General features: G+C 61.7%; 111 protein-coding genes, 2 tRNA genes, 1 pseudogene and 3 riboswitches (2 of these 117 running past the window's edge). Of the genes and pseudogenes, 49 read left to right on the top strand and 65 right to left on the bottom strand.

Going from position 1 to position 113,315, the window contains the following annotated elements:
- Together QTL96_RS02060 and QTL96_RS02055 are read right to left on the bottom strand one after the other, a co-directional pair.
- Positions 1 to 1,091 carry the 5' portion of a peptidoglycan DD-metalloendopeptidase family protein gene (locus tag QTL96_RS02060; RefSeq protein WP_289726503.1) on the bottom strand. It extends 217 nt beyond the left edge of the window, so 1,091 of the gene's 1,308 nt are visible here — the first part of the coding sequence; it begins with the start codon at positions 1,089 to 1,091; the stop codon falls past the left edge of the window.
- 125 nt (positions 1,092 to 1,216) lie between these two features.
- Positions 1,217 to 1,690 (bottom strand): peroxiredoxin, encoded by a 474-nt coding sequence (locus QTL96_RS02055; RefSeq protein ID WP_289726502.1) that lies wholly within the window; start codon positions 1,688 to 1,690, stop codon positions 1,217 to 1,219.
- Between the two features lie 118 nt (positions 1,691 to 1,808).
- On the opposite strand from QTL96_RS02055, the gene QTL96_RS02050 reads away from it, so the two are divergent.
- On the top strand, positions 1,809 to 5,207 hold the full coding sequence (locus QTL96_RS02050) for an AsmA-like C-terminal region-containing protein (RefSeq protein ID WP_289726501.1): 3,399 nt from the start codon (positions 1,809 to 1,811) through the stop codon (positions 5,205 to 5,207).
- Positions 5,208 to 5,309: 102 nt separating this feature from the next.
- On the opposite strand, the gene tyrS is transcribed toward QTL96_RS02050, so the two are convergent.
- Complete coding sequence (tyrS, locus tag QTL96_RS02045) at positions 5,310 to 6,566, bottom strand: tyrosine--tRNA ligase (protein ID WP_289726500.1); 1,257 nt, start codon at positions 6,564 to 6,566, stop codon at positions 5,310 to 5,312.
- A gap of 130 nt (positions 6,567 to 6,696) precedes the next feature.
- On the opposite strand from tyrS, the gene QTL96_RS02040 reads away from it, so the two are divergent.
- Positions 6,697 to 7,821 (top strand): anhydro-N-acetylmuramic acid kinase, encoded by a 1,125-nt coding sequence (locus QTL96_RS02040; RefSeq protein WP_289726499.1) that lies wholly within the window; start codon positions 6,697 to 6,699, stop codon positions 7,819 to 7,821.
- Entirely contained in the window at positions 7,818 to 8,345 is a 528-nt protein-coding gene (locus tag QTL96_RS02035; RefSeq protein ID WP_289726498.1) for a GNAT family N-acetyltransferase, read from the top strand. Before QTL96_RS02040 ends, QTL96_RS02035 begins: the two co-directional genes overlap by 4 nt.
- A 17-nt stretch (positions 8,346 to 8,362) precedes the next feature.
- On the opposite strand, the gene QTL96_RS02030 is transcribed toward QTL96_RS02035, so the two are convergent.
- Both QTL96_RS02030 and QTL96_RS02025 read right to left on the bottom strand, forming a co-directional pair.
- Entirely contained in the window at positions 8,363 to 8,584 is a 222-nt protein-coding gene (locus QTL96_RS02030; RefSeq protein ID WP_289726497.1) for a hypothetical protein, read from the bottom strand.
- A 91-nt stretch (positions 8,585 to 8,675) separates the two neighbouring features.
- Positions 8,676 to 9,353: an alpha/beta hydrolase gene (locus QTL96_RS02025; RefSeq protein WP_018902229.1), complete on the bottom strand. Its 678-nt coding sequence runs from the start codon at positions 9,351 to 9,353 to the stop codon at positions 8,676 to 8,678.
- A 204-nt stretch (positions 9,354 to 9,557) separates the two neighbouring features.
- Here QTL96_RS02025 and QTL96_RS02020 point away from each other — a divergent pair, with 204 nt between their 5' ends.
- The 8 genes from QTL96_RS02020 (at position 9,558) to QTL96_RS01985 (ending at position 16,742) form a co-directional block, all read left to right on the top strand.
- On the top strand, positions 9,558 to 10,724 hold the full coding sequence (locus QTL96_RS02020) for a cysteine desulfurase family protein (RefSeq protein ID WP_289727152.1): 1,167 nt from the start codon (positions 9,558 to 9,560) through the stop codon (positions 10,722 to 10,724).
- 164 nt (positions 10,725 to 10,888) lie between these two features.
- A complete protein-coding gene (sufB, locus tag QTL96_RS02015) occupies positions 10,889 to 12,358 on the top strand; it encodes a Fe-S cluster assembly protein SufB (protein WP_289726496.1) in 1,470 nt (489 codons plus the stop codon).
- A gap of 72 nt (positions 12,359 to 12,430) precedes the next feature.
- A complete protein-coding gene (gene sufC, locus QTL96_RS02010; RefSeq protein WP_113011318.1) occupies positions 12,431 to 13,186 on the top strand; it encodes a Fe-S cluster assembly ATPase SufC in 756 nt (251 codons plus the stop codon).
- A gap of 24 nt (positions 13,187 to 13,210) precedes the next feature.
- Entirely contained in the window at positions 13,211 to 14,485 is a 1,275-nt protein-coding gene (gene sufD / locus QTL96_RS02005; RefSeq protein WP_289726495.1) for a Fe-S cluster assembly protein SufD, read from the top strand.
- A 12-nt stretch (positions 14,486 to 14,497) separates the two neighbouring features.
- Entirely contained in the window at positions 14,498 to 15,739 is a 1,242-nt protein-coding gene (locus QTL96_RS02000) for a cysteine desulfurase (RefSeq protein WP_289726494.1), read from the top strand.
- A gap of 12 nt (positions 15,740 to 15,751) precedes the next feature.
- Entirely contained in the window at positions 15,752 to 16,132 is a 381-nt protein-coding gene (locus QTL96_RS01995; RefSeq protein ID WP_018902236.1) for an SUF system Fe-S cluster assembly protein, read from the top strand.
- A 47-nt stretch (positions 16,133 to 16,179) separates the two neighbouring features.
- Positions 16,180 to 16,455 carry a type II toxin-antitoxin system ParD family antitoxin gene (locus tag QTL96_RS01990; RefSeq protein WP_289726493.1) on the top strand — a complete coding sequence of 92 codons (276 nt, stop codon included), beginning with the start codon at positions 16,180 to 16,182 and terminating at the stop codon, positions 16,453 to 16,455.
- Entirely contained in the window at positions 16,455 to 16,742 is a 288-nt protein-coding gene (locus tag QTL96_RS01985; RefSeq protein ID WP_289726492.1) for a type II toxin-antitoxin system RelE/ParE family toxin, read from the top strand. Before QTL96_RS01990 ends, QTL96_RS01985 begins: the two co-directional genes overlap by 1 nt.
- A gap of 19 nt (positions 16,743 to 16,761) precedes the next feature.
- Here the strand turns inward: QTL96_RS01985 and QTL96_RS01980 are convergent, their stop codons facing one another.
- Complete coding sequence (locus tag QTL96_RS01980) at positions 16,762 to 17,064, bottom strand: addiction module antidote protein (protein WP_289726491.1); 303 nt, start codon at positions 17,062 to 17,064, stop codon at positions 16,762 to 16,764.
- Positions 17,061 to 17,363 carry a type II toxin-antitoxin system RelE/ParE family toxin gene (locus QTL96_RS01975; RefSeq protein ID WP_289726490.1) on the bottom strand — a complete coding sequence of 101 codons (303 nt, stop codon included), beginning with the start codon at positions 17,361 to 17,363 and terminating at the stop codon, positions 17,061 to 17,063. Before QTL96_RS01975 ends, QTL96_RS01980 begins: the two co-directional genes overlap by 4 nt.
- A 152-nt stretch (positions 17,364 to 17,515) precedes the next feature.
- On the opposite strand from QTL96_RS01975, the gene sufA reads away from it, so the two are divergent.
- From sufA to QTL96_RS01950, 5 genes and pseudogenes are all read left to right on the top strand, one after another.
- Entirely contained in the window at positions 17,516 to 17,908 is a 393-nt protein-coding gene (gene sufA / locus QTL96_RS01970; protein WP_113011327.1) for a Fe-S cluster assembly scaffold SufA, read from the top strand.
- A 160-nt stretch (positions 17,909 to 18,068) separates the two neighbouring features.
- Positions 18,069 to 18,689, top strand: a complete 621-nt coding sequence (locus QTL96_RS01965; protein ID WP_113200012.1) for a LysE family transporter — start codon at positions 18,069 to 18,071, stop codon at positions 18,687 to 18,689.
- A gap of 904 nt (positions 18,690 to 19,593) precedes the next feature.
- Entirely contained in the window at positions 19,594 to 21,948 is a 2,355-nt protein-coding gene (locus tag QTL96_RS01960) for a methyl-accepting chemotaxis protein (protein ID WP_289726489.1), read from the top strand.
- A 134-nt stretch (positions 21,949 to 22,082) separates the two neighbouring features.
- Positions 22,083 to 22,783: pseudogene (locus QTL96_RS01955) on the top strand (VIT1/CCC1 transporter family protein).
- A gap of 17 nt (positions 22,784 to 22,800) precedes the next feature.
- Positions 22,801 to 23,283, top strand: coding sequence for a GNAT family N-acetyltransferase (locus tag QTL96_RS01950; protein ID WP_289726488.1), 483 nt, complete (start codon positions 22,801 to 22,803; stop codon positions 23,281 to 23,283).
- A 27-nt stretch (positions 23,284 to 23,310) separates the two neighbouring features.
- On the opposite strand, the gene QTL96_RS01945 is transcribed toward QTL96_RS01950, so the two are convergent.
- On the bottom strand, positions 23,311 to 25,164 hold the full coding sequence (locus QTL96_RS01945; RefSeq protein ID WP_289726487.1) for an ABC transporter ATP-binding protein: 1,854 nt from the start codon (positions 25,162 to 25,164) through the stop codon (positions 23,311 to 23,313).
- Positions 25,165 to 25,238: 74 nt separating this feature from the next.
- The gene (locus QTL96_RS01940) at positions 25,239 to 25,427 is read right to left on the bottom strand and encodes a hypothetical protein (RefSeq protein WP_289726486.1); all 189 of its coding nucleotides are present in this window, start codon (positions 25,425 to 25,427) and stop codon (positions 25,239 to 25,241) included.
- A 219-nt stretch (positions 25,428 to 25,646) separates the two neighbouring features.
- Here QTL96_RS01940 and QTL96_RS01935 point away from each other — a divergent pair, with 219 nt between their 5' ends.
- The gene (locus tag QTL96_RS01935; RefSeq protein ID WP_289726485.1) at positions 25,647 to 26,123 is read left to right on the top strand and encodes a cupin domain-containing protein; all 477 of its coding nucleotides are present in this window, start codon (positions 25,647 to 25,649) and stop codon (positions 26,121 to 26,123) included.
- Between the two features lie 103 nt (positions 26,124 to 26,226).
- Complete coding sequence (locus QTL96_RS01930) at positions 26,227 to 26,937, top strand: alpha/beta hydrolase (protein ID WP_289726484.1); 711 nt, start codon at positions 26,227 to 26,229, stop codon at positions 26,935 to 26,937.
- Between the two features lie 48 nt (positions 26,938 to 26,985).
- Here QTL96_RS01930 and QTL96_RS01925 read toward each other — a convergent pair whose 3' ends face one another.
- The 6 genes from QTL96_RS01925 to QTL96_RS01900 all read right to left on the bottom strand — a co-directional run bounded on the left by QTL96_RS01925 (position 26,986) and on the right by QTL96_RS01900 (position 33,657).
- A complete protein-coding gene (locus QTL96_RS01925; RefSeq protein ID WP_289726483.1) occupies positions 26,986 to 27,255 on the bottom strand; it encodes a DUF982 domain-containing protein in 270 nt (89 codons plus the stop codon).
- Positions 27,256 to 27,295: 40 nt separating this feature from the next.
- Positions 27,296 to 27,943, bottom strand: coding sequence for an esterase (locus tag QTL96_RS01920; protein ID WP_289726482.1), 648 nt, complete (start codon positions 27,941 to 27,943; stop codon positions 27,296 to 27,298).
- Between the two features lie 378 nt (positions 27,944 to 28,321).
- A complete protein-coding gene (gcvP, locus tag QTL96_RS01915) occupies positions 28,322 to 31,186 on the bottom strand; it encodes an aminomethyl-transferring glycine dehydrogenase (protein ID WP_289726481.1) in 2,865 nt (954 codons plus the stop codon).
- Positions 31,186 to 31,548, bottom strand: a complete 363-nt coding sequence (gene gcvH, locus QTL96_RS01910) for a glycine cleavage system protein GcvH (protein ID WP_112945865.1) — start codon at positions 31,546 to 31,548, stop codon at positions 31,186 to 31,188. Before gcvH ends, gcvP begins: the two co-directional genes overlap by 1 nt.
- A 346-nt stretch (positions 31,549 to 31,894) precedes the next feature.
- A complete protein-coding gene (gene gcvT / locus QTL96_RS01905) occupies positions 31,895 to 33,031 on the bottom strand; it encodes a glycine cleavage system aminomethyltransferase GcvT (RefSeq protein ID WP_289726480.1) in 1,137 nt (378 codons plus the stop codon).
- 71 nt (positions 33,032 to 33,102) lie between these two features.
- A riboswitch (glycine riboswitch) is annotated at positions 33,103 to 33,183 on the bottom strand.
- A gap of 3 nt (positions 33,184 to 33,186) precedes the next feature.
- Positions 33,187 to 33,274, bottom strand: a riboswitch (glycine riboswitch).
- A gap of 113 nt (positions 33,275 to 33,387) precedes the next feature.
- Positions 33,388 to 33,657, bottom strand: coding sequence for a hypothetical protein (locus QTL96_RS01900; protein WP_113200784.1), 270 nt, complete (start codon positions 33,655 to 33,657; stop codon positions 33,388 to 33,390).
- A 202-nt stretch (positions 33,658 to 33,859) separates the two neighbouring features.
- Between QTL96_RS01900 and QTL96_RS01895 the strand changes: the two genes are divergently transcribed.
- From QTL96_RS01895 to QTL96_RS01860, 8 genes are all read left to right on the top strand, one after another.
- A complete protein-coding gene (locus tag QTL96_RS01895; protein WP_289726479.1) occupies positions 33,860 to 34,018 on the top strand; it encodes a hypothetical protein in 159 nt (52 codons plus the stop codon).
- A 66-nt stretch (positions 34,019 to 34,084) separates the two neighbouring features.
- Positions 34,085 to 34,462: a fluoride efflux transporter CrcB gene (gene crcB / locus QTL96_RS01890; RefSeq protein ID WP_209190559.1), complete on the top strand. Its 378-nt coding sequence runs from the start codon at positions 34,085 to 34,087 to the stop codon at positions 34,460 to 34,462.
- 112 nt (positions 34,463 to 34,574) lie between these two features.
- Positions 34,575 to 35,567, top strand: a complete 993-nt coding sequence (locus tag QTL96_RS01885; protein ID WP_018902332.1) for an RluA family pseudouridine synthase — start codon at positions 34,575 to 34,577, stop codon at positions 35,565 to 35,567.
- Positions 35,564 to 36,217, top strand: a complete 654-nt coding sequence (locus QTL96_RS01880; RefSeq protein WP_289726478.1) for an HAD-IA family hydrolase — start codon at positions 35,564 to 35,566, stop codon at positions 36,215 to 36,217. The genes QTL96_RS01885 and QTL96_RS01880 overlap by 4 nt, the downstream gene beginning before the upstream one ends.
- Positions 36,218 to 36,225: 8 nt before the next feature.
- Positions 36,226 to 37,035, top strand: coding sequence for an ATP12 family chaperone protein (locus QTL96_RS01875; RefSeq protein WP_289726477.1), 810 nt, complete (start codon positions 36,226 to 36,228; stop codon positions 37,033 to 37,035).
- Positions 37,036 to 37,104: 69 nt separating this feature from the next.
- Entirely contained in the window at positions 37,105 to 37,581 is a 477-nt protein-coding gene (locus QTL96_RS01870; RefSeq protein WP_289726476.1) for a hypothetical protein, read from the top strand.
- 23 nt (positions 37,582 to 37,604) lie between these two features.
- A complete protein-coding gene (locus QTL96_RS01865; RefSeq protein WP_289726475.1) occupies positions 37,605 to 39,137 on the top strand; it encodes an acyl-CoA carboxylase subunit beta in 1,533 nt (510 codons plus the stop codon).
- Positions 39,138 to 39,263: 126 nt separating this feature from the next.
- Entirely contained in the window at positions 39,264 to 39,656 is a 393-nt protein-coding gene (locus QTL96_RS01860; RefSeq protein WP_289726474.1) for a DoxX family protein, read from the top strand.
- A 96-nt stretch (positions 39,657 to 39,752) separates the two neighbouring features.
- Here the strand turns inward: QTL96_RS01860 and fghA are convergent, their stop codons facing one another.
- The 10 genes from fghA to QTL96_RS01810 all read right to left on the bottom strand — a co-directional run bounded on the left by fghA (position 39,753) and on the right by QTL96_RS01810 (position 49,180).
- Positions 39,753 to 40,586, bottom strand: coding sequence for an S-formylglutathione hydrolase (gene fghA / locus QTL96_RS01855; protein ID WP_289726473.1), 834 nt, complete (start codon positions 40,584 to 40,586; stop codon positions 39,753 to 39,755).
- A 1-nt stretch (position 40,587) separates the two neighbouring features.
- Positions 40,588 to 41,055, bottom strand: coding sequence for a YaiI/YqxD family protein (locus QTL96_RS01850; protein WP_289726472.1), 468 nt, complete (start codon positions 41,053 to 41,055; stop codon positions 40,588 to 40,590).
- 172 nt (positions 41,056 to 41,227) lie between these two features.
- A complete protein-coding gene (gene gfa, locus QTL96_RS01845) occupies positions 41,228 to 41,806 on the bottom strand; it encodes an S-(hydroxymethyl)glutathione synthase (RefSeq protein ID WP_289726471.1) in 579 nt (192 codons plus the stop codon).
- A gap of 217 nt (positions 41,807 to 42,023) precedes the next feature.
- Positions 42,024 to 42,488, bottom strand: coding sequence for a GNAT family N-acetyltransferase (locus QTL96_RS01840; RefSeq protein ID WP_289726470.1), 465 nt, complete (start codon positions 42,486 to 42,488; stop codon positions 42,024 to 42,026).
- A complete protein-coding gene (locus tag QTL96_RS01835; protein WP_112945855.1) occupies positions 42,485 to 43,612 on the bottom strand; it encodes an S-(hydroxymethyl)glutathione dehydrogenase/class III alcohol dehydrogenase in 1,128 nt (375 codons plus the stop codon). The genes QTL96_RS01840 and QTL96_RS01835 overlap by 4 nt, the downstream gene beginning before the upstream one ends.
- Before the next feature lie 134 nt (positions 43,613 to 43,746).
- Entirely contained in the window at positions 43,747 to 45,018 is a 1,272-nt protein-coding gene (locus tag QTL96_RS01830) for a hypothetical protein (protein WP_289726469.1), read from the bottom strand.
- A gap of 98 nt (positions 45,019 to 45,116) precedes the next feature.
- On the bottom strand, positions 45,117 to 47,126 hold the full coding sequence (locus QTL96_RS01825) for an acetyl/propionyl/methylcrotonyl-CoA carboxylase subunit alpha (RefSeq protein WP_289726468.1): 2,010 nt from the start codon (positions 47,124 to 47,126) through the stop codon (positions 45,117 to 45,119).
- A gap of 105 nt (positions 47,127 to 47,231) precedes the next feature.
- Positions 47,232 to 47,939 carry a hypothetical protein gene (locus QTL96_RS01820; protein ID WP_289726467.1) on the bottom strand — a complete coding sequence of 236 codons (708 nt, stop codon included), beginning with the start codon at positions 47,937 to 47,939 and terminating at the stop codon, positions 47,232 to 47,234.
- A gap of 96 nt (positions 47,940 to 48,035) precedes the next feature.
- Positions 48,036 to 48,962, bottom strand: coding sequence for a DMT family transporter (locus QTL96_RS01815; protein ID WP_289726466.1), 927 nt, complete (start codon positions 48,960 to 48,962; stop codon positions 48,036 to 48,038).
- Between the two features lie 133 nt (positions 48,963 to 49,095).
- Positions 49,096 to 49,180, bottom strand: a tRNA-Leu gene (locus QTL96_RS01810).
- 178 nt (positions 49,181 to 49,358) lie between these two features.
- Here QTL96_RS01810 and lipB point away from each other — a divergent pair.
- Positions 49,359 to 50,075, top strand: a complete 717-nt coding sequence (lipB, locus tag QTL96_RS01805) for a lipoyl(octanoyl) transferase LipB (protein ID WP_289726465.1) — start codon at positions 49,359 to 49,361, stop codon at positions 50,073 to 50,075.
- 69 nt (positions 50,076 to 50,144) lie between these two features.
- Here the strand turns inward: lipB and QTL96_RS01800 are convergent, their stop codons facing one another.
- The gene (locus QTL96_RS01800) at positions 50,145 to 50,513 is read right to left on the bottom strand and encodes a hypothetical protein (RefSeq protein ID WP_289726464.1); all 369 of its coding nucleotides are present in this window, start codon (positions 50,511 to 50,513) and stop codon (positions 50,145 to 50,147) included.
- Between the two features lie 267 nt (positions 50,514 to 50,780).
- Entirely contained in the window at positions 50,781 to 51,476 is a 696-nt protein-coding gene (locus tag QTL96_RS01795; RefSeq protein ID WP_112945850.1) for an HAD family hydrolase, read from the bottom strand.
- Between the two features lie 210 nt (positions 51,477 to 51,686).
- Between QTL96_RS01795 and rpiA the strand changes: the two genes are divergently transcribed.
- The 3 genes from rpiA to gor all read left to right on the top strand — a co-directional run bounded on the left by rpiA (position 51,687) and on the right by gor (position 54,480).
- Positions 51,687 to 52,385 carry a ribose-5-phosphate isomerase RpiA gene (gene rpiA / locus QTL96_RS01790; RefSeq protein WP_047512011.1) on the top strand — a complete coding sequence of 233 codons (699 nt, stop codon included), beginning with the start codon at positions 51,687 to 51,689 and terminating at the stop codon, positions 52,383 to 52,385.
- A gap of 15 nt (positions 52,386 to 52,400) precedes the next feature.
- Positions 52,401 to 52,964 carry a DUF2059 domain-containing protein gene (locus tag QTL96_RS01785; protein WP_018902353.1) on the top strand — a complete coding sequence of 188 codons (564 nt, stop codon included), beginning with the start codon at positions 52,401 to 52,403 and terminating at the stop codon, positions 52,962 to 52,964.
- Between the two features lie 130 nt (positions 52,965 to 53,094).
- A complete protein-coding gene (gene gor / locus QTL96_RS01780) occupies positions 53,095 to 54,480 on the top strand; it encodes a glutathione-disulfide reductase (protein ID WP_289726463.1) in 1,386 nt (461 codons plus the stop codon).
- A gap of 12 nt (positions 54,481 to 54,492) precedes the next feature.
- Here gor and QTL96_RS01775 read toward each other — a convergent pair whose 3' ends face one another.
- Positions 54,493 to 55,809, bottom strand: a complete 1,317-nt coding sequence (locus QTL96_RS01775; RefSeq protein ID WP_289727151.1) for a TadE/TadG family type IV pilus assembly protein — start codon at positions 55,807 to 55,809, stop codon at positions 54,493 to 54,495.
- A gap of 324 nt (positions 55,810 to 56,133) precedes the next feature.
- Here QTL96_RS01775 and QTL96_RS01770 point away from each other — a divergent pair, with 324 nt between their 5' ends.
- Positions 56,134 to 57,507, top strand: coding sequence for a class II 3-deoxy-7-phosphoheptulonate synthase (locus QTL96_RS01770; RefSeq protein WP_289726462.1), 1,374 nt, complete (start codon positions 56,134 to 56,136; stop codon positions 57,505 to 57,507).
- Positions 57,508 to 57,557: 50 nt separating this feature from the next.
- Here the strand turns inward: QTL96_RS01770 and QTL96_RS01765 are convergent, their stop codons facing one another.
- The 4 genes from QTL96_RS01765 to QTL96_RS01750 form a co-directional block, all read right to left on the bottom strand.
- Positions 57,558 to 59,285 carry a pilus assembly protein TadG-related protein gene (locus tag QTL96_RS01765; RefSeq protein WP_289726461.1) on the bottom strand — a complete coding sequence of 576 codons (1,728 nt, stop codon included), beginning with the start codon at positions 59,283 to 59,285 and terminating at the stop codon, positions 57,558 to 57,560.
- An 8-nt stretch (positions 59,286 to 59,293) separates the two neighbouring features.
- Positions 59,294 to 59,716, bottom strand: a complete 423-nt coding sequence (locus tag QTL96_RS01760; protein ID WP_289726460.1) for a TadE/TadG family type IV pilus assembly protein — start codon at positions 59,714 to 59,716, stop codon at positions 59,294 to 59,296.
- 173 nt (positions 59,717 to 59,889) lie between these two features.
- The gene (locus QTL96_RS01755; protein ID WP_289726459.1) at positions 59,890 to 60,414 is read right to left on the bottom strand and encodes a DUF1003 domain-containing protein; all 525 of its coding nucleotides are present in this window, start codon (positions 60,412 to 60,414) and stop codon (positions 59,890 to 59,892) included.
- A gap of 87 nt (positions 60,415 to 60,501) precedes the next feature.
- Positions 60,502 to 62,397: an LTA synthase family protein gene (locus QTL96_RS01750; RefSeq protein ID WP_289726458.1), complete on the bottom strand. Its 1,896-nt coding sequence runs from the start codon at positions 62,395 to 62,397 to the stop codon at positions 60,502 to 60,504.
- Between the two features lie 274 nt (positions 62,398 to 62,671).
- Here QTL96_RS01750 and QTL96_RS01745 point away from each other — a divergent pair, with 274 nt between their 5' ends.
- Positions 62,672 to 63,505, top strand: a complete 834-nt coding sequence (locus QTL96_RS01745; RefSeq protein ID WP_289726457.1) for a hypothetical protein — start codon at positions 62,672 to 62,674, stop codon at positions 63,503 to 63,505.
- Positions 63,506 to 63,530: 25 nt separating this feature from the next.
- Positions 63,531 to 63,716: riboswitch (cobalamin riboswitch) on the top strand.
- Between the two features lie 39 nt (positions 63,717 to 63,755).
- On the top strand, positions 63,756 to 64,442 hold the full coding sequence (gene bluB / locus QTL96_RS01740; protein WP_289726456.1) for a 5,6-dimethylbenzimidazole synthase: 687 nt from the start codon (positions 63,756 to 63,758) through the stop codon (positions 64,440 to 64,442).
- 13 nt (positions 64,443 to 64,455) lie between these two features.
- On the opposite strand, the gene QTL96_RS01735 is transcribed toward bluB, so the two are convergent.
- On the bottom strand, positions 64,456 to 65,574 hold the full coding sequence (locus tag QTL96_RS01735; protein ID WP_289726455.1) for a DUF2865 domain-containing protein: 1,119 nt from the start codon (positions 65,572 to 65,574) through the stop codon (positions 64,456 to 64,458).
- Between the two features lie 128 nt (positions 65,575 to 65,702).
- On the bottom strand, positions 65,703 to 68,015 hold the full coding sequence (locus QTL96_RS01730; RefSeq protein WP_289726454.1) for an NADP-dependent malic enzyme: 2,313 nt from the start codon (positions 68,013 to 68,015) through the stop codon (positions 65,703 to 65,705).
- A 254-nt stretch (positions 68,016 to 68,269) separates the two neighbouring features.
- Here QTL96_RS01730 and QTL96_RS01725 point away from each other — a divergent pair, with 254 nt between their 5' ends.
- Positions 68,270 to 69,082 (top strand): UDP-2,3-diacylglucosamine diphosphatase, encoded by an 813-nt coding sequence (locus QTL96_RS01725; protein ID WP_026283711.1) that lies wholly within the window; start codon positions 68,270 to 68,272, stop codon positions 69,080 to 69,082.
- 170 nt (positions 69,083 to 69,252) lie between these two features.
- A complete protein-coding gene (locus QTL96_RS01720) occupies positions 69,253 to 70,473 on the top strand; it encodes an MFS transporter (RefSeq protein WP_289726453.1) in 1,221 nt (406 codons plus the stop codon).
- Here QTL96_RS01720 and dgcA read toward each other — a convergent pair.
- Complete coding sequence (dgcA, locus tag QTL96_RS01715) at positions 70,425 to 71,408, bottom strand: N-acetyl-D-Glu racemase DgcA (RefSeq protein ID WP_289726452.1); 984 nt, start codon at positions 71,406 to 71,408, stop codon at positions 70,425 to 70,427. The genes QTL96_RS01720 and dgcA overlap by 49 nt on opposite strands.
- 98 nt (positions 71,409 to 71,506) lie before the next feature.
- Between dgcA and QTL96_RS01710 the strand changes: the two genes are divergently transcribed.
- Genes QTL96_RS01710 through QTL96_RS01690 form a run of 5 tightly spaced genes read left to right on the top strand, consistent with a single transcriptional unit; the run spans position 71,507 to position 76,060 of the window.
- Positions 71,507 to 72,676, top strand: coding sequence for an MlaE family lipid ABC transporter permease subunit (locus tag QTL96_RS01710; protein WP_289726451.1), 1,170 nt, complete (start codon positions 71,507 to 71,509; stop codon positions 72,674 to 72,676).
- 9 nt (positions 72,677 to 72,685) lie between these two features.
- The gene (locus tag QTL96_RS01705) at positions 72,686 to 73,534 is read left to right on the top strand and encodes an ABC transporter ATP-binding protein (protein ID WP_289726450.1); all 849 of its coding nucleotides are present in this window, start codon (positions 72,686 to 72,688) and stop codon (positions 73,532 to 73,534) included.
- A gap of 9 nt (positions 73,535 to 73,543) precedes the next feature.
- A complete protein-coding gene (locus QTL96_RS01700) occupies positions 73,544 to 74,914 on the top strand; it encodes an MlaD family protein (protein WP_113011368.1) in 1,371 nt (456 codons plus the stop codon).
- Positions 74,915 to 74,930: 16 nt separating this feature from the next.
- A complete protein-coding gene (locus tag QTL96_RS01695) occupies positions 74,931 to 75,539 on the top strand; it encodes an ABC-type transport auxiliary lipoprotein family protein (protein WP_289726449.1) in 609 nt (202 codons plus the stop codon).
- Positions 75,540 to 75,568: 29 nt separating this feature from the next.
- Positions 75,569 to 76,060 (top strand): GNAT family N-acetyltransferase, encoded by a 492-nt coding sequence (locus tag QTL96_RS01690; protein ID WP_289726448.1) that lies wholly within the window; start codon positions 75,569 to 75,571, stop codon positions 76,058 to 76,060.
- 260 nt (positions 76,061 to 76,320) lie between these two features.
- On the opposite strand, the gene QTL96_RS01685 is transcribed toward QTL96_RS01690, so the two are convergent.
- Both QTL96_RS01685 and QTL96_RS01680 read right to left on the bottom strand, forming a co-directional pair.
- Positions 76,321 to 76,476: a hypothetical protein gene (locus tag QTL96_RS01685; protein ID WP_165936940.1), complete on the bottom strand. Its 156-nt coding sequence runs from the start codon at positions 76,474 to 76,476 to the stop codon at positions 76,321 to 76,323.
- Positions 76,477 to 76,635: 159 nt separating this feature from the next.
- A complete protein-coding gene (locus QTL96_RS01680) occupies positions 76,636 to 76,812 on the bottom strand; it encodes a hypothetical protein (protein ID WP_181459357.1) in 177 nt (58 codons plus the stop codon).
- 224 nt (positions 76,813 to 77,036) lie between these two features.
- Here QTL96_RS01680 and coaD point away from each other — a divergent pair, with 224 nt between their 5' ends.
- From coaD to tgt, 5 genes are all read left to right on the top strand, one after another.
- Complete coding sequence (gene coaD, locus QTL96_RS01675; RefSeq protein WP_113011370.1) at positions 77,037 to 77,531, top strand: pantetheine-phosphate adenylyltransferase; 495 nt, start codon at positions 77,037 to 77,039, stop codon at positions 77,529 to 77,531.
- 25 nt (positions 77,532 to 77,556) lie between these two features.
- Entirely contained in the window at positions 77,557 to 78,120 is a 564-nt protein-coding gene (locus QTL96_RS01670; protein ID WP_018902377.1) for a peptidylprolyl isomerase, read from the top strand.
- Between the two features lie 26 nt (positions 78,121 to 78,146).
- Positions 78,147 to 78,656, top strand: coding sequence for a peptidylprolyl isomerase (locus QTL96_RS01665; protein ID WP_018902378.1), 510 nt, complete (start codon positions 78,147 to 78,149; stop codon positions 78,654 to 78,656).
- A gap of 86 nt (positions 78,657 to 78,742) precedes the next feature.
- Complete coding sequence (queA, locus tag QTL96_RS01660; RefSeq protein ID WP_289726447.1) at positions 78,743 to 79,825, top strand: tRNA preQ1(34) S-adenosylmethionine ribosyltransferase-isomerase QueA; 1,083 nt, start codon at positions 78,743 to 78,745, stop codon at positions 79,823 to 79,825.
- On the top strand, positions 79,826 to 80,956 hold the full coding sequence (tgt, locus tag QTL96_RS01655; protein WP_289726446.1) for a tRNA guanosine(34) transglycosylase Tgt: 1,131 nt from the start codon (positions 79,826 to 79,828) through the stop codon (positions 80,954 to 80,956).
- A gap of 3 nt (positions 80,957 to 80,959) precedes the next feature.
- On the opposite strand, the gene QTL96_RS01650 is transcribed toward tgt, so the two are convergent.
- The 7 genes from QTL96_RS01650 to rutA form a co-directional block, all read right to left on the bottom strand.
- A complete protein-coding gene (locus tag QTL96_RS01650) occupies positions 80,960 to 81,388 on the bottom strand; it encodes a DUF4864 domain-containing protein (protein ID WP_018902381.1) in 429 nt (142 codons plus the stop codon).
- A gap of 80 nt (positions 81,389 to 81,468) precedes the next feature.
- On the bottom strand, positions 81,469 to 81,777 hold the full coding sequence (locus QTL96_RS01645; RefSeq protein WP_289726445.1) for a hypothetical protein: 309 nt from the start codon (positions 81,775 to 81,777) through the stop codon (positions 81,469 to 81,471).
- Positions 81,778 to 81,888: 111 nt separating this feature from the next.
- Positions 81,889 to 82,407, bottom strand: a complete 519-nt coding sequence (locus tag QTL96_RS01640) for a flavin reductase (protein WP_289727150.1) — start codon at positions 82,405 to 82,407, stop codon at positions 81,889 to 81,891.
- Positions 82,408 to 82,434: 27 nt separating this feature from the next.
- A complete protein-coding gene (gene rutD, locus QTL96_RS01635) occupies positions 82,435 to 83,226 on the bottom strand; it encodes a pyrimidine utilization protein D (RefSeq protein WP_289726444.1) in 792 nt (263 codons plus the stop codon).
- Positions 83,227 to 83,231: 5 nt separating this feature from the next.
- Entirely contained in the window at positions 83,232 to 83,621 is a 390-nt protein-coding gene (gene rutC / locus QTL96_RS01630; protein ID WP_289726443.1) for a pyrimidine utilization protein C, read from the bottom strand.
- A 25-nt stretch (positions 83,622 to 83,646) separates the two neighbouring features.
- Positions 83,647 to 84,384, bottom strand: a complete 738-nt coding sequence (gene rutB, locus QTL96_RS01625) for a pyrimidine utilization protein B (RefSeq protein ID WP_289726442.1) — start codon at positions 84,382 to 84,384, stop codon at positions 83,647 to 83,649.
- The gene (rutA, locus tag QTL96_RS01620) at positions 84,381 to 85,469 is read right to left on the bottom strand and encodes a pyrimidine utilization protein A (RefSeq protein WP_289726441.1); all 1,089 of its coding nucleotides are present in this window, start codon (positions 85,467 to 85,469) and stop codon (positions 84,381 to 84,383) included. The genes rutB and rutA overlap by 4 nt, the downstream gene beginning before the upstream one ends.
- A 430-nt stretch (positions 85,470 to 85,899) precedes the next feature.
- Here rutA and QTL96_RS01615 point away from each other — a divergent pair, with 430 nt between their 5' ends.
- Positions 85,900 to 87,672 (top strand): ABC transporter ATP-binding protein, encoded by a 1,773-nt coding sequence (locus QTL96_RS01615; protein ID WP_289726440.1) that lies wholly within the window; start codon positions 85,900 to 85,902, stop codon positions 87,670 to 87,672.
- 111 nt (positions 87,673 to 87,783) lie between these two features.
- On the opposite strand, the gene QTL96_RS01610 is transcribed toward QTL96_RS01615, so the two are convergent.
- The 6 genes from QTL96_RS01610 to metG all read right to left on the bottom strand — a co-directional run bounded on the left by QTL96_RS01610 (position 87,784) and on the right by metG (position 94,219).
- A complete protein-coding gene (locus QTL96_RS01610) occupies positions 87,784 to 88,563 on the bottom strand; it encodes an ATP-binding cassette domain-containing protein (RefSeq protein WP_289726439.1) in 780 nt (259 codons plus the stop codon).
- Between the two features lie 145 nt (positions 88,564 to 88,708).
- Complete coding sequence (locus tag QTL96_RS01605; protein ID WP_289726438.1) at positions 88,709 to 89,005, bottom strand: hypothetical protein; 297 nt, start codon at positions 89,003 to 89,005, stop codon at positions 88,709 to 88,711.
- Positions 89,006 to 89,356: 351 nt separating this feature from the next.
- The gene (locus QTL96_RS01600; protein WP_289726437.1) at positions 89,357 to 90,730 is read right to left on the bottom strand and encodes an ISNCY family transposase; all 1,374 of its coding nucleotides are present in this window, start codon (positions 90,728 to 90,730) and stop codon (positions 89,357 to 89,359) included.
- A gap of 307 nt (positions 90,731 to 91,037) precedes the next feature.
- A complete protein-coding gene (locus QTL96_RS01595) occupies positions 91,038 to 91,871 on the bottom strand; it encodes an MBL fold metallo-hydrolase (protein ID WP_289726436.1) in 834 nt (277 codons plus the stop codon).
- A 4-nt stretch (positions 91,872 to 91,875) separates the two neighbouring features.
- Complete coding sequence (locus tag QTL96_RS01590; RefSeq protein WP_289726435.1) at positions 91,876 to 92,658, bottom strand: TatD family hydrolase; 783 nt, start codon at positions 92,656 to 92,658, stop codon at positions 91,876 to 91,878.
- Positions 92,659 to 92,665: 7 nt separating this feature from the next.
- Entirely contained in the window at positions 92,666 to 94,219 is a 1,554-nt protein-coding gene (gene metG, locus QTL96_RS01585) for a methionine--tRNA ligase (protein ID WP_289726434.1), read from the bottom strand.
- 284 nt (positions 94,220 to 94,503) lie between these two features.
- Here metG and QTL96_RS01580 point away from each other — a divergent pair, with 284 nt between their 5' ends.
- Positions 94,504 to 95,298, top strand: a complete 795-nt coding sequence (locus QTL96_RS01580) for a sulfite exporter TauE/SafE family protein (protein WP_289726433.1) — start codon at positions 94,504 to 94,506, stop codon at positions 95,296 to 95,298.
- A 16-nt stretch (positions 95,299 to 95,314) separates the two neighbouring features.
- On the opposite strand, the gene QTL96_RS01575 is transcribed toward QTL96_RS01580, so the two are convergent.
- The 8 genes from QTL96_RS01575 to QTL96_RS01540 all read right to left on the bottom strand — a co-directional run bounded on the left by QTL96_RS01575 (position 95,315) and on the right by QTL96_RS01540 (position 104,902).
- Complete coding sequence (locus QTL96_RS01575) at positions 95,315 to 96,340, bottom strand: DNA polymerase III subunit delta' (RefSeq protein ID WP_289726432.1); 1,026 nt, start codon at positions 96,338 to 96,340, stop codon at positions 95,315 to 95,317.
- Complete coding sequence (tmk, locus tag QTL96_RS01570; RefSeq protein ID WP_289726431.1) at positions 96,333 to 97,028, bottom strand: dTMP kinase; 696 nt, start codon at positions 97,026 to 97,028, stop codon at positions 96,333 to 96,335. Before tmk ends, QTL96_RS01575 begins: the two co-directional genes overlap by 8 nt.
- A gap of 142 nt (positions 97,029 to 97,170) precedes the next feature.
- The gene (locus QTL96_RS01565; protein WP_289726430.1) at positions 97,171 to 98,382 is read right to left on the bottom strand and encodes a D-alanyl-D-alanine carboxypeptidase family protein; all 1,212 of its coding nucleotides are present in this window, start codon (positions 98,380 to 98,382) and stop codon (positions 97,171 to 97,173) included.
- A gap of 42 nt (positions 98,383 to 98,424) precedes the next feature.
- Entirely contained in the window at positions 98,425 to 99,525 is a 1,101-nt protein-coding gene (locus tag QTL96_RS01560) for a septal ring lytic transglycosylase RlpA family protein (protein ID WP_289726429.1), read from the bottom strand.
- 228 nt (positions 99,526 to 99,753) lie between these two features.
- Positions 99,754 to 100,416, bottom strand: a complete 663-nt coding sequence (locus QTL96_RS01555) for a porin family protein (RefSeq protein WP_113011794.1) — start codon at positions 100,414 to 100,416, stop codon at positions 99,754 to 99,756.
- Positions 100,417 to 100,569: 153 nt separating this feature from the next.
- Positions 100,570 to 102,039, bottom strand: a complete 1,470-nt coding sequence (locus QTL96_RS01550) for a pyridoxal-dependent decarboxylase (RefSeq protein WP_289726428.1) — start codon at positions 102,037 to 102,039, stop codon at positions 100,570 to 100,572.
- The gene (locus QTL96_RS01545; protein ID WP_289726427.1) at positions 102,039 to 103,568 is read right to left on the bottom strand and encodes a hypothetical protein; all 1,530 of its coding nucleotides are present in this window, start codon (positions 103,566 to 103,568) and stop codon (positions 102,039 to 102,041) included. Before QTL96_RS01545 ends, QTL96_RS01550 begins: the two co-directional genes overlap by 1 nt.
- A 35-nt stretch (positions 103,569 to 103,603) precedes the next feature.
- Positions 103,604 to 104,902 (bottom strand): tetratricopeptide repeat-containing protein, encoded by a 1,299-nt coding sequence (locus QTL96_RS01540; protein WP_289726426.1) that lies wholly within the window; start codon positions 104,900 to 104,902, stop codon positions 103,604 to 103,606.
- Positions 104,903 to 105,209: 307 nt separating this feature from the next.
- Here QTL96_RS01540 and QTL96_RS01535 point away from each other — a divergent pair, with 307 nt between their 5' ends.
- The gene (locus QTL96_RS01535; RefSeq protein ID WP_289726425.1) at positions 105,210 to 106,859 is read left to right on the top strand and encodes a phosphoethanolamine--lipid A transferase; all 1,650 of its coding nucleotides are present in this window, start codon (positions 105,210 to 105,212) and stop codon (positions 106,857 to 106,859) included.
- On the opposite strand, the gene QTL96_RS01530 is transcribed toward QTL96_RS01535, so the two are convergent.
- From QTL96_RS01530 to QTL96_RS01500, 7 genes are all read right to left on the bottom strand, one after another.
- Positions 106,805 to 107,236, bottom strand: a complete 432-nt coding sequence (locus QTL96_RS01530) for a response regulator (RefSeq protein ID WP_289726424.1) — start codon at positions 107,234 to 107,236, stop codon at positions 106,805 to 106,807. The genes QTL96_RS01535 and QTL96_RS01530 overlap by 55 nt on opposite strands.
- 20 nt (positions 107,237 to 107,256) lie before the next feature.
- The gene (locus tag QTL96_RS01525) at positions 107,257 to 107,886 is read right to left on the bottom strand and encodes a dual specificity protein phosphatase family protein (RefSeq protein ID WP_289727149.1); all 630 of its coding nucleotides are present in this window, start codon (positions 107,884 to 107,886) and stop codon (positions 107,257 to 107,259) included.
- A gap of 235 nt (positions 107,887 to 108,121) precedes the next feature.
- Positions 108,122 to 109,801: a phosphoethanolamine--lipid A transferase gene (locus tag QTL96_RS01520; protein ID WP_289726423.1), complete on the bottom strand. Its 1,680-nt coding sequence runs from the start codon at positions 109,799 to 109,801 to the stop codon at positions 108,122 to 108,124.
- Positions 109,802 to 109,934: 133 nt separating this feature from the next.
- A complete protein-coding gene (locus QTL96_RS01515) occupies positions 109,935 to 110,519 on the bottom strand; it encodes a dual specificity protein phosphatase family protein (RefSeq protein WP_162725271.1) in 585 nt (194 codons plus the stop codon).
- Positions 110,520 to 110,648: 129 nt separating this feature from the next.
- Positions 110,649 to 110,738, bottom strand: a tRNA-Ser gene (locus QTL96_RS01510).
- A gap of 184 nt (positions 110,739 to 110,922) precedes the next feature.
- Positions 110,923 to 111,129, bottom strand: coding sequence for a hypothetical protein (locus tag QTL96_RS01505; RefSeq protein WP_018899881.1), 207 nt, complete (start codon positions 111,127 to 111,129; stop codon positions 110,923 to 110,925).
- A 692-nt stretch (positions 111,130 to 111,821) separates the two neighbouring features.
- Positions 111,822 to 112,103, bottom strand: a complete 282-nt coding sequence (locus tag QTL96_RS01500) for a hypothetical protein (protein WP_112945598.1) — start codon at positions 112,101 to 112,103, stop codon at positions 111,822 to 111,824.
- 218 nt (positions 112,104 to 112,321) lie between these two features.
- Between QTL96_RS01500 and QTL96_RS01495 the strand changes: the two genes are divergently transcribed.
- Positions 112,322 to 113,315: the 5' portion of a peptidylprolyl isomerase gene (locus QTL96_RS01495; RefSeq protein ID WP_289726422.1), read on the top strand. 899 nt of this gene lie beyond the right edge of the window; the window shows 994 of its 1,893 coding nt (coding positions 1–994); its start codon is at positions 112,322 to 112,324; its stop codon lies off the right edge, out of view.

Raw genomic sequence — 113,315 nt, 5'->3', positions numbered from 1 at the left:
TCGATCTCGACCATGTTGCCATAACCGCCGGTCCAGCCGGCCGTGACCACCTTGCCGGGCGCGGTCGGGCGAACCTTTTCGCCGGGTGCGAAGCGGAAATCGACGCCGGAATGCAGCGCCAGCCGGCCAATGAAGGGATCGCGGCGGTTGCCGAAGGGGCTGGTGATTTCCTTGCCGATGGCGGGGTTCTGGAAGGGCAGAGACGAGGCGGTGTTGCGCACGGTTTCGAGCCGGGTGAGGGCGGTGTCGAGCTGTGCCAGCGAATTGTCGAAGTCGTCGCCGCTCTCGGGCTCGACAAAGGGACCGCCGACGGCGCTGTCGTCTGTGGCCTTTGCGCTCGCCGTCTCCGAGGGCACGCGGATCTGGAAGCGGGTCAGTACGTTGGAGATCGCCGCCGATGCGTCAGTCGCATCCGTCGTCAGTTGACTGACGCGATCACGCTGGCGCTGCTCGATCCCCTTGAGGGAGAGCGTCACCTTGGAGAAGACGCGGTCGGCGCGGTCGCCCATGGTTTGGCGGGCCGGCACGTAGGAGAGCGTCGAGTTGTCTGGCGTCACGTCAGCCGGCGTTGCGTCGCCGGCGAGCTGCCGCTCGATCGCCTGCATGGCGGCAGGCAGTTCGGCGCGCTTGCCTTTGGTCTCAGGCGCATAGGCGGAGGCGGGCGTTTCCGTCTTGGCGTCGAGGCCGGAGTTCTCGGCGCGGTCGAGCAGCTGGCCGAGCTTGCCGCGGCGCGAGGTCAGCGCCTGCTGCTGCTCCATCAGCTTGTCGACCTTGTCTTCCACGACCTGCTGGTCGAGCAGCTGGCGGGAGGTGACGCGATCGACCTGGGCGCGCAGTGCCGCGATGCGGTCCTCGTAATCATGCTGCATGCGCGCCTGGCGCGCCATGGTTGCGCCGATCAGGTCGTCGCGCAGCACCAAATAGGAAGTGGCGAGCAGGTAGCCGATGGCGAAGACGCCCACGAAGCAGACCGCGATTGCCGCCATCCACGGCTTGACGGTCAGGTGACGAACCCGATCGCCGCTGGCAAGGATCAGGATATGCTCCTGTTTTTGCTTGCCGAATACGCCGTTCTGCTGTGTGTGCGCCACGGAGACTCTCCCAACTCACGGACCTGCCTGAATTGGGTCGATTACATACTGTTAAGGTTAACAAAGCCTTAGATTTGGCCTTATTCAACGCATGGGCGAATTATTGGAGTTTACTCTCGCTACACTTAAGAAGCGAGATTCTTGACCGCCGTGAGCACGGTTTCGGCGTGTCCGGCGACCTTGACCTTCTGCCAGATGGTGGCGATCGTGCCATCTGGGCGGATCAGGAGTGTCGTGCGTTCGACGCCCATATAGGTGCGGCCGTACATGCTCTTTTGTTTCCAGACGCCGTAGGCCTCCAGCGTGGTCTTCTCCTCGTCGGCCGCGAGCGCCACGCCGAGCTTGTGCTTCTTGATGAAGCGATCATGGCATGCGGCCGAATCCGGCGACATGCCGATAACGGCTGCACCGGCCTTTTCGAACTCGTCGGCAAGGGCGGTGAAGGCAATCGATTCGGTCGTGCAGCCTGAGGTGTCGTCCTTCGGATAAAAGAAAATAACCAATGCCTTGCCGCGGAAATCCGTCAGCTTCACGCGTCCGCCGCCATCGCGCGGGAGATCGAAGTCGGGCGCGCTGGAGCCGATGCTGAGTTCCGCCATGGGGAAACCTTTCTTTTGCCGGGTTTGTGGATAAGAGGTGATTTGCCAGATATATATTGGACAAATCACCGTCCAGCCAGTCTGGTCCAATCACAGAACAAGGAGACAGGCGAGGCGCATGTCGGCGATCCGCGGCGAGAAGGTTAGATTCCGCAAGAAAGATATCGTCGCGCTGCACGATCTTCCCTCGGCGCGAACGGAAGATCCGCTGATCGTGCATTGCCCGCCCATGCGCTCTCGCATGCGCCGGACCGCGGGGCTTGCCGGCGGCTGCATCGGCGTTCTGATCTTCATCATCGCGGCCATCATCTTCACCGTGGAAAGCGGCATCTTCGACGAACCCTTGTCGCGGCAGGCGCAATCGGCGCTGAATTCCGCGATCGGGCCGCGCTACCGGGCCGAGGTCGGCTCCACGGTCATTCGCTTCACCTCGAACATGCGGCTGGCGCTGGAGGCGCGCGATGTCAACTTGATCGACGAGAAGAGCGGTCAGCACATGTCGACGACGGGCGCCATGCGCATGGCGCTCGATCCGCTGCAGCTCTTCCGGGGACGGATCGCGATCGCGCAGGTGGAGGCGCAGGATATAGCGCTCGACACCGCGCTTCTGCCCTCGGGCGATCCGGTCAAGCTGGATAATCTCAGGATCGACCAGATCCCGGCTGCGATGGAAACGGCCTTCCAGCAGCTGGATATTCTCGACGGTTTCGTCGATCGTGGCGGCACTAAGTCGATCAAGCTCGAGGGGCTCGACATCAAGCTCGCGGATACCGACAACGGGCCACTCTCCATCGTCGTCAACAGCCTGGTGTTCTCCAGAAATGCGCAGAGCGCGCTGCAGCTGGATGGCGAGGTCGCGATCAACGGCCGCGTCACGACGCTGCATATCGGCACCGAGAAGACCGACGGGCGCACGTCACGGCTGACGGGCGAGCTTGCCGGCGCCGACCTTGCGCCGTTCACCCTCAAGCGCAATGCGATCGGCGAAATCCGCCAGGGCGTTGATAGTCTCGCCGACACGATCATTTCAGCGGAGCGCGGCGGAGAGACGTCCAAGCCTTCGCTTGCCGCTACCTTCAATCTGCAGCCCGGCAATTTCTACATGGACGGAGAGGCGCAGCCGCTGACCGGCGGGCGGGTCAATCTCGCCTATGATTTCACCAAGCAATCGCTGGAGATCGCGCGCTCGCAGCTGCAGTTCGGGCCGACGATCGTGCCCTTCAACGGCGCGCTGATCGACCTCGACAAGATCGACCCTGCCGCCGAAAAGGGTTTTGGCGTCGATCTGCTCGTCAGCGGCGGCACCGCCGCACCCGTCACCTCGGGCGAGCAGCCGCTCCCCTTCGATATCCAGGCGACGGGCCGCTATTTCGTCGGCACGCGCGAATTGCAATTCCCCAACATGGCGGTGTCGAGCCCGGCCGGATCGCTCTACGGTTCGCTGCATGTCCGCTTCGGCGGCAAGTCGCCCGAGATCAGCTTCTCCGGGCAGTCGCAGCAGCTGCAGACCACGGCGGTGAAGCAGCTCTGGCCGTTCTGGATGGCGTCGAAAGGGCGCGAGTGGGTTGAGCGCAATCTTTATGGCGGCGTGGTCACCAATGCGTCGATCGATGTCTTCATTCCCTTCGACCGGCTTGAGGAGGCCATCGGCAAGGGCCTGAAGCTGGACGAGAACCAGATCAAGATCGCCTTCGACATTGCCGGCACCCGCATGAACGTCACCGGCGACATTCCGCCGATCCGCGACACCAGCGCGCATTTCGAGCTGGCTGGTCCGAAGGCGACGATCTCGATCAAGCGCGGCAAGTCGTTCTTCCCGTCGGGGCGCACCGTCGATGTCGGCGAGGGCACCTTCATCCTGCCGTCGACCTATGAAAAGCCGCTGATGGCCGAGCTCAACCTGCCGATCTCGGGGGCGGCCGACGCCATCGGCGAGTTGCTGACCTTCAAGCCCATCCAGGTGCTGCAGCGCGCGGGTTTCGTGCCCGAAGACCTGAAGGGCAATGTGACCGCCTCGGTGCAGGCGCGTATCGGGCTGATCGCCTCGCAGAACCCGCCACCGGTCGAATGGAAAGCGACGCTGCAGCTGCAGGACCTCGACGTCGCCAAGGCGATATCGGGGCGCAAGATCACCAATCTCGACGGCGTGCTGACGGCCGACCCGAAACAGGTGGTTCTCGACGGCAAGGGCGAGATCGACGGCGTGCCGGCGACGGTCAAGCTGGTGGAGCCGACCGACAAGTCCTCCGACATCCAGCCGCAGCAAAGCGTGACGGCGACGCTGAGCAACGATCAGCGCGAGAAGATCCTGCCTGGTCTCTCCGATATCATCGATGGGCCGATCAGTGTCGAGCTCGATCGCATCGACAAGGATCGCCAATCGGTCTCGCTCGATCTCGGCAAGGCGCGGCTCGATCTGCCCTGGATCGGCTGGTCCAAGGGGAGTGGCATCGGCGCCACCGCCGATTTCGAGATTTCCGGTCCCGACGACAATCTGCAGATCAAGAATTTCGTGCTGAAGGGTGACGGATTTGGCGCGACGGGCGCGCTGTCGCTCAGCAAGGGCAATCTGCAGAAGGCCGATTTCGATAGCGTGAAGCTCTCGTCGCTCGACAGTTTCGCGATCTCGCTTCGTCGTTCGAAGGGCGGCATGGATGTCTCGGTCTCCGGCAGCAGCGCCGATGTGCGGCCGGTTCTTGCGCGGATCAAGTCGGGCAGCGGAGACAAGGATGACGGCGGGTCGAAGAACGACGGTGGCATTTCGCTGAAGGCCAAGCTCGATAGCGTCGTCGGCTTCAATGACGAGAAACTGCAGAACGTTCAGTTGACCTACGGCGCGCAGGGCAGCCGCATCCAGTCTCTCAACCTCTCGGGCGTCACCGGCAGCGGCGAGGCCGTTGTGGCGCAGACTCAAGGCAACGGTGTCATCAACATCACCAGCGGCGATGCCGGGGCGGTCTCGCGCTTCGCCGACCTCTACCAGCATATGCGCGGCGGCCTTCTCAACCTTTCGATCCGGCTCGGCGCCGGCGACAATTGGGATGGGTCCATCGACGTCCGCCGGTTCTCGATCGTCAACGAGCAGCGCCTGCACTCGATTGTCTCGACGCCCGTCGGCCAGGAGCAACGCAGCCTGAACGCGGCCGTGAAGCGCGACATCGACACATCGGCGCAGCGCTTCCAGCGCGGCTTCGCCCGTATCTTTTCAAGAAATGGTGTCGTCAGCATCGAGAATGGCGTGGTGCGCGGCGATCAGGTCGGCGCGGTGTTCCAGGGCACGCTGCGTGACGTTCGCGGCAACATGGACATGAACGGCACCTTCATGCCTGCCTACGGCCTGAACCGCCTCTTCGCCGAACTCCCGATCATCGGCATCATCCTAGGCAACGGCACCGACCGCGGCCTGATCGGCATCACCTTCAAGCTCACCGGCAAGCTCGATGCGCCGAACCTGACGATCAACCCGCTCTCGATCATCGCGCCTGGTGTGTTCCGGAATATTTTCGAGTTTCAGTGAGGTGACCGGTTGGCGCCGGTGAATATTCGTAATCGAGGCACATCAGCACAAAAAAAGGCCGGCATCTCGCCGGCCTTCTTGCAATCTTAGCACCTACCGCCCTCAGGCAGCCGGGCGGATCAGGATGTGTTTCTTCTTGCCGAGCGAGAGCTTGATCACGCCGTCGGCGGTCACTTCACCGCCGCCGATGAGCTTGCGCTCGTCGCTGATGGCCTGGTCGTTGATGCGGACCGCGCCGCCCTGGACGTGGCGGCGGGCTTCGCCGTTCGACGCTGCGAGGCCGGCGCGGACGATGAGGGCGAGGAGGCCGATGCCGGCGTCGAGTTCGGCGGCGGGCACGTCGATCGAGGGGAGGTTGTCGGAAAGCGCGCCTTCCTCGAAGGTCTTGCGGGCGGTCTCGGCTGCCTGTTCGGCGGCGGCGCGGCCGTGCAGGATCGCGGTGACCTCGGTCGCCAGGATCTTCTTGACCTCGTTGAGCTCGGAGCCGGCAATTGCCGACAGGCGAGCGATCTCGTCCATCGGCAGCGTCGTGAAGAGCTTCAGGAAGCGCGGAACGTCGGCGTCCTCGGTGTTGCGCCAGTACTGCCAGAAGTCATAGACCGGCAGCAGGTCGGCATTGAGCCATACCGCGCCCGAAGCGGACTTGCCCATCTTGGCGCCCGAGGAGGTGGTCAAGAGCGGCGAGGTCAGTGCATAGAGCTGCTCGGTCCCCATGCGGTGACCGAGGTCAATGCCGTTGATGATGTTGCCCCACTGGTCGGAGCCGCCCATCTGCAGCCGGCATTCGTAGCGCTTGGCGAGTTCGACGAAGTCGTAGGCCTGCAGGATCATGTAGTTGAATTCGAGGAAGGACAGCGAGTGCTCGCGGTCGAGGCGCGTCTTGACGCTGTCGAAGGAGAGCATGCGGTTGACCGAGAAATGACGGCCGACGTCGCGCAGGAATTCGAGGTAGTTCAGCGAGCGCAGCCACTCGGCGTTGTTGATCATGAGCGCCGGATTGCCCGACTTGTCGTAGTCGAGGTAGTTGGCAAAGCAGCTCTTGATCGAGGCGATGTTCTCCTCGATCGTGTCGACCGTCATCAGCTTGCGGGCCTCGTCCTTGAAGGAGGGGTCGCCGACCATGCCGGTGCCGCCGCCCATCAGCGAGATCGGGCGATGACCTGTCTGCTGGAACCAGTGCAGCATCATGATCTGGGTGAGGTGGCCGACATGCAGGCTCGATGCCGTCGGGTCATAGCCGATATAGGCGGTCACGGTTTCCTTGGCGAGCAGGGCGTCGAGGCCGGATTCATCGGAGATCTGATGAATGAAGCCACGCTCTTTCAGCGTGCGGAGGAAATCGGATTTGAACTCGGTCATGACCTTTTGCTTTCGGATCAGGATTTTCGGATTGGCTATTGTTGAAGCAACGCGGCGCGTTTAGCACTGTTTTCTCGCGCAGTCACCATTTGGTTGATTGGCTCCTTTATTTGTAGATTATCGAGGGACAATGGGGAAAATCCTGACAGCGATCGGCCTGATGAGCGGCACCTCGATGGACGGGATCGACGCGGCGCTGCTTGAGACCGACGGCGAAAACGTGATCCGCCGAGGCCCCAGCCTCTATGTGCCCTATGACGACGATCTGCGCGGCCGCTGGAAGCAGGCGCTGCAGACGGCCAAGGCCGTGGTGGAGCGCGGTGACCGACCGGGCGATCTCGCCGACGCAGAGCGGGTGCTGACACTCTGCCATGCGGCCGTGGTCAAATCCTTCCTGGCGCGCCATGGCCTCAAGCCTGAGGATATCGACCTCATCGGCTTTCACGGGCAGACCGTGCTGCACCGGCCGGATGCGGGTGTCACCGTGCAGATCGGCGACGGGCCGCTGCTCGCGTCGGAGACCGGCATCGACGTCGTCTATGACATGCGCGCCAACGACATGGTGCATGGCGGGCAGGGCGCGCCGCTGATCCCTGTTTATCACGCGGCCTTATCGGCCAACCTGCCGGATGGTTTCGCGGCGCCCGTTGTCTTCGTCAATATCGGCGGCATTTCGAACCTCACCTATGTCGGCGCCGACGGCGTGCTTTCGGCTTTCGACAGCGGGCCTGGCAATATGCTGATCGACCAATGGGTCGAGGTGCATACCGGCCGGGCCTACGACCGCAACGGCGAGACGGCGAGCCGTGGCGCGGTGGTGCCCGATCTCGCGCGGCGCTATCTGTCTAGCCCGTTCTTCTCCGGCAATATCAGGCGCTCGCTTGATCGCGGCGATTTTCTCCCGCCGGAGAAAGGCGAGGTGTCGCTGGAGGATGGCGCAAGGACGCTGGCGCATGTGACCGCGGCCTCGATCGTCAAGCTCGCCGATCACCTGCCGCAACCGCCCAGGACATACGTCGTCTGCGGCGGCGGGCGGCTCAATCCTGTCATCATGGGTGAGTTTGCCGACTTGGCTGCGGCAAAGGGTGCCCGGGTCGTCTCGGCGGAGGCGGCTGGCTTCGACGGCGGCGCCATGGAGGCGGAGGCCTGGGCCTATCTGGCGGTACGCTCCGTCAACGGACTGCCGCTGACCTTTCCCGGCACGACAGGCGTTTCGGCGGCTGTGACCGGCGGTGTAATTGCGAGGAAACCATGACCGATCTTGTTATCCTGAAGACACCCAGGCTCGTCTTGTCCATGTGGGGGCAATATGATGTCCATCTGCTGCAATTGCTGCATTCGACGATCGAGACGACCCGCTATCTCTCGGGTGCCGCTCCTTGGAGCGCCGCCAAGGCGCAGGAGCGCTTCATGAGCTTTTTCGCCGAGCAGGCACGCGACGCCGTCACCAAATACAAGGTCACCAGCCTCGACGACGGCCGCTTCATCGGCCGCGCCGGCTTTTCCCGCTATGGCGGAGATCGCGGCGAATTCGAACTCGGCTATTCGCTGCGCCACGAGGAATGGGGCAAGGGCTACGCGACGGAACTGGGGAAGGGGCTGGCGGACTGGTTTTTCGACAAGAGATTCGCTGACCAGTTCATCGCATTCACGCATCCCGACAATGTGGCATCGCAGCGTGTTTTGACGAAAATCGGCATGCAAGGCCGCGTGCCGATGATCATCGATAACATGTCGTGCCCGACGTTCGAGCTGACCGCCGAGATGCGCCAAGCCTAGCAGATCGTTAGCTTAAGTCAGCCGTTGGCGTCGGGCTTGCGAAGCAGGTCCAGCGCCTTGTCGACCTCACCGCGTCCGCGTTCCGACATGGTTTCGAATGTCTGGCGCGCTTCGAAGTCCCGCACCATGCGCGCCGTCATGTCGCTCAGCAGGTCCTCGACGGTCCTGCCGCTCTCAGCCGCAATGTCTGCGACCTTCTTCTCGACGTCCTTGGAAACCTGAAAACTCAGCATCGTCATGAATTTCGCTCTTCGAAAACGACGCTGAGTCTATGGCCGTTGCCGATACAAGCGCTGACGAGCACATTGGTATCGACAACGAGCCGCATCGTCAGCGGATGCGCTTGGCGGCCGGTTCCGGCACCAGCTCGCCATTGAGGCGGCGGTCGAGGTAGTCCTCGCATTCGCCCATCAGCGTTTCCACCTGGCCGTTGAAGAAGTGGTTGGCGCCCGGCACCGTGCGGTGGGTGATGAGGATGCCCTTCTGCGTCTTCAGCTTCTCGACCAGACCGTTGACGTCCTTCTCCGGTGCCACCTTGTCGGCGTCGCCGTTGATGATCAGGCCAGACGACGGGCAGGGGGCGAGGAAGGAGAAGTCGTAGGTGTTCGGCTGCGGCGCGATCGACATGAAGCCTTCGATCTCCGGGCGGCGCATCAGGAGCTGCATGCCGATCCACGAGCCGAAGGAATAGCCGGCAACCCAGCAGGTCTTCGAATCAGGATGGAGGCTCTGCACCCAGTCGAGCGCGGATGCCGCGTCGGAGAGTTCGCCGGCGCCATGGTCGAATTCGCCCTGGCTGCGGCCGATGCCACGGAAGTTGAAGCGCAATGTCGTGAACCCGCGCTTCTGGAACATGTAGAAGAGCTGGTAGACGATCTGGTTGTTCATCGTGCCGCCGAACTGCGGGTGCGGGTGCAGGATGAGGGCAATCGGCGCGCTCTTTTCCTTGGAGGGCTGGTAGCGGCCTTCAAGGCGGCCTGCGGGGCCGTTGAAAATGACTTCGGGCATCGGTACTCCGGCTTTTATTTCTCGCGTTCGCGCTGCGCAGACTTGACGGACGTTGTCAGCTTTTCTAAAACGCAGTTTAGAACAATTCGAAACTTGCATGGCAATCCACGCAGTGTTGGATGTGTCATAAGGCAAGCCCGGCTGACTTTTCAAGGAAAATGCACCGGCTTGCCACGCAAGAACCAAGCGCAGGACGAAAAGATCATGGCGCCGGCCCGGCTCTATCTCGATTGGAACGCGACGGCACCGCTGCATCCTGCGGCGCGCGAGGCGGTTCTGCGGACGCTGGATATGTTCGGCAATCCGAGTTCCGTCCATGGCGAGGGCCGCGCGGTGCGCGCGGCGATCGAAGGTGCCCGCCGTCAGGTGGCGGCCCTCGTTGGCGCCGATCCCGCCCATGTCGTCTTTACCAGCGGCGCCACCGAGGCTGCCAACATGGTGCTGACGCCCGATTTTCGCATGGGCCGCACGCCGATGGCGATCGGACATCTCTATCATTCGGCGATCGAGCATCCGGCGATCCGCGAAGGCGGACGCTTCGGGAAGGATCGTACGACCGAGATCGCGGTGACGGCCGATGGCGTCGTCGATCTCGATCACCTGCAGGGCCTTCTTGATGGTCCCGACAAATCGACCGGCCTGCCGATGGTCGCCGTAATGCTCGTCAACAACGAGACGGGCGTGGTGCAGCCGGTTTCCGAGGTTGCCAAGATCGTGCAGGCGCACGGCGGTCTGCTCGTGGTCGATGCCGTGCAGGCGGCGGGCCGGATCGCGCTCGATATCAATGCGCTCGGCGCCGATTTCATCATCGTTTCCTCGCACAAGATCGGTGGTCCTAAGGGCGCCGGCGCGCTGGTATCGCGCGGCGAAGTGCTGATGCCTAGGGCGCTTATCCATGGTGGCGGCCAGGAGAAGGGTCACCGCTCGGGGACCGAGAATTCGCTTGCCGTCATCGGTTTCGGCGCGGCTGCCGAGGTTGCTGTCCGGGAGTTCGACGAGCGCAATGCCCGCATCGCCGCTTTGCGGGAGCAGCTGGAAGATGGAATGCGCAACGCCGCGCCCGATGTCGTGATCTACGGCGCGGATCAACAGCGCGTCTCCAACACCACCTTCTTCACCCTGCCGGGGCTGAAGGCCGAGACCGGGCAGATCGCCTTCGATCTCGAGGGCGTGGCGCTGTCTGCGGGGGCCGCCTGCTCGTCCGGCAAGGTCGGCGAGAGCCACGTTCTGGTGGCGATGGGTCGCGATCCCAAGCTCGGCGCGCTCAGGATGTCGCTCGGTTTTTCGACGACGGACGAGGATATCGCCAAGGCCGTCGCGACATTCACGAAGATAGCCGCGCGGCGCAAGCCGGCGGGCGAGGCGGCGTGATTGCCTGACAAAGCGTCACGACCGCCTGATAAATTTGCGAAAACGCAAATTTCCACTTGCCATTCGGGCTGAAAAGTCCCCTTTGGCCACTTACATAAGGGGCAACAAAAATTGCCCGAACGACAAGCTGCCGGACCTTTTCTCCGGCGAGATTGGAGAACGATATGCCCGCCGTCCAGGAAACGGTCGATCGCGTCCGCGAGATTGACGTCGATCAGTACAAATACGGTTTCGAGACGATCATCGAGATGGACAAGGCACCCAAGGGCCTGTCCGAGGATATCATCCGTTTCATCTCTGCCAAGAAGCAGGAGCCGGAATGGATGCTCGAATGGCGTCTGGAAGCCTACAAGCGCTGGCTGACGCTGGAAGAGCCGAGCTGGGCTCGCGTCGATTATCCGAAGATCGATTTCAACGACATTCACTACTACGCCGCGCCGAAGTCGACGCCCGGCCCGAAGTCGCTGGACGAGGTCGATCCGGAGATTCTCAAGGTCTATGAGAAGCTCGGTATTCCGCTGAAGGAACAGGAGATTCTGGCTGGCGTCGAACGGCCGAAGATCGCCGTCGACGCCGTCTTCGACAGCGTTTCCGTCGTCACCACCTTCAAGGAAGAGCTGAAGAAGGCCGGCGTGATCTTCATGTCGATCTCGGAAGCGATCCGCGAGCACCCGGAATTGGTGAAGAAGTATCTCGGCTCGGTCGTTCCGACCTCCGACAACTATTATGCGACGCTGAACTCGGCTGTCTTCACCGATGGTTCCTTCGTGTTCATTCCGAAGGGCGTTCGCTGCCCGATGGAACTGTCCACCTACTTCCGCATCAACGAGAAGAACACCGGCCAGTTCGAGCGCACGCTGATCATCGCCGAAGAGGGCGCCTACGTCTCTTATCTCGAAGGCTGCACCGCGCCGCAGCGCGATGAAAATCAGCTGCATGCGGCCGTCGTCGAACTCGTTGCTCTCGATGATGCCGAGATCAAGTATTCGACGGTCCAGAACTGGTATCCCGGCGATGCCCAGGGCAAGGGCGGCATCTACAACTTCGTGACCAAGCGCGGCGATTGCCGCGGCGCGCGTTCGAAGATCTCGTGGACGCAGGTCGAAACCGGCTCGGCGATCACCTGGAAGTACCCGTCCTGCATCCTGCGCGGCGATGATTCCCGGGGCGAGTTCTACTCGATCGCCGTGTCCAACGGCCATCAGCAGATCGATTCGGGCACCAAGATGATCCATCTCGGCAAGAACACGTCGAGCCGCATCGTGTCGAAGGGTATCGCCGCCGGCGTGTCGCAGAACACCTATCGCGGCCAGGTCTCGGCCCACCGCAAGGCATCGAACGCCCGCAACTTCACGCAGTGCGATTCGCTTCTGATCGGCGACAAGTGCGGCGCCCACACGGTGCCCTACATCGAGGCGAAGAACTCGACCGCGCAGTTCGAACACGAGGCCACCACCTCGAAGATCTCCGAGGACCAGAAGTTCTACTGCCTGCAGCGCGGCATTCCGGAGGAAGAGGCGATCGCCCTGATCGTCAACGGCTTCGTCAAGGAGGTCCTGCAGGAACTGCCGATGGAATTCGCCGTCGAAGCGCAGAAGCTGATCAGCATCTCGCTTGAGGGCTCTGTGGGCTGACGCCGAACCAATTGTACGAGTGGGCGCGCAGAACGCGTCCCTTTTCGAACGCTTTTCTATGGGACTATAACCATGCTTGAAATCAAGAACCTGCACGCCCGCATCGCCGAAGACGGCACCGAGATCATCAAGGGGCTGAACCTCACCGTGAAGGCCGGCGAAGTGGCTGCCATCATGGGGCCGAACGGCTCCGGCAAGTCGACGCTGTCCTACATCCTGTCCGGCCGCGACGATTATGAAGTCACCGAGGGGGAGATTCTCTATAACGGCGAGAGCATTCTCGAACTCGATCCGGCAGAGCGCGCCTCCAAGGGCATTTTCCTGGCCTTCCAGTATCCTGTCGAAATCCCCGGCGTCGCCACCATGCAGTTCCTGAAGGTCGCGATGAACGAGCAGCGCAAGGCGCGTGGCGAGGAAGAGCTGAAGACGCCTGATTTCATGCGTCTGGTGAAGGATGCGGCCGCCAAGCTGCAGATCAACACCGATATGCTGAAGCGTCCGCTCAACGTCGGCTTTTCCGGCGGCGAGAAGAAGCGCGCCGAGATCCTGCAGATGGCGCTGCTTGAGCCGCAGCTTTGCATCCTCGACGAAACCGACAGCGGTCTCGACATCGATGCGCTGAAGATCGTCGCCGACGGCGTCAACGCGCTGCGCTCTCCCGATCGCGCCACCATCGTGATTACCCACTACCAGCGCCTGCTCGACTACATCGTGCCGGACACCGTTCACGTTCTCTACAAGGGCCAGATCATCAAGAGCGGCGACAAGACGCTGGCGCATGATCTGGAAGCCAACGGTTATGCCGACATCATCGGAGCGGCGGCCTGATCTAGGCGGAAAGGAACTGGTCGCATGAACATGCAGACGACGACCCGCCTGACCGCCGCGGAAGCGGCGCTGATCGAGGCGTTCAACAACCAGATCGGCGAACTGCCGGGCGACGGCGCCGTGATCGCCATTCGCGACCGGCTGCTCGACGACCTGAAGACATCGGGCCTGCCGACGCGCCGCGTCGAGGCCTGGCACTACACGGATCTGAAGACGCTGCTGCGCGCCGTACCCGCACAGGCAGGCGACGCCGGCTCCGACGCCCGCGATCCGCTGGTCGAGGGTTCGGCTGTGCTTCCCGTCATCCAGGGGCGTCCTGATCACAAGGCACGCGCCGGCGATCTGGTTCTCTCCAGCTATGCCGAGCAGCTGTCGAACGGTTCGGCCGCCGACGGCCTCGGCGCGCTCGACAAGGACGACGCGGTCGGCCGGATCAACGGCAGCTTCGTGCGTGATGGTTACGTGATCGACGTGCCGGCTGAAACCGTGCTTGAAGAGCCGCTGGAAATCCAGTTCGTGCATGCCGGCGGCCAGACGCATACGCGCCTTCCTGTCAGCATCGGCTCGGCCGTCAAGGCGACCGTGATCGAACGTCACCTGTCGGTGGCATCGGATGCGGCGCTGGTCTCGCATGTCAGCGACGTCACCGTCGGCGAAGGCAGCGAGGTGACTTGGATCATCGTGCAGCAGCAGGGCGCCGACGACACGCATCTCGGCCAGATCCGTATCGATCTCGGCGCAGACGCCAAGCTGAAGCTGTTCGTCATCAATGCCGGCGGCCAGCTGGTGCGCCAGGAGCTGCACATCAAGGTGACGGGCGAGGGCGCCGATCTGACGCTGCGCGGGATCAACCTGCTCGGCGCCGAGACGCATACCGACGTGACCATGGTGCTTGGCCACAACGTGCCGCATACCGGCTCGACCGAAATCATCCGCAACGTCGTGTTCGACCGCGCCAAGGGCGTGTTCCAGGGCATGATCCGGGTGGCACCGGACGCGCAGAAGACCGACGCGAAGATGGCGTGCAACACGCTGCTGATGTCCGACGACGCCGAATTCTCGGTGAAGCCGGAGCTGGAAATCTTCGCCGACGACGTGCAGTGCGGCCATGGCGCCACGGTTGCCGATATCGACCACAACCATCTCTATTATCTGATGGCCCGTGGTATCCCGGAGAACAAGGCGCGCGCCATGCTGGTCAACGCCTTCGTTGCCGAGATCGTCGAGGAACTGGAAGACGAAGCCCTGGTCGAGGCGCTGGAAGGCGTGATCTCGGCCTGGCTCGAAAAGCACGCCTGATCGGACGAGATGATGGACAAGATAGTGCCCGCAACCGCCTATGACGTCGAAGCCATTCGCAAGGATTTTCCGATCCTTGCGAAGGAAGTGTACGGCAAGCCGCTGGTCTATCTCGACAACGGCGCCTCGGCCCAGAAGCCGCAGGTGGTGATCGATGCGATCAGCCATGCCTATTCCAACGAATACGCCAATGTGCACCGCGGCCTGCACTTCCTGTCCAACGCCGCCACTGAAGCCTATGAAGCCGCGCGCGAAAAGGTGCGCCGCTTCCTGAACGCGCCTTCGGTGGACGACATCGTCTTCACCAAGTCCTCGACCGAGGCGATCAACACGGTCGCCTATGGCTGGGGCATGCCCAATATCGGCGAGGGCGACGAGATCGTCATCTCGATCATGGAACACCACTCCAACATCGTGCCCTGGCACTTCATCCGCGAGCGGCAGGGCGCCAAGCTGGTCTGGGTTCCCGTCGACGACGAGGGCGCCTTCCACATCGAGGCGTTCGCAAAGAGCCTCACTGAGCGCACCAAGCTCGTCGCCATCACGCATATGTCGAATGCGCTCGGCACAGTCGTTCCGGTGAAGGAGATCTGCCGGATCGCGCATGAGCGCGGCATTCCTGTGCTCGTCGATGGTTCTCAGGGCGCCGTACATATGCCTGTCGATGTCCAGGATATCGATTGCGACTGGTACGTGATGACCGGCCACAAGCTCTACGGTCCCTCGGGGATCGGCGTGCTCTACGGCAAGAAGGATCGCCTGAAGGCGATGCGGCCGTTCCAGGGCGGCGGCGAGATGATCTTCGAGGTCACCGAGGATGCCGTCACCTACAACGACCCGCCGCACCGCTTCGAGGCCGGCACGCCGCCGATCGTGCAGGCGATCGGGCTTGGCTATGCGCTCGACTACATGGACAAGGTCGGCCGCGAGGCGATTGCCAGGCACGAGGCTGATCTTGCGGCCTATGCCACCGAGCGGCTCCGCGACATCAATTCGCTGCGCGTCATCGGCAATGCGCCGGGCAAGGGCGGAATCTTCTCCTTCGAGATCGAGGGGCTGCATGCCCATGACGTCTCGACCGTGATCGACCGGCGCGGCGTTGCTGTTCGGGCGGGAACGCATTGCGCGATGCCGCTCTTGAAACGCTTCGGCGTCACCTCCACATGCCGTGCATCCTTCGGCATGTATAATACCCGCGCCGAGGTGGATGCCTTGGCCGACGCGCTTGAGTATGCGCGCAAGTTTTTTGCATAAGGAGTGGTCCACATGAGCTTGGACGACAGCGAACAGAAGATCGACGTGCGCGAAGGCATCGTGCATTCCAGCATTCCCGAAGATGAACTGGCGCGCCTCAGCGACGACGTCATCATGGCGCTGAAGACGGTCTACGACCCCGAAATTCCCGCCGACATCTTCGAACTCGGGCTGATCTACAAGATCGACATCGAGGACGACCGCATGGTCAAGATCATGATGACGCTGACAGCTCCCGGCTGCCCCGTTGCCGGCGAGATGCCCGGCTGGGTCGAAAACGCCGTCGGTTCCGTCGAGGGCGTCTCGGGCGTAGAGGTGGCGATGACCTTCGACCCGCCGTGGACGCCGGATCGGATGTCGGAAGAGGCGCAGGTGGCGGTCGGCTGGTATTGATCGGCCGTTTCGACTAGCATGATGCTGGTTGAAAAGGAGCTTTGCCAATGGGCAGCCGTGAAATCGTTAGCGTGGAGCTCACGCCTGAAATGTCTGACGCAGTAAATGCTGCCGTCAGGTCGGGGCAATTCGGCTCGGCTGGCGATGTGCTTCTTGCTGCGCTTGACCAATGGCAGTCTGGCCAACTGATTTACGGCTACACCCCTGACGAAATCGACCGTTTGATTGATGAAGGCTTGGAAAGCGGCGAACCTGTTGATGGCGACGAATCCTTTGTGCGCTTGCGCAGTCGGTTTATTCAAGAATTCGGGGAAAAGGCGTAATGGCCTATCGCCTTCATCCGAGGGCGGAAGACGATATTTACGATATCATGGTCCATATCGGCGGGGATAATCCGGCCGCCGCCTTGAAGTGGCAGGCGGATCTCTATGAGACATTTGCGATGCTGGGGGATTTTCCGGGCACGGGCGTCTTAAGGACGACTTTGAAACGGAAACTGCGGCTCTTTCCCAAGGGGAATTACCTGATTTTCTACCAGATTGCAGCGCGGCATGTGGTGATACTTCGCGTCATCCATGCCGCCCGCGATTGGCCCAAGCAGGTGCGGTGAGATCGCCCGGCATTGAGTCTCAGGCCGCCGATCTGCCGTCGGGCATGACGGGCGCAAGGCCGATGCCGAGCGCCTTCATCACCTTCATGATGGTGGCGAATTCTGGGTTGCCCTGGCCGCTCAGCGCCTTGTAGAGCGCCGCGCGGCTCATACCGATCTCGCGTGCGAGTTCGCTCATGTTGCGAGCCCTGGCGACGACGCCCAGGCTTCTCGCGATGAAGGCGGGATCCTGGGTTTCGAAGGCGGCGACGACGAATTCCTCGATCGCTTCGTCGCTGTCGAGAAACTCGGCCGCATCGAAGGGCTGGGTTTCGATTGTCATCGTGCGTCCTTCCATTCCCGTGCGAGGCGTTTCGCCTCGATGATATCGCGGGCTTGCGTCGACTTTTCGCCACCGCAGAGCAGTACGATCAGCGTCGAGCCATGCATCGTGACGTAGATCCGATAGCCCGGACCGTAGTCGACACGCAATTCGCTGACGCCTTCACCGATCGCCTTGATGTCACCGAGGTGCCCGGTTTCGACCCGTAGGAGGCGAGATGCGATCCGTGCGACGGCGCGGCGATCTTTCAGCCGTGACAGCCATTTGGCGAATATCGCCGTTCGCATCACTGTTAGCATGAAAAATGTATCCTGTAGAGTACATCCGTCGATGAAAAAGCACTTGAAGACAATGATCTCGGCATTCGATATTGAAGCATTGATCATCGCCGCTTAAATTGACAAGAACAAGCACCGGACCTTGACCCCGGTTGCGGAAGGAGAATGGGCCTATGGGCTTTGCAGTCATGAGCATGACCGACACCGCCGCGGCGCGGGTGAAGGCGATCGTTGAGAATTCGGGACCGGAGGCGAAGGGGATTCGCGTCGGGATCAAGAAGGGCGGCTGCGCGGGGATGGAATACACCATCGACCTCGTCACCGAACCCAACGCCAAGGACGACCTGATCGAGCGCGATGGCGCCAGCGTGTGGATCGAGCCCTCGGCGGTTCTCTATCTGCTCGGCACCGAGATGGGCTTCGAGCAGACAACGCTGCGCTCCGGCTTTACCTTCACCAATCCGAACCAGACGTCCGCTTGCGGCTGTGGCGAATCGGTCGAGCTGAAGCCCGCCGATCTGGCTGCTCTTGCCGCGCGCGGCGATGCCGTGGTGCCGGCGCGGTAAACAGGGCGAAGGCGGTCGCTCATTGCCGCCATTCAATCTCTGCCGGTATTTTATATCGGCTTTGTGTCACGGGCATTTTGTCTTGAGCATTTCGTCACAGGCCGCCGGTTCCGGCGGCTTTTTTCGTTGCGTTGCGCGCCAGAGCGTTTAAGACCGCGATATGCTTCTGCTGTTTCTCAAGGGCGCCGTGCTGGGTGTCATCATCACCGCGCCGCTTGGACCGATCGGCATGCTGTGCATCAACCGCACGCTGGAGCGCGGCTTTCTCGCGGGCTTCTCCTGTGGCTTCGGCACCGCGATCGGGGACGCCAGCTATGCGCTCGTGGCGGTGACTGGCATTGCCGTCTTCGCAGAAACCATGTCGATGGCGACCTTGCCATTGGCGATCGGCGGCGGATTGCTGCTCTTGTTTCTCGGGTGGCGCGGGTTGACGCATGATCCGGTCGAGGCAGCCGAGATCAGAGCAGGCGGGCTCTTCGCCACCACCGTCGCGACCTTTCTGCTGACCATTTCCAATCCGGCGACGATCCTCTCTTTCGGTACGCTGTTTGCCGGTTTCGGCCTGCTCGACGAGACGAGGCGCTTCAGTTCAGTTGCGATTGTTGGTGGCGTCTTTGCCGGTTCGCTCGCTTGGTGGTTTTGCTTAAGCGGCGCCGTCAGTCTGGCGCGTGATCGGTTGTCGGAGGATTTTACGTCCAAGGTGATGCGGGCGACGAGCTGGCTGCTGATTGTGTTCGGTATCGTGGCGCTCGGTTCGGCGGCATATACGTTGCTTGGGTGATCATGCTACGCGGCATGCCTCTACCCCCGGCGGGCATTACCCCCGGTTGATACGGCATCTGATCGGACGGGGCGCCAAAAGCTGCCTCGTAAATAGTTTAGTTTTATTGACACCTTCCGGCGCCCCGTTCGGCGGTCTGCAGTCGTGTCCTAGTTCCTTTACCGGGTGGTCGGCATCTTTTCAGAGATATGCTCGCGGGATTGTTCTTGTTCTTGAGGCTTTCGCTCCCCGGGCATCCCGAAGGGCCGTCTTGATCGACGCCGGGAGGGCCTCCGCGGACCTGTCGCCCGCGGCACCCCGGCGCCGTTCCGCAGAACCCTTTCGGGCTCCACGGTCGGCCAGTCGCCGTCCCTTATGTGCATAGGCGCGTGGTATCGGCGAACCGACCTATGCACCCGCACACCAGCTCTACTGGCGGGACCATTCCGCGACGCCCCTCGTTTCACCCTGCGTCAGGGGCTTCCCGAAAGCGCCGGCCCCGCGTCGCCGGTAACGCAACCGGTGTATCCGAAGACGGGACGGGGGTGAGTGTGGCGCAGGCGGAATGCGCGGGGATGAAAAGACGGTTAGGTCACTGATTTTATTAGGGGCATGCCGATTTTCATCATCATCATGCCCGTTCTTGCAGCGCTGGAGGGCCGGCTATACCGATCCAGGGTAATGGTGCACGCGATGCGGGAGATATTCCATTCGTTCCCGATAGTATTGAAATATATTGTCATACTAATCGCATCGAAATACAGATGGAGATGAGCAGTATTGCTTGTTTTCCTCCCTGTTCAGCTTCGTTGCAGAGAGCTTTTCTGTGGTTTCTTGCAGGTGAATCCGGTTATTAGAAATTAGTTCAATGTTAACTGCGCAAAACGGATATCCGTGATCGATATTTCGCTCATTGGAGGCCGAATTGTTTTCGATCCGTAATGTTTTGATTGCCGTCGTTCTTGTGATTTCAGCCGGGCTGACCGCTCTGGTGACCAGCAAGCTTCTTTCTTCGCACGCCACATATTCGAATAACGGGCAGGTTGCTGCCAATGCGCAGCTTGACAAGGCGTTGTTCCAGGCGCTGCTGGCATTTCGCAGCGAGCGCGGCGATAGTGCGACCGCGCTTACACTTTCGGCGGCAGACGCTGCAGGCAGCATGGATAGCGTGCGCAAGCAGCGGGCGATCGTCGATGCGGCGCTTAGCGAGGTCAAGGACATCTCGGCCGGCCTCAGCACGGACACATTGAAAACGGTGCTCGCCGATCTTGATGCCGGTTACGCCTCTTTGGTTTCTCTGCGTTCTTCTGTCGATGCCGAGCTGGCCAAGCCCGTCGACCAGCGCGATGCATCGCTTGCGCCACGCGTCCTTTCCTTCGGCAGCGATTTTCTCGCCAAGCTGGAGACGACGTCGGCTGCCACCGAAGCCGAAATCCGCACGCTCGACAATTCGCTGATGGATCTGGTGCAGCTGCGCTACTTCGCATGGTCGGCGCGCGCTGCCGGCGGTTCGGCCACGGTTGCGGTCAACGGCGCGATCTCGGGCAACCGGGCGCTGACCGCGAAGGAAGCCTCCGAGCTTGTCGCCGGCGACGTGCGCATCGCTTTCGCGTGGGCATCGACCAAGATTCTCGCCAATCACCCCTCCGTTCCCGAGGCGATCAAGAGCGCGGTCGCGACCGCGGACACGACATACTTCTCCGGACCGTTCGCCGACAAGCGCGCCGGTATCCTTGCCGATCTGACGCACGATCGTCCTTCGACGATGGGCATCGACCAGTGGCGCACGGAAGCAACGAAAGCACTCGGCACGATCGGCGACGTCGCTTCGCTGGCGATGGACGCGCTGGCCGCGAAGGCCGAGGCGACGCGCCAGGCAGCATTCGACACGCTCGTCTTCTACAGCCTTATGCTGGTCGCCACGATTGCGGTAACGATCGCCGCCTTCGTCATCGTCGTCTTCCGTGTCGTCCGTCCGATCGGACGGTTGACGACCGCGATGAGCGTGCTTTCCGACGGCCACACCAATATTCTGGTGCCTTATGCCGAGCGCGGCGACGAGATCGGCAACATGGCTCGCTCGGTCGAAGTGTTTCGTCTTGCCGCTATCCGCAACAATGAGCTGGAAGCCGAAGCCGAGATCAATCGCCAGCAGTCGGAGCGCGAGCGCGTCGAAGTGCAGCGCCGCGCAGAGGAAGAAGCCGAAATCCGCCTCACCCAGGCAACCGGCGCGCTTGCCTCGGGTCTCAAGCTGCTGGCTGCAGGCGACATGACCTGCGAGCTCAACACGGCGTTCGCGCCGCAGTTCGAAGCGCTTCGCCACGACTTCAACACCTCGGTGATCCAGCTTCGCCAGGCGCTTGTCGGCGTGGGCAGCGCGGTCGATATGGTCCGCAACGGCAGCAGCGAAATCTCCGGCGCGTCCGACGATCTCGCCAAGCGCACCGAACAGCAGGCGGCCTCGCTGGAGGAAACGGCTGCCGCGCTCGAGGAGATCACCTCGAACGTTGTTGCCACCTCCAAGCGGACCGGCGAGGCGCGTGACGCGGTGCGCGAGACCCGCAGCCGCGCCGAACACTCCGGCTCGGTCGTGCGCAATGCCGTCGAAGCCATGCGCCGGATCGAAGATTCCGCGCAGCAGATCAGCAAGATCATCGGCGTGATCGACGAGATCGCCTTCCAGACCAACCTTCTGGCGCTGAATGCCGGCGTCGAGGCGGCACGCGCCGGTGAAGCCGGCAAGGGTTTTGCCGTGGTTGCCCAGGAAGTGCGCGAACTGGCGCAACGCTCGGCCAATGCGGCCAAGGAGATCAAGGGCCTGATCGGCAACTCCGCCGTCGCCGTCTCCGAGGGCGTGCGCCTGGTCAACGAAACAGGCGAGGGTCTGACGGCGATCGAGCAGCTGGTGCAGCACGTCAACGCGCATATGGATGCGATCGCGACGGCCGCACAGGAGCAGTCCGTCGGCCTCGGTGAGGTCAACACCGCCGTCAACCACATGGACCAGGCAACGCAGAAGAACGCCGCGATGGTCGAGGAGATGAATGCGGCGGGCGCTGGCCTGGCGCAGGAAAGCACCAACCTCAGCGCGCTGATCGGCGCCTTCCAGCTCGGCGGCCGCACCGCGCAGCTGCGCGATGTCGCCCGCCGCATGCAGGAACCAGCCGCCCCGGCACGGGCAGCTGCTCCTGCCCCGACGCGGGCACCGCGCGCGGCTGCACCTGTCTATGCCAGCCATGGCAACGCGGCTGTTGCCAACAAGGATTGGGAAGAGTTTTGAGAAACAGCTTCTCAGGTTGAATGAGCGGGCGCCCGGACCTTTGGTTCGGGCGTTTTGCGTTTCCTTGATCCCACTCAATGAAGGGATCGACCATTTCGACCATAGTGCGCCGTCGCATGCCGGCAAGGCGACGGGTGAAGGTTGCCGGTTGGAACAATGCCGTGGCGCTGAAGACGATCGCATCCATCTTCGACGATCTCGATCCCGGTGACGCGCTTGCCGAAGTGCTCTTTGGGCTGATCATGGCGCTGACCTGGACCGTCGGGTCGCGGTTGGTGATGCGCGAGGAGGGGCTGGATGTTCGGGGGCTGGTCATCTCCACGCTCGGATGCAATGTCGCCTGGGGCATTATCGACGCGGTCTTGCGCATTTTGGGGACGACGTTTTTCAGGAGCAGGCGGTTGCATCTGTTTCGGCAGATCAGGAGCGCGCGCGATGAGAAAACGGCACTCGCTGTCATTCGCAATGAGTTTCCGACGGAGGGGACGGCGCTTGCCGTTGATCATGCCGACGCGGAGGCGCTTTACCGGTCGCTGCTGGCGCTTGCCGCGAAATCAGAGCCATCGAGGGTTTCATTGACGGGTAGCGATCTGCGTGCGGCGGTGGCTGTATTTTTTCTGGTCGCGGCCACGGCCATTCCGGCGGTGATCCCGTTCTTTCTGATCGACAATGCCGAGCGCGCGCTGAGGGTGAGCAATCTGCTGTTGATCGGGCTTCTGTTCTTTACCGGCTATGCCTGGGCGCGCTTTTCCGGCGGGCGGCCGCTTTATGCGGGGGTGACCATGACGTGCCTTGGACTTGTGATGGTCGCATTGCCGTGGCGCTGGGCGGCTGACAGTGGGAGAAAGTGTTGTGGCTTCGGAAATCGAGATAGGCGAGCTTTTCGGGCTTGAGGAGATCGTGGCGATCTATCCGTTGTTTCGACAGGTCAGTACGCTGGATGAGGCGTCGTTTCGAGCTCGGCTTTCGGCAATGTGTGCGCAGGGCAACTATCGATGCATCGCGGCCTATTTGGACGGTCGGATGGTTGGTGTCTCAGGCTTCTGGACCGGCACGCAGCTTTGGTGCGGCAAATATGTCGAGGCCGACCACGTCGTGGTCGATGCCGATGTTCGCGGCATGGGGATCGGCGCGCGACTGATGGCCTGGATCGAAGCGGAGGGCGAACGTGAGGGATGCGCGCTGTTTCGGATCGCGGCGGTTCTTACTAATTTGAACGCTAGGCGATTCTATGAGCGCAACGGCTTCTTCGATGACGGGATCCTGATGGCGAAGGCGCTGAGCCACGGCGCCGCCGCCTTTCCTGAGTACGTCGCCCAACGCGACCACGATTGACGCTTGCGGCGTGAGCGGGAGAGCGGTCTAGCCGATCTCCTCCGGGATAAAACCGCCGGTCTGGCGCTTCCAGAGGCGGGCGAAAAGGCCGTCGCTCTCGGCCAGTTCCGTCGGGCTGCCTTGTTCGACGATGCGGCCCTGATCGAGCACGACGATACGGTCCATCATGGCGATGGTGGAGAGGCGGTGGGCGATGGCGATGACGGTCTTGCCGCGCATGACGAGATCGAGCTTTTCCTGGATGGCGGCTTCGGATTGGCTGTCGAGCGCCGAGGTCGCTTCGTCGAGGACGAGGATCGGCGCGTCCTTCAATAAGACGCGGGCGATTGCCACCCGCTGGCGCTGGCCGCCGGAGAGCTTGATGCCGCGGTCGCCGACATAGGCGTCGTAGCCTTTGCGGCCGTCGGCATCCCTTAGATCGGCGATGAAGGCTTCGGCGCTCGCCGTTTCCGCCGCCTCCTCGATCTCGGCGCGTGCGGCATCCGGCCGGCCGTAGCGGATGTTGTCGCCGACCGAGCGGTGCAGCATCGCCACGTCCTGCGCGATGACGCCGATGTTGCGGCGCAGGCTTGCCTGGGTGATGTCGCGGATGTCCTGGCCGTCGATGCGGATGGCGCCCGAGCCAATGTCGTAGAAGCGCAGGAGGAGGCTGACCAGCGTCGTCTTGCCGGCGCCGGAAAGGCCGACGAGGCCGACTTTCTCGCCAGGGTGGACGGTGAGCTGGAGGTTTTCGATCACTGACTTGCCGGTCTTGTAGGCGAAACTCACGTCGTCGAAGCGGATCTCGCCTCGGGTTATGTCGAGATCGACCGCACCTTCGCGGTCGGTGATGGTGGGTGGGGTCGTCATAACGGGCATGGCGTCCTTGATCGTGCCGATCGCCTGGAATATCTGCTGGCCCATCTGCAGGAAGGTGAAGGTGTGGCCGGAAAGGCGATGAAGCACATAGATGGCGCCGACGAACTCGCCGATGGTCAGGAACTGATGCACGAGGCCGGTGAAGCCGATCGAGACCATCGCCAGCCAGAGCAGCATGTTCAGCGCCACGACGATGAGCTCGGAGGTGCGGTAGATGCGCTGTTCGCTGTGCTGGGTGCTGACTGACTTGCCGATGACGCGGCGGATGGCGCCGGCCTCGCTGTCTTCGGCGGCGAACTGCTTGATCATCTGCATGTTTGTGTAGAGATCGGTGATGGCGCCGGCGACGAGGCTGCGCTGCTTGGCGGTGCTACGCGAGCGCTCGGTGAAGACGGGCGCCATCTTCACCGCCAGAGCGACGTTGAGCGCCATCCAGATGGCGGCGGGCAGCGCGAGCTGCCAGGAGAGAGCGCTCAGCAACACCACCGAGCCGACCATCTGCAGCAGGAAACGCGGGATCGACTGGAAGGCGGCGATGATCTGCTGCTGCACGGCAGACGACACCTGCTGCAGCCGTGAGGCGACCTGGCCGGCATAGAGATCGTGGAAGAAGGCGAGGTCCTGCCGCTCCACTGCCTTATGCCCCTGCCACTGGATGGCGGCGGGCATGCCCACGCCGAGCGTGTGCGAGGTCAGCGTGTTGACGAGAAAAGAGGCGATCGGCATGGCCGGGAAGATCAACAGGCCGAGGAAGGTCAGGAACGGCCATTCCTCATGGAGAAAGGGTGTCGCGCCCTTTTGCGTGACGCCGTCGACGATGACGGAGAGGCCCCAGACCATGGTGAGGTTCATCGCCTCGATGGCCATGGATGAGAGCGCCAGCGCGATGAGCACGCCTCGGAACATGGCGATGAAATGCAGGAGGACGGCGACCGGTCCCTTCGACGGCAGTGGCTGGTAGGGGATGTCGAGCGGCCGGATCAGGCGCTCGAAGGGGCGGTAGATCGCATCTGAAATCGACATCGGCTCTCGGGTCTGTTGGGGGATGACGGGCTCACTCGAACAGTCCCGGTGGTTGACATGTCTTCAGTTGGTGACTAGCGGCGACGCACGAGGAGTTCGTAGGCGGCAAAGGCGAGCGACATCAGCGCGAAGAGGCCGAATGCCAGCGGATAATTGACCGGTGCGTTGGGGTCGAAGAACTTCGGTACGCCGATGACGGCGACGGCGGATATCAGGGCGGAAAGCGCTGTTTCCTGGGCGATCATGCTGACAACAGGCGACATGCAGTGCTCCCTCGGCGTTATGAACGGCGGCGTGAACATGCTGATAGAGGGAAGATTAGAGCAATCTCAGCGGGTATCAAGCATTTGCGGCGTGGCACTTGGCGCGCGGTACGTGCATGTTTTTGCCGTGGAGGCTGGCGGCGCTGGCGGCGGCTTGGTAGGCCTTCTATCTGCAATCTGCTCCGCCACATGTCTCAATTCGCCCGAGGATAATCTGCCATGGCCATCCAGACGTCTCATTCCAAATCGACCGAGGAGGTCATCAAGATACCGGCGATCGGGCTGGAGCTCGACGTGCGGGTCGATCCGTCCACGACGGATGGAGAGTTCTGTTTCATCGACACGGTCAACGCCCCGGGCTTCGGGCCGCCGCGCCATCGGCACAAGGAGACCGAAGTCTTCCGGGTGATGGAGGGGCGGTATCTGTTCGAGGTGGATGGCGTGCAGTTTTACGCCGAGGAGGGCGATGTCGTGACCGTGCCGGGCGGGGCGGCGCATGCCTTCATCAATGTCACCGATCGGCCGGCGCGGCAGTATATCCTGATCGCGCCCGGGCTCGATGCGCGGGCCTTCTTCCTCGGGCTTGCCGATGTCATGCGCGACGGGCGGCCGGATACGGCGGCGCTCAACGTTTTCGCCAAGACGTGGGATGTGGAGTTTCTCGGGCCGCCGCTTACGGTGCCTTCGCAGGCTTAGATGCCTGGGCGATTGACTTGCACCGGCTGCATGGGAATAAATGGATGTGGCGCACCAATGGTATGCCTACCCTGTTTGTCCTCCCGCGGTTGAGAAAATACCCATGAACTCACGCAAGATCGTTCTCGTGCAGGGCGCCTGGGGTTCGAGCGCAAGCTGGACGCCTGTCGCACAGCGTCTTCGGGCGATCGGTCATCAGGTCTTCGTCCCCAGCCTGACGGGGATCGGTGAGCGCAGGCATCTGTTTAATGGTGCGATCAATCTCGATACGCATATCGCCGATGTCTGCGGGATGATCGAGGCCGAGGGGCTGGATGGTTTCGATCTGGTCGGCCACTCCTCGGGCGGCATGGTGATCACGGATGTCGCCGATCGATACGCCGCTCGCATCCGCAGCCTCGTCTATCTCGACGCCTTCGTTCCAGAGGATGGCCAGTCCGTCTTCGACCTCTCGGGGCCTGATATCGTGCTGTCGACGCTGACTGCTGCCGGGGAGAATGGCGGCTACGCCGTGCCGCCGCCTGTTCGGTCATACAGCCGCATTCCGGATGATCTGAAACACTATACGACGATGCGATCCGCCCAGCCCCTTGCGACCATGGTCCAGAAGATAAGGCTCACCGGCGCGCACCGTTCGATCGCGCGCAAACTCTATGTCGCGGCAGGAATCGATCAGTCGGCGGCCTTCGCCGCGACCTATGCGCGGATCAAGAGCGATCCGGCATGGGAAACGACACAGGTGGAGAGCGGCCACATGATGCAGCTGGAAATGCCAGATGAAATCTGCCGGATCATCGACGGATTTATTTGCTGACGAGAGACTGCGCTGACGAGAAATTGGCGCTGGCGAGTGCCGAGCCCTCTACGGCTTGATGTCGATGCCGGCTTCGATGGCGGCGGCGATGAAGGCCTTGCGGGCGTCCTCGTTGCTGCGCTTGCCCTTGATGACGTCGGCGCAGACGAGAAGCGCCTTGTCGAGCGCGGGTCCGTCTTCCGTCGGCCAGTCCTCGATCATCGCCCAGGAAGCAGCCTGGGTTGTGTCGATCGTCACATACTGGCCGGGTTCTTCGAGTGCCAGCATGACGGGCTTAGGCCAGGGCTGCTGGGTGAGATCGCCGTCGGATTTTGCCATTGACTGGTCGCCTGTTGTCTGTTGCCGCGTGGCGGCCTGCTTAAAGCGGCGGGCGGGTGTGGGCAAGCGGAAAGAAGCGGGATGTCAGCCATTGGCCGATGATGGCGGGTTCGTCGTCGTGGAGATGGTGGCCGGTGGGTGATGAATGGCTGGTGACGTCGGCGCCGGCCGCCTGGAACTGTTCGGTGACGCGGATAGCGTCCTCGGGCGCGCGGCGGTCGTCGCGGTCGCCGGAGAGGATGAGGATGGGCTTGGCTGGCATCGGCGGGAGGATCGCGTCGGGATCGGGTGAGAGCGGGCGGATGAGGATGGCGGCGGCCGTGATGTCGGGATCGTGGATCATCAGGGAGGCGGCGATGATTGCGCCGTTGGAGAAGCCGAGGAGGATCGGTGGGCGAGCGATCAGGCCGGTCTCAATGGCGGCTTGGATGAAGGTGTGCAGGCGCTCTGTCTGGAGGGCGAGGTCGTTTTGGTCGAGCGTGCGGTCGGGGTTGCGGTGGAAGAAGGCGTAGCCGCTCTCCCAGGGGATCGGGCCGCGCAGCGACAGGTATGGCCAGCCGGTGGCGGCGGTCTCTGCTAGCGGCAGAAGTTCGGTTTCGTCGCGGCTGCTGCCGTGCAGGAGCAGAAGCGGTGGGCGGGTGTCGGTGAGTGGCGTCGCGCGGTAGTGGAAGCCTTGGAAGTGGGGCATCGGGGTGTTGGCTTCCTGTTGGTTGTCCATCGTCGACTGTTGGTCGCTGTTTGCTGGTCGATTCTCGGCCTGTCCATCACCTCGGCGTCTTCCTCGGGCTTGTCCTGAGGATCTAAGCACGGTGCCCGGAATGCAACGGTGCGGATGAATTGGCGTGGGTGCCAGCGGGTGGCTTTGTCCATAACCGTAGCGGGTTTGGTGGGCGTCTGCAGATCCTCGGGACAAGCCCGAGGATGACGATTGAGAGAGGATTGTGACGCCAGATCAATAGGTTGGCGATGGCATGTATCGCAGTCCTCATCCGTCAACCATCTGAACCGGATCACCCCCAAAACAGCAAAACGCCCGGACAAAGCCGGGCGTTTCGATCTCGTATCCTTACTCGGCCGCTTCGGCGTAGGCTTCCAGCGGCGGGCAGGTGCAGATCAGGTTGCGGTCGCCGAAGACGTTGTCGACGCGGTTGACCGGGGACCAGTATTTGTCCACGCGGAAGGCGCCGGGGGGGAAGCAGGCCTGTTCGCGCGAATAGGGGCGGTCCCATTCGCCGACGAGGTCTTCGACCGTGTGCGGGGCGTTCTTCAGCGGATTGTTGGCCTTGTCGGCGCGGCCTTCCTCGATGTCGCGGGCTTCCTGGCGGATCGCCAGCATGGCCTCGCAGAAGCGGTCGAGTTCGGCCTTGGTTTCCGATTCCGTCGGCTCGATCATCAGCGTGCCGGCAACCGGCCAGCTCATGGTCGGGGCGTGGAAGCCGCAGTCGATCAGGCGCTTGGCGACGTCGTCGACGGTGACGCCTGCGCTGTCGACCAGCGGACGCGTGTCGATGATGCACTCATGCGCCACGCGGCCGGCCTCGGACTTGTAGAGCACGTCGTAGGCGCCCTTGAGGCGTGCAGCGATGTAGTTGGCGTTGAGGATCGCCACCTTGGTCGCCTGCGTCAGGCCTTCGCCGCCCATCATCAGGCAGTAGCTCCAGGAGATCGGCAGGATGGATGCCGAGCCGAAGGCTGCCGCAGAGACTGCACCCGAACGACCGTCGGTTTCCGGATGGCCGGGGAGATGCGGCGCCAGGTGCGACTTGACGCCGATCGGGCCCATGCCGGGACCGCCGCCGCCATGCGGGATGCAGAAGGTCTTGTGCAGGTTGAGGTGGCTGACGTCGGAGCCGATGTCACCAGGGCGGGACAGGCCGACCATGGCGTTCATGTTGGCGCCGTCGAGATAGACCTGGCCGCCGTGCTTGTGCACGAGATCGCAGATCTCCTTCACCGTTTCCTCGAACACGCCATGCGTCGAGGGGTAGGTGATCATGCAGCAGGAGAGGTTCTCCGAATACTGCTCGGCCTTGGCGCGGAAGTCGTCGAGGTCGATGTCGCCGTTTTCGCGAACCTTGACGACCACGACCTTCATGCCGACCATCTGGGCGGATGCCGGGTTGGTGCCGTGCGCCGAGGTCGGGATCAGGCAGACGTCGCGGTGGTCGTTGCCGTTGGCGATGTGGTAGTTGCGGATCGTGAGCAGGCCCGCATATTCGCCCTGCGCGCCGGAGTTCGGCTGCATGGAGAAGGCGTCGTAGCCGGTGACGGCGCAGAGCTTTTCGGTCAGGTCGTCGATCATCTCGCGATAACCGAGGGCCTGATCGGCCGGCACGAAGGGATGGATATCCGAAAACTCCGGCCAGGTGATCGGCAGCATTTCCGCCGTGGCGTTGAGTTTCATCGTGCAGGAGCCGAGCGGGATCATCGAGCGGTCGAGCGCCAGATCGCGGTCCGAGAGACGACGGATGTAACGCGTCATCTCGCTTTCGGCGCGGTTCATGTGGAAGATCGGATGCGTCAGGTACTCGCTGGTGCGCGCGAGGCCCTTGGGCAGGCGATAGCTGGGCTCGAAATCGGCGACCGCGAAGTTGCCGCCGAAGGCGCGCCAGACGGCTTCCAGCGTCGCCGGGCGGGTGCGCTCGTCGAGGCTCATGCCGATCTTGGTGGCGCCGACCTTGCGCAGGTTGACACCTTCAGCGACCGCCGCGCGCAGGATGACGCCCTGCATGTGGCCGACATCGACAGTGATCGTGTCGAAGAAGGTTTCAGGCTCGATGGTGTAGCCGAGCTTTTCCAGGCCCTTGGCCATCAGAACGGCCTTCTGGTGGACCTGCTGGGCGATCGCCTTGATGCCCTTGGGGCCATGGAAGACGGCGTACATCGAGGCCATGACGGCGAGCAGAACCTGCGCGGTGCAGATGTTCGACGTCGCCTTTTCGCGGCGGATGTGCTGTTCGCGGGTCTGCAGCGACAGGCGGTAGGCACGGTTGCCGCGCGCATCGACGGAGACGCCGACGAGGCGGCCGGGCATGGAGCGCTTGTGGGCGTCCTTGACCGACATGTAGGCGGCGTGCGGGCCGCCGTAGCCGACGGGAACGCCGAAGCGCTGCGACGAGCCGATGGCGATGTCGGCGCCCATTTCGCCAGGCGACTTCAGAAGCGTCAGCGCCAGGATGTCGGCGGCGACGATGGCGATTGCGCCGGTCTGGTGCAGGCGCGAGATCAGACCGGTGAAATCATGCACATGGCCGTGCGTGCCCGGATACTGGAAGATCGCGCCGAAGACGTCGACAGGATCGAGATCGGTGAACGGGTTGCCGATGACGACGCTCCAGCCGAGCGGCTCGGCGCGGGTCTTGATCAGCTCGATCGTCTGCGGATGGCAGGCGGCGTCGACGAAGAAGGCCTTGGCCTTCGACTTGGAGACGCGCTCGGCCATCGCCATGCCTTCGGCGGCAGCCGTTGCTTCGTCGAGCAGCGAGGCGTTGGCGACGTCGAGGCCGGTCAGGTCGCAGATCATCGTCTGATAGTTCAGGAGTGCCTCGAGGCGGCCCTGGGAGATTTCCGGCTGGTATGGCGTATAGGCCGTGTACCAGGCCGGGTTTTCCAGAATGTTGCGCTGGATGACCGGCGGCGTGATCGTGCCGTAATAGCCCTGGCCGATCAGCGAGGTCAGGACCTTGTTCTTGTTGGCGGTTTCGCGCAGCTTGTCGAGCGCCTCGCGCTCCGTCATCGGCGCGCCCCAGAGGAGCGGCGCCTTCTGGCGGATGGAGGGCGGCACGGTCGCGTCGATCAGCCCGTCGAGACTGTTATAGCCGATGACCTTCAACATATCGGTCATTTCGGCCGGCGAGGGGCCGATGTGACGACGATTGGCGAAGTCGTAGGGCTGGTAGTCGGTAAACTGGAATTCCGTCGGCGTCGTCATTACGCGGTGAGCTCCTTGTAGGCCGCTTCGTCGAGCAGGCCGTCGGCATCGGCCGCATTGGCGAGCTTCAGCTTGAAGAACCAGCCAGACCCTTGAGGGTCGGAATTGACCAGCGACGGATCGGCGACGATGGCCGGGTTCACTTCGGTGATCTCGCCGGCGAGCGGGCAGTAGACATCCGAGGCGGCCTTGACGGATTCGACGGTGGCCGCGTTGTCGTTCTTGCCGAAGGTGGCGCCGACTTCAGGCAGTTCCACGAACACCAGATCGCCGAGCTGCTCGACGGCGTAGGTGGTGATGCCGACGGTGGCGACACCGGCTTCGATCTGCAGCCATTCGTGTTCTTCGGTGAATTTCAGCATAGGATGGTCCTCTCTGGGAAATGGGGTGTTTGGTGGAAATGGGTAGTTTGTTTTTGATTGGCGTGACGGCGTGTGGTGGTTGCTGGCTGAAGTGGTGCCGTGTGGCGCCCCCCTCTGGCCTGCCGGCCATCTCCCCCACAGGTGGGGAGATTGGCTGGGCGCGCCCACTCGCTCCACGCTCACCGTCTGGCGAGACGCCCACCGCTGGTCGATCTCCCCCCTTGTGGGGGAGATGCCCGGCAGGGCAGAGGGGGGTAATCCTCGCACATCGCCAGCGATGGCGGCCTGCGAACAGTGCGCCCGAACAGGCAGTGCAACGATATGGATCGCCGCCGCGCTCATGGTCTTATCGCTTGTAGGTCGGCGTGACGAAGGGAAGTGCGGCGACTGTTACCGGCAGATACTTGCCGCGAACCTCGGCGTAGACGACCGTTCCGACGTCGGCAGAGGCGACCGGCACGTAGCCCATGGCGACAGGGCCTTCGGCGCTCGGGCCGAAGCCACCCGACGTCACTTCGCCGATCTCGGCCTTGCCGTCCTGGTCGGCATAAAGCTTGGCGTGGCCGCGCACCGGCGCCTTGCCGTCGGGCTTCAGGCCGACGCGGCGGCGTGTGGCGCCGTTGTCGAGTTCGGAGAGGATGCGCGTCGAGCCTGGGAAGCCGCCGGCGCGGGCGCCGCCCGATTTGCGGGCCTTCTGGATGGCCCAGACGAGGGCTGCCTCGACGGGGGTCGTGGTGGTGTCGATGTCGTTGCCGTAGAGGCAGAGGCCGGCTTCCAGGCGCAGGCTGTCGCGGGCGCCGAGGCCGATCGGCTCGACGTCGGGATGCTCAAGCAACCGCTTGGTGACATCGACGGCCATGTCCGAGGGGATCGAGATCTCGTAGCCGTCCTCGCCGCTGTAGCCGGAGCGCGAGACGAGACAGGAGACGTCGTGCAGGCGGCAGTGGCGCACGTCCATGAACTTCATGGCGGCGACATCGGCCCAGAGTTCGGCCAGAGCCTCGACGGCGCGCGGACCCTGCAGCGCGATCAGCGCGCGGTCGAGCACGGTGATGTCGCAGGTGTCGGAGAGATGCTTCTTGAGGTGCGCGACGTCGGCATCCTTGCAGGCGGCGTTGACGACGACGAAGAGGTGGTCGTCGAGATGGGTGATCATCAAGTCGTCGAGGATGCCGCCGTTTTCGTCGGTGAAGAAACCGTAGCGCTGGCGTCCTTCGGCCAGCCCGAGGATATCGACGGGAACGAGGCTTTCGAGCGCGAGTGCTGCGTCCTCATACTTGCCCGACTTCGCCTTGATGACGACCTGGCCCATGTGGGACACATCGAAGAGACCGGCGGCTGCGCGGGTCTGCAGATGTTCCTTCATGACGCCGGCCGGATATTGCACCGGCATGTCATAGCCCGCGAAGGGCACCATGCGGGCGCCGAGCGACAGATGCAGGTCATGCAGCGGGGTTTTCTTCAGGGCAGCAGTATCGTCCAAGGACGCCTCCGGTGTTTGCGCGTGGGTTCCATGCGCGGGCTCAAATATTCGGGCGCGGTTGCGCCTTGTTTCGAGCCCCCTCTGTCTGTTTGCCTGAGATTGTTATCCCTTCGGCGCGCGTTTCGAAAACGCGTCTCTCCAGAGTTCCGTCTGCCCCTTGCTGGTCCTTTTGCCTGAGAGTTTCCGGGGCGGTTGCTCCTTCGGCACCGGCTGCGACGAGCCAGCTTCTCCCAACAAGGTTGAGCGCAATTATCTGGCGATGGCCGTGCTTGGCAAGGGGGAATGTCGCCGGCGAGCAATTTTTTGTCGCGGGTTTCTCCGCCGGTCGAATTTTGGGTCGATCGGGACGGGTGGTCTCAGTCTTCTTCGTAGAGCTTGAGAGCCTGCTGGAGCGCGGCCTGCGGCTGGCGCTGGCCCATGGTCATCAGGTCGAGCGCGACTTCGGTGGAATTGATGACGGCGGCCGATTCATCCGTATCCTGGCCGGAATCGGTCCGGCGCTTGATGTCGGCGACCTTGCGGGCATCCTTGGCGGCGGTGCTGGCGGAGACGCGCGGGGGAATGCGCAGCGCTTCAAACGCCGCGGCCGCCGTACTTGCCGAAATGGAACCAACCAGAACTGTCATGTGACAGATTTAGGACGACGGACCTTCCTGTGCCGCTAAGAATATCGCTAAAATATTACCTTTTGTGATGGTTCTTGTGCTGGATTTGAGTTTTTAAGCTATAGTGCAAATGTAGTGCGCCTCTATATCTGTCTCATTGCCTCGTTACTTCTTGCATTAGTCAACAACAGAATAGTGCCGGTCCTTCAAAGGAGGAGTTCAGATGCGCCGTTTTCACTCTCTTGCTCTGGCCGGAGCGCTTGTCGTCACCGCCTTCATAGCGACGGCCTGCACCTCGACGGAGCAAAGCCGCGATGCCCGCATGCCGCTAAATTCGGCCTGCGCTTATGGCTTCAACAATGACCGGCCGTGCAGCTATTGAGGTGGCGGTGAGCTGTATCGATAGCGGTCAATTGGCAACGCATCTTGCCTGCGCTACAGAGACGGCATGATCCAGGCTCTTCTCGTCGCCGTCGGCGGCGCCATCGGTTCCGTGCTTCGCTATTTTGTCGGCCAATGGTCGTTGCGGCTGATGGGCCCGAATTTTCCGTGGGGGACGCTTGTTGTCAATGTTGTCGGTTGTTTCGTCATCGGCGTTTTCGCGGAGCTGATCGCGCGGCGCTTCAATGCGTCGAACGAATTGCGACTGCTGCTAATCACCGGCTTCCTCGGCGGCTTTACGACGTTCTCCGCCTTTTCGCTGGATGCCATCTCGCTGATCGAGCGTGGGGCGATGGCGTCGGCGGCGGTCTATATGGTGGCGAGCGTCGGGCTGTCGATGGCGGCGGTTTTCGCGGGGCTTGCGATCATGCGGGCGTTGATCTGAGAGGGGGATCTGACGTCCTCTGAGATTCAGGTTTCCGTTTTTGCGTAAAATGCTCTAAAGCCAGCGGCAAAGGCCGCGCCTGGTGCCGGCAACTCTTTCCGAAAGTACAGACATGGCTGGCATTGAACATATTACCGTCGAAGCCGACGAGGCGGGCATGCGCCTCGATCGTTGGTTCAAGATCCACTATCCCGGTCTCGGATTCGGTCCGCTGCAGAAGCTGATGCGCTCCGGCCAGGTGCGTGTCGATGGCGGTCGCGTGAAGACCGATGCGCGTGTGCAGCCGGGGCAGGTGGTGCGCGTGCCGCCGCTCGATGTCGACGCCAAGAAGGCTGGGCCGATCGCCAGCCACGATCTGAAGCACGGCGGCGACTACGAGCTGTTGCAGCGCATGGTGCTGCATGAGGACGACAAGGTGATCGTGCTCAACAAGCCGGCCGGCCTTGCGGTGCAGGGTGGTTCCGGTGTCACGCGCAACATCGACAAGATGCTGGAGGCCTGGACGAGCCCGAAGGGCGAGAAGCCTCGCCTCGTGCACCGTCTCGACCGGGACACGTCGGGTGTGCTCGTCATCGCCCGCACGCGCGGTGCCGCGCAGAAGCTGACGGCGGCGTTTCGCGAGCGCGACACCAAGAAGACCTACTGGTCGCTGGTCAAGGGCGTGCCGCGCAAGCACGAGGACAAGATCTCGACCTGGCTGGTGAAGGAACAGACGCCTGACGGCGACCGTATGCGGGTCTGCAAGCACGGCGAGGAGGGCGCCGATCACGCGATCTCCTATTACAAAGTGCGTGAGACGGCGGCGCAGAACCTGGCATGGCTGGAGATGGAGCCCTATACCGGCCGCACGCACCAGCTGCGTGTCCACGCGCTTCATATCGGTCATCCTATTATCGGTGACCCCAAGTATTTCGACGACGACCACAACTGGGATTTCCCCGGCGGCATCCAGAAGCGGCTGCACCTGCATGCGCGCAAGATCGACATTCCGCATCCGAATGGCGGTCGCCTGCGCGTGACCGCGCCGCTGCCGCCGCATATGGTCCAGACCTGGAACCTGCTCGGCCTCGATTTGGCCGAAGCCGACCGGGAAGATTTCGAATGAAACTGGCATTGTTCGATTGCGACGGCACGCTGGTCGATAGCGCCGCGCTGATCCATGAGGTGATGGCGCGCACCTTCGTGCATTTCGGCCACGACCGGCCCGAACTCTCGCAGACGAAGGCGATCATCGGCCTGACGCTCGATATCGCCATCGCGCGCATGCAGGGCAAGCCGCATGTGGACGACGAGGCGGTGGCGATGACCGCGCATTACAAGGCGATCTACGCCGGTGTGCGCGCCGAAGCCGGTGTCGACGTGCCGCTGTTCGATGGCATCAGCGAGTTGATCCGCACGCTGGCCGAGAAGGACGAGGTACTGATCGGTGCCGTGACCGGCAAGTCGCGCCGTGGGCTGGTGCATATTCTCGAGACGCATGGGTTCTCTCGCGATTTCATCGTGTCGCGCACCGCCGACGATTGCCCATCGAAACCGCATCCGGCCATGGTCACGGAATGCTGCAGCGAAACGGGGATGAATCCCGCCGATACCATTGTCATCGGCGACGCGATCTACGATATGCAGATGGCAAAGGCAGCGGGCGCCACGGCGATCGGCGTGTCCTGGGGTTATGCCAGCGTCGACGATCTAATCGCAGCCGGCGCCGATACGATCGCCTACCATCCGGCCGACATTCTGAAGCATTTTTCCTGAGGTGAGCCATGCGTGATCTGTTGAACGACCTGTCCGAGGGGCTGAGCCATCCCGATCCGATCCGCCGCGCGCAGATCCAGATGAAGAAGCCGCTGCCGAAGCGCTTCTACAAGGACGTCTCCGTGAGTGAGGCGCAAGGCACCGACCCCCAAGGCACTGGAGCCGGCTTCGTCGTCGAGCTGGACGGCAAGGCCGTGCGCACGCCGGCCCGCAATCTTCTGGCGGCTCCGACACGCAAGCTTGCCGAGCTGATGGCCGACGAGTGGAAGGCGCAGGGCGACGAGATCGATCCAGGCTCCATGCCGTTGACCAAGCTGATCAACACGGCGATCGACGGTGTTTCGACCGACACGCAGGCCGTCTTCGAAGACATTTTGCGCTTCTCCGGCACGGACATGCTCTGCTACCGCGCCGAGGGTCCGGAAGAGCTGGTGGCGCGGCAGACCAAGCTCTGGGATCCGGTGCTTGATTGGGCGTCGAATACGCTCGGCGCGCGCTTCATCCTCGCCGAGGGCATTGTACACCAGCAGCAGCCGCAGAGCGCGATTGCGGCGTTTTCGGCGGCGCTGCGCAAGCACGACAATGCGATCGCGCTTGCCGTGCTGCACACGATCACGACGCTGACGGGATCGGCACTTCTGGCGCTGGCTTTTGCCGAAGGCGAGCTTGACGAAAACGAGGTGTGGTCGCTGGCGCATCTCGAAGAAGACTGGACGATCGAGCACTGGGGCAGCGACGAAGAGGCGGAAGAACGCCGGACGCTGCGTTTCATCGATTTTCTGGCGGCCACGCGTGCTTTTTTGGCACTAAAGGGCTGAAATAGATTGCCATGACCGTCTTTATGGCGAAGATCGCGACTCTTAATGGGGTGGACGCGGTTTTTCGTCATGAATATGTTTCAGTCGGTTATTTCCAAGGTTTTACTGTCTTTTCTCGCGCTCGTTTCGGGTCTGGCGCTGATTTCCTGCGGCTCGCTGATGCCGAAGGAGCCGCCGGGGCCGATCTATGACGTGCGCAGCGCCGTGGTCCTATCCGGACCGAAAGTGCCGCCGGCCGTGCTTGCCGGTGTGGGCGATCGTGTCAACAAGGCGATCAACGCCACCGTTCGCACCGAGGTCTATCCACGCGTCGTGCTCACCATCCGCGTCGTTTCCGTCACCACGGGGCAGGGATACGACAAGAGCCAGAGTTCTGCGAATGTTACCGTCGATGCGGCTTCCGTCGACGACGGCACTGTTATCGCCGTGTCGAAATTCGATGTGCTCAGCCGCTCGAACCTTTCGGACGCATCCGACGAAATTCTTGCTGAAAACATCTCAGCGCGTATCCGGTCGATCTTCACGCTCAGCCCGGGTTCGGAATAATCGCGCCGCAACGGGAGGTCGCCTTGAAGGAAATTCTCGAAGAGCTCGAACGCCGCCGCGACATCGCCCGCAAGGGCGGCGGCGAGGCCAGGATCGAGGCGCAGCACAAGCGCGGCAAGCTGACCGCGCGCGAGCGCATCGACCTCATTCTCGACGAGGGTTCCTTCGAGGAGTTCGGCATGTTCGTCGAACATCGCTCCAGCGATTTTGGCATGGAGAAGAGCCGGATCGCCGGTGACGGCGTGGTGACCGGCTGGGGCACGGTGAACGGCCGAACGGTCTTTGTCTTCGCCAAGGATTTTACCGTCTTCGGCGGCTCGCTGTCCGAGGCGCATGCCGAGAAGATCATCAAGGTCCAGGACATGGCGCTGAAGAACCGCGCGCCGATCATCGGGATCTATGACGCGGGCGGCGCGCGCATCCAGGAAGGCGTGGCAGCGCTCGGCGGCTATGCCGAGGTGTTCCAGCGCAACGTGCTCGCCTCGGGCGTCATTCCGCAGATCTCGGTCATCATGGGGCCCTGCGCCGGCGGCGACGTCTATTCGCCCGCGATGACCGATTTCATCTTCATGGTGCGAGACACCTCCTACATGTTCGTGACCGGCCCTGACGTGGTCAAGACCGTGACCAACGAGACGGTGACGGCGGAGGAGCTCGGCGGCGCTTCGGTGCACACGACGAAATCCTCGATCGCCGACGGCGCCTATGACAATGATGTCGAGGCGCTGCTGCAGGTGCGCCGGCTGATCGATCTCTTGCCACAATCGAACACCTCTCCGGTGCCCGAGATCGAATGTTACCAGTCGGTGACGGAAACGGACGTGTCGCTGGACACGCTGGTGCCCGCCAACGCCAACAAGCCTTACGACATCAAGGAACTGATCCTGAAGACGGCGGACGAGGGGGATTTCTTCGAGATCCAGGCGAGCTTCGCCAAGAACATCGTCTGCGGCTTCGGGCGGATCGAGGGTTCGACGGTCGGCTTCGTCGCCAACCAGCCGATGGTGCTGGCCGGCGTTCTCGACAGCGATGCCTCACGCAAGGCTGCGCGCTTCGTGCGCTTCTGCGACTGCTTCAATATTCCGATCGTCACCTTCGTCGACGTCCCGGGCTTTCTGCCCGGCACGGCGCAGGAATATGGCGGGCTGATCAAGCACGGAGCGAAGCTGCTCTTTGCCTATGCCGAGGCGACCGTGCCGAAGCTGACCGTCATCACCCGCAAGGCATTCGGCGGGGCTTACGATGTGATGGCGTCGAAGCATTTGCGCGGGGATCTGAACTATGCGTGGCCTACGGCGCAGATTGCTGTCATGGGCGCCAAGGGCGCCGTCGAGATCATCTTCCGCAAGGACATTTCAGATCCCGAAAAAATCGCCGAACACACCAGAATGTACGAGGAGCGGTTCCTTTCTCCGTTCGTGGCGGCGGAGCGTGGCTATGTCGACGAGGTGATCATGCCGCACTCGACACGACGGCGCTTGGCGCGCGGTTTGAAGATGCTGCGCAACAAGGATCTCACCAATCCCTGGAAGAAACACGACAATATTCCCCTCTAAGGTGAAGATGTCGGGGAAAAATGATGAAAATCAAGTGGATGTGATGGGAGCATCGGAAATCGTGACTTCTCTGTTTTCAACCAGATCGCTAACGCTCCTCTGTCTTTTGACCTAAGGAGAGTCTTTATGCCCCGTTTCGAACGCCTTAACGCGTACCAGCCGTACGCCCTGGCCGCCCTCCGCATCATTACTGCCTTGCTCTTCATCGAGCACGGCACGATGAAGCTTTTCGCCTTCCCGATCCCGCAGGGTGCCGGCGGTCCGCTGTCGCCGCTGTTCCTGTTCGCCGCACTGCTCGAATTCATCGGCGGCATCGCGATCCTCGTCGGCTTCCTGACCCGTCCGGTTGCCTTCATCCTCGCTGGCCAGATGGCTGTCGCCTATTTCATGGCGCACTTCCCGAGCGGCTTCTTCCCTGCCGTAAACGGTGGCGCTGAAGCAATCCTCTACTGCTTTGTCTTCCTGTTCCTGGTCTTCGCAGGCGCGGGCGCATTCGCGATCGACAAGCGCAACGCGTAATCGGCACTTTTGCCGAGACGACAATTCAGATGCGTCGGGGACGAGCGCATCGACCGATCGGCCCCTTCGGGGGCCGATCGTGTTTCAGGAGCCTAATCAGCCGAGGCGCTCGGCGTGCCACTTCAGGTGATCGTCCATGAAGGTCGAGATGAAGTAGTAGGAGTGGTCGTAGCGCTCGTGCATGCGAAGCGTCAGCTTTATGTCGGTGTCCTTGATCGCCTCTTCGAACAGCCAGGGACGCAGGCCGTTTTCCAGGAAGCCGTCGGCCTTGCCCTGGTCGATCAGGAATTCGGGGAAGCGCGCGCCATCCTTGACCAGGGCGCAAGCGTCGTACTGGCGCCATGCGGCGCGGTCTGACCCGAGATATTTTTCGAAGGCGGGGGCGGACCAGTCGGCGGTCGAGGGCTCGACGATCGGCGCGAAGGCCGAGCAGCTCTTGAAGCGGCGGGGGTTCTTCAGCGCGATCGTCATGGCGCCGTGGCCGCCCATGGAATGACCGAAGATGCCCTGGCGATCCATGTCCATGCGGAAGTGCGGGCGGATAAAGGCGGGCAGTTCCTCGGTGATGTAAGTGTACATCTGGTAGTTTTCGGCCCAGGGCTCTTCGGTGGCGTTCAGATAGAAGCCGGCGCCCTTGCCCATCTGCCAGTTGGTCAGTTCGTCCGGGACGTCGTTACCGCGCGGGCTGACGTCGGGGCAGACGATAATCAGGCCGAGCTCGGCTGCCATGCGGCGATATTCGCCCTTTTCCATGACGTTGGCATGGGTGCAGGTGAGGCCGGAGAGATACCACAGAACCGGGCAGGGCTTTTGGATCGCCTGCGGCGGCACGAAGACCGCGAAGGTCATATCGCACTTCAAGGCCTCGGACGTATGCGTGAAAACGCCCTGCATGCCGCCGAAGGCGGTCGCCTGGGATAGGATGTTCATTCTATTCTCCTGGTGGTGGCGTGACGGCCTTGGCGCGGCGGCACAGCCGATCGAATGTTTCAAGAAAACGGGAGCGGTCCTTCGGGCTGAAGGCGGCGTTGTAGCCCTTGCTTTCGCCTGTTTCGCGCAGATGCGCGCCGAGATCGCGCATGGCCGAGGCCATGCCGATATTGGTGTCGTCGAAGACGCGACCGGTGGGGCCGGTGACGAAGGCGCCGGTCGCGACGCAGCGCACCGCGAGCGGCACGTCGGCGGTGACGACCACGTCGCCCGATCCGCAATGTTCGGCGATCCAATTGTCGGCGGCGTCGAAGCCGTTGGAGACGATGACGTTGTGCACCATCGGGTCGCGCGACGGGCGCAGGCCGGAATTGGCGACGAAGGTCACCTCGATGCCGAGCCGTTCGGCGACCTTGAGGACCTCGGGCTTGACCGGGCAGGCGTCTGCGTCAACGTATATATGGTGCATGGGTGTTTGTCGGTGTCCTGTCTATCCGCTCGTGCGATGGCTCCCGGTGCGCTGCGTGGCGGCGAGAAGGGAGCGTGGCGCTTGGTACCAAATATTTCAATCATTTGCGAGGGGAACCAGCGACATCATCGTCCGGTGACATCGTTGGTTCCATTGATCCTGCGCTCGAAACTCACGCCTCCTTCAGCGTGCCGGCCTTCTTCGCGGCGAAGGTCGCCAGCACGTCCATCAGCGTTGGGTTCAAGCAGTCGTAGGGCGCGAGGCCGAGTTCGCCGAGACGGCTGCGACCGCCGGACATTGCCGAGGGTGGCGTGCCGCTCTCGATGATCGAGGAGACGAACGCGGCGAAGGTGGGTTCGGGCCAGCCGGGTTCCTGGAAGCGTTCGGGGTGGACGAAGGACAGGCCCTTGAACGCGTGATCGCGCTCGACGGGACCATACATGTGGACGCCGCACTCCTTGCAGGCATGGCGCTGGATCAGCGCGTCCTTGTCGACGACGGCGAGCTTATCGCCATTTTCGAGAACGGTGACGTTGTCGGTCGAGGCGACAGCGACCACCGAGAAGGCGGCTCCCTTTGGCTTCCAGCACTTGGTGCAGCCGCAGGCATGGTTGTGGGCGACCGTGCCCTTGACCGCCACCTTGACCGGGCGGCTGGCGCAGGCGCAGACGAGTGTGCCGCCACCGAAATTCGCCTGGCCTTTCTTGACCCCGCCATCGAGCGCGGGGTGTATCGATACCTGATATGCCATGCTCAGCTTCTCCTCCTCAGCTGCCGATAGCTCCCAAATCAGGACCGATTTGTGAAAAAGCCGCCGGCCATTTCAAAGTCGTGCCGCATTGCGTGGTGGGTTCGTTGTGGTGCTCCCTGAGCCCTGTTGGGCAGGGTTGGACGTCGGATGTAAATCTAACAAACAGGCCTGATGAAAACCAGCGAATCCGCATTGTGGGATCCGCTGGTTTGTCAGCTCAGCGTACCTGCCTGACCATGTCGACGTGCGGGATGCCGTCCTCGAGATATTCCTCGGAGGTCGTCTCGAAGCCGAAGCTGCCGTAGAAGCGGGAGAGGTGGCTTTGGGCGGAGAGGTAGATCGGGGCTTGCGGATAGCGTTCTTCGCAGACGGAAATCGCCTCGCGCATGACCGCTTCGCCGAGGCGTTTGCCGCGGTGGGCGGGCGAGACGACGACGCGGCCGATCTTGGCGGGCGCGTCTTTGTCTGCCGGTGCGAAGATGCGGGCCGCGGCTATCAGGTCCCGGTCCTGCAGCAGGCGCAGATGCAGGGCGTCCGCATCCTTACCATCGAGTTCGGGATAGGGGCAGTTCTGCTCGACGACGAAAACATCGACGCGCATCTTCAGCAATGCGTACAGCTCGACGGCGGAGAGCTCATCGAGCCTCCGCGCGTCGACCGTATAGTTTGGCTGGGTGATCAATAGACCACCACGCCGCGGATCGATTCACCCTTGTGCATGAGGTCGAAGCCCTTGTTGATGTCTTCGAGCGGCATGGTGTGGGTGATCATCGGGTCGATCTGGATCTTGCCTTCCATGTACCAGTCAACGATTTTCGGCACGTCGGTGCGGCCGCGTGCGCCACCGAAGGCGGTGCCCATCCAGTTGCGGCCGGTGACCAGCTGGAACGGACGGGTGGAGATTTCCTGGCCGGCGCCGGCAACGCCGATGATGACGGACTTGCCCCAGCCGCGATGCGAGGATTCGAGCGCCTGGCGCATGACCTTGGTGTTGCCGGTGCAGTCGAAGGTGTAGTCGGCGCCGCCGATCAGGTCGCCGTGGCGCTTCGTCATGTTGACCAGATAAGGCACGATGTCGTCGCCGACTTCCTTCGGGTTGACGAAATGCGTCATGCCGAACTTCTCGCCCCATTCCTTGCGGTCAGGGTTGATGTCGACGCCGATGATCATGTCGGCGCCGGCAAGGCGCAGCCCCTGCAGCACGTTGAGGCCAATACCGCCGAGGCCGAAGACGATGGCGGTCGAGCCGATTTCGACCTTGGCGGTGTTGATGACGGCGCCGATGCCGGTCGTCACGCCGCAGCCGATGTAGCAGACCTTGTCGAAGGGGGCGTCGGGGTTGATCTTGGCGAGCGCGATTTCCGGCAGAACGGTGAAGTTCGCGAAGGTCGAGCAGCCCATGTAATGGTGGATCTTGTCCTTGCCGATCGAGAAGCGCGAGGTGCCGTCAGGCATGACGCCCTGGCCCTGGGTCGAGCGGATCGAGGTGCAGAGATTGGTCTTGCGCGAGGTGCAGGAGTAGCATTCGCGGCATTCCGGCGTATAGAGCGGAATGACGTGGTCGCCCTTCTTCAGCGAGGTGACGCCGGGGCCGACGTCGACGACGACGCCTGCACCTTCATGGCCGAGGATGGCCGGGAACAGGCCTTCCGGGTCGGCGCCCGACAGCGTGAAGTCGTCGGTGTGGCAGATGCCCGTGGCCTTGACCTCGATCAGCACTTCGCCGGCCTTGGGGCCTTCGAGCTGCACGGTCATCACTTCGAGTGGTTTTCCTGCCTGTACGGCAACAGCGGCGCGAACGTCCATGGTCGTCTCCAATATGCTGATTTGATCGGGCGGACTTTTGCACGCGTAGGGAGCGCGGCTCAAGGGAAAAGCCGCGCCGCTTCGTAAAATCCTTGTCAGATGAGCGGCTTGCGCCGGTCTTTATACCATCTGCGTCAAAACAGCCGGTCGATCGCGGTGATGACGGCGTAGCCGTGCATGGCGATGGCGGCGTAGAGGCCGAAGGAGACGAGCATGCGCTCGCCGCCGTTCATTTCCTCAAGCTTCTGGCGCGGCTTGTACGAGCCGCCACCGATGAGGCTGACGAGGGTGAAGACCAGCAGGCCGATGACGAGATAGCGCGCCGAAAGCCCGATTTCGACGCCGACAGCGAGGATGCAGAGCGTGACCAGAAAGCTCGCCAGGATTTGCGATCGCTGGGTTCTGAATATCTGCCGCAGCACCTGACCGCCATCGAAGCGCTGCATGGGCAGCAGATTGAGCAGATTGAAGGCACCGAGGATCAACAGGAAAACGAGGATGGGCGCGTCGGCAGCGGGAGGGAGGATGCCGTGATCGGCGAAGCTGTGGCCGAGCATCAGGATCGGCACCAGGAATGCCGACATGCCGGCTCCCATCAGGGCGCAGGTCGCGACCTCGAACAGCGAGCGATAGGGCCGGCTGCCGATCGCGATGCCACCCAGAAACGGAATGAAGACCATGCGCACGGACGTGTGGCCGAACATGCGGTAGGCGGCCATGTGGCCGAGTTCGTGTAGCGCGATCACGACCGTCAGGAAGGTCGAGATCATCAGGCCGCGTTGCGTGAGGCCGAGGAAGGGCCAGAGAAGCAGGGTCGACAGGATGGCGAGCGCGACTTGCACGAGCGGGTGTTCGAAGTAGCCCTGCGGCTGCGAGATGCCGGTCTTCAGCCAGCCATCAAGCGCCTTCATTTCGCGGTGGAGCGCCACGTAGCGGAAGATCAGGAAGGCGAGGCCACGATAGCGATCCGTCTGGTCGACTTCCAGGACCGCGCGGCCATCGGCGGTAGGTCGGATGATGCGGCGCTCGCGATAGTCCTTCCAGAAGGAGGCATCGAGCGTGCTGTCGTCAACGATGGATGATTGAAAGCCCTGCGCATTGGAGGCGAGGGCCACCAGCGGCTCGATCGAAAGCAGACGGCGCGTGGGGGCGTCGTTTCTGTCCTGATGGCGGTAGGTCTGCTCGACGACGTTGCCGCCCGCCTCCATCTGTCGGCTCGATATTACGTGATGGTGCCAGCTGGCGTTGGAACCCATCGGGTTCATGGCGGTCCACAGCGTTTCCGGCGTGCAATCGAAGGAGCGGCTGACATGCAGCGTTCTCAGCCCCAAGGGCATTCGCATCAGAAGCCATAGCATGCCGAGATTGATAAACAGCAGCAGCAGGGCGGATTGCATGACACTCATCATTCACTCCATCCGGCATGGCCCGGATGGGTTAATATTAGCGTCGACGCGTTAATAAATGCGGAGCGGAACGTGACGGTCTGGTGTGCCGGAACGGGTCAGGCGAACTCCATGATGACGGCGTCCACCGCCAGGCTTTCACCCGGCTTGGCGTTGACGACGCCAACCACGAGATCGCGCTCGGCGCGCAACACGTTCTCCATCTTCATGGCTTCGACGACCGCGAGCGTTTCGCCGGCTTTCACTTCCTGTCCCTCGGTGACCGCGATAGAGACGACCAGCCCCGGCATCGGGCAGAGCAGGAGCTTCGAGGTATCCGGCGGCAGCTTGACCGGCATCAGGCGGTCGAGTTCGGCATGACGCGGCGTCAGAACCTTGGATTTCACCGACAGGCCCTGCCAATCGAGCCTGACGCCATTGAGGATCGGGCGTAGCTGAGCGGTGACCGGTTGCCTACCGACCTTGCCGCGCCAGACCGGCTCGCCCGGTCTCCAGTCGGTGACGACGGTGACGGTCTCGCCAGCGATATCCATCTCCATCTCGAAAGGTACGGTCACGAGACCGTCGAGCAGGCGCACGTCGATATAGTCGTCGCCGAGCCGGACGCACCAGTGATCGCGCAGCGGATCGGTAGCGCTGCGCAGTCGGTCGCTGAAGGTTTCTCGGCGATTGGCTTCGATCAGCGAGGCCGAGAGGGCGATGGCGGCTAGTGTGCCGCGCTGGCTCTCATCGGGCATCACGGGCGCGAAGCCATCAGGATATTCCTCGGCGATGAAGCCGGTGGATAGCCGGCCCTCGCGCCAGCGCGAGTGCTTCATCAACGCGGAGAGGAAGGGGACATTGTGTTCGATGCCATCGACCACGAAGCCATCCAGCGCCTCGCCCATCGCCTCGACGGCCTCAGCGCGGGTCGGCGCCCAGGTGCAGAGCTTGGCGATCATCGGATCGTAGTACATCGAAATCTCGGCGCCTTCGAAGACGCCGGTGTCGTTGCGCACGACCGCGTTGCCGGTCTTGCCTTCCTGCGGTGGACGGTAGCGCGTCAGGCGGCCGATCGAGGGCAGGAAGTTGCGGTAGGGATCCTCGGCGTAGATGCGGCTTTCGACGGCCCAGCCGTTGAGCTCGATGTCTTTCTGCGCGAAGGGCAGTTTCTCGCCTGCCGCGACGCGGATCATTTGCTCGACGAGATCGATACCGGTGATGAGTTCGGTAACAGGGTGTTCGACCTGCAGGCGGGTGTTCATCTCGAGGAAGTAGAAATTGCGGTCGCGATCGACGATGAATTCGACGGTGCCGGCGCTCTGGTAATCCACGGCCCTGGCGAGCGCCACCGACTGCTCGCCCATGGCGGCGCGGGTGGCCTCATCGAGGAAGGGCGAGGGCGCCTCTTCGGCAACCTTCTGGTTTCGGCGCTGGATGGAGCATTCGCGTTCGCCGAGATATACGACGTTGCCGTGCGCGTCGGCCAGCACCTGGATCTCGATATGACGGGGATCGACCACGTACTTCTCGATGAAGACGCGGTCGTCGCCGAAGGAGCTCTTCGCCTCGGAGCGGGCGCGGTCGAAGCCATCGCGCACCTCCGCCTCGCTCCATGCGATGCGCATGCCCTTGCCGCCGCCGCCGGCAGAGGCCTTGATCATCACGGGATAGCCGATCTCGGCGGCGATCTTTTCGGCGTGCTCGGCATTTTCGATGACGCCGAGGTAGCCAGGGACGGTGGAGACGTTGGCGGCGCTCGCGAATTTCTTCGATTCGATCTTGTCGCCCATGGCATTGATGGCCTTGGGCTTCGGGCCGATGAAGACGATTCCCTCCTTCTCCAGCGCCTCGCAGAAGGAGGCGCGCTCGGAGAGGAAGCCGTAGCCAGGGTGGACGGCCTGAGCGCCGGTCTTTTTACAGGCTGCGATGATCTTCTCGGCGACGAGATAGCTCTCGGCGGCGGCCGCCGGGCCGATGTGGACGGCCTCATCGGCCATCTCGACATGGAGCGCATCGCGGTCGGCGTCGGAATAGACGGCGACGGTCGCAATCCCCATGCGGCGCGCCGTCTTGATGACGCGGCAAGCGATCTCGCCGCGATTGGCGATCAGAATTTTCGTGAACATGAAGACTCCACCCATGACCTGCGTTCCGAGTCTTAAGCATAAAGACTGGAACGCACAATCACGGATAGGATACGCACGGATAGGGCACGGAGAGAAGCGTCGCGATCAGGCGACGGCTGCCTCGGTCCCGAGCCTGTCGTCGACGATTCGGAGCCAGCGAGTGCGACGCGGCGCTTCGGCGTAATCGACGAGCGTGAGCGCCGATACGATCTGCGACCAGCGCGGATGGTTCGATGCCGGAAGCGTCTCTTCGCCGATCTGCATCAGCACCGCCCAGGTGAGCGCCTGTACCGTTATGGTACTGCCGTCGCTGAGCGCGCGCAGGATGCGCATGACGTAATCCACATCCTGCCGGGTGATTCCCCGGCGATCGATGGCACGGCTCTTGTGATAGGCGCCGCGATTGTCCGATAGCGCTAGACGCAGCTGATCGAGCGCAAACGCGCGCAGCTCGTCCGGCACATAGGCGGAAATCTCGATGACATGGAGCACGAGCTCCAGCTCGACCGCCGAATGGATGACACCGTCGGTCGCGACCATGCGCATCAGCCAAGCGACGTTGATTTCGTCGAGAGAGCCTTGCGGATAGTTATATTGGACGATGAAGGCCGCGAGTTGCTCCACGAAATAGGTGTTCCATTCGGGGCATTTCTCGGGGCAGGAATTGTTCAGTGCCAGCATGACGACGACGTCGTCGGCGGTTCTGATTCCCTCGGGAAAACTGTGTCTGCGCAGAAGATCGATATCCTCCACGCCAAGTCGATGCTTTCCGGCGATGACACATGCCGGAAAAGCGAGTCGAATTTCGCTCATCTTTTCTCTCCAGGCCTCATCATGAAGCCGAAGATTCTTCTAGCGCCAGCGAATTGATGTTCTCTCAATAGGCGGAGTTAACAAGGCGTTTACGGCTCAGGCCTGTTTCGCTGCCCGCGCCTGCACCCGTTCGCGCCAGATGATGAAGAGGCCGGAGGCGACGATGATCATGATGCCGATCCATTTGGAGAAGTTCGGGAAATCGCCGAACAGGGCGTAGCCCAAGATGGTGGCGGAGATGATCTCGAAATACTGGAACGGCGCCAGAAGCGAGAGCGGTGCCATGCGGAATGCCCGGACGACGATCATGTGCACATAGCCGGAGAGCGAGCCGAGAATCAGCAGAAGCACGAGGCCCAGCAGCGATGTCGGGAGCGAGACGTCGAAATCGCTGACGCCCATGCCGTTTCCGACGACCAGCGCGCCGGACATGAAGAGCGTGCCGCCGATGCCGGCCATGGTCTGCATCGTCAAAGGCGAATCGGCGTTGCCGATGGCGCGGTTGAGGAAAAGATAGAGAGAGAAGAGGAAAGCGCAGCAGACGGGGAGCAATGCCTTGAGGCCGAAAATCTCATAGCTTGGCTGGATGACGATCATCGCGCCGCCGAAGCCCACCACGATCGCCGTCCAGCGCCGCCAGCCGACCTTGTCGCCCAGAAAAAGCGCCGAGAGGCCGGCGAGCATGAAGGGTTCGACGAAATAGATGGCGAAGACGTCGGCGAGCGGCATGTATTTGACCGCAACGAAAAACAGGAGGCTGGCTGCCCCATGCAGCGCGCCGCGCAGCAGATTCATCCAGGGGCGCTTGGCCGACAGCGCGCCCCAGCCGAACATTATAAAGAGAATCGGCAGCGTGCAGACGAGCTGGAAAAAGAATCGGTAGAAAGTGACCTGTCCAGGCGACATGCCCTCGAACGTCGCCATATACTTAGCGATGGCATCCATCGCGGGAAGGACGATCATTGCGCCGGCCATCAGCGCCATGCCTTGCAGAGGATTGTGCAGGTCGGTTTTATCGGACATCTTCGAGAAATTTCATTGGGCTGGGATCCAGCCGTTATAAACAATAAAATCTCTCGTTAAGAGATGCCGCAGACGACATATCGCGTCGTCGGGAGCCAGTTGCTCTGGCTGGTCTCACTCCTCAGGAGAGAGATGGTGCGGTCGAGAAGACTCGAACTTCCACGGGTTGCCCCACAGCGACCTCAACGCTGCGCGTCTACCAATTCCGCCACGACCGCATCGTGGTAGGTGCCGGTTTGTGCCGGCGACGCAGCATGTAGCAAAAGGTTTTTCGGGACACAAGGGCCATGTGACAGATTTTTTCAAAGAAGGTGACAGCGTTTGTAAAGGCAGCAATTCGGAGCCATATAGATCATCGAAAAAGCCCGCGATCACAGGCACTGCGGGCCGCAAGGAATGGCTATGTTACGAACGGACCTCGATTTTTCCATGTTTCCACAGGCCGGGTCGCGCCCGGTGCGCTGGCGGATATCCAATGGGCTGGTGCCCTATCAGGAGGCTGTGGATATCATGGAGCAGGAAGTGGCTGATATTGCCGAGGGTGGCGACGAGCTGGTGTGGCTGCTCGAGCATCCGCCGCTTTACACGGCCGGAACCAGCGCCGATGCGCGCGATCTCGTGCAGCCAGACCGCTTTCCCGTTCATGCCACTGGGCGCGGTGGGGAGTACACCTATCATGGGCCCGGCCAGCGGGTCGCCTATGTGATGCTCGACCTGAAACGCCGCCGGCAGGATGTTCGCGCCTTCGTGGCGGCGCTGGAAGAGGTGATCATTCGCACGCTGGGGGAGATGAACGTGCGCGGCGAGCGGCGCGAGGACCGCGTCGGCGTATGGGTCTGTCGCCCCGACAGGCCGCCGCTGCCCGATGGGACGGTGGCGGAGGACAAGATCGCGGCACTCGGCATACGCTTGCGCAAATGGGTGACGTTTCACGGGCTGTCGCTCAATGTCGAACCCGATCTCGATCATTTCGGGGGAATCGTACCCTGCGGGATTTCGGCCTACGGCGTCACGAGCCTCGTCGATCTCGGCCTGCCGGTGACGATGGATGATGTGGATGTGCTTTTGCGCGAGGCGTTCGAATCGGTCTTCGGTGAGACGGTGAACGGCTGAGCGCGGCATCGGACGATGCTGATATTGAAAAAGGGCCGGCGATCCGTCGGCCCTTTCGCTTTTTTGCGTCTACTTGGTGCCGACGTCGCGGCAGGCATCGGTGTGCGAGGCGCCGCTGTCACCACCTGCCGTATGCAGGCCGTGACCTTTCGGCGAGTCAGCGCATGGGGGGAGTGGCTTGATGCTTGCCGTCGACGTCTTGTCGACCGGTGGTGCGACGCGAACGGGAGCGAAGCCATCACTGTCGTTGGTGTAGTCGTCGGAATATTCCGGCGCCTTGTGCTGCGTGTAGTGAACGGGCTTCGGCGGAGCAACTTTGACGGGAGCGAAACCGTCGCTATCGTTCGTATAGTCGTTGGAATACATCGGCTGGGCAAAGGCGGCGCCGGAAAGGCAGAGGGTAAGCACGGCTGCGGCGGCTGCAAATTGAATGCGCATATCAGATCTCCTCAATCCATTGTTGCACACAATGTGACGTCCATTACCCTCGGCAAGAGCAAGTTCGCGCCTCAATTGAGGCCGGATTGTGAAGGGGATCTGACAGTCGCGCGCACGTTTTTTCACATGAAATCACGGCGTCGCGACTGCGTTTGATCGCTATTTGATTGGCCTCGCGATTCGCTAAACCAGCGAGTGACGCGGTGCCATCTCGGCAATCAAGAGCTGATGTTTTTGACCAAAACAACCGTATTTTGACCGAAAATGTTAGCCAGCGTTGCGCAGGTCGGCCGTGTCGATCAGTTCGTCCACCAGCGCAGGCGTGAGCTCGCTGAAGGTCTTGATGATGCGCGTCGGCTGCAGGCTTTCGATCGGGACGTCGGAATAGCCGAAGGGCACCGCGATCGAGGGGATGGCGGCATTGCGCGCGACGAGGATATCGTTGGCGCTGTCACCGATCATGATCGTGCGCTTCGGGTCGCCTCCAGCCTTTTCGATCGTGCCGAGGAGATGGCCGGCGTCGGGCTTGCGCACCGCGAATGTGTCGCCGCCGGTGATGGCGTCGAAATAATGGGTGAGCTGCAGCCGCTCCAGCAGGGTGCGGGCAAGGCCCTCCAGCTTGTTGGTGCAGACGGCGAGCTTGTATCCCTTGGCTTTCAGCTGATCCATCGCGTCGATCAGCCCTGGATAGGGGACCGTCGCGCCCGGCATGTTGTCCGTATAATGCGTGATGAAGCGTTCGAGCAGATCAGGAAATTTCTCGGGCTCCAGCGGATGCCCCTGCAGCTTGCAGGCTCTTTCGATCATCACCTTGGCGCCGTGGCCGACCAGATGCGTCAGGTCGTCATAGGTGACCGGCGCGAGGTCGAGCGCTGCGATCGTGTAATTGAGGCTGTCGACAAGGTCGACATGGGTGTCGAGGAGGGTTCCGTCGAGATCGAAGACGACAAGGGCAGGGGTCAATGGAGTTTTCGCCTGTTCAGTGTTGGGATGCATCCGAGTTAAGCGATGAAGGCCGCAAAAGCAACGCTTTGGGCCGGCGCAGCAGGCCTCCCGCATGTGCTTTGGATTTCGAAAGTCTGACGTTATTTTGGCTTTCGTTTGACTGGCGGGCCGTGTAAACAACGCAACCAACGTAACAATGCGTAACGTAACACTGGGAGTAAGCGGCGCATGGACGCCCGCGAAATGAAGATCAAGGCCGCTGCTGCGGCACTCGCCCATGTCGAGCATGGGATGCGTCTTGGGATCGGAACCGGAAGCACGGCCGAGGAGTTCGTGCGGTTGCTTGCCGAGAAGGTCGCGGACGGGTTCAAGGTCGAGGGTGTTCCGACATCGGAGCGCACGGCACGGCTTTGCGTCGAGCTCGGCGTCCCCCTGAAGTCGCTCGACGAGCTGCCGGAACTCGATCTGACGATCGACGGCGCCGACGAGGTCGATGCGGCGCTTGGGCTGATCAAGGGCGGCGGCGGAGCCTTGCTGCGCGAGAAGATCGTTGCCGCCACATCCGGCCGCATGATCGTCATCGCCGACGAGAGCAAGCTGGTCGATACGCTGGGCGCTTTCCCGCTGCCGATCGAAGTGAATATGTTCGGCCTCGTTTCGACGCGCATCGCGATCGAAAAGACGGCTGCGAGGCTTGGCCTTTCGGGTGAGTTGACGCTGCGCCAATCCGGCGACGGCAATTTCACCACGGATGGCGGGCACTACATTATCGATGCATCTTTTGGCCGTATTCCTGATGCAGAGGCGCTTTCAACCCAGTTGAATGCGATCCCCGGCGTCGTGGAGCACGGGCTCTTTCTCAATATGGCCGCGCTGGCGATCATCGCCGGTCCGGCGGGCGCGCGCGAGCTGCGGGCAACAAGGTAACAGGAGTTGGAACTCATGAATAAATTTGCAGGTTTTGGCCGTTTTGCTGCTGCGACCGTCATTCTCTCGGGTGTTGTCCTGGGCTCTGTAGCCCACGCGCAGGAAGCGTCGCCGGAACAGCTGAAGGCAGCCCGCGCGGCTATCGACGCAATCGGCGCCACCACCCAGTTCGACAACATCCTGCCGGGTCTTGCCGAGCGCCTGAAGGCCGACCTGATCCAGGATTCGCCGAACTACCAGGACCAGATCACCGCTGAAGTCGACAAGCAGGCGCTGGCGCTTGCACCGCGTCGTGCCGATCTCGAAAAGGAAGCCGCGGTCACCTACGCCAAGGCGTTCACGGTCGAGGAACTCAATGCCATCGCCGCCTTCTACGGCTCGCCGGTCGGCCAGAAGCTCCTCAAGGACGGCCCGATCGCTTCGCGCGAAACCGTCAAGGCCGCCGACATCTGGGCGCAGGGCATCTCCCGCGACCTGCAGAAGTCGACCAGCACCGAGCTTGCCAAGGTTATCAAGCCGGCTCCGGCTGCCGGCACCGATCCGGCAGCTCCGGCCGCAAAGCCTGCTGCCAAGCCGTAAGGCTCGCATCATCGCTCAATACGAAGCCCCGGTTCGCCGGGGCTTTTGTTTTTGGCGATATCGATACTATATCAAGTCTTCCTTCCTTCTGACGATTCCTTCCTTCTGACGTTTTGTGCCGGAGATCCCCATGACAGCCTATGATTACGACCTCTTTGTCATCGGTGGCGGCTCCGGTGGGGTGCGCAGCGCGCGTGTTGCGGCGGCACTCGGCAAGAAGGTGGCGATCGCCGAGGAATATCGCTACGGCGGCACCTGCGTCATTCGCGGCTGCGTGCCGAAGAAGCTCTTCGTCTATGCCTCGCAGTATCATGAGCATTTCGAGGATGCGGCAGGCTTCGGCTGGACCGTCGGCGAAAGCACGTTCGACTGGAAGAAGCTGATCGCGGCCAAGGACGCGGAGATCACCCGGCTCGAGGGGCTCTACAAGAAGGGGCTTTCGGGCGCCAACGCCGAGATCCTCGATACGCGCGCCGAACTCGTCGACCGGCACACCGTGCGTCTGGTCAACACCGGCAAGACGGTGACGGCGAAGACGATCGTGATCGCGACCGGCGGCACCCCGAACCTGCACGGTGCTCTGCCCGGCCATGATCTCTGCATCACCTCAAACGAGGCGTTTCATCTGGAGGAGCTGCCGCGTTCGATCGTGATTGTCGGCGGTGGCTATATCGCGGTCGAGTTCGCCAGTATCTTCCATGGGCTCGGCGTCGAGACAACGCTGGTTTATCGCGGGGCGGAAATCTTGTCGCGTTTCGATCATGACTTGCGCCGCGGCCTGCATGAGGCAATGGTGGCCAAGGGCATCAAGATCCAGTGCCACGACATGCTGAAGAGCGTGGCGAAGGGCGAGGACGGGCTTGTTGTCGAGACGCTGAACAATGGAACGATGAGTGCCGACGTGGTGATGCTCGCCATCGGTCGCTTGCCGAACACGCATGGCCTCGGGCTCGAGGCGGCGGGCGTCGAGATGAATGCGCAGGGCGCTATCGTGGTCGACGATTATTCCCGCACCAGCGTCGAGAACATCTATGCGCTGGGCGATGTCACCGACCGGGTACAGTTGACGCCGGTGGCGATCCACGAGGCGATGTGCTTCATCGAGACGGAATACAAGAACAACCCGACGAAGCCGGATCACGATACGATCGCCACCGCTGTTTTCTCGCAGCCGGAGATCGGCACGGTGGGACTGACCGAGGAAGAGGCCGGCAAGCGCTATAGCGACGTCGAGGTCTACCGCGCGCAGTTCCGGCCGATGAAGGCGACGCTGTCGGGACGGACCGAGAAGATGATCATGAAGCTGATCGTCGATGCGGCGAGCCGCAAGGTCATCGGCGCCCATATTCTCGGCCATGACGCCGGCGAGATGGCGCAGCTGCTCGGCATCACGCTGAAGGCCGGCTGCACCAAGGACGATTTCGACCGGACGATGGCCGTGCACCCGACCGCCGCCGAGGAGCTCGTCACCATGTATGCGCCGAGCTACAGGTTGAAGGATGGCGTGCGGGTCTGATCCGCGCGCCTGTTAGCTGGTGATGCGAGGCGTGCTGACGATCTTCATGAACAGCGCCTGCATGGCTTCGGCGATGCCGTCGGTTGGGCTGACGGCGAAGTAGAGACCGGGGCTCGCGCACTCCTGCATCTTCGTCGAGATCTTGCCTTCGAAAGGTTTGACCCAATCGTTGTAGAAGCCGTTGTCGGGAAGCGGCAGATAGGGCGTGTAGAGGACGGCGATCTTGATGCCCTTGTCCTTGAGCGCCGTGCAGCTCTTGACGTCGATGGGCTCGATGCAGCGGTTGCCATTGGCGCCGCGCGGGCTGGTGCAGCCTGACGACTTGGCGCTGTCGCCGACGCCATCGGCCACGAAGAAGACGATCTTCTGCCGGTCGGCATCGCTCGTGCCCTTGCCGATGGTGCCCTTGATCTCGTCCTTGATGCCGGCGAGCGCGCTATCAAAGCTCGTCTGCTGGTCGTTGTTGTAGTTCTGGTACGGGATGCTCATCAGCTGAATGGCGCTGGTTGCCGTCGCGACCTTGCCGAGGTCGTTGTTGATCTCGGTAACCTTGAACAATTTGGCGTCCTGGGCGGTCTTGCCGAATGTGTAGGCTGCGACGCGAAACTGTTTGTCCATGGTTTGCGTGTCTGTCGCCTTCGCCATCAGCGCCTTGACCGCTTGCGCGACCACGTCGATGCGGATCGTTATCTTGTTGTTTCGGGCAATGTTGTAATAGCTGTTCTTGTCCTCGACGCCTGACGTCGAGACGATGTGACAGGCGAATGCGCAGGTGCCGTCGGAGCCAGACTTTGTTGCCTTTAGCATCTTGTCGATGTCGCCCTGCGTCGCGCCCACGCCCATTGAGGGCGTGTTGTCGAGCAGCATGTAGAAATCCATGTAGGACGGCGTTTCGTAGCGCGCGGTGGCGGTGCCCGAAATCGGCATGGTGGTCTGGCCGAGGATCTGCATGAATGTGGTCGGCACCCGCGTCTGGAAGGTGACGGATGACGTCAGCGCGCTGCCGGTCTTCACGACATCGACACTGACATCGATCGGAAAATTGGCGGCTTCGCCCGATATCTGCGAGCGGAACAGCTCCTGAGCGTCTGTCTTGCCTGTCGCGATCGGACCGTCGCCGGTCATGGTCTGCGCCTGTTTCATCGCCGGCGACATTTGCGCGACGGCGCCGACGGCGGCGGCATCGGCTGCCGCCTGAAGCTGCGTGCGCATGCTGAGCGCGTGCGAGAAATCGATCGAGAGGCCGGCAGCGCCGATCAAGGGAACAGCGAGAAGGGCGGTGATGAGGCCGAAATTGCCCGATCGATCCGCCAAGAGGCGATCAAACATACGCATTGGAAATATCCTGAAACGGGAAAAGTCATGGCTGAAAAAGCAGGAGCATCATGCTCGGCTGTCTGAAAACAGGACCATCCTTAGTGTCAAAGCATAAATTAGATACAAAGCGTCTTGGTATATCGAACGTTAAGCGCGCTGCCGGCGTTTGAAAACGCGGCCGCGAATACCTTTATAGGGCGTCATTGCATGGCGCGATGAGGCGGACAAAAGCGCGCCGAACCCCGCTATGCAAGATGAAGCTAAACGGCTATAAGCCGCCAGTATTTTAAAGACGGGATATCCGGCCGGTACCGGATACTGAGACAGGTGAACGAGATGGCACAGAATTGGACTCCGAACAGTTGGCGGCAAAAACCGATCCAGCAGGTTCCGGATTATCCGGATCAGGCAGCAGTTGCGGCGACGGAAGCCCAGCTGGCGTCGTATCCTCCGCTCGTTTTCGCAGGCGAGGCGCGTCGTCTGAAAAAGCATCTTGCCAATGTGGCCGAAGGTAACGGCTTCCTCTTGCAGGGTGGCGATTGCGCCGAGAGCTTCGCGGAACATGGCGCGGACAATATCCGCGACTTCTTCCGCGCCTTCCTGCAGATGGCTGTCGTGCTGACCTATGGCGCACAGCTTCCTGTCGTCAAGGTTGGCCGTATCGCCGGTCAGTTCGCCAAGCCGCGCTCCTCGGGCATCGAAACGCTCGATGGCGTGTCGCTGCCGAGCTACCGCGGTGATATCATCAACGGCATCGAGTTCACCGAGGAAGCGCGTATTCCGAACCCGGAACGCCAGGCCATGGCTTACCGCCAGTCGGCCGCGACGCTGAACCTTCTGCGCGCGTTCGCGATGGGTGGCTATGCCAACCTCGAGAACGTGCACCAGTGGATGCTCGGCTTCATCAAGGACAGCCCGCAGGGCGAGCGCTATCGCAAGCTGGCGGATCGCATCAGCGAGACGATGGATTTCATGACGGCGATCGGCATCACCGCCGAGAACCAGCCGAGCCTGCGCGAGACCGATTTCTTCACCAGCCACGAAGCGCTGCTGCTTGGCTATGAAGAAGCGCTGACGCGCGTCGATTCGACCTCGGGCGACTGGTATGCGACGTCTGGCCACATGATCTGGATCGGCGACCGTACGCGCCAGCTCGATCACGCGCATGTGGAATACTGCCGCGGGATCAAGAACCCGATCGGTCTGAAGTGCGGCCCGACGCTGCAGGCGGACGATCTGTTGAACCTGATCGATGTTCTGAACCCGCAGAACGAAGCCGGTCGTCTGACGCTGATCTGCCGTTTCGGCCACGACAAGGTCGCCGAGCATCTGCCGCGCCTCATTCGCGCTGTCGAGAAGGAAGGCCGCAAGGTCGTCTGGTCTTGCGATCCGATGCACGGCAACACGATCACGCTCAACCACTACAAGACCCGCCCGTTCGAGCGGATTCTGTCGGAAGTCGAAAGCTTCTTCCAGATCCATCGCGCGGAAGGCTCGCATCCCGGCGGCATCCACATCGAGATGACCGGCAAGGACGTGACCGAATGCACGGGTGGCGCGCGCGCCGTAACGGCGGAAGACCTGCACGACCGCTACCACACGCATTGCGACCCGCGTCTCAATGCCGACCAGGCGCTCGAGCTCGCCTTCCTGCTCTCCGAGCGGATGAAGAGCGGCCGAGACGAGAAGCGGATGGCCGTCAACGGCTAATCGCTAACAGAAACGATATCGAAGGAGCCCGGCCATCGCGCCGGGCTTTTTCATTGCACCAGCACGGATTGCTGGCACCGCGCATCGGTGAAGCGGACATCGGCCTCGCCGATCTTGATCCCGAGCATCAGCAGCGTGTTGTAGAGCACGTCGTCGAGCGGTGTGGTGACGCTCGACAGCGTATCGGCGATTGCCTGCATCACCGCCTTGTTGGTCCCGAGCGTCAGGATCAGCAGCTGGATCTGGATATCGGTGCCGGCGATCAGCGACTGCACGGCGGAGGTCAACGTGTCCCTTGTCGAGACGTTCTTGACCGCCTTGTTGGTAATGTCGTTGGGCTGGAATGTCAGGCGCGTCTTGCTGGTGTTGGTCAGGTTGATATCGGCGAGCGCGTTCACCTTGAGGAGCAGGGCGTCGATGATGGTGGCTGATGTGACGCGCGGCTTGGTTCCGAAATTGGCCATGGCGGTCGGGTCGACATCGCCTAGTGCGATCTCGGCGACCCCCGGCACGACATCGACGCCGATGCTGGCGCTTTTCGGGCCGCCGCCAAGGCAGGCGAAGCTTGCGAGCTTGGCTTCCGCATAGGCTGCCTCGACGTAGAGTGGTACGCGAACCTTGATGCCGGCGATGGTGCTCAGCCCCGTGACGCCAGCTTCGATGGCGATCCGGATCTGCGCTGTCCGGACGGCCGATCCCGTGGTGCCGATGGCGTTGGAGGCGATTCCTTTGGGGCGTTCGCCGATCGCGATCTTCAGCGTGACGCTGGTCAGCCCCGGAACCGTGCCGGCGAGATTGACGCCGACCTGCTTGCCCTGGTTGGCGGCGAAGGCGCTGGCGGAGATGATGTCGAGAGCGCTTGCCTCGAGCAGCAAGTGCGATCCGGAGCCGATCATCCGCTCGCCGACGGAACCGAGGCTGAGCAGGTTCTGCAGCTTGACCTTGATCTGCGTGGTGCCGAGCCCCTTGGACAGCGAGGTGATCGCCTTGCTGACCGTAGGCGTCAGCCCCTGCGTGGCGGCCAGCGTGTCGAGCAGGCGTGGATAGGAGATGTCGGTTGCCAGCAGGTCGTCATAGGTGCCGGCGGTGAGGTTGAGCTTGGTCGCGAGAAGATCGAGATAGGACAGAAGGTCGATATTGGCGGCGGCGAGTGCGTCGTAGTCGGCCACTTTCAATGAGACCGTCGTGCCGAGCAGGCCGCCGAGCACGGCGTTGAGAATACCGCCGTTGAGGCTCGCCAGACGCGAGCCGACGGAGAAGGCCGCGAGCTTGGAGGCGGAGGCGGTTCCGGTCGCGCCGAGCGTCGGGGGCGGGATGATGGAGGCTGCGAAGGTCAACTGCGCCTTCTGCTGGATCGCAACCTTGACGGCATCATAGGGCTGGGTGCCGGCCACAAAACGCTGCGCCGGAGGCAATGCTGGGTCGGCCAGATAAATCCCTGGCGTGTATTGGACCACGGCATCGTAAGTGTCGAGCTGGGCGGCGTTCAGCAGCTTGGTTCCAGACGATGTTGCGTAAGCCACGCCTGACTTTACCGCGACGTTGAGGCCGTTCTGCTGGTAGTTCGTGACCAGGTTGCTGGCGGCGTTGTTGATGTCTGACGCCGCGACGATGGCGCCGATGTCGCTCAATTGCTGCAGGCGGCGCTGCTGCAACGTCATCGCGCCGAAGTCGACCCCGAGTGCGAGCGTGGAAATGATCAGCGGCGCCGAGAGCGCGGCCATGATCGCGATGTTGCCATCCCGGCGGGTGCTGAAACCCGCCAGATATCGCCTCATGCCTGCTTTCATATACCACCCATGCGGATCGTGGCGAAGCGGCGGATCTTGGTGTCCGGAAGCGGGAATGTGTAGAGATTCCAGATCGGTAGGGCGCTGGCATCATACTCGGTCGTGACCGTGAACTGATTGGCGTTCGTGGGGTCGGTGGCGACGGTGACCTGGAGTTTCTTCTGGTCGATCAGCGGATCGTTGAGGGTCGAGAGCGCGATGTAATTGTTGACGAGTTGGGCGCGCTCCTGCTCGGAAAGGCCGGCCACCGCCGTGCGGGCGGCATCCGCCGTCAGCTGCTGCAGCGCATGGGCGGCGCTCAGGTAGATGCCATAGGCGATCAGGGTGAGAAGGACGAGCAGGAAAACCGGTGCAACGATTGCGAATTCGATCGCGGCCGCACCCTGCCGGTTGGCGAGAAGACGTCGGGCATTCCTCATGCACTGCACTCCTTGCAATGGTCAACGCCGTAGCGAGGACAACCGAAGGATACATTTAACCGTCTTAATTTTTGCTTACCTAATAAACCCCATGCGTGTACCCGCAAGATATCAGGGTGTACGGAAATGGCGCGCTATTCCTGTGGCCGGCTAATCTGTTCGCCAGCCCAGGATCAGTTACCGAGCTTCTGGGTCAATCTGGCGATATCCTCACGCAGCGCGGCGATCTCGGTCATCACCTGCATGTCGATCTTCTGGTGCAGCGACAGCACTTCCAGCTCGGCCTTCAGGTTGACCTCATAGTCCTTCGCCGCCTCGAAGCGATCGCGCTCGGCCTGGCGGTTTTGGGACATCATGATGATCGGGGCCTGGATGGCGGCGATCATGGAGAGGACGAGATTGAGGAAGATGAAGGGGTAGGGGTCGAAGGCGCGGGTCGACAGGATGATCGTGTTGATCACGCACCAGACCGCCAGGAAGACCAGGAAGGTGGTGATGAACGCCCAGGAACCGCCGACGCGCGCGATGCTATCTGCCATCCGCTCGCCGAAGGAGGATTCGGCTTTCAGTACGGCGTTGATATCCGTCGAGATGATCTTGCGCGCATGCGCCTTTTCCAGCACGCGCTTTTCGATGTCGCCGAGTTCGTTGGCGGACTTGTCGAAATGCAGGTGGACGAAACTGGAGAGATTGTTCATGGCGCGACTCCCGATCAACTTTTGTTGGCGGGGAGTATTCCGTTCTGCGCCAGGAATGCAATGCGGCAACGTGCATGTCTGCCGTGCTCAGGAGCCCTCAGCGCGCAGCCAGGAATGCTGCGGGAAGAAGCGCTCGACGGTCTGCGCCTTGCCGAACATCACATCGTGCTGGAGATAGCGATAGTCGCGGACCAGTGGATCGATGGTCTTGGCGTCGCGAACCCAATCCGGCGAGGCGGTGTTGTCGCGGGTAATCAGCTGGTAGCGGTCGACGATCGGGTACTTCTTCTGCACGCGACCGAGGAAGCCGGTATAGAACGGGTGCTCGTAGCCCGCGAATTTCAGCACGTGATAGGGCAGCTGCGACGGGCTGATGGTGCCGACGTTCTGCTTGACGCCCTTGCGGTTTGACCAGATGACCAGCGGCGTCTCGTGCTCCCGCTTCATGACGCTGACGGAGGCGCGGCGCGTCGCGACCTGGTCGGGCATGTAGCCGGTGTTGGTATAGACGCTGCCGAGCGGCGGCAGGTGGTCGCCCCAGAGCACGATGATCGTCTCGCGATCGCGCTTGGAGGCCCATTCTGTCAGCATCTTGAAGCTGTCGTCTGCCTCCTTGACGCCCTGCGTATAGGTGGCGAGCGTGGCGCGGTCGGCGTCGGTCAGATTGCCGGTGAAGTCGACCGTGTTGTTGGCGTAGCGGTTGGCCTCGTACGGGCCATGTCCCTGCAGAGTGACCGCGAAGAAGAAGAAGGGCCGGTCGAGCCCGTCGGCTTCCTGCATGATCTCCTTCATCAGGCTGTCGTCGGAGGCGAAGATGCCGCGCTTTTCCATGGTCGGCATGGTTTCTTCGGTGCGGAATTCCTCGAAGCCGAAATCCTTGTAGACCTCGTTGCGGTTCCAGAACCAGCCGCTGAACGGATGTAGCGCACGGGCCGCATAGCCTTCGCCGCGGAAGAAGGTGGCAAGCGACGGGATGTCGTTGCGGATATACTGCTGGTAGGGGATGCTGCCATAAGGCAGGAACGCATTGGAGAAGCCGGTCAGCGCCTCGAACTCGACATTGGCGGTCATGCCGCCGAACTCGGGCGAGAAGACGTGGCCGGATTGGGCCGCGCGGATCGTCGGCATCGGGTCTTCGGAGAATTTCAGCGTCTTCAGACGCGTCGGATCCCAGAAGGATTCGCTCATCAGCATGATGACGTCAGGCTTGTCGCTCGGACCGCTGAGATAGCCGTAATTGCGCGACGGGATGGCATCGAGCGCCTGCGCATTGAGGCCGGCGGGCGAGGCGACGTCGGCCATCGGAATGTTGAAGATGAAGGCGAGGATGAAGCCGTTGCTGCGGTAGTTCTCTTTCTGGTCCCACATCATCGGCACCACCTGCAGGCGGTCGCGGATATAGGAATATTGCGAGTAATCCATCAGCGAGCCGAAGGCGGCGATGACTGGAACCGTCAGGCAGAGATTACGGATACGGTTGCGGCGCGCCATTTTCGGCAGGCGGCGCCAGGCGTAGCGCCATGCCAGCACGAGGCCAGTGACGGAGAGCAGGATGCCGACGGCAACCGCGATAGCCGTCATCGGGCGGTCGCGAACCATGACGGGCAGGAGTTCGAATATCTGGCGGCCGAACAGCATGTCCGAGGGATAGAGCGGATCGGAGAGGTAGTGCTGCTTCTGATTGGAGACGAGCGCGGGGACGAGGACGAGCGGCAGGACGACCAGTGCAGAGAGGAAACGGCGACCGAGGACGGCATCGACGCACAGCATCACGATGGTAAGCATCATGACCGTGGTCATGCCGGGGCGCGCCGTAGAAGACAGAAACGCGCCGACGTCGGTTGCGCCGCCGCGGGCGATCACCTCGACCGAGAAGGTTGCAAGCAACGCCATCACCGCCGTCAGGGCGACTGCAATTGCGCCGCGCAGAATGGAGGGGCGGGTATCCGCGCCAACGCCGCCATAGAGAGCCGCTTCGCGCATTGCCGCTCCGGACTTGAAAACTTGGGCGATCAATGGCGGAACTCCAGTGTCATCTTAACGTCATCGAACTGTCACATCTTCGTCATGAACGCTAGATGAACCATAGTTGTTTCGCGGGCTTAACGCTTTTTTGATCACAAACTTTTCGGCAGCCAATTGCCTCATTTCGCGTGGGCTCCGGATGGAGCCTCCCATTGCCGCGCGCGGGCGATCCTTGCGTGCCTTATTTAGCTGTCGTAGGTCATGGATATGTTCGCGTCAGAGGAGAGTTTGCATGCGCAGTTCCGTCGAGATCTACAACGTCAAGACGGGTGAGGCCCGTGTGATCTGGCAGACCGAGAGACTGGTCGAAGCGCCCAATTACGCCCGTGACGGCAGCTATCTCCTGCTCAACGACGAAGGCCTGCTTTATCGCCTGGCGCTCGACGGCTCGGCGAAGGTCGAGCATGTCGATACCGGCTTCGCGACCGCCTGCAACAACGACCACGGGATTTCGCCCGATGGCACCCGTATCGTCATCTCCGACAAGGTTGAGTTCGGAAAATCGGCGATCTACACGCTGCCGATCGAGGGTGGGACGCCGCAGCTGGTGACCACCAATCATCCGTCCTACTGGCATGGCTGGTCGCCTGACGGGAAGGAGCTCGCCTATTGCGGCATTCGCGGCGACCTGTTCGATATCTACACGATCGACGTGACCGGCGGCGAAGAGCGCCGGTTGACGCATGGCGAAGGGCGCAATGACGGACCGGATTATTCGGCCGACGGGCGCTGGATCTATTTCAACTCCAGCCGCACCGGCCTGATGCAGATATGGCGTATCCATCCCGACGGCACAGGCGTCGAGCAGGTGACGCACGACAACTACGGCAACTGGTTCGCGCATCCATCGCCCAACAACGACAAGGTAGTGCTGATCTCCTACGACCCCGATGTCTTCGATCATCCGCGCGACAAGCATGTGCGAATGCGGATCATGGATATGGACGGGGGAAATCTCACGACGCTGTTCGAACTTTTCGGTGGGCAGGGATCGATCAATGTTCCCAACTGGTCACCTGGTGGTGACGAGTTCGCCTATGTGCGATATTTCCCGGTCGAGGCTTGAGCGATTGCATCATGCGCGGTTTGTCGGCATAGGTGGCGCGTCGGGTGCCCGCAGGCTTGCGGGAGAATCGGGAATTCGGTGCGAGACCGGAACGTGCCCAACGCTGTAAGGCCGACGTCTGCCGCTTGATGCCACTGGCGCTTTTTGCCGGGAAGGCGTGGCAGACGGATGACGCCAAGTCAGAAGACCGGCCCGACAATCATAGACTGACCGCCTGGACAGCGGCCGGTTGTGTTGTTGGGGATTGACGATGCGACCAGACCAATCTGGCTCTCTTGCGAGAGCCGGTGCCTTTTCGACGAGCGAGCGCGACGCCGTTTACAGAGCCATCGAGACCAGACGCGACGTGCGATCCGAGTTCCTGCCGGATCCGGTGCCTGATGATGTGATTGGACGGCTGCTGGCTGCTGCCCATCATGCGCCGTCTGTCGGCTTCATGCAGCCGTGGAATTTCATCGTCGTTCGCGATGAGGCCGTGCGATCGACCGTGTGGGAGGCCTTTGCCAAGGCCAATGCCGAGGCGGCGGAGATGTTTTCCGGCGAGCGGCAGCAGGCCTACCGCGCCTTGAAACTCGAGGGCATTCGCACGGCATCCGTCGGCATCTGCGTGACCTGCGATCCGGATCGCTGCGGCGACGTGGTGCTCGGGCGGACGCACAATAGTCGGATGGATTCCTACTCCACCGTCTGCGCGGTGCAGAACCTGTGGCTTGCGGCGCGCGCCGAAGGCGTCGGCGTCGGCTGGGTGAGCATTTTCCATGAGGCGGATCTGAAGCGGGCGCTCGGTGTGCCTGAGCGGATCGAGATCGTCGCCTGGCTCTGTGTCGGCTATGTCGACCGGCTCTACGAGGAGCCGGAGCTCGCGGTGAAGGGCTGGCGGCAGCGGCTGCCGTTGGAGGAGCTGGTGTTCGCGGATCGCTGGGGCGGGAGCGCATAGCCCGCGACGCCTGCTATTGCTTCTGCGCCGGCGGTTGCTGCGGCTGGGCGCCCGGCATGGCAGGGTGCTTGAGGTCGATCGATCCCTGATCGCCGGCGAGGAACTGCGGACCCACCTGGCGCACCTTGCCGGCACTGGCATCGTAGGGGCGGTCGGGGACCTGCGCCTGGGGCGCCGGCTGCTCTGGCGTGACCGGGCTTTCGGGCTTGGCGGCGGCGGTGTTCGGGGTTTCGATCGTGGTAATCGAGCTCTGCGGCGGCGGGGCGCTCACAGACTGGTTGCGGCGCATCTGTTCGTAATAGGCGGGCAGATTGCAGCTGCAGGAGGATTTTTCGCCGGGCTTGCGGTTCTTGTAGGCGAATGCATTCGGCATGGCGCTGTAGGGCGCGCCTGTCGAGGCCGAGATCATGTTCTCGGTCTCGCCGCTGGAAACGTCGTGATAGTAGAGCTCGGTTTCGATGCCGGGGCACATCTGCTGGCAGGTGTTGGCGTCGCGGGCGAAGTCGAAAGAGGTGGCGTTCGAGCGGATGGGGAAGAAGCCGCCGTCGCAGCTGCGCACGCAGATCGTGTTCAGATGCGTGAGCGGCTGGCCGCCGGGCGAGAACTCGTAGGAGCGCTGACGCTCGCCGCCGAGAGGAATGAAGGTGTTGCTGCGCATCGCCTGATCGTCGATGCTGGGCGGGTTCGCATATTGCGGCTCTTCGTACTGCTGCACTGGCGCATTGCAGTTGTTTTCGTCGAGTGCGGCGAAGAGTTCGTTGCGCAGGCGGGCGTCCGGGCTTTGCGTGCGCAGATCATCGCGACGCATCTGCAGGTCGGCGATGTTGTCGAGCATCTTCGCCTCGGCTTGTTCAAGCTCGCTGCAATAGCCCGCATTGTCGCCGCCGATGACCACCATGCTGCCGCTGCTGCAGCCGTTGCGGCGCTGGTCGCTGCGCAGCTTGCGAAGCTCGAGGTTCTGTTCGGTGATGGCGCTGGCGAAGCGGCGTATTTCAGGCGACGTGCCGCCGCCGATCGTTTCCGGGATGGTCGCCAGACGGGCGCGCAACTGACCGCAGATCGGCGCCAGCTGCGCATAGGCAGGGGCGGAAAGGGCAATCAGGAGTGCTGCGGCCAGCGTGAGGCGTTTCAAGGCATCGTCCCGTACGTGAGCAAATACCAAATGGCGAAGGGCGGACCATGGCCCGCCCTTCGATATACATTGCTTGTCTTAACAAGCTGCCGCTCTGAGCCTAGCGCATTTTCAGCGTCCAAGGCAAATTACGCCGGCTGGGACGCCTCGACAACCGCGAGGGCCGCCATGTTGACGACGCCGCGCGAGGTGACCGACGGCGCCAGGATGTGGGCGGGCATCGCCGCGCCGAGCAGGATCGGGCCGACATGCAGGCCATCGGTCATCGACTTGACGACGCCGAGCGTGATGTTGGCCGCATCGAGGTTGGGGAAGACCAGAAGGTTGGCCTCGTCGTGCAGCGTCGTGTTCGGCATGACGCGCTTGCGCAGCGTTTCGGAGATCGCGCTCTCGCCGTGCATTTCGCCATCGACTTCCAGATCGGGCGCGGTATCGCGCACGAGCTGCAGGGCGTTGCGCATCTTGGTGGCGCTTTCGCTCTCACGCGAGCCGAAGTTCGAATGCGAGACGAGGGCGGCGCGCGGCGTGATGCCGAAGCGCTTGATTTCCTCGGCGGCGAGAACGGCGGATTCCGCCACTTCCTCGGCTGTCGGGTTGAACGTGACGTAGGTGTCGGTGAAGAAGGTGGCGCCGCGCTGCGAGATCAGCAGGCTGAGTGCGGAGAAATCGCGGACATTCGGGCGCTTGCCGACGATCTGGCGGACATCGCGCAGGTGCTTCTCATAGCGGCCTTCGAGACCGCAGATCAGCGCATCGGCCTCGCCACGCTTCAGCGCCAGCGCACCGATAACCGTGGTGTTGGTACGAACGATGGTGCGGGCCGCTTCCGGGATGACGCCGCGGCGGCCGACCAGCGACAGATAGAGCTCGACATACTCACGGAAGCGCGGATCGTCTTCCGGATTGATGACGTCGAAATCCGACAGTGGGCGGATACGCAGGCCGTAGCGCTTCAGGCGCGTTTCGATGACCTGCGGACGGCCGATCAGGATCGGTTTGGCAATGCCTTCCTCAAGCAGGACCTGAGCTGCGCGCAGCACGCGCTCGTCTTCGCCTTCGGAGAAGATGACGCGCTTCTTGTCGGCATTCTTGGCGGCAGCGAAGATCGGCTTCATGACGAAGCCGGAGCGGAAGACAAAGCGGTTCAGCTGGTCGAGATAGGCGTCGAAATCGGCGATCGGGCGCAGCGCCACGCCGCTATCGGCCGCAGCCTTGGCGACAGCCGGCGCGATACGCAGAATGAGGCGCGGATCGAACGGCGAGGGGATGAGATAGTTGGGGCCGAAGATCGGAGTTTCATCCGAATAGGCGCGGGCGGCGACATCGGACGGCTCCTCGCGGGCAAGCGCCGCGATGGCGCGCACGGCGGCCATCTTCATTTCCTCGTTGATCGTCACGGCGCCGCAATCGAGCGCGCCGCGGAAGATATACGGGAAGCAGAGGACGTTGTTGACCTGGTTCGGGAAGTCCGAACGGCCGGTGCAGATCATCGCGTCCGGGCGGGCCGCGCGGGCGAGATCCGGCATGATTTCGGGGTTCGGGTTGGCGAGCGCCATGATGAGCGGCTTTTCGGCCATCTGCGCCAAGAGTTCCGGCTTCAGGACGCCTGCGGCCGACAGGCCGAGGAAGACGTCGGCGCCGCCGATGTTTTCAGCCAGCGTGCGGGTGTCGCTCTTCTGCGCGTAGACGCTCTTCCATTCGTCCATCAGCTCGACGCGGCCTTCATAGACGAGGCCTTCGAGGTCGTGGACCCAGATGTTTTCGCGCTTTGCACCAAGGGTGACGAGAAGGTTGAGGCAGGCAAGGGCCGCAGCACCGGCGCCCGAGGCGACGATCTTGACCTCTTCGATCTTCTTGCCGGCCAGCTCCAGGCCGTTCAGGATCGCGGCGGCGACGATGATGGCGGTGCCATGCTGGTCGTCATGGAAGACCGGGATCTTCATCTTCTCGCGGAGCTGACGCTCGATCTCGAAACATTCCGGCGCCTTGATGTCTTCAAGGTTGATACCGCCAAAGGTCGGCTCGAGCGCGGCGACGGTGGAGACCATGTGGTCAACGGTCGATGCATCGACCTCGATGTCGAAGACGTCGATATTGGCGAACTTCTTGAAGAGAACGGCCTTGCCTTCCATGACCGGCTTGGAGGCCAGCGGGCCGATATTGCCGAGGCCGAGGACGGCCGTGCCATTGGAAATCACGGCAACCAGGTTGGCGCGCGAGGTGTAGTCGGCGGCCGTTTCCGGATTGTCACGGATGGCGAGACAGGGCGCGGCGACGCCGGGCGAATAAGCGAGCGCGAGGTCGCGCTGGTTGCCGAGCGGCTTGATGGCCTGGATCTCGATCTTGCCGGGACGGGGATAGCGGTGGAAGAACAACGCCTGTTCATCGAGGCTGCCGCCTGCCGCTTTGTTGTCCGTCTTCGGTTTGTCGCTGTGATCCATCGTAATGCTCCAGGCTGTCGCACATGCTTTCATTGGAGCGCTTTCAATACATCAATCGAAAGACGGTAACAGCGAGAATTTTGATTCCTATTGCTAAAACAGCACAAATGTAAAAAACCGTGACAGCAAAGTCGTGGCGATTTGTGACGGAAGTCCCGCTGGTCCGGGCCGTGTCATCTTCCTGAAACACGAGTCTGGTTTTCAGAGACACAGATGAAGCATGGGGCACGGGCAGTATGCTTGTGAAGGACAATATGGATACGCGCCACTTCCGTACGCTCTTTATTTCCGACGTCCATCTCGGCTCGAAAGCCGCGAAAGCCGACTTCCTGATCGACTTTCTGAAGTACCACGAAGCCGACACGATCTTCCTGGTGGGAGACATCGTCGACGGCTGGCGCCTGAAGCGCAGCTGGTACTGGCCACAGGAATGCAACGACGTGATCCAGAAGCTGCTGCGCAAGGCGCGCAAGGGAACGCGTATCGTCTATATCCCCGGCAACCACGACGAATTCCTGCGCGACTTCCCCGGCATGCACTTCGGCGGCATCGAAGTGGCCGAGCGGATGATGCATGAGGCGGCCGACGGCAAGAAGTATCTGGTGCTGCATGGCGACGAGTTCGACGTCGTCGTGCGCAACGCCCGCCTGCTCGCCTACCTCGGCGACTGGGCCTACGACATGGCGATCATGATCAACATCGGGCTCGCCGCCATTCGCCGCAAGCTCGGCATGCCTTACTGGTCGTTCTCCGCCTGGGCGAAGCTGCAGGTCAAGCACGCGGTCAATTTCATCGGCGAGTTCCAGAAAGTCGTTGCCGACGAGGCCCGCAAGAGCGGCGCCGACGGCGTGATCTGCGGCCACATCCACCATGCCGTCATGGAAGACATGGACGGCGTGCGCTACATCAACACCGGCGACTGGGTCGAAAGCTGCACGGCGATCGCCGAGCACGAAGACGGCACGTTCGAGTTGATCGAATGGCGCACCATGGGCGGCGCTGCCGCTCCTGCTCCGCTGGCGCTCGAAGATCACCGCAAGCGCGAGCCGGCACAGCAGGCGGCCTGATACCACCAACTGTTTCGCTGTTGCGAAATGGCATTGTGCAGCTGCTGCCGTTGCCGTTTCGCGACAGTTTTTGCTTATTTTTGAAATCGGTTTGGGACGACCCGATCTCGCCTTGGTTGTCCTTAATGTGACGTGTTAGGCAACTTGCAGGTTCCTTTCAGGTCACACCGATGATTCCCGCCACGAATGCCTCCTTCACAGAGGTCGCGCCCGCCCATTTCCGGCTGCTGAGCGCTTTGTCCTACTGCGCGCCACTGCTTGTAAACGGTGTCGCGCTGCCGTTCTTTCCCGTCTGGCTGGCGATGCACAAGTTCAGCGACCATGAGATTGGTATCATCCTCGCGGTGCCGATGGTGGTGCGCGTGCTCGTGGCGCCGATCGTTGCGATGTATGCCGACCGGATGAAGGAGCGGGCCGATGTGCTGGTGTTTTCCGGCGGTCTGTCGCTGTTGACGGCAATCGCGCTCTACTGGACCGACACATTCTGGCCGGTGTTGATCGTCTATACGATCCAGGGCGCAACGTTTTCTCCCTATGTGCCCGTGGTCGAATCGATCGTCATCTCCGGCGTGCGGCGCTGGGGTTTCGACTACGGTTCGATGCGGGTGTGGGGCTCGATCGCTTTTATTGCCTCGACGCTCGTCGGCGGGCGGCTGATCGGAAACTGGGGTGGGCAGATGGTTCTGCCCGTTATGATCTTCGGTTTCGTGATGACGATGGTGATGGCGCTCTACTGTCCGCGTATCGGACCGACACGGCGGCGCGGCACGCCCGTCGATCTGCAGCAGGCGACCGGCAGTTCGCTCAGGCAACCGCATCTGTTGATGCTGCTCGTCGGCGTCGCCATCCAGCAGTCTAGCCATGCGCTTCTGCAGGCGTTTGCGACGATCTATTGGCGTGATCTCGGCTTTTCCGGCACGGAAATCGCGTTGTTGTGGAGTGCTGGCGTCGCGGCCGAGGTGACGGTGTTCTTCCAATCGAAGCGGCTCAGCCGACGTTTCGATGCCTGGACGCTCATCCGTGTCGGCGCCGCCGTGTGCGTCTGCCGGTGGCTGTTGTTTCCCATGCAGTGGGGCTTCGTCGGCTTCTTCCTGCTGCAGTGCCTGCATGCCTTCAGCTACGCCTTCGTGCACACTGGCGTGCAAAGGCGGATACTCGCCTCGGTGCAGGCGACGCAGGAATCGTCGGCGCAGGGCGCCTATTTCTTCTACAACGGGATGTTCATGGGGCTGATGACCATCGCGTCGGGCTACATCTACGCAGCACTTGGCATGGCGAGCTACTACATCATGGCGCTAGCGGCGGTCCTGGGGCTGGGCCTCATCATCGTCGCCTACTACCTTCAGCCCCAGAGTGCCGGTTCCGGCGGGAAGACGAGCGAGCCGGCGTAGCGCAAGCCCGGCTCGCGATCGCGAGCGAGAAGCAGCGGCCCGTCGAGATCGACGAAGGCGACGTCCTGGGCCAGAAGCACGGCGGGCGCCATGGCGAGCGAGGTTCCGACCATGCAGCCGAGCATGATCTGAAACTGCAGCCGCTCAGCTTCGCGCTTCATCGCCAGGGCTTCGGTCAGGCCGCCCGTCTTGTCGAGCTTGATGTTAATGGCATCATAGCGGTCGCGCAGGCTGGCGAGATCGCCGGTGTGATGGACGCTCTCATCGGCGCAGACGAGGATAGGGCGGTCGATCTCGGCCAGCAGTTCGTCCTTTCCCGCTGGCAGCGGCTGCTCGACCAGCGCCACACCGCATTCGGCGGCTACCCGCAGATGGTGGGCGAGGCGGTCTTCCGGCCAGCCTTCGTTGGCGTCGAGAATGATCGCGGCGTCGGGGGCCGCAGCACGCACTGCCCGGATGCGGCTCTCGTCGTCACTTGTGCCGACCTTGACCTTGAGCAGCGCGCGAGCCGCGTTGGTGCGGGCGTGCTCGGCCATCACCTCGGGTTCTCCGAGCGAAATCGTGTAGGCTGTCGTCAGCGAATGCGGGGCGGTGAGGCCGAGCATGGCCGCGACAGACGTGCCGCTTTGCTTGGCCTCGAGGTCCCAGAGGGCGCAATCGACCGCGTTGCGGGCAGCACCTGGTGGCATCGCCTGCTGCAGATCGGCGCGGGAGAGGCCGGCCTCGATCAGTGGGCGGGCAGCTTCGATCTGGGCGCCGACGCTTTCCATCGTCTCGCCGTAGCGTCGATAGGGGACGCATTCGCCGCGGCCGGAGACGCCGTTCTCGCTCACCGTGCAGACGATCACCTCCGCGCTCGTCTTGGTGCCGCGCGAGATGGTGAAGGTGCCCGCAATCGGAAAAGAGTCCGTCTGAATTTCAAGTGACCGTGGCATAAATGCAATCCTGCAAGCATGGAAATCTGGTGCGGCATCGTTATATTGCCTCAACGCCGCGACGCTATGTTCGCGAGTCGGCAATGTCGCCGTAAGCCTTGAGAGACACAAGCATTTTGAAGTCCGAGAACCGTAACGCCGCCTCACTGCACGTGGACGACCAAGCTCATGGTTCGGATACGCTCGTGCATCTCGAAGGCAATTGGCGAAGCGCCAACATACATCTCGTTCTCAAGGATTTCGACAAGCTTTCGGCCCACAAGGGCGGGAACCTGACGCTCGATCTCTCCGGGATCACCGATATCGACACGGCCGGTGTATGGCTGCTCTGCCGGCTGAAAAAGCAGGTCGAGGATGCCGGCGGCACTGTCCATATCGAGGGCAGCAACCAGCATATCGACGAGCTGCTCGAATCGTTTTCCGAGGAACGTCCGAAGCCCGAGGCCGAAGAGGTTCCGCCGCGTTCGCTGCAGGAGCGGATTTTCGCTCCCATCGGCCGGATGATGTACGATCTGTGGAACAATCTTTCCGCGGCGATGTATATCCTCGGATCGGCCGTGCGCGGCGCACAGATGAAATTCGGGCGCGGCAGCGGTGTTTCGCCGGCGTCGATCATCAACCAGATCGACCATATGGGCGTTCGCGCCACGCCGATCATCCTTTTGATGTCGTTCCTGATCGGCGCGATCATCGCGCAGCAGGGCGCCTTCCAGCTGCGTTATTTCGGCGCCGAGGTTTTCGTCGTCGACCTCGTCGGCATTCTGCAATTGCGTGAAATCGGCGTGCTCCTGACCGCCATCATGATCGCCGGCCGGTCCGGCAGCGCGATCACGGCCGAAATCGGCTCGATGAAGATGCGCGAAGAGGTGGATGCGCTGAAGGTCATGGGCCTCAACCCGATCGGCGTGCTGATCTTCCCGCGCCTGGTGGCGCTGACCGTTGCGCTGCCGCTTCTGACCGTGCTTGCCAATTTCGCCTCACTGTTCGGCGCGGCCGTCGTTGCCTGGGGCTATTCGGGAATCACCTTCGCCAATTTCATCGCCCGTCTGCACGAGGCGATCACGCTGTCGACCGTTCTGTCGGGGATGATCAAGGCGCCGTTCATGGCGCTGGTTATCGGTATCGTCGCGGCCGTCGAGGGCTTAAAGGTAGGGGGCAGCGCCGAATCGCTCGGCCAGCACGTGACCTCGTCGGTGGTGAAGGCGATCTTCGTGGTCATTCTCATGGACGGGCTATTCGCCATGTTCTATGCAGCTATTAATTTTTAGGGATTTTGCGTGGACGAGCAGCAGACAACGACCAAGGACGAAACAGGGCGGGATATCGTGCTTTCAGCGCGCGACGTCACTGTTGGCTTCGGGTCGAAGATCGTTCTCGATAATCTCAACCTCAATATCTACAAGGGCGAGATTCTGGGCTTCGTCGGGGCATCGGGCACCGGCAAGTCGGTGCTGATGCGCACGGTGCTGCGCCTGCTGCCGCGCCGCTCCGGCCAGATCAAGATCCTCGGCCAGGACTTCGACGAATTGAACGAGCCGCAGCGCAACGCGCTCGACATGCGCCTCGGCGTTCTCTTTCAGCAGGGCGCGCTGTTCTCCTCGCTGACGGTGAAGGAGAACATCCAGGTTCCGATGCGCGAGTATCTCGACTTGCCGCCGGCGCTGATGGACGAGCTGGCGCATCTGAAGATCCGGCTGGTGGGTCTGGCGGCGGATGCGGCCGACAAATATCCTTCGGAACTCTCGGGCGGGATGATCAAGCGTGCCGCATTGGCGCGCGCGCTGGCGCTCGATCCGGAGCTGGTCTTTCTCGACGAGCCGACCTCGGGCCTCGATCCGATCGGTGCGGCGGAATTCGACGAGCTGATCGCCAAGCTTCGCGATACGCTCGGTCTCACCGTCTACATGGTGACCCACGACCTCGACAGCCTGTTTTCCGTCTGCGACCGCATCGCGGTGCTGGGCAAGAAGAAGGTGATGGTCGAGGGGACGATCGAAGACATGCTGGCCTATGACGACCCCTGGGTTCAGGCTTATTTCAAAGGCAAGCGCGCGCGTTCGATCGTGCCGCAGGATGGCCACGCTTCAGCCGACATCAGGCTGGCGCAAGATAGCCGCGGGAAGTGAGCGGATAAGATGGAAACCAAAGCGAACTACACAATCGTCGGCTTCTTTACGGTTCTGGTCATCGCGGCTGCCTTCGGCTTCGTTTACTGGATGGCCGAGTATGGCCGTGGCGGACCGATGGCCGAACTCATCGTGCGCATTCCGGGTTCGGCGAACGGATTGAGCGTCGGCTCGCCTGTGCGCTTCAACGGTATTCAGGTGGGTTCGGTGCAATCGCTGTCGATCGACGCCGATGATCCGCAGTTCTCGCTGGCCTTCACCGAAGTGCGCGTCGATGCGCCGATCTATCCGACGACCAAGGCGATCCTTGAGATCCAGGGCCTGACGGGCGCTGCCTATGTCGAGCTTTCCGGCGGTCGCGTCGGGGAGAAGAACATCCTGCAGACGGCGGCGGAGACGGGCAAGCGTGCGGTCATCGTCGCCGACCAGTCGAGCGTCACCAACCTGCTTGCGACCGCCGACAAGATCCTCGACCGCGCCAACGACGCCGTCGGCCAGGTACAGGGCTTCGTCAAGGATGCCCGTGGACCGCTGACGAAGACGCTGCAGAACGCCGAGACCTTCTCGGATGCGCTCGCCAAGAATTCCGGCAATATTGACAGCTTCCTGCAGAGCGTGGGCCAGCTTTCCGACACCGTGCGCAACGTGTCCGGCCGCGTCGACTCGACGTTGGCGGCCATCGAATCTCTGGTGAAGACGGTTGATGCCAAGAAGATCGATACGATCCTCTCGAACGCGGAGACGGTGAGCCGCAATGTCGCCGATGCCTCGGGCGGCCTGAAGGACGCCATCCAGAAGTTCCAGGAGACGGCGACCACCTATAACGACTTCGGCAAGAAGGCGCAGGCGACGCTCGACAAGGTCGATACGCTGGTGGCGCAGATCGACCCGGCCAAGGTGAAGGGTTCCGTCGACGACATCGCGCAGACGACCAAGGATGCGCGCGCGGCGGTCGCTTCGATCAAGGATGTCGCCAACACGGTGAATTCACACCAGAAGGACATCGATTCGACGATCCAGAACGTCACCCAGATGGCCAACAAGCTGAATGCCGCATCGACCCGCGTCGATGGCATCCTGGCAAAGCTCGATACGCTGCTTGGAGACGACAGCACGCAGTCGATGTTCACGCAGGCGCGCGAGACGCTGGAATCGTTCAAGAAGGTCGCGGACAATCTGAACAGCCGCATCGGACCGATCGCCGACAATCTGCAGAAGTTCTCGAGCGGCGGCCTGCAGAACGTTCAGGCGCTGATCAACGATGCGCGTCTAACGGTGCAGAATTTGAACGATGCGATCAGCAATTTCGACAAGGACCCGCAGCGGCTGATCTTCGGCGGGGACACAGTGAAACAATATGATGGCCGGACCAGGCGTTAACAGGGGAAGTCAACATATGGCTGTGTCGGATATGCGTCGTTCGCGTCTTATGAAGACCATGCTCGCTCTGCCGCTTCTTGCCCTGGCATTGTCGGGATGCGGGACGGCGGCCAAGAACGATACCTATGATCTGTCCGCACCTGTCAGCGGCAGCGGCCCTTCGGCAAAGGGGCGCCAGATCCTGGTGCAGCAGCCGACGGCGCTGCAGGCGCTGAACAGCGAGCAGATCGTCATCAAGGTTTCGTCTTCGGAGATCCAGTATCTCGCCAAGGCGCAGTGGAGCGACAAGCTTCCGCGCATGGTTCAGGCCAAGCTCGTCGAGGCCTATGAGAATTCCGGCAAGCTCGGCGGCGTCGGCGTGCCCGGGCAGGGGCTGGCAATCGACTATCAGGTCGTGACCGACATCCGCGCCTTCGAGATCCGCACCGGTGGCGGCAGCCAGGCGGTGGTCGAGATTTCGGCCAAGATCCTCAACGATCGCAACGGATCGGTGCGGGCGCAGAAAGTGTTCTTGCAGACGGTACCTGCTGGCGGCGGCTCCAACGAGGCCTTCGTCAAGGCGCTGGACCGCGCATTCGCCGGCGTCACCAGCGAGATCGTCGACTGGACGCTGAAGTCGATCTGATCGATCGGGACGCTGTTTGGGAGAGCGGCATGATCAGGATTCTGCGCGCTGACGATGTGGAAGCGTTCAAGCGTATCCGGCTTGAGGCGCTGCGCCTGGAGCCATCCGCCTTTGCCAGCAGCTTCGATGAATGGGCGACGCTTCCCGACGATGAATGGCGTCGGCGATTGCTCGCCGATCCCGTCTTTCTTGCTTTCGACGGTAACGAGCCCGTGGCGATCATGGGACTGCTCCGGCAGCGGGCCGGGAAGATGGCGCACCGCGCGACTATTATCATGGTCTATGTGCGCGGTGAGAAACGCGGGACTGGTCTCGCGCGCGACCTGCTCGATCATGTCGTGGATTATGCCCGGCAACACGGCATTCGCCAGCTTGAGTTGACTGCCAGCGCTGAAAATCCTGGAGCGATCAACTTTTATCGGAATGCGGGGTTTGCCCAGGCGGGGCTGATACCTGGCGGTGTGCTGGAAGGCGACCGTGAGATCGATGACGTCATCATGGTCAGGCGGATCGTCGACTGAGTTTTGTTCATCTTGCTCAAGACGCAAAAAGGCCGAGCGCTGGGAGCCGCTCGGCCTTTTCGTATTTTAGCTGTCGGGCTGCTCAGAGCCGATCAAAAGACGCTATGCTTGCCATGTAGTCTCTTATCGTCTTCGGTTTCGCGCCGCAGGGCGGTCACGGTCGATGCCACAGATACGATAAACATGATGCTGATTAGGGCGGTAAGCACAGTCAAGATCGTGAACATAAGCAATCCTCCAGGATTTTGCTTTCACGTCCGTTAGTATTGGCTCACGACAGCCGCACGGGCCGAAGCATAAGGGCCGTAAACCTTGGACGCATCTACCTTCTGATCATAAAGCGCAACAGTTGCTGCAAGCATACCCGTCATCATTACCATCCATACTGCGTTAATCATGGTAATCTTGTTTGGCATATTCATCTTCCTTGTAGCGCCTATTTGCGCAACGCTTCGATTGAAAGAACGCGTCCGTTTGGAATTGGTTCCGCAGGACATTGACAAGTCGTTTACCAACGCCGATCTGAAGCCTCTTTGAATGCCTCGTTCATCTGGCGTTCATCTTCCTAAATCGGTTTATGCGTCTTCTCTAATCGGTTTAAAGGAGACGCGACCCATAACGCGTACGATCTCGTGATGTTCCCTCACGTCGCTGCGTACCCATGCCGCATCACGCACTTCCAGGATGTAGGCGTAGACAAATTCGAAGGCGAGGGAGAGTGCGACCGAGGTGATGACAAGCAGGATGAGCATCGTGGGTTTCCAGGAGTGAACCGATCCCTGATGGCATCGGCGGCGTTGATGCATCCTGTTATAGAGATCGCGGCTGAAGCGGCCTTGAATGGGCCGTTCATCCGGCATTCAGTCGCCCGGCGAGCCCCGGTCGCGCCCCTATCCACCGGGCGGCGCTTGGGGCAAATGACTTGCGGCAGGGCCTTATCCGTGACAAAAGGCGTCGAAACAAATGGCCGGGGCCAATGACGACAGCTTTCTATCCGGGGTCTTTCGACCCGATCACGAACGGACATGTTGACGTGCTCGTCCAGGCGCTGAACGTTGCGTCGAAGGTGATCGTCGCGATCGGCATTCATCCCGGCAAGACGCCGCTTTTCTCGTTTGAGGAGAAGGGTGAGCTGATCCGCCAGTCGCTGGCCGAGGTTTTGCCGGAGCGGACGTCGGATATTTCGGTTGTGTCCTTCGGCAATCTCGTGGTCGATGCTGCCCGTGCGCATGGCGCGGCGCTTCTGATCCGGGGCTTGAGGGATGGCACCGACCTCGATTACGAAATGCAGATGGCCGGGATGAACCGGCAGATGGCACCGGATATCCAGACCGTTTTTCTGCCCGCCGGCACGGCCTCGCGGCCCATAACCGCCACATTGGTCCGTCAAATCGCAGGCATGGGAGGCGATGTCAGTGCATTCGTGCCTGCCGCCGTCTTGAAAGCCCTTCAATCCAAGCGCAAATCCTAGGCATATTCGCCGAAACGGAGCTCACATGAAACTTTTCTATATTGCATTTGCCGGCGTGCTTTATCTCGCTTCGTTCGTTGGCGACGTTTTCGCCGCCGATACGATGACGATCCAGCTGAAGAGCGGCCCCGTCGTGATCGAGCTCGCGCCTGATGTCGCGCCGAAGCATGTCGCCCAGATCGAGGCGCTTGCCAAGAAGGGCGCCTACGACAACGTTGCCTTCCACCGCGTGATCGACGGCTTCATGGCACAGACCGGCGACGTGCAGTACGGCAACATGGAAAAGGGCTTCGACAAGAACCAGGTTGGCACCGGCGGCTCCGACATGCCGAACATTCCGGCCGAGTTCTCCAAGACCCCGTTCGTGCGCGGCACGGTCGGCATGGCGCGCTCGCAGGACCCGAATTCGGCCAACTCGCAGTTCTTCATCATGTTCGCTGACGGCTCCTTCCTGAATGGCCAGTACACGGTCGTCGGCAAGGTGATCTCCGGCATGGAGAACGTCGACAAGATCCAGAAGGGCGAAGGCCAGAACGGCGAAGTCAGCAATCCTGACCGCATGGTCAAGGTCACCATCGCCAAGAAGTAAGTTTCAAGACCAATAGGAGAATAACAATGGCTGAGATCAAGGATCCGGAAAACACCATCATCCTGGAAACCACCAAGGGCAATGTCGTCATCCAGCTTTTGCCTGAAGTGGCGCCCGAGCACGTGGCCCGCATCAAGGAACTCGCACGCGAGAAGGCCTATGACGGCGTCGTGTTCCACCGCGTCATCAACGACTTCATGGCGCAGACCGGCGACGTGAAGTTCGGCAAGAAGGGCGGCGAAAGCTTCAACCCGGGTCGTGCCGGCATGGGCGGCTCCGAGAAGCCTGATCTGAAGGCTGAGTTCTCGGCCGTCAGCCACATCCGCGGCACCTGCTCGATGGCCCGTTCGCAGAACCCGAACTCCGCCAACTCGCAGTTCTTCATCTGCTTCACCGATGCTCCCTGGCTGAACAAGCAGTATTCCGTCTGGGGCCAGGTCATCGAAGGCATGGACAACGTCGACAAGATCAAGAAGGGCGAACCGGTCGTCGATCCGGATTCGATCGTCTCGATGCGGGTTGCCGCCGACGTCTGATTGTGATGTTTGCTGGAACCCGCCCTTGCGCGAGAGCGCGGGGCGGGTTTCGCTTTGCCTGGACCAGCCTTCCCGGAACTGCCCCTATGCGCGTAGACCTTTTCGATTTCGAGCTCCCCGATGAGCGGATTGCGCTGCGGCCTGCGGAGCCGCGCGACAGCGCGCGCCTGCTGGTCGTCGATCCCAGTAGCGAAACGCAGCTTTCCGATCACCGTGTTTCCGACCTGCCGTCCTTCCTGAAGGCAGGCGACGCGCTTGTCTTCAACGACACCAAGGTCATTCCGGCGCAGCTCGAAGGGATCCGTCACCGCGAGGGTGCGGGCGGCCAGCAGGTTTCGGCGACGCTGCACATGCGGGTCGGCGCCAATCGCTGGAAGGCCTTTGCCAAGCCCGGAAAGCGTATCAAGGTCGGCGACCGGATCGCCTTCGGCCACGGTGGCGAAAGCTGCCTTCTCGGCTCGCTCGACTGCACCGTCGAAGAGAAGGGCGAGGGCGGCGAGGTGACGCTGGCCTTCGATCTGTCGGGCCCGGCGCTCGACGAAGTCATCCATTCCGTCGGCCATATACCGCTGCCGCCCTATATCGCCGCCAAGCGCGCCGAAGACGAGCGCGACCGCGCCGACTACCAGACCATCTATGCCCGCGAGGACGGCGCTGTCGCAGCGCCCACCGCCGGGCTGCATTTCACGCCCGAGCTCTTCGAAGCGCTCGACAAGGACGGCATCGAGCGTCATTTCGTGACGCTGCATGTCGGCGCCGGCACCTTCCTGCCGATGAAGGTCGACGATACCGACGACCACAAGATGCATCTCGAAAGCGGCTATGTCAGCGGCGAGACGGCCGCCAAGCTCAATGCCGTGAAGGCGAGGGGCGGGCGGATCATCTGCGTCGGCACCACCTCGCTCAGGCTGATCGAGAGTGCGGCGCAGGATAGCGGCGAGATACGCGGCTGGGCGGGCGCCACCGGCATCTTCATCACGCCTGGCTACCGCTTCAAGGCGGTGGACGTGCTGATGACCAATTTCCACCTGCCGCGCTCGACGCTGTTCATGCTGGTCTCGGCCTTTGCCGGCCTGGAGACCATGCACGCTGCCTATGAACATGCCATTTCCACGGGCTACCGCTTTTATTCCTATGGCGATTCCAGCCTTCTTTTCCGGAAAGACTAGATGACCGAGAACTTCCACTTCACCCTCAAGAAGACCGATGGCGGCGCCCGTCTCGGCGAAGTCTCCATGCCGCGCGGCACGATCCGCACGCCGGCCTTCATGCCCGTCGGCACCGTCGGCACCGTCAAGGCGATGTATCTCGACCAGGTGCGCGAGGGCGGCGCCGATATCATTCTCGGCAACACCTATCACCTGATGCTACGGCCGACGGCCGAGCGCGTGGCGCGGCTTGGCGGACTGCACAAGCTGATCCGCTGGGATGGGCCGATCCTGACCGATAGCGGCGGCTTCCAGGTCATGTCGCTGTCAGGACTGCGCAAGCTCGACGAGCAGGGCGTGACCTTCAAGAGCCATGTCGACGGCAGCCTGCACCACATGTCGCCGGAGCGCTCGATCGAGATTCAGGGGCTGCTCGACAGCGATATCCAGATGCAGCTCGACGAGTGCGTTGCGCTTCCGGCCGAGCCGCGCGAGATCGAGCGCGCGATGGAAATGTCGCTGCGCTGGGCCGAGCGCTGCAAGATCGCCTTCGGCAACCAGCCGGGCAAGGCGATGTTCGGCATCGTGCAGGGCGGCGATATTCCGGCTCTGCGCGTGCGCTCCGCAGCAGCGCTCGCCGATCTCGACCTCAAGGGCTACGCGGTCGGCGGTCTTGCCGTCGGCGAGCCGCAGGCTGTCATGCTGAAGATGCTCGAGGAGACGCTGCCGGTCCTGCCGACGGAAAAGCCGCGCTATCTCATGGGCGTCGGTACGCCCGAGGACATGCTGCGCTCGGTGGCGCGCGGGATCGACATGTTCGACTGCGTGATGCCGACCCGTTCCGGTCGCCACGGCCTGGCGTTCACCCGCCGTGGCAAGGTCAACATCCGCAATGCCCGCCATGCCGAGGATATGCGCCCGCTCGACGAGCAGTCGAACTGCCCGGCGACCCGCGACTATTCACGCGCCTATCTGCATCACCTTGTGCGCTCCAACGAGGCGCTGGGCGGCATGCTGCTCTCGTGGAACAACCTGTCCTATTATCAGGAACTGATGCAGGGCATCCGCAAGGCGATCGCCGAAGGTCGTTTCGCCAACTTCATGGCGGAGACGGAAGCCGAATGGGCACGGGGCGATATCGACCCGGTCTAAGGCTCAGATGCCTTTGCTCGCCGTATCCGGCAGGATCTGGACGCCGCCGATCTTGTAGCTGCCATCCGGCTGTCGGATGACCTGGTAGATCGCCGTCCAGTCCTTGCCGTCGCGGCCGGAGATCAGAACTTCGTGGTAGATCATCGCGCCGTTGTCGATCGAGCGACTGCGACCGAAGGCGTAGTTTCCGGGGTGATAAACCGGCTCATAGCTCTTCTTGACCATGGCGAAGAAGACGTTCTTGTCGGGATAGACGGCCTTGATGCCGGGGGCGGCGTAAGAATAGGCCGCTTCCGGATCGTCCTGCAGGAAGGCCTTGATCTGCGCCTCGATCATCGACCGCGTTGTATCCAGCGGGTCTTCCGCGCGCGCCGGCGACAGCGTAAAAATCGCGGTGAGACTGAGGATGAGGACTGCGAAGAAGGCGCGCATCGGCATATCTCCCACTATCCCGTGGCCATAGCCGCCACCCCTTGAATTGTAGGGCTTTCAGCGCGCAAGGAAAGAGGCAATCAGAGTCGGCCGCGTGCGAATATTCGCGACAGGATCAGGCCGGCTATCAGCACACCGGCGGCGATGAAAATGGTGTCGATGGGAGTGCCGATATAGAGCGGCCCGACATTGGCAAAGAGCAGGAAGGCAACGACGAAGTTCGCCCATCCCCAGACGACGTTCAGCTCCGCCGAGCTCTCGCCGGCACCTGACATGGGCACGAATGGCGTGCCGAACGGTCGGCCGCAGACGCCGTTGACGAAGTGTGGAATACCGTTCGTCATGATGGCGGCGGCAAAGAAGTGAATGATAAAGGCGATCCAGGGCATCGGCGTCTCCAAGATGGTCATCCCAGTGGCGCGACGGGACGTCACGTTACGGGATGAGCCAGAATTCCGGCAGGGAACGCGTTGACCTAAGCTCTTGTTCCATAAGCGGGATCAGATCGTGTGGTAGCGGCGATCGAAATAGATCAGCGCCTGGCCGCCTTCGTTCTCCTTGATCGCCACCACCTCGCAGATCAGGATGTCGTGGGTACCGCCATCGGAGACCGACTTCACCTTGCAGTCGAGCGAGATCAGTGCGTCGTCAAGCGCGGGCGCACCTGTTTCGAGTACCGACCAGCTGGCGCCTTCGAAGCGTTCCTGCACCGGGGTCTTGCCACCGAAGCGCCGGCTCAAGTCCTCATGGGCGTGCGAGAGCGTGTTGACGCAGAGCACGCGGTTTGCGTTAACGGCTGGGTAGGCGGATGAGCCGCGATTGATGCAGACCAGAAGGGTGGGCGGATCGTCGGTGACGCTGCAGACGGCGGTTGCCGCAAAGCCCGCGAGACCTGCCGGTCCATCCGATGTGACGACGTTGACGGCAGCGCCGAGGCGGGCCATGGCGTTGCGGTAATCCTGCTTGCGCTGGTCCGTCGTATCGGCGTTTTTGGCCGTTGCGGTCACGTCCGGGATCATTTTGGCTGATGCTTGCATATCGGGGTCCTAGCGGATTTCGGATCTCGCGTCACGAAGGAAGCGCAGCATGGTCTCGTTGAAGCTCTTCGCCTCCGTCACATTGACGGCGTGGGCGCCGAAGTCGGTCAGAGCCAGTTCGGCATGCGGCAATCCCTCGGCGAGGCGCACCGATCGGGTGTAGGGAACGAGAAGGTCGTCGCGGGTGGCCATGACCAGCGTGTGGGCAGCAATCTCCGACAGTCGGTCGTCGAGATCGAAGGCCCGGAGAGCCGCAATACGCCGCAGGATATTGGTCTTGCCCTGGAAATGGGCGATGGCGTGCCACTCCTCGGCATCGAGACGCTCGGCATTGTCGGACATCCAGACCGAGGGATAGAGGAAGAGCGGCTGCGCCTTGACGAACATCTCGACGCCCGACCGCTCCAGCAGTTCGATCCTGACATCGAAGCATCGGCCGGAATGCGGATCCGCCTTGCTCCAGGCATTGACGAGAATGAGCTGGCCGATCATGTCGGGGCGGCGGAGCGCGATATCGAGACCAATCAGCCCGCCGAGCGCGTGGCCCATGAAATCGAAACGCTCGATGCCGAGTTCCAACGCGATCTCCAGCACGTCGTCGGCCATGGCGGCGATGCCGCCCGCCTCGGGCACCTCACCGCCGGTGCGGCCGGTGCCGCGATGATCGTAGGTGATGACGCGGAAATCGGCGGATAGCGCCTCGATCTGCGGCGCCCAGTAGCCCGCTGCTCCGGCAAGGCCGGATGACAGGATGATGGTCCTGGCACCGGCATGGGTCTGGCCATGTATGTCGTAATGCATGCCCGTCACTTCTTGCCGATATGGGCGACGGTTGCGATCTCAACCAGCGCGTCAGGCTTCACCAGGCCGCACTGAACGCAGTAACGGGCCGGCTTGTCGCCGGGGAAATACTCGGCGTAGACGGCGTTGACGGCCTGATAGTTGGCCCAGTCGGTGACGAAGATGTGGTTCATGGTCACGTCTTCCATCGTGCCGCCGGCTGTCTCGATCACCGACTTGATCGTCTCGAGCACATGGCGTGTCTGGGCGCCGGCGTCGCCGACATGGACGACATCGTTGTTCTTGTCGAAGGGCAGGGTGCCGGAGACATAGACGATGCCGTCGGCAAAGGTGCCTGGCGAATAGGGGGCGATCGGCTTCTGGGTTCCCTCGGGGACGATGACCGATTTTGGCATGATGTGTCCTCTTCTTTGCTCGTGATCAGGCTTCGGTGGGCGCGGCTTGGCTGATGACGCCGCAGAAATCGTTGACGGTGGCGACCCAGCCGAAGAACTTCTCGACGTTGTAGACCGTCGCCTGCTGGATGAAATCGGGCCCGAGGTGATGGGTCGCGTCCTCAAGCATCACGCCGAAATATTCGAGGTGGAAGGCATCGCGCAGCGAGCTTTCGACGCAGACATTGGTGGCGATGCCGACAAAGACGAGATTGCGGATGCCGCGGGCGCGCAGTACGCTGTCCATGTTGGTGTTGAAGAAGCCGCTGTAACGGGTCTTCGGTACCAGGATATCGCCCGGCTGCGGCTGCAACTCGTCGACGATCGCATAGTCCCATGTGCCCTTTGCCAGAAGCTGGCCCTGCAGCTCCGGCCGCTGGCGCATGGTCTTCAGCGCATTCGACTTGTGATAGTTGGGCGAGCCCGGTCCGCCGGCCTCGACATAATCCTTGTCCCAGCCGTTCTGGAAATAGATGACCTGGACGCCCGCGGCACGCGCGGCGTCGAGCGTCTTCTTGATGTTCGCGATCGTGCCCTTGGCGCCGGCGATATCGAAGCCGGCGAGATCGACATAGCCGCCCTCAGTGGAATAGGCGTTCTGCATGTCGACGACCACGACAGCGGTTTCGCTCGGCTTCATCGCGATCGGCTCGGGGCGAGCGGGGAGGGTGACGCTTTGCGTGCGCTCGCGCGGCGGCTCGTATCCAACAGGTGCGACGCTCATTCGGCGGCCTCCAGCATTTCGGTCACGTGGCGGCGGCTCTTCATCAGCGGCTGGACGTATTTGCCGAACTTTTCGACGCCTTCGACGAAGTCGTCGAAGGTCAGCATGACGCCGCCGGTGCCGGGGACTGCTGCCATCTCGTCGAGCATGGCGGCGACCTCCTCATAGGAACCGATCAGCGTGCCCATGTTGATGTTAACGGCCGAGACCGGGTTCGACATGTGGCGAACATTGGTGTCGGAACCGGACTTTGTATCGGCGGCACTCTGCAGGCCGAGCCACTTGATCGCCTCCTCGTCGGCGCCCGCCTTGTAATGCTCCCACTTCGCCCAGGCGTCATCCGACTTCTCTTCGGCAAGCACCATCGTCAGCACGAAGGAGCGCACGTCGCGTCCGGTCTTTGCCGTTGCGTTGAGAAGGCGCTGGTTGGTGGAGGCGAAGGCCGTGGGCGTGTTGACGCCGACGCTGAAGCAGAAGCTGTAATCGGCATAGGCGGCGGAGAACGCCATGCCCTTGTCGGACGAGCCGGCGCAGATCAGCTTCACGCTTTCGGGCACCGGCTTCATCCGGCAATCGTCCATCTGGAAGAACTTGCCCTTGAGATCGGACTGGCCCGTCGTCAGGAGGTCCTTGAGGACGGTCGTGTATTCGCCGAGATATTCGTAACGGTCGCCGAAATAGTCGTCGCCCGGCCACAGGCCCATCTGGCTGTATTCCGGCCGCTGCCAGCCGGTGACGAGATTGACGCCGAAACGACCGCCGGAAATGCTGTCGATCGTGGTCGCCATGCGCGCAACGATCGCCGGCGGCATGACCAGCGTCGCGGCCGTGCCGAAGAGCTTGATCTTCGACGTGACGGCGGCAAGACCGGCCATCAGCGTGAAGGATTCCAGATTGTAGTCCCAGAACTCCGTCTTGCCGCCAAAACCGCGCAGCTTGATCATCGACAAGGCAAAATCGAAACCGTATTTCTCGGCCTTCAGCGTGATTTCCTTGTTGAGCTCGAAGCTCGGCTTGTACTGCGGCGCGTTTTCCGACAGCAGCCAACCATTGTTTCCGATCGGGATGAAAACACCGATTTCCATATTTGCTCTCCTCTTGAGGCAATGCGGCCAAGGACCTGGTTCGGCATTTTCAATGCAGGTGGCGTGCCAGATTGATAAACGTCAATAAAATCAGAGTGATGCAATACGGCTGGGAATCTTTTATTTATCATTTGGTCAAATTTTTACCGAACGATAAATTTCATGCCGAAAAAGCAGACAATACTGCTCAAATTTTTAGCCGCACTCGATAGCGCCTAAATATTCTGCAAGTCCGCGCGTCGCGACTATTGCCTACAACCGCGAGACGCGGCCTCACCAAGAAGTAACTTGACTTTTTGAAGCCGGATTTGGATATCGGGCAAATTCTTGAAGCGGCTGGCCTTTGCCAGGACGCACTGTCTTCCACACAGCTGCATTCAGTGCCCGATGGCGCGCCGCAAACTTTTTATGTCAATTGGGAGGCTCGCGGATGAGCACATCGTCGCTGCTGAAACGGTTCGCTGGTTACTACAAGCCGCACCGGGGGCTGTTCGTGCTCGACTTCGGCAGCGCGGTGACCGCAGGCCTGCTGGAACTTGCCTTTCCCGTCGCCGTGACGATGTTTATCGACAGATTGCTGCCGACGGGCCAGTTGGGTCTGATCGGGCTGGCGGCGATCGGTTTGCTGGCGATCTATGTCGTCAACGCCGGGCTGCAGGTGATTGTCACCTATTGGGGCCACATGCTCGGCCTGAAGATAGAGACGGAGATGCGGGCGAGGGCGTTCGATCATCTGCAGAAGCTTTCCTTCTCCTATTTCGACAACCAGAAGACCGGCCATCTCGTGGCACGGCTGACCAAGGATCTCGAAGAGATCGGCGAAGTCGCCCATCACGGGCCGGAGGATATCTTCATTGCGGTGATGACGCTGGTCGGCGCGTTCATTCTCATGTGGTGGGAACATCCGCCGCTGGCGATCGTGACCGCGCTGATCGTGCCGCTGACGGCCCTTGTGACGACGCGCTACGGCCGCCGGATGACGAAGACATGGCATTCGCTCTACGGCCGCGTTGCGGATTTCAACGCCCGCATCGAGGAGACGGTCGGCGGCATTCGCGTCGTCCAGGCCTTCGCCAACGAGGACCACGAGCGCAAGCTCTTCGCCGTCAACAATGCCGGCTATCTCTCGACCAAGCTGCAGGCGTACTGGGCGATGGCAGCCTCGACGTCGCTCTCCTATCTCTCGATGCGCTTCGTGCAGGTGGTCGTGATGCTTGTCGGCGCCTGGTACGTCACCCGGGGCGAACTCTCGGCCGGCGGCTTCGTCGGCTTCCTGCTTCTCGTCGGCGTCTTCTTCCGGCCGATCGACAAGATCAATTCGGTCATCGAGACCTATCCGAAGGGGATCGCCGGCTTCCAGCGCTATACGGCGTTTCTCGATACCGATCCCGATATCGCCGATATCAAGGACGCCCGCAACATGCCGCGGCTGACCGGCGATATTCGCTACAGCGACGTTCGCTTCGCCTACCAGACCGGAAAGCCTATTCTCGACGGGCTCGACCTGACGATCAAAGCGGGCGAGACGATCGCCTTCGTGGGGCCATCGGGGGCCGGCAAGACGACCGTCTGTTCGCTGCTGCCGCGCTTTTATGACGTCACCAGCGGCGCGATTTCCATCGATGGCGTAGACATCAGACAGATGACGCTGGCGTCGCTGCGCTCGAGCATCGGGATCGTGCAGCAGGACGTGTTCCTGTTTGCCGGCACGATGCGCGAGAACATCGCCTATGGCAGGCTGGGAGCGACAGAAGCCGATATCCTCGACGCGGCCCGCCGGGCGCGTCTCGACGAGGTGATCGCCGGCCTGCCGGCTGGATTGGACACCATAATCGGCGAGCGCGGCGTCAAGCTTTCCGGCGGCCAGAAGCAGCGGCTGGCGATTGCCCGCATCTTCCTGAAGAACCCGCCTATCCTCATTCTCGACGAGGCGACGTCGGCGCTGGACACGGAGACCGAGCGGGCGATCCAGCAATCGTTGGCGGAGCTGTCTCAAGGCCGCACGACACTCGTCATCGCCCACCGGCTGGCGACGATCACCGAGGCGGACCGGATTTGCGTGATCGACAAGGGCAGGGTGGTGGAAGAGGGCAGCCACCGCGACCTCCTGCGCCGCGCGGGCCCCTATCGGCGGCTGCATATGGCGCAACAGACGAGCGCGCCCGATGACGATGGCGCGCCGGACACGAAGAAGCTGGCGTAGTGCAAGGCGGCTCACATCCTCACCTCAGGTGAGGATCGCGATTGTCTCATTCAATCCGATGCTTGGCCGGCTATGTTGTTACAAGAACAACCATGCCAGCACGTCATAACGCTAGAGCAGATAGCTGACCGGCTCGTTGCTGACAGGGTGCGGGAAGACGCCCATCTCGACCCCGAAGACTGACCTCAGCACATCCGACTGGACGATCTCGGCAGGCTTGCCGCGCGCCGAAATCCTGCCGTCGTTCAGCGCCACCAACTCGTCGCAATACCGCGCCGCAAGGTTGATATCGTGCAGGACGACGACGATCGTCAGGCCGCGCTCGTGGCTCAGTTCGCGCAGCAACGACAGAACGCCCGCCTGATGGGCGAGGTCGAGTGCGGAGGTGGGTTCATCGAGCAGCAGGCAGCTGGCATTCTGCGCCAGCATCATGGCGATCCAAGCGCGCTGGCGCTCGCCGCCCGACATGTTGGCAACGAGACTATCGGCGAAGCGCTCGAGATCGGTGCGCCGGATCGCATCCTCGACCAGATCGCGATCGGCCTGGGTGAAGCGTCCGAGCGTGCCGTGCCACGGAAAACGGCCGAGCGCGACAAGCTCGCGCACCGTCATGCCATCGGTCGCAGGGGTGAATTGCGGCATATAGGCGATCTCGCGGGCGAAAGCGCGCCCGCCCCAGCTGGCCGCCGGCTTTCCCTGAAGCGCAACCGCGCCCGACGTCGGATCGACCTGGCGGGCGATGGTCTTCAGGAGCGAGCTCTTGCCCGAACCGTTTGGCCCGACAAGCCCATAGACGCGGCCCGCCTCAAGCGTCAGATCGACACCGCGCAAGATATGCTTCTTGCTGGCCTCGTAGTGGATCTGCGACAGAGTGAGAAATTCGGCGGGCATGATGGCATCTCCGGCTGCATGTGACGCGACGCCGGACATCCGGATCGCACGGATGTAACTGCAAAACTTCACCGGCGATGTCAACTTATGCGGTGACGGGAATAGGGCGGTGCATAGTATTTCGTTCTTGGGCGAACGACGCGTCTCAAGCCTCTGCAAGGATTGCCTGAACCACCGCTCGTGCCCTGAGCATTGTGTCGGGTCTTTGAGAGATGCTCATTAAAACAGTTTCGACCTTCACCAGGTAGTTGACGACTTCAGCGGCCGGTGCACCTTGGCGAAGCTGCGCGGCGGCGTTCTGAAGGTAGCTGTCATATTCGTCCTCGAAACCGGCTGCGTCATCGTCGCGCCATGTGCACCCGTCGGGTATGAGCCCGATGGGATCCCACATCGACCAGCCAATATCTCTCAGCTTCGACAAATCAAGTATGGATGACGACACGCGTTCATCCTTCAACGCTCATGCAGATGGAATTGTACATGTACATCTAAAAGGCTGCTACGGGCGCCGACTCAAGCGGTGAGGGTCAGTTGCTGACAACAACAGGGCGTGCAGTTTTTAAATGGCAGCATGGACTTTATTATCTTCGTTGCATCCGAAAATAGAATGCACCCAGCTACAAACAATGTCGAAGCTGAATAGGGCTGCGACGTTGTCAGCCATTTAGAAACGCGACACTGGCTGCTCGGATCAGCCCGCGGTCCGACCGGCTGGCCGGGGTTGAAAGGGCGGAGCGGGGGCGGGTGAGGGGCACCCGTTCGGCTTTAGCTTTGAGCCTATTCGACCTTTAGGTCACTCCACAGCTTGCTGCTTCAAGAGTGCCTTTTTGCGGCGCGCATTCACCGCGGGATCATTCATAACATCCGTGCTCCGCCCCGGCTTTCGACCCCGTGGTTGGTAACCGATCTTCTCGCTGTTGGTTTTGACGACCGGCGGTACCTGCTGGTCCTGGCGCTCCTTGACGTAAGCCAGGATATCACCAAGCCGCTTGTTCTCGGTGATTGCCGCATGCGTCACTCGTTGGTCTTTGTCGAACACCGTATAGGGCAGGGAATACCCTTTCCAGCGCACATCGAGGCGACCATCCGCATAGGCATAGCTCTCGACATAATGGCCAACCAGACCACGCGTCACTTCGGTTTCCTGCAGCATGATCCGCTTGCGTTCAAACGAGAACGTCAGCTGTGTTCCGACGTAACGCTGCTCGCGCTTGCACAGGATCTCCATCAACCGATCCGGCGCCAGATTCAACGGCCGGTGCAAATCATCGGAACGGGCAGGGACGATGGAAAATCGCGCATTATATCGGCTCATGAAACTCGCCAGAAACGCGTTGCCATCCCTCATGTTATCGATCCTGGCCAGTCGCAGTGCCTTGACCAGGCGATCCTGCAATGTCCGGTTCATCCGTTCGACGCGTCCTTTAGCCTGGCTTGAATTTGCACAGAGAATCTCGATGTTTAGCTCGCAAAGCGCACGCCCGAACTGGGTCATGGCCTGACCGCCCTTGGCATCCTTCTTTGCCACTCGGAACACCGAATGTTTGTCTGAATAGAACGCAATCGGGGCGCCATGTTCGCGAAGATACAGCGCCAGTGCTTCAAAGTACGAGAACGCACTTTCCGATCGCACAAACCGCAATTGCATCAACTTGCCGGTCGCATCGTCGATGAAAACCAACAACGAACAGGGATCGCCACGGTCTTCGAACCAGCGATGGTCAGAGCCATCAATCTGCACCAGTTCGCCATAAGCCTCGCGACGCAATCTTGGCTGATGAAACGTCCGACGTTGCTTGCGCGACAACCAAATGCCGGCATCGATCATCCAGCGTCGCAGCGTCTCGCGCGACACACACAATCCATCCCGCTCAGCCAGCATCTCTGAAGCCAGGGTCGGACCGAAGTCCGCATAAGATTCCCGAACCAGTGTCACCGCGTAATCTCGAACGCCATCGCTGATGCGGTTGTTTGACGGCCGGCCGATCGCCTTGTGCCGGATCGATGCCGCACCACCAATACCCATCCGCTGCAACAGCCGGCGCACCTGGCGCGTGCTCAAGTCGAGCACATGAGCCGCCGAAACCATCGTCATACGCTCAGCCGCTACCTTCGACAAAACTTCGATCCGCTGCAGATCACGCTCGCTCATCGCTATCAATCCCATCTGCTTGTCTCCGCGTTATCAAACGCGGGGAGTGTGACACTCTAACTTTGCTAAAGTAGGACATTCTAACTTTGCGGCTACAAACAAATATCGGATAAGATAGATTATGGAACAAGTCCGCATCTGTGAATCGAGTTTCGCTTTGCCGACACACCCTTCGATGGCTACCCTCTGATCGCCATTGCACAGCATGAAAACCCATGTTTCGCAGATCCTTATGGCGCATCACTCCTATCTGCGGAATTGCGCGAGGGAACGGAGCCAGACGTGCGCTAGGTTTGCCCGTCGCACGTTGAAGCGCGTGGGCTTAGGCTCCGCGCTCCAGGCTTTCCAGCTCGACCTCGAAGCTCATCTGGTCGTAGGCCGGGACAACATGTTCGGGTGTTTCGGCCATGACGGTGTCGTAGTCGAGCGGCGTGTGCATGTGGGTGAGGATCGCGCGCTTTGGCTGCAGGCGGCCGATCCATTCCAGCGATTGCTCCAGCGACAGATGACTCGGGTGGTAGCGGTATTGGAGGGCATCGATGATGAGAACGTCGAGGTCCCGAAGCTTCGGTACGGTTTCCGGCGGGAAGTCGCTGATATCGCTGCAATAAGCGACGTCGCCGATGCGGAAGCCGAGCGAGGTGATGTCGCCGTGCTGCTGCACATGCGGGCGCAATGAGATCGCGCCGCCCGCGCCGGTGATATGAACAGGCGTGTCGAGATCGCGGATCACCCTCGCCTCGACGATCGGCGGATAGTTGCTGCCGGGAGGCGTTTCCAGGCAATAGCCGAAGCCCTGGCGGATGCGGTCCATGGTCGCTTCGTCGGCATAGATCGGCACGCGCTGCTGCGCACCGAAATAGTAGCCGCGCAGGTCGTCCAGCCCGTGGATATGATCGGCGTGCGGATGCGTGTACATCACGGCGTCGATATGCCCGACCTTGGCCGCGATCATCTGCTCGCGAAAATCCGGTCCGGTATCAATGACGACAGTGGTCACGCCGCCGTTGGCGTCATATTGCTGGATCATGAAGGAGGCGCGAGTGCGCCTGTTCTTCGGATTGTCGGGATTGCAGGCGCCCCAGTCGCCGGTGATGCGCGGAACGCCTGGTGACGACGAGCAGCCGAGAATGGTGAACCGCCGCCTGTAGCCCACCGTGTCAGATCCTCGGCATCTTGGAGAAGCAGCGGAAGGCGTTGTCCGTCGTGATCGCGGCCATTTCGGCATAGCTGAGGCCCAGCGTCTCGGCCAAGACTTCGGCCGTGTTGACGACATAGGACGGCTCGTTGCGCTTGCCGCGCCAGCGCTTCGGCGCGAGATAGGGCGCGTCGGTCTCAACCAGCAGGCGGTCGTGCGGGACGGTGGCGGCGATGTCGCGCAGCTCCTGCGACTTCGGGAAGGTCAGGATGCCGGAAAACGAGATGTAGCCGCCGAGCTCGACGCCGACGCGCGCAAGATCGGCACCCGCCGAGAAGCAGTGCAGGATGAAGGGGAAGGCGCCCTTCCCCGTTTCCTCGGTCAGGATCGCGGCCATGTCCTCGTCGGCGCTGCGGCTGTGGATGACCAGCGGCAGCTTCGTTTCGCGGGCGGCCTCGATGTGGCGCAGGAAACCGGTCTTCTGGTCCTCGGGCTTCTGCGTGTCGTAGAAGTAGTCGAGACCCGCCTCGCCGATCGCCACCACCTTCTCATGCGCATTCGCCAGACGGATCAGGTCTTCGGCCTGGATATCCAGCTCTTCGTCGGCACTGTTTGGATGCGTGCCGACGGAGCAGAAGACGGACGGATACTTTTCGGTAATCGCGAGCAACCCGTCCAGCTTGCGAACGCGCGTCGAGATCGTCACCATCTGCTTGACGCCGCTGTCGTGAGCACGCTTGACGATCTCGTCGCGCTCCTCCTCGAAGTCGGCGAAATCCAGGTGGCAATGGGTATCGATCAGCATCTCAGCCTCACGCCTGCGGCGCGACGTAGCGCGGGAAGACCGGCGTCGGCGCTTCCAAAGGCGTGCCGGAAACCAGGCGACCGGCTTCACCGAGAGCCGTGAAGTCGCGCTTGTCGGCGGCTGCACCGACGAGATCGAGCATCTTTTCGGCGGAGCCCGGAACGAAGGGCTGCAGCAGGATGGCGATCTGGCGCACGACTTCGGCCGTGACGTAAAGCACGGTCTCCATGCGAGCAGGATCGGTCTTCTTCAGCGCCCAGGGCTGCTGGCCGGCGAAATAGCGGTCGGTCTCGGACACGACTGCGATGATCGAGGTCAGCGCGCGGTGGATGAGCTGCTTTTCCATGTCCTCGCGCGTCGAGGCGAGCAGCGCGTCGGCGGCGGCCAGCATCGCCTTGTCCTCGTCGGTCAGCGGACCGCAGGCCGGGATCTTGCCGTCGCAGTTCTTGACGATCATCGACAGCGAGCGGCTGGCGAGATTGCCGATGCCGTTGGCGAGGTCGGCGTTGATGCGGGTGCCGATCGCCTCTTCGCTGCAATTGCCGTCGTGGCCGAAGGAGATTTCGCGCATCAGGAAGTAGCGGATCGCGTCGAGGCCGAAATGCTCGATCAGCTCGAACGGATCGAGCACGTTGCCGAGCGACTTCGACATCTTCTCGCCGCCCTTGGCCAGCACGAAGCCATGCGCGAAGACGCGCTTGGGCAGCGGCAGCTTGGCCGACATCAGGAAGGCAGGCCAGTAGACGGCGTGGAAGCGGATGATGTCCTTGCCGATAATGTGGACGTCGGCCGGCCAATACTTGGCGCGCGGGCCGTTCTTGTCCTCAAGGTAGCCGGTGGCCGTCAGGTAATTGGTCAGCGCGTCGACCCAGACGTACATGACGTGTTCCGGATCATTCGGCACCTTGATGCCCCAGTCGAAGGTCGTGCGCGAGATCGACAGATCCTTCAGCCCCGACTTGACGAAGGAGATCACCTCGTTGCGGCGCTCGGCCGGGCCAATGAAATCGGGCTCGGATTCGTAGAGCGCCAGCAGCTTGTCCTGGTATTCGGAGAGCTTGAAGAAGTAGCTTGCCTCTTCCACCCATTCGACGGGCGTGCCCTGCGGTCCGTAGCGCACGCCGTCGGCGCGCAGCTCGGTCTCGTTTTCCTGGTAATAGGCTTCGTCGCGCACCGAGTACCAGCCGGCATAGCTGTCCTTGTAGATGTCGCCGGCGTCGGCCATCAGGTTCCAGATGTTCTTCGACGTCTCGTGGTGACGATCCTGCGTGGTGCGGATGAAGTCGTCGTTCGAGGCGTTGAGGAGCTTGGCCATCGCCTGGAATTCGCCAGAATTGCGATCGGCGAGTTCCTGCGCGGTGATGCCTTCGGCGCGCGCCGTCTGCTGCATCTTCTGGCCGTGCTCGTCGGTGCCGGTCAGGAAGAACACGTCCTTGCCGTCGAGGCGCTGGTAGCGCGCCATGGCATCCGTCGCGATCAGCTCGTAGGCGTGGCCGATATGCGGCTTGCCGTTCGGGTAGGAAATCGCGGTGGTGATGTAGAAGGGTGTCTTGTCTGTCATGGCGGCCATTCTCGTGCGGCTTATTCTTCGAAATCTATATGCCGCTCCTTAGCGCATGTGGCGGCGAAGCGAAACAGTAAGTTTGGAAAGCGACGCCTCCAACACATAGCAGTGCAATCTTCGTGACCGCCGCGTGCTTGACTCGTTTTTTTCCACATTCTACCCAAGAGAACCATCGAACAGGGTTCCGCAAACGTGACATCAGCCGTCCCCCGCGCCTACCGCTCCCACTTAGGCTTTTTGCATGCAGGCCGATTTCACGCAGGGCTAGGGCCTGCGATTTGATGTTCTCCCATTTCGATCCGCTTTATTCGCTCTCGGGTTTCTTCGTCGGAGCGCTTGTCGGCATCACCGGTGTCGGCGGCGGCTCGCTGATGACGCCCCTGCTGGTTCTCTTGTTCGGCGTGCATCCGGCGACCGCTGTCGGCACCGACCTGCTCTACGCCGCCGTCACCAAGAGTGCGGGCACCGCCGTTCACGGCATGCATGGGCGCATTAACTGGCGGATCGTCGGCTGTCTTGCCGCCGGCAGCGTGCCGGCGGCGCTGATCATGCTGTGGCTGCTGTCGGGCGTCGACCGCAAGAGCATCGAAGTCGCGCATACGATCACGACGGCGCTTGGCTGGCTGCTCGTCATGACGGCCTTCATGCTGGTGTTTCGCAAACAGGTGCTGGCCTTCGCGCAGCGTTCCACGGGCGAGCGGCGGACGCTGCGGCCGGTAACGCTTGGCATCCTCACCGTCGTGCTCGGGCTGGCGCTCGGTATTCTCGTCACGTTGACGTCGGTCGGAGCAGGCGCGCTTGGCGTCACCATCCTGCTGGTGCTTTATCCCAGGCTCGATGTGCGCGAGATCGTCGGTTCCGACATCGTCCATGCGGTGCCGCTGACGCTGATCGGCGGCATGGGATACTGGATGATCGGCGAGATCGACTGGATCATGCTTGCAGCGCTGCTGGTCGGCTCGATCCCTGGGATCATCGCGGGCAGCCTTTTGGCGCCGAAGCTGCATGAGCGGACCATCCGCCTTGTGCTGGCAGGAACGCTTGCTGTTGTCGCTTACAAGCTTCTGACTTCCTGATCCGGGGCTTACCGGATCAAGGTCCGGGCTGCTTGATATCGCCGAGAATGCTCAGAATCGTCTGCTTGCGGTCGAGATTGTAGGCGTCGGAGACCGTCAGGCGTTCGATGATATCGCTGTGCAGGCGCGACAGGCGTTCTGCCTGGGCCACCTGCCCCGCCTTGGCGGCTGCCTTCGCCTTGCCCATCAGGTCGTCGCCGAGATGGCCCACGAAGAACTCGAAGATCGTGTCGCTTTCCTTGCCAGACAGCGCGTCGGCCAGACGGTGCATCGCCTTGCGCGCCGATGGTCCCTGCAGGGTCAGAACCTCGTTATAGGCGGAGATGATCTCGCCACCGCCGTAGTTCACCAGCTTCAGCGCTTCACCGACGCTGCCATTGGCGGATGCCAGCAGCGACGGGTCATTTGCGTCCACGCCGAGATGCCCCAGAGCCGAGCGCAACGCGTTATCACCAAGTGGCGACAGCTTAAGTGGCAGGCAGCGGGAGCGGATGGTGGGCAGGAGCTTGCCAGGCGCATGCGAGATCAACAGGAACAGCGCGCGTTTCGGCGGCTCCTCGAGGATCTTCAGGATGGCGTTGGCGGCGCTTCGGTTCATGTCGTCGGCGGGATCAATGATGACGATGCGCCAGTTGCCGGTGCCCGACGTCTGCGAGAAAAAACGGCCGGCGCGGCGCACCTCGTCGACGGTGATCGCCGATTTCACCTTGCCGGTCTTCTCGTCCACCGGACGGGCGAGATGCAGCAGGTTGTGCGAGGCGCCCGAGTTGATCTGACGGCTGACGGAGGAATTCGGGTCTGGATCGGCCAGGACCTCAGGCGCGCTCTCCGGGTCCGGATGCGACAGGACGTGATTGGCGAAACGAAAAGCCAGCGTCGCCTTGCCGATCCCCGACGGCCCTTCCATCAGCAGGGCGTGGTGGCCCTTGCCGGAACGGTAGGACTGCGCGAGGAAGGCCTCGGCGTCTTCATGACCGAAGAGCTTGGTGTTTTCAGGCGGCCAGATCGCGCCGTGGAGAAGACTCGGGTGCTCGTCACTCATCGGTCGCACTCATCGCTGGCTCGGCGACCTTTGGGGCGTCTGCAGGCGCCAGCAACTGGCCGACGATCGAGACGATCTCCGCTGCGATCGCCTCCTCGCTCTGCATGGCGTTGACGACGTGGCAGCGCTCAGGCTCGCGCGAGGCTATGTCGAGGAAGGCTTCGCGGCGCTTCTCGTGGGTTTCGATCTCTTCCTTCTCGAAGCGATCGGGCGCGACGTCGCCGGCGGCACCTCGGCGCTTGGCGCGCTCAAGGCCGGCCTTGGCCGGCAGGTCGAGCATCAGCGTGCAATCGGGAACGACGCCGTTGATCGCGACGCGTTGCAGCGTCTCGATGAAATCGGGCTCCAGATTGCCCGTCACGCCCTGGTAGACGCGCGAAGAATCCATGAAGCGATCGCAGAGCACGACCTTGCCCTGACCAAGGGCCGGGCGGATGATCTCCTCGACATGATCGTTGCGGGCGGCGGCGAAGAGAATCGCTTCCATGCGCGTTCCAAAGGATTCGGCAGCACCCGAGAGCAGCACATGGCGCACGGCCTCCGCACCCGGCGAACCGCCAGGCTCGCGCGTGACTACGACCTCATGGCCCTTGGCGCGCAAGGCATCGGCCAGCCGACGGATCTGGGTGGACTTACCAGCACCCTCACCGCCTTCAAACGTAACGAACAATCCGGTAGCGGATGACAACAATATGTTCCTGCGATCTTGGCCTGCACTCAATCGGCGCCAGCGGCACCTCGTCCGTACATCTAGCCGAAGATAACGGCGAGCGGAACCGCTTCGCGTCGATCTCTCGGCTTTGTCACAAGGTGAAACGCGACTATGGCGATCATGTGGGCTCGGCGGGCTTATCCCAGAGCCAGGAAAACAGCAGCGTTTCGCCGAGTTCCAGCACGGCATCGACCGCGCGGCTGCTGAGAGTGCCCTCCTCGACCGCCGCCTTTGTGTAGAGCGGCACTTCGCGCAGCAGCCTGCTGCCGGTGAAAAGTCGCAGCGTGCCGACTTCGCGGTCCGCTTCGACCGGCGCCGGTAGCGGCCAGTGATAGACGATGCGGGCGGCAAGCCGGTCGGGATTGTTGACGGGGATGTAGACGCTGATCGGGCTTTTGGCGACGAGCTCGACGCTGCGCGATGCACCGCCGTAAACGCTCGCGGTGCCGATGACCTCGTTTTCCGCGAAAAGCTGGCGGATTTCGAAGGCGCTGAGGCCCCACTCGAGCACACGCTTGGCTTCCTCGGTGCGCTCCTTGTCGGAGGCGATGCCGCCGAGCGTCATGAACAAGCGGCGGCCGTTGCGCTCGGCCGACGCTACGATTGAATAGCCCTCGCCTTCGGCAAAGCCGGTCGCCAGCCCATCGACGCCGAGACCGAAGCCGAGCAGCGGGTTGCGGTTACGCTGGAAGATCTTGTTCCACTCGAAATCGGGTTGGGCGAAATAGGGATAATAGGTCGGGTATCCCTCTTGAAGGCGCTCCGCGAGCGCGACCATGTCATAAGCTGTGGTCTTGCTCTTGCCATCGGGAAGTCCGGTGGAGTTGGCGAAGAGCGAGTGTTGCATGCCGAGCGTCTTTGCGCGTCGCGTCATGCTTTCGGCGAAAGCCGGCTCACCGCCGCTCATGCCTTCGGCAAGAATGATGCAGCTGTCATTGGCGCCCTGGATGGCAATGCCGCGCACGAGATCTTCGACCCGCACGTTGGACTTCAGCGCCGCGAACATGGTCGCGGTGCGCGACGGCGCGCCGCCGGTGCGCCAGGCAAATTCGGAGACGGGATACTGGGTATCGAGCGTGATCTGCTTGCTTGTCAGCGCATCGAAGACGAGCTCCACCGTCATCAGCTTGGCAAGCGAGGCCGGCGAGAAGGTCTGGTGTTCGTTCTTGGCAAGCAGCACCGTGCCGGTCGACGCTTCGACCATATAGGCTTGTGCGGCCTTGGTGACGAACGACTGATTGGTGTCGGCGGGCGCAGCTACGGCATTGGTCGAAACGACCTGAGCCAGCGGCAACAGGCAGACACAGAGACGAAGCATATGTTTCAGCATCGAAACCCTCATCGATCCGGTCCCGAATGACCTCGGAAACACTTACTTCAGTGCAGCCTTCGCTGCCTTCTGACGCTTGAATGATGCCAGGATGCTGTCTTCGGTCAAGCCGTCATTGCGAACCATGACCGCGTCGAAGGCGAGATCGACCGTCACGGTGTTTACGCCCTCTTCCTGATAGCCCATGGCCATCGATCCCTGCTGCCAGCCATAGGGGCGCTCGTAGGGATAGGGTCCGATCTCAGGCAGCACGACCATCTCGCCGAACGACGCGGGTGCGGCATTATCGAAGGATGGCGCACGCAGCGGCGTTGGGATCGGAGCAGCATTGTAAGGCGCGCTCGGGGTCGAGCCGGCGTAGGAGGTCGCGGAGCGCGGAACCGGTACGCTATCGGCCGCAGGCGGCGTGAAGCCACCGAAGCTCTGGATCTCGTCGCGCGTGATGCGCTTGCTGTTGGAGGCAACCATGACGCCGGTGGCGATCTGCCCCTCGCCCGGATAGACGCCGGGAATACGGCTGCCCTTCGGCACGTAGGAGGCCATCAGATACGGCATGTCGTGACCATCCATTCGAGCCTTGCCGACATACTGAACGCGCACATTGCCGGTGCCGCTGTGCTGGAGATCGAGCAGGTCTGCGGTCTTGTTCGACAGGTCGATGATGCGACCTTCGTGATAAGGGCCGCGGTCGTTGACGCGCACGATGATGGATGAGCCGTTTTCGACGTTGGTGACGCGCGCATAGCTCGGCAGCGGGAATGTCGGATGCGCGGCGGAAATGTGCATCTGGTCGTAGACTTCGCCATTGGCTGTCAGGCGACCATGAAAAGCCGAGCCGTACCAGGATGCGATGCCGACCTTGTTGTAGGAGAAATCTTCCTTCGGGTAATAGGTCTTGCCCTTCACCACATAGGGATTGCCGACGATGTAGCGACCGCCGCCCTTCGGAATATTGTTGCCGCTTGCCACGCGCGGGCTTGCCTTGACGCCATATTCCGACTCGGCAAAATACTCCTTGCCGTGCGTGCGCTTGGCCGTCGTCGTGGGTGCCGTTCCGCAAGCGGTCACTGTCGCACAGATAAGCGACAAGCCTACCCACCGCACTGGTGTCGCAAGTGCCGCCGCTCCGAAGTCTCGTCTCATATGTCCCACGCCGCTCAAGACCGTTATGGCTCAAAGTCCGCCTATTCAGGCAAAACAAGCCGTACCGCCATCAACCTAACGAGACTTTAATCATGCGACCTTCGCGGCGAATTTGCGAAAGCTTTCGCCGAGATAGAGACAATTCTAATGAATATGGTTAATGGATCGCTAAATTAATGAAGCGATCCGGCACATCCATGGCGGTCTTGAGCTGCTATCAATCGGCTGTCAGAAGTGAAACGAGACACCAACGTTAACGGCGTTGGTGATGATGTTGGTCTTGAGATTGTCGCCGCTGTCGATCGGCACGTTCACGCGGGAGTAATTTCCCTTGTACTCGACGAAGGTCGACCAGCGATCGGTGATGCGGAAATCCACGCCGGCTTGAGCCTGGAACGTCACGCCGCCGAACTCGTAATCGAAGGTCGTCCCCTGGGGGCGCGTCACTTCGACATGCGGGACGTTGATGCCGACGCCGGCGCCGATATATGGCGTCCAGCGCTGGCCTTCGATCGGGAAGCGATAGAGCGCGTTGGCGGTCAGAAGGTTCAGGCCATCGGTGAATTCGAAATGCGACCAGCCGGATGTCGCCAGCGTCTTTTCGTCTGCATAGACCTTGGCGTGGGTATAATCGAGGGAGAAGCCGAGATTGGGATGATTGAAATTCTCAAGCCACCAAGTGACGCGCGCGCCATAATAGGGCGGCGAGCCGAAGGACTTGCCTTCCCAGCCGGCATTGAAATGCGTGCCGTCGGAGACATCCACGCCGCTATGCGGTGCCGTCTGGTAGCCACCATAGGCGGAGAACTGCAAATCCTCGGCCTTTGCCGGAGCGTAGAGACAGGCAGCGGTAACGAGTGCGTATGTGGAGAGGCGAAATGCGCGGCGCATGAATGGTCCCCGGGTTGCGATGGCCGGGATATTCGCCGCCATTTGTAACAGGGCTATTTCAGTAGCGCCGCTCGTCTGATTCATTTGCTGCGTAGTGTCTGGAGGACAACAGCGCCTGAATGGCAACACTTGTTGCGACGCCGCGTCTCACGCTCACGGAGACCGGTCGAGGTAATCCGTCAAGGTCTTGAGAAAGACGTCGATATCCTCGCTGGTCGTGCGGTGATTGACGATCGCGCAGCGCACGACAAGCTTGCCCTGCAACGTCGTCCAGGACGGGACGGCCAGTCCCTGCTCGTGAAGATCAAGCACGATATCGCGAATGAAGCCATCGTCGGCACCGCGAATGCCGAAGCAGACGATGTTGAGGCCAACCGGGGCCTTTACCTCGAAGCGCGGATCGCGCGCCAGACTTGCGGCGAGATAGCGGGCGAGTTCGCAGGTGCGCGCGATGGCATTGCCCATCCGCTCCGTTCCGAGCGTTTCGATCGTCATCCAGGTCTTCAGCGCCCGGAAGCCTCTCGACAGATCGGGGCCCAGATCGCAAGGCCATGTCTCGCCGGCGGCAAGTCCCCTGCCCGACCGTTGCAAATATGCGGCGGGTTGGGCGAATGCGCGCTTGTGCGCGGCGCTGTCGCGAACCAGCAGGAAGCCGGCGTCATAGGGCACGTGGCCCCATTTGTGGAAGTCGAGCGCGATCGACGCCGACCGCTCGATGCCCGAAAACAGCTGACGCATCTCGGGTGACAGCATGGCAAGCGCGCCGATGGCCCCATCGACGTGGAACCAGATGTTTTCCGCTTCGGCGACCTTGGATATCTCCAGGAGAGGATCGATCGCACCGGTGTTCACCGTGCCCGCCGTGCCGACCACGAGAAACGGGAGCGAGCCCTGCGCGCGGTCTTGCGCGATCGCTACGGCCAGCGCCTCGACGCTCATCCGGCCGGCTTCGTCGACCGCGACAGATCTCAGGTTCGCCGAGCCGATGCCGGACAGCTCCATGGCCTGCGCGATGCAGACATGCGCCTGCGAGGATGTGTAGGCGACCAACTGTCGGTCGGCCTTGCGCAATCCGTCCCGCCGCACGCTTTGGCTCAGGGCCTCGGTGCGGGCGATGGTCAGTGCCAGGAAATTGGCCATCGACGAGCCGGTGACGAAAAGGCCGCTTGCCGATGAGGGATAGCCAAGCACTTGCGCCATCCATAAGGCGATCTGCTTTTCGACCTCGATACCGACATGATCGCGGCCACCGCAATTCATGTTCAAGCCGGCAGCGACCATCTCCGCGACCATGCCGACGGGTGTGCCAGCCCCATGCACCCAGCCCATGAACAGCGGATGCAGATTGCCGGTGGCGTGGGGAAAGACATGCGTACGGACATCGTCGAGCACATCGTCGAGCGCACGGGGATCGTCCGGTAGCGCACGGGCAAACCTGGCGCGCGTATCCGACGGCATCTGCTGCCAGACCGGTTTTTGCCTGACATTGGCGATATGATCGATGGTGTCGTCGAGCATGCGGTGCGCTGCTTCGCGAAACGCCTGCCAGTCCGTGGGGTCGAGGCTCGTCGACTTCTCCAGATCCGAGCCCGCCGGTGCGTCCGTTTTCGCAATCAGTGACATCAGGGCCCTCGATCAGCCCTTGAGACGGTGGCCCATTTCTCGAACAGGATGTCGAGATCGTCGGCGATCGGCCGCATTGCATTCTCCATGGTGTCGCCGCCGGCCAGTCTGTCGGACACGGCGTTGATATCGATCGCCGAGGCCGCGACCCTGAGGATCGTGCGGGCACCGAGATTGACCGCCTGCCCGACGTGGCAGACCGGTCCAACATCGCTTTCACGCAATGCCAGATGAATCTTCTGCGCTTGCGCAAGGGACGCGAAGCCATTGTTGTCGTCGGTCATGGTCAAGGGGAAGATGGCGCGATCGACGATATGGTCACCTTCGTCGTCGGGATGGATCAAGACGCCTTCAATATGCTCGGCGCGGGCGCGCACAAGGTCGATGAAGGCCTGCTTGATGCGACGCTGAACGGCGGTGTCGATTGCGGCCAAGGGCTCCAGTTGCTCAAGCGCAGCTGTCCACCTGAGGCCCAGCCCGAGATTGAAGTGTGATCCGAATTGCTGATCATGACCGCCGCGCAGACGCGCCGGCCAATCATGGAGGGCCGTGTAATCGGAAAGCCCCGGCGCAAATGCCTGCTTCGTAGCAAGTTCCTCGACAAGTGCCGGCGGTATGGCGAGCGCACCCGCGAAGGGCGGTCCGGCGAGGAACTTTGAGCCGGTGACCGCGACGAGAAAGCCGTCGGCGATATCCCTTTCGAGCGTGGCGGCGCTGCAGCGAAACTGGCAGGCATCGACAAGAACGCGAACACGTCCGGGCGCGCGCCCCGAAATGTGATGGGCAGCCTGTCGCGAGACCCCGGTCAGGCCCGTCTTGGAGGTATCCAGAACATGGACGAGGACATCCCTGTCGCGTTTCAGCGCGTCCTCGACAAGCGATATGACGTCGGCGTCGACATCATCGGGGTTTCGCGCCTGGCCCGTCGCGTTGCGGATCGCCACCGTCTGCACTTCGACGCGATCGGCGGTAATGCCGGCGAGCATCTCGCCCGCTCTCACGGCGTGGCCCAGCGCCGTGACGTCCGAGAAATGGCGGCCTGAGGCAGCGCGGGGTACGCCGCTGCCGGTTTCCTCAGGGGCGATCAGGATGTTGGTGATCGGGCGTGGCGACAGCGAAAGCATCAGGCCGAGCGCGAGAAGTTCCACGTCGGTTCCGGATGCGGCAAGCACGATGCCGCTCTCGCCGCATCCAATGTTGCTGCCGATACGGCTGCGTATCTCTGCGAACCATTCGTCGACGGCGACAGTGGTGGCGCCATCGACGCCGAACAGCCGCTTCAGCTGGTGGCTGGCAGCGGTGAAGCCCTGCGGCGAGACGTTGCTCGCGGTTGTGGACGCGAAGGAAATCTCGTCCTTGGCCGCAGTGGTGCGGGTTCCGTATCGATTGCGGCCGGTTGCTGCATCCGGCCAGATACGGCTATCGCCGCCGGCCGCGAACAGAAGCGACAGCGTGTGGTCGATACTGGCCGCGTCCAGCTTGTGCCGGTAATCAGGAACGAGGGCGGCCATCGTCCTGATAGCGAACATGTCATCTCCGGATCTGGAGGTCCTCGAAGCTGCGATCACAGCGCTTCTACAAGCGACACGACACCTGCCTGATTGGAGCCATGTGCCTGGCCTCGCAGAGGCTTACCGTCCCGCGTGCGGCCGGCCAGCGCATCTTCGAATGCGGCAAACAGGGTTGCCATCGACTGCTTCTTGTAGGGAAAGACGGTCTCGGAATCCATCGAATGGACGATCATCGCCACGTCTGCTTCAAACAGCAGCAGGCGACCGTCCGACAGCTCGGCGCAATCGATCGCGAAGTAATCGAGGCCGAGGCGGCGGTGCAGCGCTGCAAACGCATCGGCGTGCCGCACGGCGAAATCAGCCTCGAAATTCGCCATCCACGACGCTTCCTCAAGCCGCCGCTCGGCATGCTCCGCCATCCCGGCGCTGAGGTAGTGCACCATCCAGTGATCGGAGATCGCCAGGTGGCTCGCATAGGGCTTGCCATCGATGACCGCGATGCGTTGCTTGCGAAACTTGCCGTCCTCGTCGCTGTAGTCGACGAACGGAGCAATGTAGAACTCGGCTTCCGGGCGGCTGGTGAGATAAGCGGCAATCGCATCGGCAGAGCCGATCTTTTCCATTCCGTGACCGGCGTGGGTGCCGATCGGGCGAAGGATGATCGGGAAGGATGTCAGTCCGTCGATCAAGTTGATCGAGAGCAACTCCGCTGAGAGATCAACAAGCGTCTGCCGGGCAATCCGCGTCGTCAACGGAGCAAGAATGGCGGGTTCGTTGCGGAAGGCTCCGGCCACGCCCTCGCGCGACAGATCGATGACCCGGCGCGGCGCATTGTTTACGATCGGGCCGGTCCAGCTTGCCAGCAGTCGCTCGAGGTTTTCCAGCACGGCCAGATTTTCGGGCGACTCGCCGACGGCGACGAAGGCCACGTCATGCTCGGGCACGTCGTCCAGGTGCGGCGTCAGCTCATCGACATAGTGGAGAAAGATATTCGCATCTGAGCTCTCGAGCAGGAATTCGATCGGCGTATTGGCCATGAAGTCGCCGCGGGTGGCGATCACGAGGACGCGAAGGCCAGCGCCGCTGCCATTGCGAATATGATACTTGCGGCTCATCTCCAGCGCGCCCTTCTGGGTAATGGCGGCTTCCTGGCTCTTGCCGAGAGTTTGCAGGATGATCGCGAGGTCCATGAAGGCGCCCGCATCGGAGACATCGGCGGATACCCGCGCCATTAGCGCATCCCAATAAGGCGAAATGTCCTTGCCCTCATAGACCGTGCGAACGATCGCCGCCTTGCCCGCTATCGCGTGCAAGTCTTCAAATTCGTGGATCTGGGCGGCGGCAGTTTTCACGGGCATCAACTCCATTGAACCGGCCTGATCGACTGCGGCGTGACTCGCCGCGCTATCACCGGTTTGCAAATATTCGAGCTCACTTGTGTGCCCGGTTGCTTGCGTGGGCCTTGCTGTTTTGAGCGGACCACGTCTCGGCGCCATACGCCGCGACCACCGGTCGTTTGTCGGCGCACACGCGCCGACGCCATCACGATTGTCTTGGAAATTCAGGCTGATGTCAGGGTTGTGCAGCACTTACGGGCTGGCGGCGGGACGAGGTCGGCCAAGCCGCCGCGATGTGCAAGCGACCTCGAGAAGTATCGGCATGACAGAGAAAAGCGACGTGCGTAAATCCCTGCTGGCGCGTCCACGCATCGGCAGCGTCACCCTGTCCGCCATCGTCGGCCTTTATCTCGTCTTCTTCACCAACTTCACTTTCTGGAAGAAGGTGCATGCCTATCTCGGCTTCGAGCCGGGTGCCGTTGTCGCGCTCTATATCGCGATCGCCATGCTGTTCATCGGCGCGATCACGCTGCTCTCCGCGAAATATGTGATCAAGCCGGTGCTGATCTTCCTGATCATCGCGGCGGCGATGGCGGCGTGGTTCACGGATTCCTTCGGTGTCATCCTCGACAGCGACATGATCCGCAACGCGATGCAGACGACGCCGGCGGAGGCGCAACATCTGATCACGCCCGGTCTACTGCTGCACGCGTTGTTGTATGGCGTTATCCCTATCGCGCTGGTCCTATGGGTGCGCGTGGTTCATCGCCCGATCCTGCAAAAGCTCATGTGGAACAGCCTGACCGTCATAGCCTGTTTAGCGGTCTTTGCCGTTGCGGCCCTCACCTATTCGAAAACCTATACGGCGGCCATTCGGCAGCATCGCGATATGTTGAAGAGCCTCAACCCCATCGTCCCGATCGTCAGCACCGCGAAGTACTTCGTCCAGACGGGAGAGGAGGCCAGGCTGGTGGTCGCACCGCTTGGACTGGATGCGAAGGTCGCGACGCCCGCGGGCACCACCGACAAACCGCGCGTGACGATCATCATCGCCGGAGAAACCGCGCGCGCGATGAACTTCTCGCTCGGCGGCTATCATCGCGACACCAATCCGGAACTTGAGAAGCAGGACATTATCTATTTCCCGAATGCCACGAGTTGCGGCACGGCGACAGCAACGTCGATCCCCTGCATGTTTTCCCAGTTCACGCGGGACAATTTCGATCACGCCAAGGGCCTCGCCAACGAGGGGCTGATGGATGTGCTCGCCCATGCAGGGATCGACACGGCATGGTTCGACAACAACACGGGCAGCAAGGGCGTCGCCGATCGGATCACCTATATCGACCTCGCAAAGTCCACCGACGCTCGCTACTGCAGCGACGGCGAATGCCAGGACGGTATCTTTCTCGACAAGTTCGACGAATGGCTGGCCAATGTGAAGAAGGACAGTGTGCTGGTTCTTCACCAAATGGGAAGCCACGGACCGGCCTACTATTTGCGATATCCGCAGGCGTTTCGGAAATTCACGCCCGAATGCCAGACGGCCGAGCTTGGCAATTGCAAGGATGCCGACATCGTCAACGCCTACGACAACACCATTCTCTACACAGATCACTTCCTGTCCGGCATCATCGACAAGCTGAAGGCCCGCAGCGACAAGATTGCGGCCGGGATGATCTACATGTCCGACCACGGCGAATCGCTCGGCGAAAACGGTCTCTATCTGCACGGGACGCCCTACATCTTCGCGCCTGACGAACAGACGCATGTGCCGTTTCTCGTGTGGCTCGACCCGGACTTCCGGAAATCGATGGGCGTGGACATGGAATGCGTGGCGCGGCGGCGCGCACAGCCGACCTCTCACGACAACCTCTTTCACAGCGTCCTGGGAATGATGAACGTCACCACGAGCGCCTACGACCCGAAACTCGACGTGTTCGCCGGCTGCATGCCTAGCAAAGGCGCTTGAGGAAAGGCTCTAATTGGCGCGTTGAGCACGGTCACTGCTTGCATACGGCGGTCGAGGTCCGGCAGGCCGAACGGCTTGACCAGATAATCCGTGGCACCACAGTTGAAGCCCTCGATCTGGTCGGATACCTGATCGTGTGCGGTCAGAATGATGATCGGCACATTGTTGCTGCGGCCACGCAACCGGCGAAGCAGCGACAGGCCATTTCCATCGGGAAGGCGCAGATCGAGCAGGACGAGGCCATACTCGCCGCTGTCGGCAGCGCGCGTCGCATCCGCAAGCGTCAGGCACCATTCGACCGAATGTCCGTGGGCGTTGACGTGGTCACAGACGGCATCGCCGAGCACCGCGTTATCTTCGACCAGCAGGACATTCATAGCTGCTTGCCCTTCGACGCCTAACCAGCGCCGCCGTTGACCGGATCGCTCTCGAGCTGAGCGTCGCGGACCGGTAGAGCCTGCTCAGCCTTATCGAGCCCGTGGCGCTTTTCGAAATTGCTCCAGCTTCGATCCATCGCATAGGCGGATGACAGATGCGGGATGCCGACATGACCGAAGGCGAAGGACAGCTGACGCTCGGCGACGTCCTCCGTGACATTGGCGATCTGCTGGCTGTAGAGCACCGAGGCCAGCCCCGTCCGGTCGGCGCCGGAGAGGCAATGGATCAGGATAGGCTTCGGCGCGTCGCGCATGATGACAACGAGGCGATCGGCCTTTTCGGCGGTAAGAATCTTCGAAGCGGACATCGGGAAATCGACATGTTCGACGCCCAGCCGCTCCGATACCGCGACCTCCTCCGACCACCACTTCGCGTATCCGGAATTGCCGCGCAGGTTGATGACGGTCTTGATGCCGTTGTCGCGGATATAGCGCTCGAGCTGTGACGGCGACGGCTGGGCGGAGCGATAAAGTTGCCCGGCTATGACAGTATGAAAATTTCCGGTCAATTGGAGATAGCCGGCGTATCCACCGAGGGTCAGACCAGCGAAAAGAACAAGGCCGCCAGCAACCTTAGCCGCACGTGGAATGCGAAGTCGTTTCAGTGCGCGCAAGAGTATCTCCAAGAAACAATCGAGAGATACACTCTATGCTGGGGGCTGCTGACACTAGCCTGAAGCGAGAATGACAATATTGCGACAGCGGACTCTACTCACGCTGCGTCCCGCAACGCTTGACGATCATCGGATGATAGCCGGCTACATTATTTTCGCAACAAAAGAGGCCGGAGCGGGCGCCCCGGCCTCCCCTATTTCATATCTGCTATCAGTTCACGCCTGCAGACACCTTCGCGCTGGCGACGTGCGCAGCGGCCTTGCGGCAGCCGGAGAAGACATCAAGCGCCGGATCGTAGACCTTCGTGGAGACATCCATCAGACCGAGCACGCTATGGAAGACATTGTCGTGCGAGGTCGGCTTGTTGGCGTTTGCGGCAAGGCACGCCGTGTCATAGCCGGCCGAGGCCTGCAGATCATCGGACAGCCAGACGACGAAGGGCACATGGGTTTGCTGGATGGGAGCAACGACATAAGGCGTGCCGTGCAGATAAAGACCATTCTCGCCAAGGGATTCACCGTGGTCGGAAAAGTAGACGACGGACGCCGCCATCTTGTCCGCGCGCTGCTTCATCTTGTCGATAACCGCCGACACGATGTGATCCGTATAAAGGATGGTGTTGTCGTAGGCGTTGCGGATTTCCTCCGGCGAGCAGCTTCCGAAGTCGTTGGCGCGGCAATCCGGCTGGAAGCGACGGTATTCTTCCGGGTAGCGAGCGTAATATGCCGGGCCGTGGCTGCCGAGCTGGTGCAGCACAAGCACGCTATCGCCTTGCACCTGGTCCAGCCACGCATCCATCTTGTCGAGCAGGATCGCATCCAGGCATTCGCCATCCTTGCAGAAACGGGGATCGGCGGTGTCGGGAAGGAACTGATACGGTACCCGGTCGGTGACATGGTAGCTGCCGGTATCATTGTCGAGCCAGGAGACAGACACGTTGGCATGGCCGAGGACGTCGAGAACGTTCTCCGTCTCGAGTGCCTTTCGATGCGTATAGGCCGCTCTCGGGTAGACCGAGAACAGGCATGGGATCGAGATGGCTGTGGCGGTTCCGCAGCTGCTGGTGTTGGGGAAATAGACGACGTTCTGCTTGGCCAGCTCCGGATTGGTGTCGCGCTCATAACCGCCGAGCGAAAAGTCCTGCGCGCGCGCCGTCTCGCCTGCGACGACAATCAGCACACGCGGCTTCGTCGTGCCGGCGGTGTTGACGCGATGTGCGTCCGTGCCCAGCGGCTGGGCGACGATGTTTGCATCCTGGCCGGAGGAGATCGCGAAGCGAAGAGCACTGGTGATCGGAACGAAGGGATTGAGCGTGTCGAGCAGATCCTTGTGAGCGCGCCCGACGCCGGCGAAGGTGCGATAGTCGCCAATTCCAATCGCTGCGAAGACTGCAGCGCATGCCAGGATGACCGCAGTGTTGTGCGCGAGCTTCTTTAGAATAGGCCGGTGACGAATACGAACCCAGAGGATCAGCAGCGACGGAATGATGCCCGTCAGCAGTATGTGCATGGCAAAGCGAGGCGTAACCAGGTGCCCGGCTTCGGCGCCGGTCGACACAGCTGCATTGCGGATCATCTCCTTGTCGACAATCACGCCGAAGGAATCCGTGAACCAGGAGGCGGCCGATGCCGCGATCACGATGAAGATCAGGAAGGGCTTGGTGATGTATTTCGCGGAAAAGAAGGTGACAACACCCATGCTTGCCGCCGCGATGCCGATCACGAAGATCGTGAAACCGAAACGATCCGCGGCAAAATATCCAAATGCCTTCGACCAGAACGTGCGGTTTGTGACGATCAGCAGATAGGCGGTCGTCAACAGGCAGAGCGTCACGCTTCCGATTTCAGGTCGAAAGAAGCGCGACGCGCCTCGGGATTTACTGTCGTTCAATTCGGTGTCTCCGCAATACATGCCGCGGGACCCCATCGGAAAACGATGGCCAAATCCCGCCTATCGTTGACGGGATGCCTGCCTTTTCTGACACAAGCCTGAAAGCGCGTCTCAGCCCACAGCTATTCGCGCCTCAGCCTTTGATGCCATAATGTGTTTCCAGACGGTCCCAGCTGACGTCCATCGCATAGACGGATGAAATGTGCGGGATGGCGACGTGGCCGTAGCGAACGGAAAGCTGGCGCTCGGCGACATCCTCTCTGACGCCGGCGATCTGCTGGCTATAGATCACCGATACCAAGCCGGTGCGGTCGGCGCCGCTCTGGCAATGGATAAGGATCGGCTTGGGCGCGGCCTTCATGATCGCAACGAGCTCATCGGCGCGCTCCGGCGTAAGTACGGTTCCAGACGACATGGCAAAGTCGATATGTTCGACGCCAAGCTGTTGCGCCGTCTCGATCTCCGCATTGTACCACTGCGCATTCACGTTCTCGCCGCGCAGATTGATGATCGTCTTGATACCGTGGTCGCGAACATGCTTCTCCAGCTGCGCCGGGGACAGCTGCGCTGACCGGTACAGCTGGTCCCTGACCACGCGATGGAAGTTTCCGCTCAGCTGCAGATAACCGATATAGCCGCCAAACAGCGCGCCGGCGAGCAGCACACCAGCGGCAACGGATCGCAACATCTTTCCACGATTGGCAAAAAAACTCTTCACTGCAAACCTCAATGATCGAAGTACGCAGGGAGTTTGATCGCTGAGGCTGACGGCCACCTGAAGAGCGGCGCACAGCGAATATCTGTCCGTAGTGGGCTCAGCCGGTTTAGTTCGATAATTTGCCGAAAATGGCGGATGGGGTGGGATTCGAACCCACGGTACGGTTCCCCGCACGACGGTTTTCAAGACCGTTGCCTTAAACCACTCGGCCACCCATCCAGCGCACCAATCTGATGGCCCGGCAGCAAAAGCGCGCAGCTTGGGTGTCACCAAATCAGGTTTCGAAGGCTTTAAGCTGCTTCGTCGGCACCGTCAACCAGCCCGGCCGCGTCTTCGCGCCGTGTTCTCGCATTATGAAGCGGGAGCACGAGCTAAGACGTCGGATGAGCGAAGGAAAAGGCGATCAGTGCGCGGTGGTTTTGCGGTTTGCCAGCAGAAGAATGTAATCATCGGCGGCATCGGCAATCGCCATGGCCACCTCGGCCGCCGCCCAGCCGTTCTTCTGCGCTTCACGGATAATCTGGTGGAGCGCCGGTTCCACGTCGGCGCGGCAATCGAGCAAACGCTGGTCGTGGTTGGTGTCACTGCGAGCTGACTGAAGATTGATCATCTCTGTTACCCCTCATGTCCAAGGCTGTACCATGACATAGATTGCAGGTTGAGCAAGAGATTGCTGATCAAAACCTAAATTTTGCCGACGGATGAGGTTTTTCAACGACACTCGCCTAAAGCGATCAGCCATACAACCCTACCGAAAGCGCCATCACAGGGGTGATAAATATGTTCGATAGTTGGCGATATATCATTGAAAATGATGAAACATACTTCGAGGTCGCCAAAACAAACCAATAACAGCAATCCCGCCATCAAAGTTTGGGTTAGTATTATTTGACGCAGATCAGATCATATAGACACCAGATTTCCACATTTATATTCAAAGATATTTTGACTTTATGTATTTTTCTAAATTCTTCTAAAGGTTGATTTTACCTAAACCATAAAGCGATGCCAGAACAACGCTCCAACCAAAATGGATCATCATACGGGCGACCTGCGCCCATCAAGCCGTGCGCCACTCCCAATCACTCCACAATGTGTCGAGTAATTGGATAAAAATCCCCCGCTAGTTGTATTTCACATTTCCGTGATTTCCCGCCTCATGACGGACGTATGGGCAAGACGATCGGCCAACCAAAGCACAGTTTTCGCGAGCGGCCCGTTTGCCGACCTGGCGCGCCGAAAAGCGAATGCAAAAAGGGCCGAGCTCCACAGCCCGGCCCTTTCCATCTCGATCGAGAAATTCTATCGGCGGCTCATCAGGCCAAACAGGTATGCCACGCCGGCGGTCACCGCGATCGCGAGGATCGGCTCTGCACGGACCTTGTCGCGGACGCGTTCGGTCAAAACTGAGGCCTCATCTGCAACGGCGGTCTTTGCACCCTGCCCCAGCGCGACAACACTTTCGGACAGGCGCGCCAGATCTTCCCGCAATGCGGCGACCTGCGCGGACAGATCATCCGTTGCAATCTCCGCCTTGACGCGCGCTGCTGTGGACTGTGCGGAGGCGGTTTTCATGTCGGCCATTGTTTGCTCCTGTTTCTTCGGGATGCTGCTCAACGAAATAGCGCCGTCAAAGGTTCCGCAAGAGAGCATCTTTTGTCTTCGATCGGCGTCGCGAAACACGGCTGGTATAGCGCAGATGTTTTCGCGCGATAACCCTTCAATTCCTGATGCGTTTGCTCTAAGGAACGTCCAATGCTTTGCCCGCGAACGGGCGAATGTAATGCGAGGTTTGCGTTTCGATGTTCGATCTTCTGCGTAGAGCTGCCCGTACCTGGGCGGCGAAGCTCCTGATGCTGCTCCTGGTCGCCTCTTTCGGCATTTGGGGTGTGTCACACTCCCTGCTGACCGGCAGCACCAGCACGACCGTGGTTACGGTCGGTGACCAGCAGGTCGACGTCAACGAGTTCCGCCTCGCCTATCAGCGCCAGGTCTCCAACCTCAGCCAGCAGTTCGGCATGCGCCTGACGCCCGATCAGGCCCGCGCCTTCGGCGTCGAGCAGCAGGTGATCTCGCAGCTGGTGGCCGGCGCTTCGCTTGACCAGCTCGCCGCCGACATGGGGCTCGGCCTCTCCGAGGATCGTCTCGCCCAGCTGATCGGTGAGGATCCGGCGTTCAAGGCCGTCAACGGCCAGTTCGACCGTTCGTTGTTTACCTCGCGCCTGCGCAACGCCGGCATTCGCGAGGACGACTATATCAAGGAGCGCAGCAAGGTCGCGGTTCGCAGCCAGATCGTCGATGCGATCTCGAACGGCTTCACGCCGCCGAAGACGTTGGTCGATTCGCTGAAGCTCTACCGCCAGGAAAGCCGCGGCATCGATTATCTGCTGCTGACGAACGCCAATATCGAGCCGATCAAGGCGCCGGCTGACGATGTTCTCGCCAAGTGGTTCGAAGGTGCCAAGGCGCGCTATCGCGCTCCCGAGTATCGCAAGTTCACCTATCTGAAACTGCAGCCGGCCGACATCGCCGACGCCGGAACAGTGACTGATGATCAGATCCGCGAGGACTTCGAGAAGCGCAAGGATGCCTATCGTACGCCGGAAAGCCGCACGATCGAGCAGCTGACCTTCCAGAACAAGGACCTCGCCAACGCTGCCGCCAATGCGCTCAAGACCGGCACGACCTTCGACCAGCTGGTGACCGACCAGGGCAAGACCGCCAACGACGTCATGCTCGGCGAATTCACCAAGGACAAGGTTCCCGATCAGTCCGTTGCCGACGCGGCCTTCGCGG

The sequence above is a fragment of the Rhizobium sp. S163 genome (assembly GCF_030380805.1).
GTDB lineage: Bacteria > Pseudomonadota > Alphaproteobacteria > Rhizobiales > Rhizobiaceae > Rhizobium.
The sequence above is the reverse complement of the archived record's forward strand: the minus strand, read 5'-3'. Positions and strand labels throughout refer to the sequence as shown.

Coding starts and splice junctions, on each gene's coding strand:
- QTL96_RS02055 (WP_289726502.1), bottom strand. CDS start 1,690: ATGGCGGAACTCAGCATCGGCTCCAGCGCGCCCGACTTCGATCTCCCG.
- QTL96_RS02050 (WP_289726501.1), top strand. CDS start 1,809: ATGTCGGCGATCCGCGGCGAGAAGGTTAGATTCCGCAAGAAAGATATC.
- tyrS (WP_289726500.1), bottom strand. CDS start 6,566: ATGACCGAGTTCAAATCCGATTTCCTCCGCACGCTGAAAGAGCGTGGC.
- QTL96_RS02040 (WP_289726499.1), top strand. CDS start 6,697: ATGGGGAAAATCCTGACAGCGATCGGCCTGATGAGCGGCACCTCGATG.
- QTL96_RS02035 (WP_289726498.1), top strand. CDS start 7,818: ATGACCGATCTTGTTATCCTGAAGACACCCAGGCTCGTCTTGTCCATG.
- QTL96_RS02030 (WP_289726497.1), bottom strand. CDS start 8,584: ATGACGATGCTGAGTTTTCAGGTTTCCAAGGACGTCGAGAAGAAGGTC.
- QTL96_RS02025 (WP_018902229.1), bottom strand. CDS start 9,353: ATGCCCGAAGTCATTTTCAACGGCCCCGCAGGCCGCCTTGAAGGCCGC.
- QTL96_RS02020 (WP_289727152.1), top strand. CDS start 9,558: ATGGCGCCGGCCCGGCTCTATCTCGATTGGAACGCGACGGCACCGCTG.
- sufB (WP_289726496.1), top strand. CDS start 10,889: ATGCCCGCCGTCCAGGAAACGGTCGATCGCGTCCGCGAGATTGACGTC.
- sufC (WP_113011318.1), top strand. CDS start 12,431: ATGCTTGAAATCAAGAACCTGCACGCCCGCATCGCCGAAGACGGCACC.
- sufD (WP_289726495.1), top strand. CDS start 13,211: ATGAACATGCAGACGACGACCCGCCTGACCGCCGCGGAAGCGGCGCTG.
- QTL96_RS02000 (WP_289726494.1), top strand. CDS start 14,498: ATGGACAAGATAGTGCCCGCAACCGCCTATGACGTCGAAGCCATTCGC.
- QTL96_RS01995 (WP_018902236.1), top strand. CDS start 15,752: ATGAGCTTGGACGACAGCGAACAGAAGATCGACGTGCGCGAAGGCATC.
- QTL96_RS01990 (WP_289726493.1), top strand. CDS start 16,180: ATGGGCAGCCGTGAAATCGTTAGCGTGGAGCTCACGCCTGAAATGTCT.
- QTL96_RS01985 (WP_289726492.1), top strand. CDS start 16,455: ATGGCCTATCGCCTTCATCCGAGGGCGGAAGACGATATTTACGATATC.
- QTL96_RS01980 (WP_289726491.1), bottom strand. CDS start 17,064: ATGACAATCGAAACCCAGCCCTTCGATGCGGCCGAGTTTCTCGACAGC.
- QTL96_RS01975 (WP_289726490.1), bottom strand. CDS start 17,363: ATGCTAACAGTGATGCGAACGGCGATATTCGCCAAATGGCTGTCACGG.
- sufA (WP_113011327.1), top strand. CDS start 17,516: ATGGGCTTTGCAGTCATGAGCATGACCGACACCGCCGCGGCGCGGGTG.
- QTL96_RS01965 (WP_113200012.1), top strand. CDS start 18,069: ATGCTTCTGCTGTTTCTCAAGGGCGCCGTGCTGGGTGTCATCATCACC.
- QTL96_RS01945 (WP_289726487.1), bottom strand. CDS start 25,164: ATGTCGATTTCAGATGCGATCTACCGCCCCTTCGAGCGCCTGATCCGG.
- QTL96_RS01940 (WP_289726486.1), bottom strand. CDS start 25,427: ATGTCGCCTGTTGTCAGCATGATCGCCCAGGAAACAGCGCTTTCCGCC.
- QTL96_RS01935 (WP_289726485.1), top strand. CDS start 25,647: ATGGCCATCCAGACGTCTCATTCCAAATCGACCGAGGAGGTCATCAAG.
- QTL96_RS01930 (WP_289726484.1), top strand. CDS start 26,227: ATGAACTCACGCAAGATCGTTCTCGTGCAGGGCGCCTGGGGTTCGAGC.
- QTL96_RS01925 (WP_289726483.1), bottom strand. CDS start 27,255: ATGGCAAAATCCGACGGCGATCTCACCCAGCAGCCCTGGCCTAAGCCC.
- QTL96_RS01920 (WP_289726482.1), bottom strand. CDS start 27,943: ATGCCCCACTTCCAAGGCTTCCACTACCGCGCGACGCCACTCACCGAC.
- gcvP (WP_289726481.1), bottom strand. CDS start 31,186: ATGACGACGCCGACGGAATTCCAGTTTACCGACTACCAGCCCTACGAC.
- gcvH (WP_112945865.1), bottom strand. CDS start 31,548: ATGCTGAAATTCACCGAAGAACACGAATGGCTGCAGATCGAAGCCGGT.
- QTL96_RS01900 (WP_113200784.1), bottom strand. CDS start 33,657: ATGACAGTTCTGGTTGGTTCCATTTCGGCAAGTACGGCGGCCGCGGCG.
- QTL96_RS01895 (WP_289726479.1), top strand. CDS start 33,860: ATGCGCCGTTTTCACTCTCTTGCTCTGGCCGGAGCGCTTGTCGTCACC.
- crcB (WP_209190559.1), top strand. CDS start 34,085: ATGATCCAGGCTCTTCTCGTCGCCGTCGGCGGCGCCATCGGTTCCGTG.
- QTL96_RS01885 (WP_018902332.1), top strand. CDS start 34,575: ATGGCTGGCATTGAACATATTACCGTCGAAGCCGACGAGGCGGGCATG.
- QTL96_RS01880 (WP_289726478.1), top strand. CDS start 35,564: ATGAAACTGGCATTGTTCGATTGCGACGGCACGCTGGTCGATAGCGCC.
- QTL96_RS01875 (WP_289726477.1), top strand. CDS start 36,226: ATGCGTGATCTGTTGAACGACCTGTCCGAGGGGCTGAGCCATCCCGAT.
- QTL96_RS01870 (WP_289726476.1), top strand. CDS start 37,105: ATGAATATGTTTCAGTCGGTTATTTCCAAGGTTTTACTGTCTTTTCTC.
- QTL96_RS01860 (WP_289726474.1), top strand. CDS start 39,264: ATGCCCCGTTTCGAACGCCTTAACGCGTACCAGCCGTACGCCCTGGCC.
- fghA (WP_289726473.1), bottom strand. CDS start 40,586: ATGAACATCCTATCCCAGGCGACCGCCTTCGGCGGCATGCAGGGCGTT.
- QTL96_RS01850 (WP_289726472.1), bottom strand. CDS start 41,055: ATGCACCATATATACGTTGACGCAGACGCCTGCCCGGTCAAGCCCGAG.
- gfa (WP_289726471.1), bottom strand. CDS start 41,806: ATGGCATATCAGGTATCGATACACCCCGCGCTCGATGGCGGGGTCAAG.
- QTL96_RS01835 (WP_112945855.1), bottom strand. CDS start 43,612: ATGGACGTTCGCGCCGCTGTTGCCGTACAGGCAGGAAAACCACTCGAA.
- QTL96_RS01830 (WP_289726469.1), bottom strand. CDS start 45,018: ATGAGTGTCATGCAATCCGCCCTGCTGCTGCTGTTTATCAATCTCGGC.
- QTL96_RS01825 (WP_289726468.1), bottom strand. CDS start 47,126: ATGTTCACGAAAATTCTGATCGCCAATCGCGGCGAGATCGCTTGCCGC.
- QTL96_RS01820 (WP_289726467.1), bottom strand. CDS start 47,939: ATGAGCGAAATTCGACTCGCTTTTCCGGCATGTGTCATCGCCGGAAAG.
- QTL96_RS01815 (WP_289726466.1), bottom strand. CDS start 48,962: ATGTCCGATAAAACCGACCTGCACAATCCTCTGCAAGGCATGGCGCTG.
- lipB (WP_289726465.1), top strand. CDS start 49,359: ATGGCTATGTTACGAACGGACCTCGATTTTTCCATGTTTCCACAGGCC.
- QTL96_RS01800 (WP_289726464.1), bottom strand. CDS start 50,513: ATGCGCATTCAATTTGCAGCCGCCGCAGCCGTGCTTACCCTCTGCCTT.
- rpiA (WP_047512011.1), top strand. CDS start 51,687: ATGGACGCCCGCGAAATGAAGATCAAGGCCGCTGCTGCGGCACTCGCC.
- QTL96_RS01785 (WP_018902353.1), top strand. CDS start 52,401: ATGAATAAATTTGCAGGTTTTGGCCGTTTTGCTGCTGCGACCGTCATT.
- gor (WP_289726463.1), top strand. CDS start 53,095: ATGACAGCCTATGATTACGACCTCTTTGTCATCGGTGGCGGCTCCGGT.
- QTL96_RS01775 (WP_289727151.1), bottom strand. CDS start 55,809: ATGTTTGATCGCCTCTTGGCGGATCGATCGGGCAATTTCGGCCTCATC.
- QTL96_RS01770 (WP_289726462.1), top strand. CDS start 56,134: ATGGCACAGAATTGGACTCCGAACAGTTGGCGGCAAAAACCGATCCAG.
- QTL96_RS01765 (WP_289726461.1), bottom strand. CDS start 59,285: ATGAGGCGATATCTGGCGGGTTTCAGCACCCGCCGGGATGGCAACATC.
- QTL96_RS01760 (WP_289726460.1), bottom strand. CDS start 59,716: ATGAGGAATGCCCGACGTCTTCTCGCCAACCGGCAGGGTGCGGCCGCG.
- QTL96_RS01755 (WP_289726459.1), bottom strand. CDS start 60,414: ATGAACAATCTCTCCAGTTTCGTCCACCTGCATTTCGACAAGTCCGCC.
- QTL96_RS01750 (WP_289726458.1), bottom strand. CDS start 62,397: ATGCGCGAAGCGGCTCTCTATGGCGGCGTTGGCGCGGATACCCGCCCC.
- QTL96_RS01745 (WP_289726457.1), top strand. CDS start 62,672: ATGCGCAGTTCCGTCGAGATCTACAACGTCAAGACGGGTGAGGCCCGT.
- bluB (WP_289726456.1), top strand. CDS start 63,756: ATGCGACCAGACCAATCTGGCTCTCTTGCGAGAGCCGGTGCCTTTTCG.
- QTL96_RS01730 (WP_289726454.1), bottom strand. CDS start 68,015: ATGGATCACAGCGACAAACCGAAGACGGACAACAAAGCGGCAGGCGGC.
- QTL96_RS01725 (WP_026283711.1), top strand. CDS start 68,270: ATGGATACGCGCCACTTCCGTACGCTCTTTATTTCCGACGTCCATCTC.
- QTL96_RS01720 (WP_289726453.1), top strand. CDS start 69,253: ATGATTCCCGCCACGAATGCCTCCTTCACAGAGGTCGCGCCCGCCCAT.
- dgcA (WP_289726452.1), bottom strand. CDS start 71,408: ATGCCACGGTCACTTGAAATTCAGACGGACTCTTTTCCGATTGCGGGC.
- QTL96_RS01700 (WP_113011368.1), top strand. CDS start 73,544: ATGGAAACCAAAGCGAACTACACAATCGTCGGCTTCTTTACGGTTCTG.
- QTL96_RS01695 (WP_289726449.1), top strand. CDS start 74,931: ATGGCTGTGTCGGATATGCGTCGTTCGCGTCTTATGAAGACCATGCTC.
- QTL96_RS01690 (WP_289726448.1), top strand. CDS start 75,569: ATGATCAGGATTCTGCGCGCTGACGATGTGGAAGCGTTCAAGCGTATC.
- QTL96_RS01685 (WP_165936940.1), bottom strand. CDS start 76,476: ATGCCAAACAAGATTACCATGATTAACGCAGTATGGATGGTAATGATG.
- QTL96_RS01680 (WP_181459357.1), bottom strand. CDS start 76,812: ATGCTCATCCTGCTTGTCATCACCTCGGTCGCACTCTCCCTCGCCTTC.
- coaD (WP_113011370.1), top strand. CDS start 77,037: ATGACGACAGCTTTCTATCCGGGGTCTTTCGACCCGATCACGAACGGA.
- QTL96_RS01670 (WP_018902377.1), top strand. CDS start 77,557: ATGAAACTTTTCTATATTGCATTTGCCGGCGTGCTTTATCTCGCTTCG.
- QTL96_RS01665 (WP_018902378.1), top strand. CDS start 78,147: ATGGCTGAGATCAAGGATCCGGAAAACACCATCATCCTGGAAACCACC.
- queA (WP_289726447.1), top strand. CDS start 78,743: ATGCGCGTAGACCTTTTCGATTTCGAGCTCCCCGATGAGCGGATTGCG.
- tgt (WP_289726446.1), top strand. CDS start 79,826: ATGACCGAGAACTTCCACTTCACCCTCAAGAAGACCGATGGCGGCGCC.
- QTL96_RS01650 (WP_018902381.1), bottom strand. CDS start 81,388: ATGCGCGCCTTCTTCGCAGTCCTCATCCTCAGTCTCACCGCGATTTTT.
- QTL96_RS01645 (WP_289726445.1), bottom strand. CDS start 81,777: ATGCCCTGGATCGCCTTTATCATTCACTTCTTTGCCGCCGCCATCATG.
- QTL96_RS01640 (WP_289727150.1), bottom strand. CDS start 82,407: ATGATCCCGGACGTGACCGCAACGGCCAAAAACGCCGATACGACGGAC.
- rutD (WP_289726444.1), bottom strand. CDS start 83,226: ATGCATTACGACATACATGGCCAGACCCATGCCGGTGCCAGGACCATC.
- rutC (WP_289726443.1), bottom strand. CDS start 83,621: ATGCCAAAATCGGTCATCGTCCCCGAGGGAACCCAGAAGCCGATCGCC.
- rutB (WP_289726442.1), bottom strand. CDS start 84,384: ATGAGCGTCGCACCTGTTGGATACGAGCCGCCGCGCGAGCGCACGCAA.
- rutA (WP_289726441.1), bottom strand. CDS start 85,469: ATGGAAATCGGTGTTTTCATCCCGATCGGAAACAATGGTTGGCTGCTG.
- QTL96_RS01615 (WP_289726440.1), top strand. CDS start 85,900: ATGAGCACATCGTCGCTGCTGAAACGGTTCGCTGGTTACTACAAGCCG.
- QTL96_RS01610 (WP_289726439.1), bottom strand. CDS start 88,563: ATGCCCGCCGAATTTCTCACTCTGTCGCAGATCCACTACGAGGCCAGC.
- QTL96_RS01600 (WP_289726437.1), bottom strand. CDS start 90,730: ATGGGATTGATAGCGATGAGCGAGCGTGATCTGCAGCGGATCGAAGTT.
- QTL96_RS01590 (WP_289726435.1), bottom strand. CDS start 92,658: ATGCTGATCGATACCCATTGCCACCTGGATTTCGCCGACTTCGAGGAG.
- metG (WP_289726434.1), bottom strand. CDS start 94,219: ATGACAGACAAGACACCCTTCTACATCACCACCGCGATTTCCTACCCG.
- QTL96_RS01580 (WP_289726433.1), top strand. CDS start 94,504: ATGTTCTCCCATTTCGATCCGCTTTATTCGCTCTCGGGTTTCTTCGTC.
- QTL96_RS01575 (WP_289726432.1), bottom strand. CDS start 96,340: ATGAGTGACGAGCACCCGAGTCTTCTCCACGGCGCGATCTGGCCGCCT.
- QTL96_RS01565 (WP_289726430.1), bottom strand. CDS start 98,382: ATGCTGAAACATATGCTTCGTCTCTGTGTCTGCCTGTTGCCGCTGGCT.
- QTL96_RS01560 (WP_289726429.1), bottom strand. CDS start 99,525: ATGAGACGAGACTTCGGAGCGGCGGCACTTGCGACACCAGTGCGGTGG.
- QTL96_RS01555 (WP_113011794.1), bottom strand. CDS start 100,416: ATGCGCCGCGCATTTCGCCTCTCCACATACGCACTCGTTACCGCTGCC.
- QTL96_RS01550 (WP_289726428.1), bottom strand. CDS start 102,039: ATGTCACTGATTGCGAAAACGGACGCACCGGCGGGCTCGGATCTGGAG.
- QTL96_RS01545 (WP_289726427.1), bottom strand. CDS start 103,568: ATGTTCGCTATCAGGACGATGGCCGCCCTCGTTCCTGATTACCGGCAC.
- QTL96_RS01535 (WP_289726425.1), top strand. CDS start 105,210: ATGACAGAGAAAAGCGACGTGCGTAAATCCCTGCTGGCGCGTCCACGC.
- QTL96_RS01530 (WP_289726424.1), bottom strand. CDS start 107,236: ATGAATGTCCTGCTGGTCGAAGATAACGCGGTGCTCGGCGATGCCGTC.
- QTL96_RS01505 (WP_018899881.1), bottom strand. CDS start 111,129: ATGATCAATCTTCAGTCAGCTCGCAGTGACACCAACCACGACCAGCGT.
- QTL96_RS01500 (WP_112945598.1), bottom strand. CDS start 112,103: ATGGCCGACATGAAAACCGCCTCCGCACAGTCCACAGCAGCGCGCGTC.